General features: G+C 70.6%; 124 protein-coding genes and 1 tRNA gene (1 of these 125 cut by a window edge). 70 read left to right on the top strand and 55 right to left on the bottom strand.

Features of this window, described 5'->3' with window-relative positions:
* The coding region (locus AB0K05_RS28220) for a fatty acid--CoA ligase family protein (RefSeq protein WP_364232979.1) at positions 1 to 1,573 on the bottom strand (1,573 nt) is incomplete at its 3' end.
* Between the two features lie 7 nt (positions 1,574 to 1,580).
* Positions 1,581 to 2,168, bottom strand: a complete 588-nt coding sequence (locus tag AB0K05_RS28225; RefSeq protein WP_364232981.1) for a biotin transporter BioY — start codon at positions 2,166 to 2,168, stop codon at positions 1,581 to 1,583.
* Positions 2,169 to 2,345: 177 nt separating this feature from the next.
* Between AB0K05_RS28225 and AB0K05_RS28230 the strand changes: the two genes are divergently transcribed.
* Entirely contained in the window at positions 2,346 to 2,978 is a 633-nt protein-coding gene (locus AB0K05_RS28230; RefSeq protein ID WP_364232983.1) for a DedA family protein, read from the top strand.
* A 6-nt stretch (positions 2,979 to 2,984) separates the two neighbouring features.
* On the opposite strand, the gene AB0K05_RS28235 is transcribed toward AB0K05_RS28230, so the two are convergent.
* Positions 2,985 to 3,587: an alpha/beta hydrolase gene (locus tag AB0K05_RS28235; protein ID WP_364232986.1), complete on the bottom strand. Its 603-nt coding sequence runs from the start codon at positions 3,585 to 3,587 to the stop codon at positions 2,985 to 2,987.
* A gap of 69 nt (positions 3,588 to 3,656) precedes the next feature.
* Here AB0K05_RS28235 and AB0K05_RS28240 point away from each other — a divergent pair, with 69 nt between their 5' ends.
* Complete coding sequence (locus AB0K05_RS28240; RefSeq protein ID WP_364232989.1) at positions 3,657 to 4,850, top strand: hypothetical protein; 1,194 nt, start codon at positions 3,657 to 3,659, stop codon at positions 4,848 to 4,850.
* A gap of 9 nt (positions 4,851 to 4,859) precedes the next feature.
* Here AB0K05_RS28240 and AB0K05_RS28245 read toward each other — a convergent pair whose 3' ends face one another.
* The 3 genes from AB0K05_RS28245 to AB0K05_RS28255 all read right to left on the bottom strand — a co-directional run bounded on the left by AB0K05_RS28245 (position 4,860) and on the right by AB0K05_RS28255 (position 9,577).
* Positions 4,860 to 5,228: a hypothetical protein gene (locus tag AB0K05_RS28245; RefSeq protein ID WP_364232990.1), complete on the bottom strand. Its 369-nt coding sequence runs from the start codon at positions 5,226 to 5,228 to the stop codon at positions 4,860 to 4,862.
* Positions 5,229 to 5,313: 85 nt separating this feature from the next.
* A complete protein-coding gene (locus AB0K05_RS28250) occupies positions 5,314 to 8,766 on the bottom strand; it encodes a tetratricopeptide repeat protein (protein ID WP_364232992.1) in 3,453 nt (1,150 codons plus the stop codon).
* A 118-nt stretch (positions 8,767 to 8,884) separates the two neighbouring features.
* Entirely contained in the window at positions 8,885 to 9,577 is a 693-nt protein-coding gene (locus AB0K05_RS28255; RefSeq protein WP_148036648.1) for a response regulator transcription factor, read from the bottom strand.
* Between the two features lie 175 nt (positions 9,578 to 9,752).
* On the opposite strand from AB0K05_RS28255, the gene AB0K05_RS28260 reads away from it, so the two are divergent.
* From AB0K05_RS28260 to AB0K05_RS28300, 9 genes are all read left to right on the top strand, one after another.
* Complete coding sequence (locus tag AB0K05_RS28260) at positions 9,753 to 10,004, top strand: MoaD/ThiS family protein (RefSeq protein ID WP_271275211.1); 252 nt, start codon at positions 9,753 to 9,755, stop codon at positions 10,002 to 10,004.
* 65 nt (positions 10,005 to 10,069) lie between these two features.
* Entirely contained in the window at positions 10,070 to 10,735 is a 666-nt protein-coding gene (locus tag AB0K05_RS28265) for a DUF2993 domain-containing protein (RefSeq protein WP_271275212.1), read from the top strand.
* A 37-nt stretch (positions 10,736 to 10,772) separates the two neighbouring features.
* Positions 10,773 to 11,285 carry a sigma-70 family RNA polymerase sigma factor gene (locus tag AB0K05_RS28270; protein WP_148036651.1) on the top strand — a complete coding sequence of 171 codons (513 nt, stop codon included), beginning with the start codon at positions 10,773 to 10,775 and terminating at the stop codon, positions 11,283 to 11,285.
* Complete coding sequence (locus tag AB0K05_RS28275; protein WP_364232995.1) at positions 11,282 to 12,127, top strand: zf-HC2 domain-containing protein; 846 nt, start codon at positions 11,282 to 11,284, stop codon at positions 12,125 to 12,127. Before AB0K05_RS28270 ends, AB0K05_RS28275 begins: the two co-directional genes overlap by 4 nt.
* A 28-nt stretch (positions 12,128 to 12,155) precedes the next feature.
* Positions 12,156 to 12,596 carry a thioredoxin family protein gene (locus AB0K05_RS28280; protein ID WP_219546141.1) on the top strand — a complete coding sequence of 147 codons (441 nt, stop codon included), beginning with the start codon at positions 12,156 to 12,158 and terminating at the stop codon, positions 12,594 to 12,596.
* A 32-nt stretch (positions 12,597 to 12,628) separates the two neighbouring features.
* Positions 12,629 to 12,712, top strand: a complete 84-nt coding sequence (locus AB0K05_RS28285) for a putative leader peptide (RefSeq protein ID WP_350668905.1) — start codon at positions 12,629 to 12,631, stop codon at positions 12,710 to 12,712.
* A gap of 62 nt (positions 12,713 to 12,774) precedes the next feature.
* Positions 12,775 to 13,188 carry a DUF4395 domain-containing protein gene (locus tag AB0K05_RS28290; protein WP_219546142.1) on the top strand — a complete coding sequence of 138 codons (414 nt, stop codon included), beginning with the start codon at positions 12,775 to 12,777 and terminating at the stop codon, positions 13,186 to 13,188.
* A complete protein-coding gene (locus AB0K05_RS28295; protein WP_219546143.1) occupies positions 13,185 to 14,024 on the top strand; it encodes a sulfurtransferase in 840 nt (279 codons plus the stop codon). The genes AB0K05_RS28290 and AB0K05_RS28295 overlap by 4 nt, the downstream gene beginning before the upstream one ends.
* Positions 14,021 to 14,320 carry a DUF1416 domain-containing protein gene (locus tag AB0K05_RS28300; RefSeq protein WP_148036656.1) on the top strand — a complete coding sequence of 100 codons (300 nt, stop codon included), beginning with the start codon at positions 14,021 to 14,023 and terminating at the stop codon, positions 14,318 to 14,320. Before AB0K05_RS28295 ends, AB0K05_RS28300 begins: the two co-directional genes overlap by 4 nt.
* Positions 14,321 to 14,404: 84 nt before the next feature.
* Here AB0K05_RS28300 and AB0K05_RS28305 read toward each other — a convergent pair whose 3' ends face one another.
* Positions 14,405 to 14,839, bottom strand: a complete 435-nt coding sequence (locus AB0K05_RS28305; RefSeq protein WP_271275214.1) for a hypothetical protein — start codon at positions 14,837 to 14,839, stop codon at positions 14,405 to 14,407.
* Positions 14,840 to 14,974: 135 nt separating this feature from the next.
* Here AB0K05_RS28305 and AB0K05_RS28310 point away from each other — a divergent pair, with 135 nt between their 5' ends.
* Positions 14,975 to 15,778: a helix-turn-helix transcriptional regulator gene (locus AB0K05_RS28310; RefSeq protein WP_364233000.1), complete on the top strand. Its 804-nt coding sequence runs from the start codon at positions 14,975 to 14,977 to the stop codon at positions 15,776 to 15,778.
* Here AB0K05_RS28310 and AB0K05_RS28315 read toward each other — a convergent pair.
* Positions 15,753 to 16,301 carry an XRE family transcriptional regulator gene (locus AB0K05_RS28315; protein WP_364233003.1) on the bottom strand — a complete coding sequence of 183 codons (549 nt, stop codon included), beginning with the start codon at positions 16,299 to 16,301 and terminating at the stop codon, positions 15,753 to 15,755. The genes AB0K05_RS28310 and AB0K05_RS28315 overlap by 26 nt on opposite strands.
* A gap of 105 nt (positions 16,302 to 16,406) precedes the next feature.
* On the opposite strand from AB0K05_RS28315, the gene AB0K05_RS28320 reads away from it, so the two are divergent.
* Positions 16,407 to 17,708 carry a hypothetical protein gene (locus tag AB0K05_RS28320; protein ID WP_364233005.1) on the top strand — a complete coding sequence of 434 codons (1,302 nt, stop codon included), beginning with the start codon at positions 16,407 to 16,409 and terminating at the stop codon, positions 17,706 to 17,708.
* Here the strand turns inward: AB0K05_RS28320 and AB0K05_RS28325 are convergent.
* The 3 genes from AB0K05_RS28325 to AB0K05_RS28335 all read right to left on the bottom strand — a co-directional run bounded on the left by AB0K05_RS28325 (position 17,695) and on the right by AB0K05_RS28335 (position 20,553).
* Positions 17,695 to 18,252 carry a hypothetical protein gene (locus tag AB0K05_RS28325; protein ID WP_364233008.1) on the bottom strand — a complete coding sequence of 186 codons (558 nt, stop codon included), beginning with the start codon at positions 18,250 to 18,252 and terminating at the stop codon, positions 17,695 to 17,697. The two genes, AB0K05_RS28320 and AB0K05_RS28325, sit on opposite strands and share 14 nt — an antisense overlap.
* A 1,009-nt stretch (positions 18,253 to 19,261) precedes the next feature.
* Positions 19,262 to 19,897: a hypothetical protein gene (locus AB0K05_RS28330; protein ID WP_219546149.1), complete on the bottom strand. Its 636-nt coding sequence runs from the start codon at positions 19,895 to 19,897 to the stop codon at positions 19,262 to 19,264.
* Positions 19,894 to 20,553: a hypothetical protein gene (locus AB0K05_RS28335; RefSeq protein WP_271278945.1), complete on the bottom strand. Its 660-nt coding sequence runs from the start codon at positions 20,551 to 20,553 to the stop codon at positions 19,894 to 19,896. The genes AB0K05_RS28330 and AB0K05_RS28335 overlap by 4 nt, the downstream gene beginning before the upstream one ends.
* 160 nt (positions 20,554 to 20,713) lie before the next feature.
* Here AB0K05_RS28335 and AB0K05_RS28340 point away from each other — a divergent pair, with 160 nt between their 5' ends.
* From AB0K05_RS28340 to AB0K05_RS28355, 4 genes are all read left to right on the top strand, one after another.
* Entirely contained in the window at positions 20,714 to 22,654 is a 1,941-nt protein-coding gene (locus AB0K05_RS28340) for a hypothetical protein (RefSeq protein ID WP_364233011.1), read from the top strand.
* Between the two features lie 93 nt (positions 22,655 to 22,747).
* Positions 22,748 to 25,702: an ATP-binding protein gene (locus AB0K05_RS28345; RefSeq protein WP_364233014.1), complete on the top strand. Its 2,955-nt coding sequence runs from the start codon at positions 22,748 to 22,750 to the stop codon at positions 25,700 to 25,702.
* Between the two features lie 49 nt (positions 25,703 to 25,751).
* Positions 25,752 to 26,981, top strand: a complete 1,230-nt coding sequence (locus AB0K05_RS28350) for a MurT ligase domain-containing protein (protein WP_148036666.1) — start codon at positions 25,752 to 25,754, stop codon at positions 26,979 to 26,981.
* On the top strand, positions 26,971 to 27,684 hold the full coding sequence (locus AB0K05_RS28355) for a glutamine amidotransferase (RefSeq protein WP_148036667.1): 714 nt from the start codon (positions 26,971 to 26,973) through the stop codon (positions 27,682 to 27,684). The genes AB0K05_RS28350 and AB0K05_RS28355 overlap by 11 nt, the downstream gene beginning before the upstream one ends.
* 1 nt (position 27,685) lies before the next feature.
* Here AB0K05_RS28355 and AB0K05_RS28360 read toward each other — a convergent pair whose 3' ends face one another.
* Positions 27,686 to 28,048, bottom strand: coding sequence for a DsrE family protein (locus AB0K05_RS28360; RefSeq protein ID WP_219546152.1), 363 nt, complete (start codon positions 28,046 to 28,048; stop codon positions 27,686 to 27,688).
* Positions 28,049 to 28,101: 53 nt separating this feature from the next.
* Between AB0K05_RS28360 and AB0K05_RS28365 the strand changes: the two genes are divergently transcribed.
* From AB0K05_RS28365 to AB0K05_RS28375, 3 genes are all read left to right on the top strand, one after another.
* Positions 28,102 to 28,590, top strand: coding sequence for an FABP family protein (locus tag AB0K05_RS28365; protein ID WP_148036669.1), 489 nt, complete (start codon positions 28,102 to 28,104; stop codon positions 28,588 to 28,590).
* 287 nt (positions 28,591 to 28,877) lie between these two features.
* Positions 28,878 to 29,291: a Fur family transcriptional regulator gene (locus tag AB0K05_RS28370; RefSeq protein ID WP_148036670.1), complete on the top strand. Its 414-nt coding sequence runs from the start codon at positions 28,878 to 28,880 to the stop codon at positions 29,289 to 29,291.
* A gap of 10 nt (positions 29,292 to 29,301) precedes the next feature.
* Positions 29,302 to 30,240 (top strand): glycine cleavage T C-terminal barrel domain-containing protein, encoded by a 939-nt coding sequence (locus AB0K05_RS28375; RefSeq protein ID WP_364233020.1) that lies wholly within the window; start codon positions 29,302 to 29,304, stop codon positions 30,238 to 30,240.
* Between the two features lie 9 nt (positions 30,241 to 30,249).
* On the opposite strand, the gene dtd is transcribed toward AB0K05_RS28375, so the two are convergent.
* Positions 30,250 to 30,675, bottom strand: coding sequence for a D-aminoacyl-tRNA deacylase (gene dtd, locus AB0K05_RS28380; RefSeq protein ID WP_364233023.1), 426 nt, complete (start codon positions 30,673 to 30,675; stop codon positions 30,250 to 30,252).
* A gap of 60 nt (positions 30,676 to 30,735) precedes the next feature.
* Here dtd and AB0K05_RS28385 point away from each other — a divergent pair, with 60 nt between their 5' ends.
* The gene (locus AB0K05_RS28385) at positions 30,736 to 31,656 is read left to right on the top strand and encodes an asparaginase (protein ID WP_364233025.1); all 921 of its coding nucleotides are present in this window, start codon (positions 30,736 to 30,738) and stop codon (positions 31,654 to 31,656) included.
* Positions 31,657 to 31,658: 2 nt separating this feature from the next.
* Here AB0K05_RS28385 and AB0K05_RS28390 read toward each other — a convergent pair whose 3' ends face one another.
* The 7 genes from AB0K05_RS28390 to AB0K05_RS28420 form a co-directional block, all read right to left on the bottom strand.
* Positions 31,659 to 33,269 carry a DUF2207 domain-containing protein gene (locus tag AB0K05_RS28390; protein ID WP_364233028.1) on the bottom strand — a complete coding sequence of 537 codons (1,611 nt, stop codon included), beginning with the start codon at positions 33,267 to 33,269 and terminating at the stop codon, positions 31,659 to 31,661.
* Between the two features lie 48 nt (positions 33,270 to 33,317).
* Positions 33,318 to 34,052: an alanyl-tRNA editing protein gene (locus tag AB0K05_RS28395; RefSeq protein ID WP_148036675.1), complete on the bottom strand. Its 735-nt coding sequence runs from the start codon at positions 34,050 to 34,052 to the stop codon at positions 33,318 to 33,320.
* An 8-nt stretch (positions 34,053 to 34,060) separates the two neighbouring features.
* Positions 34,061 to 34,429, bottom strand: a complete 369-nt coding sequence (locus AB0K05_RS28400) for a DUF2516 family protein (protein WP_148036676.1) — start codon at positions 34,427 to 34,429, stop codon at positions 34,061 to 34,063.
* 133 nt (positions 34,430 to 34,562) lie between these two features.
* Positions 34,563 to 35,024: a hypothetical protein gene (locus AB0K05_RS28405; protein ID WP_271278950.1), complete on the bottom strand. Its 462-nt coding sequence runs from the start codon at positions 35,022 to 35,024 to the stop codon at positions 34,563 to 34,565.
* Between the two features lie 6 nt (positions 35,025 to 35,030).
* Positions 35,031 to 35,525 carry a helix-turn-helix transcriptional regulator gene (locus AB0K05_RS28410; RefSeq protein ID WP_148036678.1) on the bottom strand — a complete coding sequence of 165 codons (495 nt, stop codon included), beginning with the start codon at positions 35,523 to 35,525 and terminating at the stop codon, positions 35,031 to 35,033.
* A gap of 60 nt (positions 35,526 to 35,585) precedes the next feature.
* Entirely contained in the window at positions 35,586 to 36,491 is a 906-nt protein-coding gene (locus tag AB0K05_RS28415) for a M56 family metallopeptidase (RefSeq protein WP_148036679.1), read from the bottom strand.
* On the bottom strand, positions 36,488 to 36,844 hold the full coding sequence (locus AB0K05_RS28420) for a BlaI/MecI/CopY family transcriptional regulator (protein WP_148036680.1): 357 nt from the start codon (positions 36,842 to 36,844) through the stop codon (positions 36,488 to 36,490). Before AB0K05_RS28420 ends, AB0K05_RS28415 begins: the two co-directional genes overlap by 4 nt.
* A gap of 54 nt (positions 36,845 to 36,898) precedes the next feature.
* On the opposite strand from AB0K05_RS28420, the gene AB0K05_RS28425 reads away from it, so the two are divergent.
* On the top strand, positions 36,899 to 37,411 hold the full coding sequence (locus tag AB0K05_RS28425; RefSeq protein ID WP_364233033.1) for an O-acetyl-ADP-ribose deacetylase: 513 nt from the start codon (positions 36,899 to 36,901) through the stop codon (positions 37,409 to 37,411).
* Positions 37,412 to 37,414: 3 nt separating this feature from the next.
* Here the strand turns inward: AB0K05_RS28425 and AB0K05_RS28430 are convergent, their stop codons facing one another.
* Positions 37,415 to 38,218: a class I SAM-dependent methyltransferase gene (locus AB0K05_RS28430; protein WP_364233036.1), complete on the bottom strand. Its 804-nt coding sequence runs from the start codon at positions 38,216 to 38,218 to the stop codon at positions 37,415 to 37,417.
* A complete protein-coding gene (locus AB0K05_RS28435) occupies positions 38,211 to 38,954 on the bottom strand; it encodes an SDR family NAD(P)-dependent oxidoreductase (RefSeq protein ID WP_364233038.1) in 744 nt (247 codons plus the stop codon). Before AB0K05_RS28435 ends, AB0K05_RS28430 begins: the two co-directional genes overlap by 8 nt.
* 144 nt (positions 38,955 to 39,098) lie before the next feature.
* On the opposite strand from AB0K05_RS28435, the gene mshA reads away from it, so the two are divergent.
* From mshA to AB0K05_RS28455, 4 genes are all read left to right on the top strand, one after another.
* Complete coding sequence (mshA, locus tag AB0K05_RS28440; protein ID WP_148037275.1) at positions 39,099 to 40,337, top strand: D-inositol-3-phosphate glycosyltransferase; 1,239 nt, start codon at positions 39,099 to 39,101, stop codon at positions 40,335 to 40,337.
* Positions 40,338 to 40,347: 10 nt separating this feature from the next.
* Positions 40,348 to 40,830, top strand: coding sequence for a YbjN domain-containing protein (locus AB0K05_RS28445; protein ID WP_364233040.1), 483 nt, complete (start codon positions 40,348 to 40,350; stop codon positions 40,828 to 40,830).
* 25 nt (positions 40,831 to 40,855) lie between these two features.
* Complete coding sequence (locus AB0K05_RS28450; protein ID WP_148036685.1) at positions 40,856 to 41,599, top strand: phosphoglyceromutase; 744 nt, start codon at positions 40,856 to 40,858, stop codon at positions 41,597 to 41,599.
* Positions 41,600 to 42,514: 915 nt separating this feature from the next.
* Positions 42,515 to 43,057 carry a GNAT family protein gene (locus tag AB0K05_RS28455; RefSeq protein ID WP_364233043.1) on the top strand — a complete coding sequence of 181 codons (543 nt, stop codon included), beginning with the start codon at positions 42,515 to 42,517 and terminating at the stop codon, positions 43,055 to 43,057.
* Between the two features lie 584 nt (positions 43,058 to 43,641).
* On the opposite strand, the gene phoU is transcribed toward AB0K05_RS28455, so the two are convergent.
* Positions 43,642 to 44,286: a phosphate signaling complex protein PhoU gene (phoU, locus tag AB0K05_RS28460; protein WP_148036686.1), complete on the bottom strand. Its 645-nt coding sequence runs from the start codon at positions 44,284 to 44,286 to the stop codon at positions 43,642 to 43,644.
* Positions 44,287 to 44,410: 124 nt separating this feature from the next.
* Here phoU and AB0K05_RS28465 point away from each other — a divergent pair, with 124 nt between their 5' ends.
* Positions 44,411 to 45,589, top strand: a complete 1,179-nt coding sequence (locus AB0K05_RS28465; RefSeq protein ID WP_246640229.1) for an ATP-binding protein — start codon at positions 44,411 to 44,413, stop codon at positions 45,587 to 45,589.
* Positions 45,586 to 46,278 (top strand): response regulator transcription factor, encoded by a 693-nt coding sequence (locus AB0K05_RS28470; protein WP_148036687.1) that lies wholly within the window; start codon positions 45,586 to 45,588, stop codon positions 46,276 to 46,278. The genes AB0K05_RS28465 and AB0K05_RS28470 overlap by 4 nt, the downstream gene beginning before the upstream one ends.
* A 63-nt stretch (positions 46,279 to 46,341) precedes the next feature.
* On the opposite strand, the gene AB0K05_RS28475 is transcribed toward AB0K05_RS28470, so the two are convergent.
* Positions 46,342 to 46,923, bottom strand: coding sequence for a copper chaperone PCu(A)C (locus AB0K05_RS28475; RefSeq protein ID WP_261809065.1), 582 nt, complete (start codon positions 46,921 to 46,923; stop codon positions 46,342 to 46,344).
* A gap of 238 nt (positions 46,924 to 47,161) precedes the next feature.
* Here AB0K05_RS28475 and AB0K05_RS28480 point away from each other — a divergent pair, with 238 nt between their 5' ends.
* From AB0K05_RS28480 to AB0K05_RS28495, 4 genes are all read left to right on the top strand, one after another.
* Positions 47,162 to 47,644, top strand: a complete 483-nt coding sequence (locus AB0K05_RS28480) for a CarD family transcriptional regulator (protein ID WP_043624891.1) — start codon at positions 47,162 to 47,164, stop codon at positions 47,642 to 47,644.
* A 17-nt stretch (positions 47,645 to 47,661) separates the two neighbouring features.
* Entirely contained in the window at positions 47,662 to 48,141 is a 480-nt protein-coding gene (gene ispF, locus AB0K05_RS28485) for a 2-C-methyl-D-erythritol 2,4-cyclodiphosphate synthase (RefSeq protein WP_364233048.1), read from the top strand.
* A gap of 139 nt (positions 48,142 to 48,280) precedes the next feature.
* A complete protein-coding gene (locus AB0K05_RS28490) occupies positions 48,281 to 48,568 on the top strand; it encodes a GlsB/YeaQ/YmgE family stress response membrane protein (protein WP_271279252.1) in 288 nt (95 codons plus the stop codon).
* Between the two features lie 97 nt (positions 48,569 to 48,665).
* Positions 48,666 to 48,944, top strand: coding sequence for a GlsB/YeaQ/YmgE family stress response membrane protein (locus tag AB0K05_RS28495; protein ID WP_219546172.1), 279 nt, complete (start codon positions 48,666 to 48,668; stop codon positions 48,942 to 48,944).
* A gap of 112 nt (positions 48,945 to 49,056) precedes the next feature.
* Here the strand turns inward: AB0K05_RS28495 and AB0K05_RS28500 are convergent, their stop codons facing one another.
* The gene (locus AB0K05_RS28500; RefSeq protein ID WP_364233052.1) at positions 49,057 to 50,190 is read right to left on the bottom strand and encodes a DUF2637 domain-containing protein; all 1,134 of its coding nucleotides are present in this window, start codon (positions 50,188 to 50,190) and stop codon (positions 49,057 to 49,059) included.
* A 115-nt stretch (positions 50,191 to 50,305) separates the two neighbouring features.
* On the opposite strand from AB0K05_RS28500, the gene cysS reads away from it, so the two are divergent.
* Positions 50,306 to 51,697, top strand: a complete 1,392-nt coding sequence (gene cysS, locus AB0K05_RS28505) for a cysteine--tRNA ligase (RefSeq protein WP_364233055.1) — start codon at positions 50,306 to 50,308, stop codon at positions 51,695 to 51,697.
* Here cysS and AB0K05_RS28510 read toward each other — a convergent pair.
* Positions 51,694 to 52,116 (bottom strand): DUF6157 family protein, encoded by a 423-nt coding sequence (locus tag AB0K05_RS28510; protein ID WP_364233058.1) that lies wholly within the window; start codon positions 52,114 to 52,116, stop codon positions 51,694 to 51,696. The two genes, cysS and AB0K05_RS28510, sit on opposite strands and share 4 nt — an antisense overlap.
* 54 nt (positions 52,117 to 52,170) lie before the next feature.
* Here AB0K05_RS28510 and rlmB point away from each other — a divergent pair, with 54 nt between their 5' ends.
* Together rlmB and AB0K05_RS28520 are read left to right on the top strand one after the other, a co-directional pair.
* Positions 52,171 to 53,130, top strand: coding sequence for a 23S rRNA (guanosine(2251)-2'-O)-methyltransferase RlmB (gene rlmB, locus AB0K05_RS28515; RefSeq protein WP_364233060.1), 960 nt, complete (start codon positions 52,171 to 52,173; stop codon positions 53,128 to 53,130).
* 21 nt (positions 53,131 to 53,151) lie between these two features.
* Positions 53,152 to 53,224: transfer RNA gene (locus tag AB0K05_RS28520), tRNA-Thr, on the top strand.
* Positions 53,225 to 53,285: 61 nt separating this feature from the next.
* Here AB0K05_RS28520 and AB0K05_RS28525 read toward each other — a convergent pair.
* The 8 genes from AB0K05_RS28525 to AB0K05_RS28560 all read right to left on the bottom strand — a co-directional run bounded on the left by AB0K05_RS28525 (position 53,286) and on the right by AB0K05_RS28560 (position 58,973).
* Entirely contained in the window at positions 53,286 to 54,500 is a 1,215-nt protein-coding gene (locus AB0K05_RS28525; protein WP_271279247.1) for a site-specific integrase, read from the bottom strand.
* Positions 54,497 to 54,688: a helix-turn-helix domain-containing protein gene (locus AB0K05_RS28530; protein WP_271279246.1), complete on the bottom strand. Its 192-nt coding sequence runs from the start codon at positions 54,686 to 54,688 to the stop codon at positions 54,497 to 54,499. Before AB0K05_RS28530 ends, AB0K05_RS28525 begins: the two co-directional genes overlap by 4 nt.
* Positions 54,685 to 56,292 (bottom strand): replication initiator, encoded by a 1,608-nt coding sequence (locus AB0K05_RS28535; RefSeq protein ID WP_364233063.1) that lies wholly within the window; start codon positions 56,290 to 56,292, stop codon positions 54,685 to 54,687. Before AB0K05_RS28535 ends, AB0K05_RS28530 begins: the two co-directional genes overlap by 4 nt.
* The gene (locus AB0K05_RS28540) at positions 56,289 to 56,438 is read right to left on the bottom strand and encodes a hypothetical protein (protein WP_271279245.1); all 150 of its coding nucleotides are present in this window, start codon (positions 56,436 to 56,438) and stop codon (positions 56,289 to 56,291) included. Before AB0K05_RS28540 ends, AB0K05_RS28535 begins: the two co-directional genes overlap by 4 nt.
* A 30-nt stretch (positions 56,439 to 56,468) precedes the next feature.
* Positions 56,469 to 57,896 carry an FtsK/SpoIIIE domain-containing protein gene (locus AB0K05_RS28545; RefSeq protein ID WP_271279244.1) on the bottom strand — a complete coding sequence of 476 codons (1,428 nt, stop codon included), beginning with the start codon at positions 57,894 to 57,896 and terminating at the stop codon, positions 56,469 to 56,471.
* Positions 57,897 to 57,982: 86 nt separating this feature from the next.
* Complete coding sequence (locus AB0K05_RS28550; protein ID WP_271279243.1) at positions 57,983 to 58,297, bottom strand: hypothetical protein; 315 nt, start codon at positions 58,295 to 58,297, stop codon at positions 57,983 to 57,985.
* Entirely contained in the window at positions 58,294 to 58,560 is a 267-nt protein-coding gene (locus tag AB0K05_RS28555) for a hypothetical protein (protein WP_271279242.1), read from the bottom strand. Before AB0K05_RS28555 ends, AB0K05_RS28550 begins: the two co-directional genes overlap by 4 nt.
* On the bottom strand, positions 58,560 to 58,973 hold the full coding sequence (locus AB0K05_RS28560; RefSeq protein ID WP_271279241.1) for a plasmid replication, integration and excision activator: 414 nt from the start codon (positions 58,971 to 58,973) through the stop codon (positions 58,560 to 58,562). Before AB0K05_RS28560 ends, AB0K05_RS28555 begins: the two co-directional genes overlap by 1 nt.
* Before the next feature lie 157 nt (positions 58,974 to 59,130).
* On the opposite strand from AB0K05_RS28560, the gene AB0K05_RS28565 reads away from it, so the two are divergent.
* On the top strand, positions 59,131 to 59,511 hold the full coding sequence (locus tag AB0K05_RS28565) for a hypothetical protein (RefSeq protein WP_364233071.1): 381 nt from the start codon (positions 59,131 to 59,133) through the stop codon (positions 59,509 to 59,511).
* On the opposite strand, the gene AB0K05_RS28570 is transcribed toward AB0K05_RS28565, so the two are convergent.
* Together AB0K05_RS28570 and AB0K05_RS28575 are read right to left on the bottom strand one after the other, a co-directional pair.
* Positions 59,496 to 60,227, bottom strand: a complete 732-nt coding sequence (locus AB0K05_RS28570) for a GntR family transcriptional regulator (protein ID WP_271279239.1) — start codon at positions 60,225 to 60,227, stop codon at positions 59,496 to 59,498. The genes AB0K05_RS28565 and AB0K05_RS28570 overlap by 16 nt on opposite strands.
* A 245-nt stretch (positions 60,228 to 60,472) precedes the next feature.
* Positions 60,473 to 60,754 (bottom strand): hypothetical protein, encoded by a 282-nt coding sequence (locus AB0K05_RS28575; protein ID WP_271279238.1) that lies wholly within the window; start codon positions 60,752 to 60,754, stop codon positions 60,473 to 60,475.
* A gap of 428 nt (positions 60,755 to 61,182) precedes the next feature.
* Between AB0K05_RS28575 and AB0K05_RS28580 the strand changes: the two genes are divergently transcribed.
* The 7 genes from AB0K05_RS28580 to AB0K05_RS28610 all read left to right on the top strand — a co-directional run bounded on the left by AB0K05_RS28580 (position 61,183) and on the right by AB0K05_RS28610 (position 67,091).
* Complete coding sequence (locus AB0K05_RS28580) at positions 61,183 to 62,538, top strand: hypothetical protein (protein ID WP_271279237.1); 1,356 nt, start codon at positions 61,183 to 61,185, stop codon at positions 62,536 to 62,538.
* A gap of 22 nt (positions 62,539 to 62,560) precedes the next feature.
* Positions 62,561 to 63,253 carry a dihydrofolate reductase family protein gene (locus AB0K05_RS28585; RefSeq protein ID WP_271279236.1) on the top strand — a complete coding sequence of 231 codons (693 nt, stop codon included), beginning with the start codon at positions 62,561 to 62,563 and terminating at the stop codon, positions 63,251 to 63,253.
* The gene (locus AB0K05_RS28590; protein WP_271279235.1) at positions 63,250 to 63,717 is read left to right on the top strand and encodes a deaminase; all 468 of its coding nucleotides are present in this window, start codon (positions 63,250 to 63,252) and stop codon (positions 63,715 to 63,717) included. Before AB0K05_RS28585 ends, AB0K05_RS28590 begins: the two co-directional genes overlap by 4 nt.
* Positions 63,718 to 64,165: 448 nt before the next feature.
* Positions 64,166 to 64,777 carry a hypothetical protein gene (locus AB0K05_RS28595; protein ID WP_271280414.1) on the top strand — a complete coding sequence of 204 codons (612 nt, stop codon included), beginning with the start codon at positions 64,166 to 64,168 and terminating at the stop codon, positions 64,775 to 64,777.
* A 428-nt stretch (positions 64,778 to 65,205) separates the two neighbouring features.
* Positions 65,206 to 65,403: a DUF2283 domain-containing protein gene (locus AB0K05_RS28600; RefSeq protein WP_364233076.1), complete on the top strand. Its 198-nt coding sequence runs from the start codon at positions 65,206 to 65,208 to the stop codon at positions 65,401 to 65,403.
* 150 nt (positions 65,404 to 65,553) lie between these two features.
* Positions 65,554 to 66,633 (top strand): hypothetical protein, encoded by a 1,080-nt coding sequence (locus AB0K05_RS28605; RefSeq protein ID WP_364233079.1) that lies wholly within the window; start codon positions 65,554 to 65,556, stop codon positions 66,631 to 66,633.
* A gap of 161 nt (positions 66,634 to 66,794) precedes the next feature.
* The gene (locus tag AB0K05_RS28610; protein WP_364233081.1) at positions 66,795 to 67,091 is read left to right on the top strand and encodes an Imm8 family immunity protein; all 297 of its coding nucleotides are present in this window, start codon (positions 66,795 to 66,797) and stop codon (positions 67,089 to 67,091) included.
* Positions 67,092 to 67,176: 85 nt separating this feature from the next.
* Here the strand turns inward: AB0K05_RS28610 and AB0K05_RS28615 are convergent, their stop codons facing one another.
* Complete coding sequence (locus tag AB0K05_RS28615) at positions 67,177 to 67,998, bottom strand: class I SAM-dependent methyltransferase (protein WP_364233084.1); 822 nt, start codon at positions 67,996 to 67,998, stop codon at positions 67,177 to 67,179.
* A 97-nt stretch (positions 67,999 to 68,095) separates the two neighbouring features.
* On the opposite strand from AB0K05_RS28615, the gene AB0K05_RS28620 reads away from it, so the two are divergent.
* Positions 68,096 to 68,698, top strand: a complete 603-nt coding sequence (locus AB0K05_RS28620) for a TetR/AcrR family transcriptional regulator (protein ID WP_364233086.1) — start codon at positions 68,096 to 68,098, stop codon at positions 68,696 to 68,698.
* A gap of 41 nt (positions 68,699 to 68,739) precedes the next feature.
* On the opposite strand, the gene AB0K05_RS28625 is transcribed toward AB0K05_RS28620, so the two are convergent.
* Both AB0K05_RS28625 and AB0K05_RS28630 read right to left on the bottom strand, forming a co-directional pair.
* On the bottom strand, positions 68,740 to 69,636 hold the full coding sequence (locus AB0K05_RS28625; protein WP_271280418.1) for a hypothetical protein: 897 nt from the start codon (positions 69,634 to 69,636) through the stop codon (positions 68,740 to 68,742).
* Between the two features lie 170 nt (positions 69,637 to 69,806).
* Positions 69,807 to 70,217, bottom strand: a complete 411-nt coding sequence (locus AB0K05_RS28630; RefSeq protein ID WP_345483093.1) for a DUF6463 family protein — start codon at positions 70,215 to 70,217, stop codon at positions 69,807 to 69,809.
* Between the two features lie 123 nt (positions 70,218 to 70,340).
* Here AB0K05_RS28630 and cpt point away from each other — a divergent pair, with 123 nt between their 5' ends.
* On the top strand, positions 70,341 to 70,877 hold the full coding sequence (gene cpt / locus AB0K05_RS28635; RefSeq protein ID WP_271280035.1) for a chloramphenicol phosphotransferase CPT: 537 nt from the start codon (positions 70,341 to 70,343) through the stop codon (positions 70,875 to 70,877).
* A 38-nt stretch (positions 70,878 to 70,915) separates the two neighbouring features.
* The gene (locus AB0K05_RS28640; RefSeq protein ID WP_219546179.1) at positions 70,916 to 71,197 is read left to right on the top strand and encodes a hypothetical protein; all 282 of its coding nucleotides are present in this window, start codon (positions 70,916 to 70,918) and stop codon (positions 71,195 to 71,197) included.
* Here AB0K05_RS28640 and AB0K05_RS28645 read toward each other — a convergent pair whose 3' ends face one another.
* Together AB0K05_RS28645 and AB0K05_RS28650 are read right to left on the bottom strand one after the other, a co-directional pair.
* Positions 71,198 to 72,646, bottom strand: coding sequence for a sigma-70 family RNA polymerase sigma factor (locus AB0K05_RS28645; protein ID WP_364233090.1), 1,449 nt, complete (start codon positions 72,644 to 72,646; stop codon positions 71,198 to 71,200).
* Positions 72,647 to 74,374: a ricin-type beta-trefoil lectin domain protein gene (locus AB0K05_RS28650; RefSeq protein ID WP_364233093.1), complete on the bottom strand. Its 1,728-nt coding sequence runs from the start codon at positions 74,372 to 74,374 to the stop codon at positions 72,647 to 72,649.
* 132 nt (positions 74,375 to 74,506) lie between these two features.
* Here AB0K05_RS28650 and AB0K05_RS28655 point away from each other — a divergent pair, with 132 nt between their 5' ends.
* Complete coding sequence (locus AB0K05_RS28655) at positions 74,507 to 75,076, top strand: sigma-70 family RNA polymerase sigma factor (protein WP_364233096.1); 570 nt, start codon at positions 74,507 to 74,509, stop codon at positions 75,074 to 75,076.
* Positions 75,073 to 75,930, top strand: coding sequence for a hypothetical protein (locus AB0K05_RS28660; RefSeq protein WP_364233098.1), 858 nt, complete (start codon positions 75,073 to 75,075; stop codon positions 75,928 to 75,930). The genes AB0K05_RS28655 and AB0K05_RS28660 overlap by 4 nt, the downstream gene beginning before the upstream one ends.
* Here AB0K05_RS28660 and AB0K05_RS28665 read toward each other — a convergent pair.
* Together AB0K05_RS28665 and AB0K05_RS28670 are read right to left on the bottom strand one after the other, a co-directional pair.
* Positions 75,903 to 76,946, bottom strand: a complete 1,044-nt coding sequence (locus tag AB0K05_RS28665; protein ID WP_271280040.1) for an alpha/beta hydrolase-fold protein — start codon at positions 76,944 to 76,946, stop codon at positions 75,903 to 75,905. The genes AB0K05_RS28660 and AB0K05_RS28665 overlap by 28 nt on opposite strands.
* Positions 76,947 to 77,029: 83 nt before the next feature.
* Complete coding sequence (locus AB0K05_RS28670; RefSeq protein ID WP_271280041.1) at positions 77,030 to 77,782, bottom strand: class I SAM-dependent methyltransferase; 753 nt, start codon at positions 77,780 to 77,782, stop codon at positions 77,030 to 77,032.
* 73 nt (positions 77,783 to 77,855) lie between these two features.
* Between AB0K05_RS28670 and AB0K05_RS28675 the strand changes: the two genes are divergently transcribed.
* Together AB0K05_RS28675 and AB0K05_RS28680 are read left to right on the top strand one after the other, a co-directional pair.
* On the top strand, positions 77,856 to 78,425 hold the full coding sequence (locus AB0K05_RS28675) for a CGNR zinc finger domain-containing protein (protein ID WP_148036716.1): 570 nt from the start codon (positions 77,856 to 77,858) through the stop codon (positions 78,423 to 78,425).
* A gap of 95 nt (positions 78,426 to 78,520) precedes the next feature.
* On the top strand, positions 78,521 to 78,688 hold the full coding sequence (locus AB0K05_RS28680) for a hypothetical protein (RefSeq protein ID WP_219546184.1): 168 nt from the start codon (positions 78,521 to 78,523) through the stop codon (positions 78,686 to 78,688).
* 118 nt (positions 78,689 to 78,806) lie between these two features.
* Here AB0K05_RS28680 and AB0K05_RS28685 read toward each other — a convergent pair whose 3' ends face one another.
* Entirely contained in the window at positions 78,807 to 79,124 is a 318-nt protein-coding gene (locus tag AB0K05_RS28685; protein WP_148036718.1) for a hypothetical protein, read from the bottom strand.
* A gap of 371 nt (positions 79,125 to 79,495) precedes the next feature.
* Here AB0K05_RS28685 and AB0K05_RS28690 point away from each other — a divergent pair, with 371 nt between their 5' ends.
* From AB0K05_RS28690 to AB0K05_RS28705, 4 genes are all read left to right on the top strand, one after another.
* Positions 79,496 to 81,304: a glycosyltransferase family 2 protein gene (locus AB0K05_RS28690; protein WP_345483095.1), complete on the top strand. Its 1,809-nt coding sequence runs from the start codon at positions 79,496 to 79,498 to the stop codon at positions 81,302 to 81,304.
* A 73-nt stretch (positions 81,305 to 81,377) separates the two neighbouring features.
* Positions 81,378 to 82,397, top strand: coding sequence for an energy-coupling factor ABC transporter permease (locus AB0K05_RS28695; RefSeq protein ID WP_271278943.1), 1,020 nt, complete (start codon positions 81,378 to 81,380; stop codon positions 82,395 to 82,397).
* A gap of 10 nt (positions 82,398 to 82,407) precedes the next feature.
* Positions 82,408 to 83,163 carry a cobalt ECF transporter T component CbiQ gene (gene cbiQ, locus AB0K05_RS28700; protein ID WP_364233104.1) on the top strand — a complete coding sequence of 252 codons (756 nt, stop codon included), beginning with the start codon at positions 82,408 to 82,410 and terminating at the stop codon, positions 83,161 to 83,163.
* Positions 83,160 to 83,912 (top strand): ABC transporter ATP-binding protein, encoded by a 753-nt coding sequence (locus AB0K05_RS28705; RefSeq protein WP_364233107.1) that lies wholly within the window; start codon positions 83,160 to 83,162, stop codon positions 83,910 to 83,912. Before cbiQ ends, AB0K05_RS28705 begins: the two co-directional genes overlap by 4 nt.
* Here AB0K05_RS28705 and AB0K05_RS28710 read toward each other — a convergent pair.
* Positions 83,884 to 84,906 carry a potassium channel family protein gene (locus AB0K05_RS28710; protein ID WP_364233109.1) on the bottom strand — a complete coding sequence of 341 codons (1,023 nt, stop codon included), beginning with the start codon at positions 84,904 to 84,906 and terminating at the stop codon, positions 83,884 to 83,886. The two genes, AB0K05_RS28705 and AB0K05_RS28710, sit on opposite strands and share 29 nt — an antisense overlap.
* Positions 84,907 to 84,979: 73 nt before the next feature.
* Here AB0K05_RS28710 and AB0K05_RS28715 point away from each other — a divergent pair, with 73 nt between their 5' ends.
* The 4 genes from AB0K05_RS28715 to AB0K05_RS28730 all read left to right on the top strand — a co-directional run bounded on the left by AB0K05_RS28715 (position 84,980) and on the right by AB0K05_RS28730 (position 87,638).
* A complete protein-coding gene (locus AB0K05_RS28715) occupies positions 84,980 to 85,318 on the top strand; it encodes an STAS domain-containing protein (protein ID WP_148036724.1) in 339 nt (112 codons plus the stop codon).
* A gap of 48 nt (positions 85,319 to 85,366) precedes the next feature.
* Positions 85,367 to 86,140, top strand: a complete 774-nt coding sequence (locus AB0K05_RS28720) for an SDR family NAD(P)-dependent oxidoreductase (protein ID WP_148036725.1) — start codon at positions 85,367 to 85,369, stop codon at positions 86,138 to 86,140.
* Between the two features lie 10 nt (positions 86,141 to 86,150).
* Entirely contained in the window at positions 86,151 to 86,915 is a 765-nt protein-coding gene (locus AB0K05_RS28725; RefSeq protein WP_364233112.1) for a crotonase/enoyl-CoA hydratase family protein, read from the top strand.
* Between the two features lie 102 nt (positions 86,916 to 87,017).
* Entirely contained in the window at positions 87,018 to 87,638 is a 621-nt protein-coding gene (locus tag AB0K05_RS28730) for a rhomboid family intramembrane serine protease (protein ID WP_364233114.1), read from the top strand.
* A gap of 19 nt (positions 87,639 to 87,657) precedes the next feature.
* On the opposite strand, the gene serC is transcribed toward AB0K05_RS28730, so the two are convergent.
* Entirely contained in the window at positions 87,658 to 88,767 is a 1,110-nt protein-coding gene (gene serC, locus AB0K05_RS28735; protein WP_364233116.1) for a phosphoserine transaminase, read from the bottom strand.
* 153 nt (positions 88,768 to 88,920) lie between these two features.
* A complete protein-coding gene (locus tag AB0K05_RS28740; RefSeq protein ID WP_219546191.1) occupies positions 88,921 to 90,027 on the bottom strand; it encodes a citrate synthase 2 in 1,107 nt (368 codons plus the stop codon).
* A gap of 175 nt (positions 90,028 to 90,202) precedes the next feature.
* Here AB0K05_RS28740 and pdxH point away from each other — a divergent pair, with 175 nt between their 5' ends.
* Positions 90,203 to 90,856: a pyridoxamine 5'-phosphate oxidase gene (gene pdxH, locus AB0K05_RS28745; protein ID WP_148036730.1), complete on the top strand. Its 654-nt coding sequence runs from the start codon at positions 90,203 to 90,205 to the stop codon at positions 90,854 to 90,856.
* 11 nt (positions 90,857 to 90,867) lie between these two features.
* Positions 90,868 to 92,103 carry an MFS transporter gene (locus tag AB0K05_RS28750; RefSeq protein ID WP_148036731.1) on the top strand — a complete coding sequence of 412 codons (1,236 nt, stop codon included), beginning with the start codon at positions 90,868 to 90,870 and terminating at the stop codon, positions 92,101 to 92,103.
* A gap of 14 nt (positions 92,104 to 92,117) precedes the next feature.
* Here AB0K05_RS28750 and AB0K05_RS28755 read toward each other — a convergent pair whose 3' ends face one another.
* Complete coding sequence (locus tag AB0K05_RS28755; RefSeq protein WP_364233119.1) at positions 92,118 to 92,747, bottom strand: UdgX family uracil-DNA binding protein; 630 nt, start codon at positions 92,745 to 92,747, stop codon at positions 92,118 to 92,120.
* A gap of 100 nt (positions 92,748 to 92,847) precedes the next feature.
* On the opposite strand from AB0K05_RS28755, the gene AB0K05_RS28760 reads away from it, so the two are divergent.
* From AB0K05_RS28760 to AB0K05_RS28770, 3 genes are all read left to right on the top strand, one after another.
* Positions 92,848 to 93,552: a metal-dependent transcriptional regulator gene (locus tag AB0K05_RS28760; protein ID WP_148036733.1), complete on the top strand. Its 705-nt coding sequence runs from the start codon at positions 92,848 to 92,850 to the stop codon at positions 93,550 to 93,552.
* Positions 93,553 to 93,648: 96 nt separating this feature from the next.
* A complete protein-coding gene (locus tag AB0K05_RS28765) occupies positions 93,649 to 95,877 on the top strand; it encodes a SpoIIE family protein phosphatase (protein WP_148036734.1) in 2,229 nt (742 codons plus the stop codon).
* Positions 95,878 to 95,893: 16 nt separating this feature from the next.
* Positions 95,894 to 96,670: an alpha/beta fold hydrolase gene (locus AB0K05_RS28770; protein ID WP_364233122.1), complete on the top strand. Its 777-nt coding sequence runs from the start codon at positions 95,894 to 95,896 to the stop codon at positions 96,668 to 96,670.
* Here AB0K05_RS28770 and AB0K05_RS28775 read toward each other — a convergent pair.
* The gene (locus AB0K05_RS28775) at positions 96,667 to 96,828 is read right to left on the bottom strand and encodes a hypothetical protein (RefSeq protein WP_187281611.1); all 162 of its coding nucleotides are present in this window, start codon (positions 96,826 to 96,828) and stop codon (positions 96,667 to 96,669) included. The genes AB0K05_RS28770 and AB0K05_RS28775 overlap by 4 nt on opposite strands.
* 39 nt (positions 96,829 to 96,867) lie before the next feature.
* Complete coding sequence (locus tag AB0K05_RS28780; protein ID WP_364233125.1) at positions 96,868 to 98,013, bottom strand: acyl-CoA dehydrogenase family protein; 1,146 nt, start codon at positions 98,011 to 98,013, stop codon at positions 96,868 to 96,870.
* A 223-nt stretch (positions 98,014 to 98,236) separates the two neighbouring features.
* Between AB0K05_RS28780 and AB0K05_RS28785 the strand changes: the two genes are divergently transcribed.
* From AB0K05_RS28785 to AB0K05_RS28810, 6 genes are all read left to right on the top strand, one after another.
* Positions 98,237 to 99,532 (top strand): hypothetical protein, encoded by a 1,296-nt coding sequence (locus tag AB0K05_RS28785; RefSeq protein WP_271278935.1) that lies wholly within the window; start codon positions 98,237 to 98,239, stop codon positions 99,530 to 99,532.
* A complete protein-coding gene (locus AB0K05_RS28790) occupies positions 99,529 to 100,314 on the top strand; it encodes a class F sortase (protein WP_148036738.1) in 786 nt (261 codons plus the stop codon). The genes AB0K05_RS28785 and AB0K05_RS28790 overlap by 4 nt, the downstream gene beginning before the upstream one ends.
* A 98-nt stretch (positions 100,315 to 100,412) precedes the next feature.
* Entirely contained in the window at positions 100,413 to 101,699 is a 1,287-nt protein-coding gene (locus AB0K05_RS28795; RefSeq protein ID WP_364233128.1) for a hypothetical protein, read from the top strand.
* Positions 101,700 to 101,705: 6 nt separating this feature from the next.
* On the top strand, positions 101,706 to 102,467 hold the full coding sequence (locus tag AB0K05_RS28800) for a class F sortase (RefSeq protein ID WP_364233130.1): 762 nt from the start codon (positions 101,706 to 101,708) through the stop codon (positions 102,465 to 102,467).
* 25 nt (positions 102,468 to 102,492) lie between these two features.
* Positions 102,493 to 103,158: a hypothetical protein gene (locus AB0K05_RS28805; RefSeq protein WP_148036741.1), complete on the top strand. Its 666-nt coding sequence runs from the start codon at positions 102,493 to 102,495 to the stop codon at positions 103,156 to 103,158.
* A gap of 69 nt (positions 103,159 to 103,227) precedes the next feature.
* Complete coding sequence (locus tag AB0K05_RS28810; protein WP_148036742.1) at positions 103,228 to 104,373, top strand: acetyl-CoA C-acetyltransferase; 1,146 nt, start codon at positions 103,228 to 103,230, stop codon at positions 104,371 to 104,373.
* A 105-nt stretch (positions 104,374 to 104,478) separates the two neighbouring features.
* On the opposite strand, the gene AB0K05_RS28815 is transcribed toward AB0K05_RS28810, so the two are convergent.
* The 5 genes from AB0K05_RS28815 to AB0K05_RS28835 are packed head-to-tail and all read right to left on the bottom strand — an operon-like array spanning position 104,479 to position 106,711.
* Positions 104,479 to 104,715, bottom strand: a complete 237-nt coding sequence (locus AB0K05_RS28815) for a hypothetical protein (protein ID WP_219552276.1) — start codon at positions 104,713 to 104,715, stop codon at positions 104,479 to 104,481.
* Between the two features lie 2 nt (positions 104,716 to 104,717).
* Positions 104,718 to 105,575 (bottom strand): hypothetical protein, encoded by an 858-nt coding sequence (locus AB0K05_RS28820; RefSeq protein ID WP_148036744.1) that lies wholly within the window; start codon positions 105,573 to 105,575, stop codon positions 104,718 to 104,720.
* Positions 105,566 to 105,871, bottom strand: a complete 306-nt coding sequence (locus AB0K05_RS28825) for a hypothetical protein (RefSeq protein ID WP_148036745.1) — start codon at positions 105,869 to 105,871, stop codon at positions 105,566 to 105,568. Before AB0K05_RS28825 ends, AB0K05_RS28820 begins: the two co-directional genes overlap by 10 nt.
* 58 nt (positions 105,872 to 105,929) lie before the next feature.
* Positions 105,930 to 106,307: a YbaB/EbfC family nucleoid-associated protein gene (locus AB0K05_RS28830; protein WP_364233135.1), complete on the bottom strand. Its 378-nt coding sequence runs from the start codon at positions 106,305 to 106,307 to the stop codon at positions 105,930 to 105,932.
* On the bottom strand, positions 106,307 to 106,711 hold the full coding sequence (locus AB0K05_RS28835; RefSeq protein ID WP_364233137.1) for a YbaB/EbfC family nucleoid-associated protein: 405 nt from the start codon (positions 106,709 to 106,711) through the stop codon (positions 106,307 to 106,309). Before AB0K05_RS28835 ends, AB0K05_RS28830 begins: the two co-directional genes overlap by 1 nt.
* Positions 106,712 to 107,093: 382 nt before the next feature.
* Between AB0K05_RS28835 and AB0K05_RS28840 the strand changes: the two genes are divergently transcribed.
* Positions 107,094 to 107,365: the 5' end (the start) of an RNA 2'-phosphotransferase gene (locus tag AB0K05_RS28840; RefSeq protein ID WP_364233139.1), read on the top strand. 289 nt of this gene lie beyond the right edge of the window; 272 of the gene's 561 nt are visible here — the first part of the coding sequence; the start codon lies at positions 107,094 to 107,096; its stop codon lies beyond the right edge, outside the window.

Here is a 107,365-nt window from a genome sequence, read left to right on the forward strand (position 1 = left end):
ATGGGAGTCTCCGCAGGTCGGGGTCGGTGGTGGTCAGGCGGGCCGCTACCTGGGCGCGGGCGGGCTTGCCGGTCGGGGTGCGGGGGAGGTCGGTGATCGCGTACCAGCGGCGGGGGCGCTGGGCGGCGGCCAGGCCGTCGCGTGCCACCTTCTCCAGGGTGGTCCTGGACGGGAGCGGGCCGGCGCCGGCCTCGACCACGGCGGTCACGACCGCTCCCAGCTCGGGGTGCGGGGAACCGACGACCACGACGTCACCCACGCCGGGCGCGCGCCGGAGCACCTCCTCGACGTCCTCGGGTACCACCGTCGCGCCGCCGGTCTGGATCGCGCCGTCGCCACGGCCGCGCAGGCGCAGCGGCTCTCCCGGCGTGTACGGATCGGCGAGGTCGCCGACGCTCATCCACTTGTCCTCGGCCTTGAGCGGGCCCGCCACGCCGCCCAGATAGCCCTCGGCCAGCCAGGGGGAGCGCGCCCACACCTCGCCCAGCGGCGGCCTGACCTCGATCTCCACCCCGGGGAACGGCCGCAGTCCGCCGCCGTCGGCGTCCACGGCCACGAAGGACAACTCAGTGGCGCCGTAGTAGGCGACCACCCGCACGTCCCCGGCGCGTTCCCGCACCTCAGGCGGGAGCGCGGCCCCGCCCACCACGACGACCCGTAGGGGCGCGTCCTCGGGCAGGGCGTCCAACAGCCGTGGCAGCAGGTGCGGCACCACGTGCACCGCCGTCGCCCACCGCGCCAGCTCCGGCAGCGACCCCGGCGCCCACCGGCCGGGAGCCAGCACCGTCGCGCCCACGGCCAGGGCGTGCACGGCCGCGAACCCGTACAGGGAAGACGTCAGCGGCCCCGGGACCAGCACCACATCATCCGCGCCGATCCCGGTGATCTCGCTCACCGGCCCGAACGACCCCGTCCACGACTCCCGCGTACGGACGACGGCACGAGGCCGCCCGGTGCTCCCCGAACTGAAACACGCCCACGCCAGATCACCAGGCGACGGCGCGAACCCTCCTCTGAAGGGCAAGGACCGGGTGACCGAACCCGCCGAGCCGACCCCGGCGAGGTGGGTCTGTGCGCCCGGGCCCATCGGTCCGGCCCCGACGGGCGAGGGCTGGGTGTTGGGGTGGGTTGGGTCGGCCCCGACGGGCGAGGGCTGGGTGTTCGGGTCGGTCGGACCGGTGGTGAGCAGGGTCTCGATGAGGAGGTCCGCTGGGATGCCATCGCGCAGTGTCGGTTCGTACAGCAGTGGTGTGGCCCCCGTCAGGTCGGCGGCCAGGATGGCGATCAGTTGCTCGACGGGGTCACGCAGGCAGATGCCCACGACCGGCGCCCTCGTCCGGGCAGCCGCCGTGATGGCGCGCCCGTCCGCCGGGGTCGGGGAGAGCGCCGGTGGGGTGTCCCGGGCCGCGGCCGGAGCAGCGATCGGCCGGGGGAGGGCGGCCGTGAGGGACGCCGCCTCTTCCAGCGCGCGACGGGCCAGGGCGCCGTACGTGATGTCGCCGTACGGGCCGGAGACCGCGACCCGGTCGGGGTGGATGGAGGCGTGCCGGATGACCTGTGCTGCGACTGGCATGCCCCGGTCAGCCCTCCTCGCCGGATCTCGGACGCTTGTGGACGGTGGGGATCGCGCCCGGGTAGGCGCGCTGCACCCCTCGCGCGATCCACGAGGCCAGCACCGCCTTGGCCAGGTCGCCCGGCACGAAGGTCAGGGTGAACAGGGCCGCGCCGCCCAGCGTGAGATCACCGAAGATCGCGTACACCGGGATGCCGCACAGGTAGATGACCCCGATGCCGCCGACCAGGCACGCTACCAGCAGCCGGACCATGCTCGGGCTGCGCCCTCCGCGCTCCGCGATCCACCCGGTGACGAACGCGCCCGGCAGCCACCCGATCAGGAACCCCGCGGACGGCTGGGTGAAGACGCCGAGCCCGCCCCGGCCCCCGGCCAGGAGCGGCAGCCCCACCGCCACCAGCGCGAGCAGCACCAGCACCGCCAGCGCCCCCCGCCGCGAGCCGAGTATCAGCCCGGCGAGCATGACCCCCAGGGTCTGAGCCGTGACGGGCACCAGGCCGCCGAAGAGGCTCACCCCAGGAACCAGCCCCAGCACCGCGATCAGCGCGGCGAAGACGGCCACCCGGGCGACGTCTGCAGGGGAGAACCACTTCATCGCTCCTCCTCGATTGTGTGTGCGGATTCGATCCCACACCACGGGGTGGGATTCACGCATGGAGGGTTGCCACAACGTTCCCCGCCGAGGAATGTCTCAGATGGATGGCCGAGAGACGGACCGGGAGGAATACGCGCCTGCGTACGGGAAGAGACTACGTGCGACGAAGGGACGAGGATGACTTCCAGCGGTCTGGGCGGAATCGTCGAGTGGGTCACCGGTCTCATGGAGACGCTCGGCGCGCCCGGCGCGGGCATCGCGGTCGCGCTGGAGAACCTGTTCCCGCCGATCCCGAGCGAGGTCATCCTGCCGCTGGCCGGGTTCACGGTGAGCAGGGGCGGGCTGGTGTTCTGGCACGTCCTGCTGTGGACCACGATCGGCTCGGTGGTGGGCGCGCTCGCGCTCTACGCGATCGGGGCGCTGCTGGGCAGGCGGCGGGTGCACGCGCTGTACGCGAGGGTGCCGCTGCTCAAGCCGGAGGACGTGGACAAGAGCGAGCAGTGGTTCGCCAGGCACGGCCGCAAGACGGTGTTCTTCGGGCGGATGGTGCCGCTGTTCAGGAGCCTGATCTCGATCCCGGCCGGCTTCGAGCGGATGCCGCTGCCCACGTTCGTGCTGCTCACCGCGGTGGGCAGCTTCATCTGGAACACCGCGCTCGTGACCGCCGGCTACTTCCTGGGCCGGCAGTGGTCGATCGTCGAGACGTACGTCGGGATCTTCACGTACGTGGTGATCGGCCTGGTCGTGCTGGCCGTCGGCGTGTTCGTCTGGAAGCGGCTGTCGGAGCGCCGCGGCGCCCGGCAGAACTGACGCGGGTCACGTGAAGTGGGTGACGAACCAGGAGCCGGTCAGGTCGGCGACCTGGTCCAGGGCTCCGGGCTCCTCGAACAGGTGGGTGGCGCCGGGCACGATCTCCAGGCGGCTCTCGCCGCCCAGCTCCCGCTGGGCCTCCCGGTTCAGTTCGAGCACCTGCTCGTCGTGGCCGCCCACGATGAGCAGCGTCGGCGCCCGTACGGAAGCGAGACGCGGGCCCGCGAGATCCGGACGGCCGCCCCGTGAGACGATCGCGGCCACGTCGGCGTCCGGCTCGGCCGCGGCGCTGAGGGCGGCGGCGGCGCCGGTGCTCGCGCCGAAGTAGCCGAGCGGCAAGTTCGCCGCGGCCGACTGCTCCCGCACCCGCTCCGTCGCCGTCAGCAGCCTGCCGGCCAGCAGTTCGATGTCGAACACGTTGGCCCGGTCGTACTCCTCCTCCGGCGTCAGCAGGTCGAACAGCAGGGTGCCCAGCCCGGCCTCGTTCAGCGCGGCGGCCACGTACCTGTTGCGCGGGCTGCGGCCGCTGCTGCCGCTGCCGTGCGCGAACAGCACCACGCCGCGCGCCCCGTCCGGCACCACCAGCTGACCTGAAAGTTCGGCGTCCATCCTCACCACCTCCACTCAAGCAGGGTGTCTACCCAGCTCACGCGGGTGTCTTCCTGCGACGATGCCGGGATGGGGGAGCGATCGAGGCAGGGGCTGCCGCCGTTCGAGCGGATCTCCAGGCAGAGCAGGCTGATCCTGGAGCGCGCTCGCAGCCTGGGACTGCCCGGATGGCTGCGCGCCGAGCGTGAGCCGCTGCTCCAGGGGATCAAGCTGACGGCCGCGTGCGTGCTCGCCTGGTGGCTGGTGGCCCGGGTGCTGCAGGACAGGATGCCGGTGCTGGGGGCGATCGGGGTGCTGCTCACGTTCTCGGCCACCGCCTACGGCACGGTCGTGCGCGGGGTGCAGCAGGTCGGGGCCGTCACGGTCGGGCTCTTCGGGGCCGGTGGGCTGATCCTCCTGCTCGGCATCAACGGGATCACGCTCGCCATCCTGGTCGCGGGCGGGCTGGTGGTGACCCGGCTGCTCAACCTGCCCAAGCAGAACGTGCAGATCCCGATCACCGCCCTGCTGGTGTTCGCGCTGGGCGCCCAGTACAGCCTGGAGCGCCTGGTCGACCTGCTGCTGGGCGCCGTCATCGGCATCCTGGCCAACCTGGTCGTGCTCCCGCCCCGGTACGTGGAGGAGGCGCGCAGGGAGATGGCCGAGCTGGCCGGTGACCTGTCGTCGCTGTCCGCCGCCATGGGCAAGGGTGTGCGCGGCGCGTGGGGTGAGGACGAGGCGAGAAGCTGGCTGGAGCGGTCCCGCGAGGTGGACGCGCGCCTGCGGGAGAGCCAGGAGGTGGCCGAGCAGGCCGCCGAGTCGGTCCGGCTGGTGCCGCTCCGGCGGCGACGGCAGGACGAGCAACTCGACCAGGTGGCCGAGGCCATGACCTGCCTCGACCACGCGGGCCTGCAACTGCGCGGCATCGCCAGGTCGCTCACCGACCTGGCGGCCGGGGTGCGCGGGCTGCCCGCGGACGACGTCCACCGGGTGCCCGCGGCGCTCGGCGACGAACTGCTGGCCATCTCCAAGGCCTTCGCCGCGTTCGGCCGGCTCCAGCTCGGCCGGGGCAGCGTGCGCGACCTCGGCCGGCTGCGGACCGCGCTGCGCGAGAGCGGCGAGCACCAGGTGCTGGTCGCCGAGCGCGTCCCCGACACCGAGAACGTCCAGCTGTGGTCGTTGCACGGGGCGATGCTGGACCAGTGCGCGACCATCAGGCACGAGCTCGACCCGGAGAACGGGCCGCACCAGGCGGCGTTCCCCGCCTGGCTCATCCCCGGCTGACGGTCCCGGTCAGGTCATGACCAGCACGGTGACGAACTGCAGCACGTGCCAGGCCACGTAGGCGCCCGCCGCGATGAACGCCCACTCCTTGGCCCTGGAGACGCGGGTGACGCGGCGCAGCACCTCGACCGGCTCCCGCCGCGCCCGCGCGGACCTGGCCAGGAAGTACGCCGACGTGAACCAGGCCGCGCCCGACACCGCCAGCAGCCCCGCCGACAGCAGGAACAGCAGCTCCGGCTCGGGCATCGCGTCGCCCGGGGCGAGCTGGCGGGTCCACGCGGCCGTCACCAGGGTGAGGACCAGGACGGTGATCCGCCTGTCCCCGCGCGCCTGTCGCCTCAACCACCGCAGGTCTCGACGCAGATGGTTCTTGAGCATCCGGATCACCTCCGCTGTCCGTGGCCGGTGAGACCAGTTGAACGCCGGTGACCTGATCAGATCTGCGACCTCCCCCGGGCGGAATTCACGACATTCGTCGGAGTTCCTGGGCGGCCTTTCGCGCCTCGACCACGTCGCCCACCTCGTCGAGGGTGCGCACCGCCTCTCCCAGATGCGCCACGGCGGCCGCGACGTCGCCCCGCCGCCACGCGATCAGGCCGAGCGCCCGCAGCGCGCAGCCCAGGTCGCGGCGGGTGCCGCAGGCGTGGTGGACCTCCCTGGCTCGCGCCGCGTGCACGTACGCCTCCTCGGGCCGGTTCAGGTCGAGCAGGATCATGGCGAGCGTGGTGAGCGCCGCGCCCCAGCGGTCGCGCGTACCGGTCTCGTGCAGCAGCTCGACGGTCTGGCGCGCGTACGCCAGCGCGGGGGACGGGCGGCCCGCGGTGTGCAGCGCCAGCGCGATCGACAGCAGCGCGCTGGCCTTGTCGTCGCGCATCTCCTCCCTGATCTCCAGCGACCGCCTGGCCGCGCGGAGCGCGTCGTGGTGCCGGCCCAGCGACAGGTACGTGTTCGCGAGCGTCTCCTGGACGTCGGCCTCGGCCCTGCGGCCGCCGGCGGCCTGCACGATGTCCAGCGCCTCCAGCGCGTACACGAACGCCACCTGCGACTGGCCCTGCCTGCGCCGCACCCGGGCCAGCCGGTTCAGCATGCGCGCCTCCATGGGCAGGTCGCGGATCACCCGGCTGATGGTCAGCGCCTGGGTGAGGTACTCGTCGGCGCGCAGGTAGTCGGCCAGCCGCCAGTGCACCAGCCCGATGTCGCCGAGCGTCTCGGCCTTGCCCTGCTCGTGGTGGAGCTCGACCTGTACGGCCAGCGCCTGCTCGAAGTGGGCCAGCGCCTCGTCGTACCGGGAGCCGTTGCGCGCGATGCGGCCCAGCGCGCACAGCGCCCGGCCCGAGCCGTGCTGGTCGCCGGTGGCGGTGTAGCCGGCCAGGGCCCGCTCCGCGTCGCGCCGGGCGTCGTGCGGCAGCCGGAGCGTGTCGTACACCTCGGCCAGGCAGAGCAGCGTCTCGGCCTCGGCGTGCTCGTCGCCCAGCTCGTGGCAGATCGACAGCGCCTCCAGCCCTTCCGACAGCGCGGCGTTCGGCTCGCCGAGGCTCTGCTGCACCCGGGCCAGCATGATCAGGCTCTGCGCGGTGCCGCGCCGGTCGCCCAGCTCCTCCCGTACCTCCAGCGCCTGGCCGGCGTGGTGGAGCGCCGGCTCGTGCCGTCCCTGGGACAGGTGGAGGCGGGACAGCGCGTGCAGGCTGTCGGCCACCCCGGCCAGGTCGCCGATCTCCTGGTAGCCGCAGAGCGCCTCGTCCGCCGCCTTCAGCGCGTCCTCCAGGTTGCCCGCGATGCCGTGCACCTCGGCCAGGTCGATGAGCGCGCGGGCGCGGCCCTCCCGGTCGCCGAGCGTGGCGAAGTCGGCCAGCGCCTCGCCGATGTAGCGGGCCGCCCGGGTGGACGGGCCGATGTCGCGGTGGATCGAGCCCAGATGGCTGCGCATCAGCGCGACGGCCCGCCGGTTGCCGATCCGCTGCGCGCACTCCAGCCCCGCCTGCTGGATCTCCAGGTTGTTCTCGTAGTACCGCAGCCGCCTGAACGGCTCGAACACGGCGTGCGCGAGCTGCCAGGCGATCCCGTACGCGCCGCTCTCCTCGGCGGTGCGCACCACCGACACCAGGGCCCGCCGTTCGGCCTCGAACCACTCGCCCGGCGTGCCCGGCTCCGTGGCGGTCATCAGGTAGTGGTCGAGCAGCCGTACCCTGGCTTCCCGCACGCCCGCCTCGGCGTGCCTGCCCAGCTCCCTGGCCAGCCGCTTGACCAGGTCGTGCACCCGGTAGCGGGAGCCGGGCAGCGGCTCGACCAGATACGCCCGGTGCAGCCCGGCCAGTGACGCCAGCGCCTCCGGCACCGGCACGCCGAGCGCCGCGGCCAGCACCTCGGGCGTGAAAGGGCCGCCGGGCAGCAGCCCGATGTGCCGGAAGGCACGCCGCTGCGCCGGGCCGAGCGACTCGTACGCCAGATCCAGCGCCGACCCGAAGGCCTGCTCCGGGTCGCCGGGGAACCGCTGCTGCCGCTCCGGGCGGCGCAGCTCCTGCACCCGGGAGGCGACGCTCAGCTCGGGGTTCTCGGCGAGCTTGGCGGCCGAGATGCGCAGCGCGAACGGATGGTACGAGCACACCCGTGCCAGCTCGGCCAGCCCGTCGCGGTCGGCCGCCCGGGGAGAGTCCTCACCCAGCAGCCCGACCAGCAGCGCCACCGCGTTGCCCGGGTCGAGGACGTGCAGGTCCATCAGGTCCGCCTGGCCGGTGGCGCGCAGCGGCGCCATCCTGGTCCGGCTGGTCACCAGCACCACGCAGTCCTTGCCGCCGGGCAGCAGCGTGCGCACCTGGGCCGGGTCGGCGGCGTTGTCCAGGATGAGCAGCAGCCTGCGCCCGGTGATCCGGCTGCGGTAGAGCAGCATCAGCTCGGCCTCGTCGGCGGCCGGCATGTGCTCGCCGACGCCGAGCGAGCGCAGGATCTGGCCGAGCGCCTCCGCCGTGGTCATCGGGGGCTGGGCGGGCGACTGGCCGCGCAGGTCGATGACGATCTGCCCGTCGGGGAACCGGCCGGCGTGCAGGTGCGCCCAGTGGGTGACCAGCGCCGTCTTGCCGACGCCCGGCAGGCCCTGGATCACCATCGTGTTCGTCCTGCGGGTCCGCTCCAGCCATTCGGTGAGCAGGTCCAGGCTCTGCTGCCGCCCGGTGAAGTCGGGCACGTCCGCGGGGAGCTGCGCGGGACGGGGCACCTCGGCGGCGGGCAGCGGCTCGGCCGGCGCGCCCGGCCCGGTGAGGAACGGGGTGATCCGGCCCTCCCACGGCACGGCCACATGCTCCCAGTCGCCGGCCAGCGTCCGCATCGCGGCCGGGTCGGCGACGCGTAACCGGCGGTAGCCGGGACGCACCAGCCAGCCGCGCCGTACCCACTGGGCGAGGGTCCGCTGCACCACGTCGGGCACGCTGCCGACCAGGTCGGCCAGCGTCTCCATGGACAGCGGCGGGGCCGACTCGGAGGCCAGCCCGTAGCGGGCGTCCAGGTTGAGCAGCCACACGGCCAGCCGGGTCGCCACCGGGGCCCTGGCCAGCGCCTCGTGCCCGCGCGCCGCCACGTTCCTGGCGAACAGCTCCTGCACCAGCGCGGTCGCCACGGCCGTGCTGGACGCGGCGTGCTCACGCAGCCGCCGCATGTCGATCGGCCAGGCGCGCACCTCGGTCAGCGCGTCGACCTTCACCCGCTCCCCGGGGTGCCAGAACGCCGGCTCGCCCACCAGGTCGCCGCCGGACCGCAGGTCGTGCACGATCTCGCGGTCGCCGCCGGGGAGGTACTCCCTGGCGTAGCCGTGCTCGATCAGGTAGACGCGGCCGGTGGGCCGGAGCGGGGAGCACAGCCATTCACCGCGCCGGTAGACCCGGGCGCGGGCGTTCTCCTCGACGAGGGATCGGAACACGTTCACCGGCACCACCCATCTCGGGACGGCGGTGTCCGCGGCATGACAGCACGACCCAGGTCGGGGGCAGACCTGTCAGGACAGTCCAACCCGGGGAAAGGGCCCTGTCAACCGGAGGGGGCGATCAGACGGTCGCGGTGTCGGCCCGGTCGGGAACGAAGCGGTAGCCGACGTTGCGGACCGTGCCGATGAGCGACTCGTACTCGGTGCCGAGCTTGGCCCGCAGCCGCCGCACGTGCACGTCGACGGTCCTGGTGCCGCCGAAGTAGTCGTAGCCCCAGACCTCCTGCAGCAGCTGGGCGCGGGTGAACACCCGGCCGGGGTGCTGCGCGAGGTATTTCAGCAGCTCGAACTCCTTGAACGTCAGGTCGAGCACTCTGCCCCGCAGCCGCGCGGTGTAGGTGGCCTCGTCGATGGACAGGTCACCGCTGCGGATCTCGTCGGGCACGTCCTCGCCGGAAGCCTGGGAGATGCGGCCGATGGCCATGCGCAGCCGTGCCTCCACCTCCGCCGGGCCCGCCTTGTCGAGCAGGACGTCGTCGACTCCCCACTCCGCCGTCATCGCGGCCAGCCCGCCCTCGGTGACGATCACCATCAGGGGGCAGTCGACGCCGGTGGTGCGGATCAGCCGGCACAGGCTCTTGGCCTGCACGAGCTCTTTGCGCGCGTCGACGATCACGGCGTCCGACGGAGGCGCGTCGAGGAGGGCGGACGCCTCCGCGGGGGCCACGCGGACCGAGTGGAGCAGCAGCCCCAGAGCCGGGAGCACCTCCGCGGACGGCTCGAGCGCGTTGGTGAGCAGAAGCAGGTTGCTCATGGCGGCCTCCTCGAACAAGTAAGGACCCGGGGGCTACGTCGCCCGAGTCCTGTAGGCGAGGATATCCCAGGAGCAAGTCGCGTCCATTGAGCGTCCGGCAGGTGAACGACGCATCGCATGAAACAACCAGGTTAACAGGAACGCACAATGGTGGAGAAGGATCGGTGAGACAGCCATGGCCTCGGGAAAAGTGCGTTATTGGGCGGCGGCGAAGGCGGCGGCAGGTGTGGCCGAAGAGGAGTTCGAGGCGGTCACACTGGGCGAACTCATGACGAAAATCACAGCAGATCGCGCCGAACTCGCCCGTGTGGTCAGCAGATCGTCATTTCTGATCGACGGTTCTCCCGTCGGTAAAAGACCCCATGGCGAGGTCGAACTCTCCGACGGCGTGACCGTGGAGGTGCTGCCGCCGTTCGCCGGCGGGTGATCCGCCCGTCTCGCGGGGAATGGAGCCGATAAGCTTCTTGACCCCCGCCCGAGACAGGGAGTGCGATGCGCAAGCTGCTCGTTTTCCTGATCCTGCTGATCATCCTCCTCGCCGTGCTCGACCGGGTGGCGGTCGCGGGCGTGCAGCGCGACCTCGCCAACAGGATCGCCGCCGCCGCCGACGTGCGGGGCACCCCGGAGGTGGAGATCACCGGCATCCCCTTCCTGACCCAGGCGATCTCCGGCCACTACCAGGAGGTCCGCTTCGACCTCGGCACCCTGCGTTACGGCGGGGTGCCGATCGAGGGTCTCAAGGGAGCCGCGTACGACGTGACCGCGCCGCTCGCCGACCTCCTCCAGAACCGCGCCGACATCCGGGCCGGGCGGGTCGCCGTCACCGGCACGCTGACGGACGCGACCATCGACAGGTTCGCCCCGCAGGGCGTGAAGGTCAGCGGCAAGGGCGACCGGTTCGTCGCCTCGGGCGAGCTGGCGGTGGGCGCGCAGAAGGTGAAGTTCACCGCGGAGATGAAGGTCGAGATGACCGACGAGGGCATCCGGCTGCAGGCGGAGAAGATCGAGGGGGTGCCCGCCCAGCTCGCCCGGTTCGTGACCTACACGATCCCGTTCCAGGGGAAGCTGCCCTTCGACGTGAAGGTGACCGAGGTCAAGAGCGTGTCCGGAGGTCTGCGGATCTCCGCCGAAGCGTCTGACGTGCCGCTCCGTGGATGAGCGTGAACCGTCCCGCCCTCTCGTACGTGATGAGGGGGTGAGCTCAGCTGGCACCGCCGACGAGGAACTCGTGAGGACCCTGTTCGACGAGCACGCCGGGCCACTGTACGGATACGTGCTGCGACTGACGGGCGACTCGGGACGGGCGGAGGACGTGGTGCAGGAGACGCTGCTGCGGGCGTGGCGGCATCCCGGCGCACTGGAGGGCCGCCCGATCCGCGCCTGGCTGTTCACCGTGGCCCGCAACCTCGTCGTCGACCAGCACCGCGCCCGCCGGGCGCGGCCCCCCGAGACGGGCGACGAGGCGCTGGCGGTGCTGCCGGCCGACGACGAGCTGGAGCGCGCGGTCGAGTCGTGGGCCGTGGCCGAGGCGTTAGCCGCGCTGCGGCCCGAGCACCGCGAGGTGCTCATGGAGGTCTACTACCGGGGGCGATCGGTGAAGGAGGCGTCGGCGAAACTGGGCATCCCGGCGGGCACGGTCAAGTCGCGCACCTACTACGCGCTGCGGGCGCTCAAGCTCGCGCTGGAAGAGCGGGGGCTGGCGCCATGACGACGTGTGAGGAGGTCCGGCTGGCGCTCGGCGCGCACGCGCTCGGCGCGCTCGACCCGCAGGAGGCCGAGGAGATCGACCTCCACCTGGCCACCTGCGAGGAGTGCGGCGGCGAGCTGGAGGAGCTGGCGGGCGTCGCCGGGTTCCTGGGCAAGGTGTCCGAGCGCGACGTCGAGCTGGTCGCCAGCCCGCCGCGGCGGGTGCTCGAACGGCTGCTCACCGACCGCGCCAGGCGGCGCAGGCGGGGCCGCGCGCTCATGGCCGTCGCGGCCGCGGCGGCGGTGGTGGGCGTGGGCGGCGTCGTGTGGTCCGCCATGCCCGGCGAGGCTCCGACGGCCGCCTCGGCGCCGGCCGCCGAGCGGGCCAGCCAGTTCAGCGCCGGCGAGGGCGACGCCGCCCAGTCGGAGCTCGCCGAGGACAACAGCGCCGAGGACAACAGCGCAGAGGCGCAGGACAGCGAGAAGCTCACCACCCGGCAGGAGTCCTCACCGGCGCCTTCGGACTCGCGCGCGCCCGCCCCGCTGCGCTCCCCGCTGGGACGCGCGTTCACCGGCGCCGACGCCGGCTACCGGGCGACCGTGACCGCCGCGCCCGACGGCCGCCGCACGGATCTGATGGTGCAGGTCGAAGGGATCCCGCCCGGCACGGAGTGCAGGCTCGTGGTCGTCGCCGCCGACGGCTCCCGCGAACGGACCGAGCCGTGGCAGGTCACCCGCGAGATGTACGAGGACAACGCGGTCTTCCGGCACGAGACGCGCACCGCGATGGCCGACATCGCCGCGTTCGAGATCACCGATGCCGGCGGCGAGGTGCTGGTGCGGATCCCGGTGACGGGGAAGTAATCCGCGGGGCCGGTGGTTGCACCGGGAGATGACCGGAGTGTGGATCGCGCTGGCCACGCTGGCGCTCGGAGCGGCGATCGGGGTGATCAGGCTGCGCGCCGACGGACGCCTGCGCGACCGTGATCCCGGCGACCGGCTGGGAGCCGGCGAGCTGGGCGCGGAGCTGGGGGAGCGGGCCACGCTCGTGCAGTTCTCCACCGCCTTCTGCCAGCCGTGCCGCGCGACGCGCCGGATCCTCGCCGACGTGAGCGCGCTGGTCCCCGGCGTGGCGCACGTGGAGATCGACGCCGAGTCCAGGCTCGACCTCGTACGGCGGCTCGACGTGCTGCGCACCCCGACCGTCTTCGTGCTCGACGGCCGGGGAGCCATCGTGCGCAAGGCGTCAGGGCAGCCCAGGAAGGCCGACGTGCTGAACGCGCTCGCCGCGGTCGTGTCTCACGACCCGTCTCACAAGCCGGACGACATGTGACAGATGTCGAGACGCCGAGTAGTCTTCTCGGCATGAACCCATCGACAGAGCTGCTGACGAAGCGGCGCGCGGTTGATTTCTGCCGCGTCGCGACCGCGCTCTGTCGCGCTGCCTGAGGACGGTCTCGCGCGGACTTCCGATCCGCCTCTTCCCGACCCCCTTGCAGGAGCATCCCACGATGCGTGCCGATCCCAGAGCGCTGCGCTTCGGCGCGGCCATGACCACTCTGATCCTCCTCCTCGTCCTGGTGACGGGCAGCGCCTGGCTGCTCGCCGCCCAGGCCGTGGTGTTCGCGTTCGGCATCGCGGGCAGATCACCGTACGGGATGCTTTTCGGGGCGTTCGTCAGGAGCGCCCCTAAGGAGACCGAAGACTCCCGCCCGCCGCGTTTCGCGCAGGGGGTGGGGCTGGTCTTCGCGGTCGCGGGGCTGGCCGGATTCGCCACCGGGATCATGTCGCTGGCCCTCGTGGCCACGGCCGCGGCCCTCCTCGCCGCATTCCTCAACGCAGCCTTCGGATTCTGCCTTGGCTGCGAAATGTATCTGCTGATCCGCCGTATATTGCCCGCCGCCAACATGGAGGTACCACAATGAGCCGCTCCGCCGTCCTGGTGGATGCCGACTGGGTCGAGGCCAACCTCGACACCCCTGGTGTCGTCTACGTCGAGGTCGACGAAGACACCAGCGCCTACGACAAGGGCCACATCCGTGGCGCAGTGAAGATCGATTGGCGGCAGGACCTGCAGGACCCGGTCCGCCGCGACTTCGTCGACAGGACCGGTTTCGAGGCGCTGCTCTCCGACCGCGGCATCGCCAACGACGACACCGTGATCCTCTACGGCGGCAACAACAACTGGTTCGCGGCCTACGCCTACTGGTACTTCAAGCTGTACGGCCACGAGAACGTCAAGCTTCTCGACGGTGGCCGCAAGAAGTGGGAGCTGGAGTCCCGCGAGCTGGTCACCGACGTGCCGGAGCGTGCCAAGACCCAGTACGTCGTCGCCCAGGAGAACACGTCCATCCGCGCCTTCCGCGACGACGTGGTCGCCGCGATCGGCAAGCTCAACCTGGTCGACGTCCGCTCGCCCGACGAGTTCACCGGCAAGCTGATCGCCCCCGCCCACCTGCCGCAGGAGTCGGCGCAGCGCGGCGGCCACGTGCCGACCGCCCGCAGCATCCCGTGGTCCAAGGCGGCCAACGACGACGGCACCTTCAAGTCCGACGACGAGCTGCGCACCCTCTACACCGAGGCGGGCGTCGACTTCGGCAAGGACACCATCGCCTACTGCCGCATCGGCGAGCGTTCCGCCCACACCTGGTTCGTCCTGCACGAGCTGCTCGACCAGGAGAACGTGAAGAACTACGACGGTTCGTGGACCGAATACGGCTCGCTCGTGGGCGTGCCGATCGAGCTGGGGGAGGCCCGATGAGCGCGCAGGGTTGCGGAGCGCCGGAGCAGACCATCGCGCTGCCGGCCGGGATCGATCTGTCCAACCAGGCGGTGATCCAGGGCAGGGTCACCGGCGTCGGTACCGCCTACGCGCGGCTGCTCGACCACACCGGCGAGTTCACCGGTGAGGTCGTGGTGTCCGACGAGGGAGTGTTCCGCTTCTTCGCCGGCCCCGGCGACTGGACCGTACGCATCATCGCGGGCGGCGGCGTCACCCGCGACGTCCAGGTGAGCGCCAAGCTCGGTGAGGTGTCCGAGCTGGCCGTCGCCGTCTGATCGTCGATCGCCAAGGGGCCCGCGTCCTTCCCGGACGCGGGCCCTTCGCGTGCGGCCGGGCCGGACTCCCGCGCGGCCGCCCGTTCACTCCGTCCGGGCGCGCCGGAGCCCGAGGAACTCCAGCCCCGCGTACACCGCCACCACCGCGGCCCCGGTCAGCATGAAAGCCACGCCCAGGCCGCTGAGCGGAATCGCCCCGGTCAGCACCAGGGCCACGAGAGCCACGCACGACAGCGCGTTGCCCGCGACGACCAGCGCCACGTACCGCACGGGGATCCGGGGGTAGCCGGCGATCAGGCCGAGCGCGGCGGCGCCGCCGAGCATGGCCACGCCGAACGGCACCGACCAGGCGGGCGGCAGCCCGAACCAGCCGGAGAACGGCCGCCACGCGGCGAGCAGGACCACGCCGAAGACGGCGGTGCTCCAGCCGTCGATCCGCAGGATCACGCGGAGCCGTTCCGCCGCCGCGCCGCCGACCGTGGTACGCCGGGCGACCTCCGCCCCTGTCGCCGTGCTCATACCGGTCACTCCTCCCCCTCGGGTCCGCCCCCGGAAGGGCCTGTCCGGAACGACCATGTCACCGCCCGGATCACGGTCTCAATAACCTCCGAGGTCATGGCGGCGCCCACCTGGTGACGGCCTAGGCTCCTCCGCATGGACACACGACAGCCGTCACCGGCGGGGACGCTCCTGCGCGAGTGGCGTAGCCGTCGCAGGCTCAGCCAGCTCGACCTCTCGCTCCTGGCCGACACCTCCGCCCGGCACCTGTCGTACCTGGAGACCGGCCGCGCGAAGCCGAGCCGGGCGATGCTGCTGCGCCTGTCGGCCGCGCTGGACATACCGCTCAGGGAACGCAACACCCTGCTGCTCGCCGCCGGCTACGCCCCCGCGTACCGGGAGAGCAGCCTCGACGACGGCTACATGGCGTCGGTCCGGTCGGCGCTGGAGACCATGCTGACCGCGCACGAGCCGTACCCGGCGGTCGTGGTGGACCGGCTGTGGAACGTGGTGCAGGGCAACCGCGCCATGGCCGTCCTCATGGAGGGCGTCCCGGCACACCTGCTGGAGCCGTGCCCGAACGTCTTCCGGCTGGCGTTGCACCCCGAAGGGCTCGCTTCGCGGCTGTCCAACCTGGGCGAGGTGCGCGAGCTGTTCCTGGACCGGCTGCTGCGCCAGGTCAACGCCACCGGCGACGCCGACCTGCGGGCCCTGTACGAGGAGGTGTCCCGCTATCCCGGGCCCGGCGGCGACGAGCCCGGCGGCTCACACCACCGGCCGAGCCCGATCCAGGTGCCGCTGCGCTTCCGCACGCCGTTCGGCGAGCTGGCGATGTTCAGCACCATGGCCACGTTCGGCGCCCCCGCCGACGTGACGCTGTCGGAGCTGGCGATCGAGCTGTTCTACCCGCTGGACGACTTCACCGCCGCGGCTCTCAGAGCTTGGCCGGATAGCGCATGAGCAGGGTGGCGTGGACGACGTCGGCGTCCGTCGCGTGGTAGACGTGCGGGACGTCCGAGCGCCACGAGATGTGCTCGCCCGGCCCCGCGGTCAGCGGGGCGTCCAGGGGCCCGGCCGCCAGGGTGCCGCTGAAGACCGTGACATGTTCCGTCGTCCCCTCCAGGTGGGCAGGTGAGTTCTGGGTGATCCCCGGAGGGACGCGCAGCCGGTAGAGCTCGTACGTGACGTGATCGTCCTCGAAGAGCTCCATCAGCGCCGCCTCCACGGCGGTGCCGCGGACGTTCCGGGGCTCGGGCGGGGAGTCGAGTATCGCCCCGATGGGCACGCCGAGCTGGGCGGTGATGGCCCAGAGCGTCTCCAGAGTGGGGTTGCGGGTGCCGGTCTCGACGCCGGAGAGCGTGGCCTTGCCGATGCTCGCCCGCCTGGCGAGCTCCGACAGCGAGACCCCGCGCGCCTGGCGCAGCTGCCGCACCCGCTGCCCGATCACGCGCGGATCGGTGTCCGGCGCGGGCCGCGAGTCCATGGAGCCATGATGCATCTCCGGGCCCGCGACCGCGCCTGGCTTCACGGTGACCGGTTGCCCGGATGCGGCTGCGGCAGGTTGTGGCATCCCGCTACCATTCCACCGATGTCCGGAACGTCTGGTGTGATGGCGCCGCCACGGCCCGGCCCCGCACCGGGCCGGCGGATGCCGTCGCCGTTCTCACTGCCCATGCACACCCTGCGGCTCGCGGGGAAGTGCGCGCTGCCCCTCATCCTCTGGTTCTCCGCCGGCGAACTGGTCCGCTACGTGCTGCTGTACGCGGGCACGGAGGTCGCCTACGGGGACTTCCGCCAGCTCCGCCTGGTCGCCGTGATGACGATCCTCACGCTGGTCGTGCTGGCCGCGATGACCGTCACCACCGGCATGCTCCACAGCATGCGCGGCGCGCTCTGGGAGGTACGGGCGCGGGCCGCCGACGGGGTCGAGGACGAGCGGTTCTTCCGTACGCTCGACCGGATGGCCCCCGCGTTCGCGGTCCTCTACCTCGCCTGGGGCTTCCACACCGAGGACGCGCGCGACTTCCAGCAGATGGACCTGCTGCACCACTTCTACGACATGACCGAGGCCCAGTGGTTCGGCGAGGAGACCCACGTCGGCATGAGCCTCGCCGACCTCGACTGGCGGGTGTCACTCGGCGCGATGGCGGTCACGTTCCTGCTGAAGACGCTCTTCGCCAAGCTGGTGGAGAAGGGCAAGGGCCGGTTCTACGGGTTCGCCGCCGCCTTCTCCGAGTTCGGCTTCGTCTTCTACGGGCTGAACGCGACGGTGGCCTTCGCCGACGCCCGCGCCGAGTGGACGGACAGCCGCGCGGTCGTCGCCGGCACCAGGCAGGCGCTGGCCGACGCCAAGGAGACGGTCCCGGCCTGGGACGCGTTCACCGAGGCGTTCGGCGCCTTCTGGCCGCTGTTCCTGGACGCGGTGGCGGTCCCGCTGGCCTGGCTCACCGTGGCCATGCTCGTCTTCGGCGCCTTCTCCGACGAGGCGCGCACCCTGGTCAGGGGCACCCGCCTGGAGAAGGGCGTGGACCGGCTGGAAAGCAGCCACGAGATCACCCAGAAGTCGTTCCAGCACGTCACCAGCGGTTTCACCGACCGCTGGCTGCCGCTGGCCAACTCCCTGCGGATGATCGTCAGGGGTGGCGCCCCGCTGTTCGGCATGATGTGCCTGTGCTACGTGGCCTTGACCGTGGGGTCCCGCTACGGCGACCGCGCGGTCCGCACCCTCATCGGCTCCGAGGCCGACTGGGCCTGGATGTACCTGGGCGCGCCGGTCGGCTTCGTCCGCGACCTGCTGGTGACCACGCTGACCATGGCGCTCCTGGCGGCCACCTTCGACATCGCCGCCACCCGCGCCCGGCTCCGCGGCGAGCCGCTCAACGCTTCCTGAACGTCAGCTCGACCAGGTTGTCGATCCTGACCGCCTCCGAGTCCTTCTTGAACAGGTCGTCGATGGGGGTGTCCGAGCGGTACGAGCTCGGCCTGAAGGAGAGCTCCACCTCGTCCTTCACCTCGGTGGGCACCACGGCGACGCCCTGGATCCGATACTCCTGGCCCACCACCAGCCGGTCGGTCGGCCGGTCGCCCGGGATCAGCTCCACCACCCAGGTGCGGCCCGCCCGGTCGGTCAGCTCGAGATCCGTGGGCTCGGCCACCATGGTCGCGCTGTCCTCGTCGAGGACCTTCTTCCTGATGTCGATCGCGAGCCAGGTGACCTCCGGGCCGTGCTTGTTGTCCTTCGGCGGGTCGGTGGGGGCGACGGCGGCCTTGAACTCCGTCTTGTAGACCTCGTACGAGCCACCGGCCGGGACCGTCACCTGCTTCGGGTACAGCCCTCTCGTGGTGACGGACTCGTAGAACTGGTAGCCGTCGAACGCGGTGGCGGCGGTGGCGAGCAGGGACGCCACGACAGCGCCCACGGCGACGAACACCATCCGCTTCCTCCGCGACCGCGCGCCCCCCTTTCCGGAGGCAGCCCCTCCGGCCCCGGAGACGCTCTCACCGGCCCCGCCGGTTTTCGCGGCGATCGCGCCCATCCCCAGGGCGGCCGTGTCGGAGGGCCGGCCGATCCCTGAGGCGGTCTCCGCGCCGAGTCCCCCCATCCCCAGGGCCGCGTCGGGGCCGGGCGCGGGGTGGAGTCCGCCGGTTTCCGCGGCGGGCCGGCGCTCCGGTGGGCTCGCTTCGGGTGCGGCGGGTCGGGGGGCCGGGGGGCTCGCTTCGGGCACGGCCGGTCCGAGGGCGGGTTTCCCGGGGGGCGGGAAGGGCCGGGGCAGGGGTTTGTCGGCTCGTACCGCCGGGATGGGCTGGGTGGCGCCCATGGGGTTGCGGCGCGGGACGGGGGGCCAGACCTGCTGGTCGGGGGGCATGGGGCGGCTCCGGCCAGGGAGCGTGCCGGGGGTCGTGGGCGGCCCTCCCTGGGCGCCTTGCCCGTGCGGGCCTTGAGGCCAGCCCGGAGGGGGCGCGGGACTCTGAGGGGGCGCCTGCCCAGCCTGAGGTTGTCCCGGCCGCGCCTGGCGTCGCGGCCGCGCAGGTCGGCCCGTGGGGGAGCGTTGTCCGGCCGAGGGCTGCTGGTCAGGGCGGGCCGGATGGCCGGCGGGGGGCTGCCGGTCAGGATGGGCCGGATGGCCGGTGGCGGGGTGCTGCTCGGCGGCCTGCTGATCCGGGTACGGCCGGCCGGCACCGTCCGGATATGTGGGCCGGCCCGAGCCGTCCGGGTACGTGGGCCCGCCCGCGCCGGGCTGTCCCGGATCTCCGTGATGCGGGGGTTGACCAGGAGGTGCCGCGTGCCGGGGGCGGGAGGGCCGTTCCGGATCGTACGGCGGGTCGTCCTGTTCCGGCGGGATCTGGTCGTACGGGCCGGGGGAGGGCGGGGTGTCGGGTTCCTGCGGGCGCCGGTGGTCCTTCCTGGGAGCGAACCAGTCGCGTTCGTTGCTCATCGGCAGATCACTTCTCGGCGGTGGAGTAGACGTCCTGGGCGGAGCCGACGAGCTTGCGCGCCGCCGCCTCGTCCAGCGCGAGGTCGATCTCGGCCTCCGGCTGGTACGGCTCGACCAGCGCCGTCGGCGGCAGCCCGACGACCAGCCGGGCGCCGGCGAGCACGGAGGCGGGCACCTCGAAGAAGTACGACCCCCCGGCCCAGATGTCGGGCTGCACCCACTTGGCGCTGGCCGTGGCCGAACTGTCGATCCGGTCGGTGGCGGAGAACTTCTTGCCGTCGGCGGTCAGCAGCACGGCCGGCCCGAGCTTGTACGGCTTGAGCTTGGACTTGGCGGAGACGTCGACGACGAGGAACAGGCGGTCCGTCTTGAGCGTGTCGGAGAGGTGCCGGATGCTCTTGGCCGCGGTGACCGAGTTGAGCCGGACGACGAACCGGGTGGCGTCGACGTTCTCGCCCTTGCCGCCGAGGTAGGTCAGCGGGGCGGAGTACTCGTTGTGGCTGAGGTCCAGCGACTGCAGGCCGATCGCCGCGCCCAGGAGCACGAGCCCGACGGCGGCGTTGAGCAGCCGCGACCCGCCCCGCCGCCCGGAGCGCCGGCCGGGGGCCTCGGGAGCCTCGGGGCGCCGGGCGGTGGCGGTCACGCCGAGCCTCCGGTCTTGACGGGGAGCGTCACCTTGGCCTGGACGGTCGGCACCCACTTCTCGCCCGCCTGCTCGGTGATCATCTGCCACCGGACGGTCTCGTCCTGGAAGCCGGGCTCGTACGCGAAAGCCGCCACGTCGAGCGTCATCTGCTCGGGCGGCCGCTCGCCCGCGTCGAGCCGGTAGCGCACGACGACCTTGGTCGTCGTGCCCGGATGGAGCTGGTTCGTCTGGTCTTCCCCGGCCAGCGCGAAGGTGAACGGCCCCTTGCCCTCCTTGATCGCCGGCGTGATCCTGACCAGGGAGTTGGCGAAGGAGGAGCCGAACCCGGCCTGATCGGGCTTGGCGGGCGGCATGCCGACGCTCATGGTCTCGTCGCCCAGGTTGGTGACGTCGAAGACCATCTCCACGAACCGCTTGTCTTCTTCGAAGGTCAGCTCGCCCTTCTCCACCGTCACCCGCGCCTCGACGAACCTGGTGGAGTAGAGCCCCTGGTCGAGGACCGCGCCCTGGCTGAGGGTCTTGGGCGGCACCTCGACCTCCTCCAGCCCGCCGAGCAGCGCGACGATGCCGACGACGGTCACGGTCAGCAGGGCGATGACGGGCACCACGACCGGGCGTCTGTGTTCGCTGCTGCCGGCGGGCGCTTCCGTCATGGCTAGTGATGGTAATAGGTCAACCTTGTCCCACTCACCCCATTGCGCCCATCAAGCTGGCGGAATTGCCGAGAACCCTGCCGCAGCAGGGGTTGTAGCTCATACGCTGTCACGGAGCGGAGGGAAAACAGAACGACATAGCGCAGCCGGAGGGGGTCACGTGGCGGACGTGCATCCCGATCACGCGCAGCTCCAGGCCGACCGCATCTACCTGGGCTGGCAGTACATCCTGCCGCATCCCGACCCGGGCCCGCCGCCGAAACGGCCGTCTCCGGCGGAGGAGCCGCCCGTCACCGAGCGGGACGACGAGGAGCGGGCCGCGCTGCTGCGCCGCGAGCGGCTCCAGGAAGACATGCTGAACCGGCCGGTGCGGCTGGTGCGCGCGTTCATGCTCGTGCTGGCCGCGCTGATCGTCGTGCTGGCCCTGGTCGGCTACCTCGCCTGGCAGTTCGCGCTGATCGGCGTGCTCGCGGCCGGCGGGGTGGCGGCCATCTGCGCCTACGCGCTCGTCCAGGGCGACCGGGCGGTCCGCTACCGCGTGTCGGAGCAGCAGGCGAGGAACGACCGCCAGCGCCAGGAACGTGACAGGGAGCTGTTCAGGGCGCAGGAGGAGCACGCCCAGCTCTACCGCGAGTGGCAGGAGGAGAAGGATCGCTTCGACCGCCAGCTCACCTGGTACGCGGTCGCGGTGCCCGACGAGATCGACCGGGTCGACGTGGCCGGCGGCACGCTGCCGGGCTGGTCGGCGCTGATCACGCTGCTCGGCGCGACCCGCCTCTACAGCGGCGGCCATCTGACGGTGCTCGACCTGTCGGAGGGCGCGATCGCCAAGGACCTGATCGAGCTGGCCCGCAAGGGCGGCGACGACCCGCTCGTGTGGGTGCTGCCGGTGGACCTGCCCCGGCTCGACCTGGGGGCGACGCTCAAGCCCGAGGCGTTCGCCGACGTGCTCGCGCACGTGGTCAGCGTGAGCGAGGAGCACCGCACCACCCGCGACCTCAGCTTCGACAACGCGATCCTGGAGCGGGTGCTCGAGGTGCTCGGCGAGAACGCCACGATCAGCCAGGTGACGGCCGCCCTGCGGGCGCTGGCGCAGGTCGGCGACCCGCGCGAGGACCTGCGGTTCGGCCTCATCACCGCCACCCAGCTGGAGCGCATCGGCACACTGTTCGGGCGCGGGGTGAGCGACCGGGTGGTGATCGAGCGGGCCTGGGCGCTGGAGTCGCAGCTGCGCAAGCTGGAGACGCTCGGCACGCAGGCGGTCCGGCTGCCGCCCGCCCGGCTGCGCGTGGTCAGCATGGACCGGCAGGCCGGGGTGTTCGGCAACCGCGTGCTCGGCACGTACGTGGCGACCGCGCTCACCCACATCCTGCGCCAGTCGCCCGCCTCCGACCGGCCGTGGTACCACACGATCATCGTGGCGGGCGCCGACAAGCTCCGCGGCGACGTGCTCGACCGGCTCATGGACGCCTGCGAGACGTCCCGTACCGGACTGGTGCTGACCTACCGTTCGCTCACGCCGACCGTGCGCGAGCGGCTCGGCCGCGGCCACGCGGCGGTCGCGTTCATGCGGCTGGGCAACGCCGAGGACGCCAGGGTGGCGAGCGAGCACGTCGGCACCGAGCACCGGCTGGAGCTGGCCCAGCTCACCGAGACGATCAGCGAGTCGCTGCCGGGCCTGGACGGCGGCTACACCTCCACCATCGAGCAGCTCGACGACGCCGGCGGGCGGCCCGACGAGGGCGCCGCCGACCTGGCCGAGGACATCACCGAGTCGACCGAGTGGGGCCGCACCGCCGACAAGATCTCGGAGAAGGAGCGGGTGCTGCAGCGCTCGCGCGAGTTCCTCGTCGAGCCGCACCAGCTCCAGCAGCTCCCCACCACGTCGGTGATCGTCACCGACGCGACCGCGCACGGCCGGCGGGTCCGCCTGGCCGACGCCAACCCGGCCATCCTGACCTTCCCCAAGACGACGCTCGCCGAGCTGGAGGAGGTGCGCGAGACCACGATCCAGGAGCCCTCCGAGAACGGCCATCGCGAGCCGCCGCCGAACCTCGGCCCGCCACCGGCACGCCTCGACTGGCGCAAGGACAGGCAATGACAGGCAAGGAAATGGTCAAAGTCCACGTGATGCGCTGGCGTTCGGCGGGAGTTTACTGACAACCGTCTGTGGGGGGATGAAATGCAGCCGAGTGTGTCGCTGAGCGGACCCTGGTACCGGATCCAGTCGATCGCCGCTCCCTCGCGCAGCTCGTCGGCCGAGTGGGATTTCGTCACCGTGCTGCCCGCCGCGCTGTCGGCGGCGGCGCGCGACAGGCCGTTCGTCATCGGCTGGCTCTCGCGCGGGTCGGGCGCGCCGCTGGAGCTGATAACGAACGCGGGCCCGCTGTCGCCGCCCCGGCAGCCGCGCCGGTCGCCGGAGTCGCCCGACCGCCCGGCCGGGCCGCAGCCGCTGCTCTTCCCCGGCGGCGCGCGCGGCGTCGAGCTCGACGACGGCTACCTGGCCGACCTGGCGGACCTGGTCTGGACCCCGTGCCCCGGCCGTCAGGCGCCGCCGCTCGGGGGCCGCAGGGAGCCGGACGCCGACGAGCTGAAGAGGCCGACGCTGTTCGAGGCGACGCTGGTCACGCTGATGTCGCGGCCCTTCGCGTGGCTGGTCGTGGCCGAGCCGACCGACCTGCTCGACGCCGAGGTGGCTCACCTGCGCACCCAGCTCAACGTGCTCAGGCAGTACGGCGACGCCTCCGAGCGGTCCAGGTTCGACGCCGAGCGGGCCGAGCGGCGCATGCAGGAGCTCGACGCCTTCCGCGAGGCCGGGCTCTGGAACGTCCGGGTGCTGGCCGGCGCGGCCAACCCCGACGAACTGCGGCAGATCGCGCCCGTCCTGGTCGGGTCGGTGGAGATGAGCCATCACCCGTACCGGCTGCGCAGCGCGCACGGCGCGGTGCACGCGCTGCCGGAGGCGCTGGCGCTGACCATGCAGGACCCCGCCGACGGCGCGGCGGCCCCGTTCGCGGCCACGGCGGGGGCCCTGGCGGCGCTGGCCGGGCTGCCCAGGCGCGAGGTGCCGGGCGTGCGGGTGCTCGACTCCGGGTTCTTCGACGTGACGTCCGAGGCCGGGGAGGGCGAGCTGGAGCTGGGCGAGATCCTCGACGGCCAGGACCGGCCGGTCGGCTCGTTCCGGGTGCCGCTGGCCACGCTCAACCGGCACGCGTTCGTCACCGGCGCCACCGGCTCGGGCAAGTCGCAGACCGTCAGGCACCTGCTGGAGCAGCTCAGCAACGCGGGCATCCCGTGGCTGGCCATCGAGGCGGCCAAGTCCGAGTACGCGGCCATCGCCGGGCGGGTCGAACCGGCGCAGGTCACCGTGATCAACCCGTCGGCGCCCGACGGCGTGCCGTTCAGCGTGAACCCGCTGGAGCCGGAGCCCGGCTACCCGGTGCAGGCGCACATCGACATGATCAGGGCGCTGTTCATGGCGGCGTTCGACGCCGAGGAGCCGTTCCCGCAGATCATGTCGCTGGCGTTGCAGCGCGTGTACGAGGCCACCGGCTGGGACGTCGTCACCGGCGGCGCCGTGCCCGGGTCGAAGGTGCCGCCGAGCGTGCCGACGCTGGAGCAGCTCCAGCGGCACGCGATGGACGTCATCCAGGAGATCGGCTACGGCCGCGAGGTGCAGGCCGACGTGGAGGGGTTCATCTCGCTGCGGCTGCGCTCGCTGCGCGTCGGCTCGGCCGGCCGGTTCTTCGAAGGCGGCCACCCGGCCGACATCGGCGGGCTGCTGCGCCGCAACGTGGTGCTGGCGATCGAGGACGTGGCCAACGACGAGGACAAGGCGTTCCTCATGGGCACGCTGATCATCCGGGTCGTCGAACACCTGCGGATGCGCGCCCGCCAGGAGAAGAGCGCCGGCCTGCGGCACGTCATCGTCATCGAGGAGGCGCACCGGCTGCTGCGCGACCGCGGCACCGGCCGGGCCGCCACGCACGCGGTGGAGCTGCTGGCCGGCATGCTCGCCGAGATCAGGGCGTACGGCGAGGGCATCGTGGTGGCCGAGCAGATCCCCACCAAGCTGGTCTCCGACGTGGTCAAGAACACCGCGCTCAAGGTCGTGCACCGGCTGCCCGCCGAGGACGACCGGCAGCTCGTCGGCGCGGCCATGAACCTCAGCGAGGAGCAGTCCCGCCAGGTCGTCTCGCTGCCGCCCGGCGACGCGGCCGTGTTCGCCGACGGGATGGACCGGCCGCTGCGGGTGCGCGTGCCGCTCGGCGAGTCGCGCGAGAAGGCGCTGGCCGGCCCGCCGCCGCCGATCAGGGGCCGCCGCTCGGCCGCCTGCGGCGCGCCGTGCCGCACCGGCCAGGCCTGCACGCTGGTGGAGCTCCGCGAGGCCGACGTGCTCGCCGACGCGCCCGAGTGGGCCTGGCTGCGCATCTGGTGCGACACGGTCGTGCTCGCCTTCGTCAGCAACCGGCCGCTGCCCGGCGTGCCGCGGGCGCTCGCGGCCGCCTGGGCCGAGCTGCCGGCCCGTCGCGCCGAGTGCCTGCTCGCCACGCTGGTCGAGCGCTCGGTGCGGCGCCGCGCCTGGGCGCTGCGGAGCTGGTTCGACCCGGCGCTGCTCACCGAGAAGGCGGCCGCCGCCGCCACCCGCCTGCTGGGCGGCCAGGGGGGCGGCGAGCGCCCCGGCGCCTCGTGGGTGCTCCCGCAGGTGCGCTGGCTGCACGAGGTCGACAGGCTCTTCCCGTACGGGAGGCCCGCGCCGGACCTGCGCACCCCCGCCCCGCCGATGGAGTACGCGATCTTCCGGCAGAACGGCGACGGCCCGCACCCGGAGCCCCATGGGGAGTTGCTCGGCCACCGGGCCAAGGCGCTGCGCCACCACCCGCTGTCGATGGAGATGGACCACAACAGGGAGCTGGCCTGGCGGGTCATCCTGGGCGACGACGAGCACGAGGGTGTCAGGCGTGACGTCGACGCGGTGGCCATCGGCGTCGAGCCGCAGGCCAGGCTCCGGCACGTCGGCCAGATCATGGGGGCCGGGTGGCTGGAAGGGGTGCTGGCGTGGCCGCACAGGTTCGTGCTGCCGTTCGGGCACGACAGCGCGCCCGAGATCTCGTTCGCGGAGCCTCACCTGGCGGAACAGGTCCGGTGATCGCGAGTAAGCGGTTGGGCATGTCCGATCCGGACTAGGATTTGTCAGCATGACCCAGCTTTCACTGCGGGCTCAGCTCGCGAGCGCCCTGGGCCGCAGTGCCGCCACGCTGTCCAGGATGACCGGGCGCGGCGACGGCTCGGTGATCGGCGGGCGGGTCGGCCTGATGCTCGAGCCCGACCTGCTCCGCAAGCTTGCCCGCGACCGCAAGCTGGCCCTGGTCAGCGCGACCAACGGCAAGACGACCACGACGCGGCTGATCACGTCCGCACTGCTGGAGCTGGGGGAGGTGGCCACCAACGCGTTCGGCGCCAACATGCCCGCGGGCCACGTCTCCGCCCTCTCCACGCACAAGAACGCGCCCTACGGCGTGCTGGAGGTCGACGAGAAATACCTGCCCGAGGTGCTCGACACCACCGGCGCGGGCGTCGTCTGCCTGATGAACCTCAGCCGCGACCAGATGGACCGCGCCGCCGAGATCTGGCTGCTGGCGCAGAAGTGGCGCAACGCCCTGTCGGGCAAGCCCACCCACGTCATCGCCAACTGCGACGATCCGCTGGTCACCTGGGGCGCCTCCACGGCCGCCAAGGTCACCTGGGTGGCCGGCGGGCAGCGCTGGAAGGAAGACTCCTGGAGCTGCCCCGAGTGCGGCGGCCCGCTGGAGCGCAAGGACGCCGACTGGGCCTGCCGCGAGTGCACCTTCCACCGGCCCGAGCCGCAGTGGGTGCTCGACGACGACGCGGTGATCGACCCGCGCGGCCAGCGCTGGCTGATCGACATCCAGCTTCCCGGCCTGGCCAACCGGTCCAACGCGGCGATGGCGCTGGCCGTCGCCGACGCGTTCGGGCTGTCGGTGGAGCGGGCGATGCCCCGGCTGCGCGAGGTGACCTCGGTCGCCGGCCGCTACACGACGGTCGAGCGCGACGGCCGCCAGGCGCGGCTGCTGCTGTCCAAGAACCCCGCGGGCTGGCTGGAGGCGTTCGACGTCTCCGACCCCAACCTGCCGATCATCCTGTCGGTCAACGCGCAGGGCCCCGACGGCCGCGACACCTCCTGGCTGTGGGACGTCGACTACCGCATCCTGCGCGGGCGGCCCGTGTTCGTGACCGGTGAGCGCCGCCTCGACCTGGCGCTCCGGCTCGAAGTGGCCGACGTGCCGTTCGCGCTCTGCGCGTCGTTCTCGGAGGCGCTGGCCATGCAGCCGCCCGGCCGGGTCGACGTGATCGCCAACTACACCGCCTTCCAGCAGATCCGATCGGAGTTCGGCCGTGCCGTCTGACAGCGCCCTGCGCATCGTCTGGATCTACCCCGACCTGCTGAGCACCTACGGCGACCAGGGCAACGTGCTCGTCCTGGAGCATCGCGCCCAGCGTCGCGGGATCGAGACGGAGACGGTCCACGTCCGCTCCTCCGACCCGGTGCCGGAGACCGGCGACGTCTACCTCATCGGCGGCGGCGAGGACCGGCCGCAGATCCTCGCGGCCGAGCGGCTGCGCCGCGACGGCGGCCTGCAGCGCGCGGTCACCCGCGGCGCCTCCCTGCTCGCCGTCTGCGCCGGCTACCAGATCATGGGCAGCACGTTCGGCGGCGAGGAGGGCCAGCCGGTCGACGGCATCGGCCTGCTCGACCTCGCCAGCGCCCGGGGTCCCGCGAGGGCAGTGGGCGAGCTGGTGGCCGAGGTCGACGCCGCGCTCGGGCTGCCGACGCTGACCGGGTTCGAGAACCACATGGGCGTCACCCGTCTCGGCCCCGGCGTCAAGCCGCTGTCGAGGACCGTGAAGGGCGTCGGCAACGGCGACGGCTTCGAGGGCTGCTACGCCGGCCACGTGGTCGGCACCTACCTGCACGGCCCCGCCCTGGCCCGCAACCCGGCGCTGGCCGACCTGCTGCTGTCGTGGCGGGTGGGCGAGCTGGCCCCGCTCGACGACACCCGCTACGAACAGCTCCGCCAGGAACGGCTCAGCGCCGTGCTGGCCCAGTAGGTCAGTAGACGAGCGCCTGGACGCCCTCGTCCGTCACCTCCTCGACGAACGTGGGCGCTCCGGCGATGCGCACGCCCTCGATCACGTCCTCGACCGTGATCTCGCGCCGCGCCGCACACTGCGTGCACAGCGTCACCCGCCCGCCGGCCAGCACCGCGCCGAGCAACTCGGCGAGCGGGACCGCGTGGGGCAGCTCGAACTTCTCGGCCCGGCCGGGGAGCGCGAACCACGCGGACTCGCCGGTCAGCCAGACGGAGACGGGAACTCCGCTCGCGAGCGCCGCGGCCGCGACCGTGAACGCCTGGTTGCAGCGCTCGGGGTCGTCGGCGCCCGCCGTCACCTTGATCACCAGTGATCGTGCCATGCCCGCCACCCTAGAACGTCACCCGCCCGCCCCGCGCCACTAGGGTTCTGCATATGGAGGAACCACAGGTGCATCCTGACCTGGAACCGATCGCTTTCCTGCTCGGACGGTGGGAAGGCGCCGGCGTCGGGGGCTACCCGACGATCGAGAGCTTCAACTTCGGTCAGGAGATCGAGTTCGGCCACAACGGCAAGCCCTTCCTGACGTACGTGAGCCGCACCTGGCTGCTCGACCAGGACGGCAACCGGGTCAGGCCGCTGGCCACGGAGTCGGGCTACTGGCGGGCGCTGCCGGAACGGCAGCTGGAGGTGGTGCTGTCACACCCGACCGGCATCGTGGAGATCTACGTCGGCGAGGTCGTCTTCCACAAGATCGACCTGCGGACGGATGTGGTGGCGCGCACGGTCACGGCCAAGGAGTACACCGCGGGCCGCCGCCTCTACGGGCTGGTCAACGGCAACCTGATGTGGGCCTACGACATGGCCGCGGTGGGGCATCCGCTCACGTCGCACATGTCGGCGGAGCTGAAGAAGGTCGGCTGAGAAACGAAGAAGGGCCCCGGGCGACGTTCCGCTCTCGGGGAGAGCGGGCCGGATGGACCAAAGGCGATGACAGGTGTCACGCCCTCCGGCTGCCAGGGGCCCCGGTGGTTGCCTCGTACTCGCGAACGACTGCGAGACAACAGCCCGCGTCGTCAGCGGACAACCACCTCGCTGGTCCTCTTATGGCTAACCATTATGTGGACCACCTCCTTTCCGCGTATTCACGAAGCTATGCGGTCTCCGGCTGACAGGGCAAGCGATTAACGTCCGGCCGTAGACTCGGGGGCATGACGGAGACGCAGTGGCATGAGGAGCTTCGCGCCAAGGGTTACCGGGTCACTCCGCAGCGCCAGCTCGTCCTGGAGGCGGTCAAGGAGCTGGAGCACGCCACGCCCGAGGAGATCTGCGGCAAGGTCCGCGAGACCGCCCGCGGGGTCAACATCTCCACCGTCTACCGCACTCTGGAGCTGCTCGAAGAGCTCGGCATGGTGACCCACACCCACCTGGGTCACGGCGCCCCGACCTACCACCTGGCGGCCGAGGCCGACCACGTCCACCTGGTGTGCCGGGGCTGCGGCCAGGTCATCGAGGTCCGGCCCGAGCTGGCCGAAGGGCTGGTGCGCGGGCTCGACGACGAGCTGGGGTTCGCGGCCGACGTCCACCACCTGACCGTCTTCGGGCGCTGCCGCGAGTGCCGATAGCCTGGGAGGTATGCGTAGCCCACTGCTGGATCTGCCGGGAGCCGTCGCAGCCGACGCCCCCGACGCCGACGTCGCGGCACACTACGGCGACCTGTTCGCCGAGCAGCGCGCGCTGGTCAAAGGCGAGGCGGTCGTCGACCGGAGCAACCGCGAGGTGGTGCGCGTCTCCGGGGCCGACCGGCTGACCTGGCTCAACGACCTCACCTCGCAGAAACTCGACACCCTCCAGCCGGGCGAGTGGACGCAGACGCTCGTGCTCGACCCCCAGGGCCGCGTCGAACACCACCTGACCCTGGTCGACGACGGTGCGGCCGTGCTGGCCCACGTCGAGCCCGGCACCGCCGACGCCCTGATCGGCTACCTCGACCGGATGCGGTTCATGCTCAGGGTCGAGGTGACGCGGGCCGACGACCTCGCGGTGCTGTCCACCGCCGCCGGCGACTCCTACGTGCCGCGCGCCGAGCTGGGCGACCACCTGGGCAAGCCGCTCGCGGGCCTGTGGGCGTACGAGGCGCTGCGGATCGAGGCGCACCGGCCGCGGCTGGGGTTCGACACCGACCACAAGACGATCCCCCACGAAGTGGGCTGGATCGGTCCGGCGGTCCACCTCACCAAGGGCTGCTACCGCGGCCAGGAGACGGTCGCCCGCGTCCACAACCTGGGCCACCCGCCGCGGCGGCTCGTCTTCCTGCACCTCGACGGCAGCGTCGACACGCTGCCCGCGCACGGCGCGCCGGTGATCTTCGAGAGCCAGGAGGTCGGCACCGTCGGCTCGGCGGCCCGCCACCACGAGCTCGGGCCCATCGCGCTGGCGGTGATCAAGCGGACGGTCCCGGTCGACGCCCAGCTCCTGGCCGGCGGCGTGGCGGCCGCCCAGGAGGTCGTGGTGCCGCCCGACGCGGGCCGCAACGTGAGCATCGACCCGGGGCTGCGGCGGCGCATCAGATAGCGGGGTCCGCTAGACGTCCACGATCAGCGTGATCGGGCCGTCGTTGACGAGCGACACCTTCATGTCGGCGCCGAAGCTGCCCGTCTCCACGTGCGCGCCCAGCCCGCGCAGCTCCTCGACCACCGCGTCGACCAGCGGCTCGGCGACGGGTCCCGGCGCGGCGGCCTGCCAGGTGGGGCGCCTGCCCTTGCGGGCGTCGCCGTAGAGGGTGAACTGGCTGATCACCAGGAGCGGCGCGGCCACGTCGGAGCACGACTTCTCGCCGTGCAGGACGCGCAGGCCCCACAGCTTGGCGGCCAGCCTGGCCGCCTGGGCCCGCGTGTCGGTGTGGGTCACGCCCACCAGGACGAGGAGGCCGGGCTCGTCGATCGCGCCGACCGTCTGCCCGTCGACGACCACCGAGGCGGAGCTCACCCGCTGAACGACTGCTCGCATGGGATCCCATTCTGGCCCAGCCGTGAGACCTCCGTAGACTCGTGACGAAAGGGGTGCGTGATGTCGCTGGTCGTGGAGGTCGTCCGGTCCGGGTTCGTGGAGTCCAGGCACGAGGTGCGCATGCTGGCCCTCGACACCGTGGGCAGCCCCGCCGAGGCGCACGGGGCGGTGCACGTGCCGGCCTCGCCCCGCTCGACCATGAAGCCGCTGCAGGCGCTGGCGATGCTCCACAACGGCCTCAACCTGAGCGGCGAGCTGCTGGCGCTGGCCTGCGCCTCCCACGCGGGCGAGCCCTTCCACGTCGAAGGCGTCACGAAGATCCTGGCCGGGGCGGGGCTCGACGAGTCGGCGCTGCTCTGCCCCGAGGACTACCCGGAGGACCGGGCGGTGACCGAGCGCGGCCGCCTCTACATGAACTGCTCGGGCAAGCACGCCGCCATGCTCGCCGCGTGCGTCGCCAACGGCTGGCCCACCGCCTCCTATCTGGCGGTCACCCACCCGCTGCAGCGGGCGATCCGGAACACCGTGGAGGAGCTGACCGGCGAGCGGATCACCGCCTCGGGCGTCGACGGGTGCGGGGCGCCGCTGTTCTTCGTCTCGATGCTGGGCGTGGCCAAGGCGTTCCGGTCGCTCGCGCTGGCGGCCGACGACAGCAGGGAGCGGGCCGTGTTCGACGCGATGCGCGCCCATCCCGAGTGGACGTCAGGCACTCATCGGCCGGAGGCCGCGCTCATGCGGGCGCTGCCCGGCCTGCTGGTGAAGGCGGGCGCGGAGGGCTTCCAGGCGTTCGTGTTCGAGGACGGCAGGACCGGCGTCATCAAGATCGAGGACGGCTCCGGCCGGGCCCGCACCCCGCTCACCGTGGCGGCGCTGCGCTCGCTCGGCCTGACCTCGCCGGCGCTCGACGGGCTCGCCGTCCACCGCGTGATGGGCGGCGGCGAGCCGGTGGGCGAGCTGCGCGTGCGCACCACCCACCGCTGACCTCAGAGCGTGCGGAACTGACGGCTCGCCGAGATCGCGCCCGACGTGGTCGTGGTGAACGTGCGCATCGAGCCGGCGAACTTCGACAGGTCCCACTCCGCCGGGCCGTGGTACCAGTAGAGGTTGTCGGCCTGGTGTCCGTTGCCGGTCACCGACGCCACCAGCCGCGACCAGTGCTCCACCCCGTCGAAGATCACGGCGTACGGGAGATAGCGGGAGAACAGCTCGACCCGGTCCTTCTCCGCGACGTTGCCCACGTCGCCGGAGAAGAGGAAGTCGCGGAAGCCGAGCGTGTGCGCGAGCGCCGCCGCCCCCTTGGCGGTCTTGGCCGGCATGTACTGGCCGCCGACGGCCAGCGCGCCACCCGCGATGATGACGGCCAGCCCCAGCAGGCCGTAGGAGGTGAACCAGGCGAGCAGGGCCGTGGACACCACGCCGGCGACCAGGAGCACGACGCCGACCGTGGTCCAGAGGGTGCGCTCGGCGTCGGGACGGCGGGCGAACCAGCCCTGCCGCACCACGTCGGCGTAGAGGGCGTCGCGGACCTTGCCCAGGTGGGCCGCGAACGAGCCGGACAGCTGCGACAGCAGCACCGCCTCACGCCCCTCGAAGATGGCGTCGTAGAGCGCCTGCTCGTACGGCAGCAGCGTGTGGGACGGCGCGTGCGGCAGCCGCACCAGCAGCCAGTCGGGGGCGTCGTAGGTCTGCCGGGGCTGCTCGTCGATCCGCAGATAGCCGCGTACGGCGAGGTCCACGATGGTCGCGGTCACGTCGACCACGTCGGCCTGCTCGTCCACCAGCGTGCCGATCTGGCCCGGACGGACGCCGTCGGGCGGGGAGAAGTGGCCGTTCCGCACGGGGTTGACCGCGCCCGTCTCGTGGCTGACGACGCGGGCGTCGCGGCCCCGCGTCCAGTAGAGCAGCGCCACGCCGCCGAGCAGCAGCACCAGCAGGGCCGCCAGCGCGCCGCCGGTCACCGGGTTGAGCGCGAACGCGCCGGCCAGGGAGAAGCGCTTGTCGAGGATCGGCTGCCCGCCGCTCGCGCCCTCGGGGAAGCCCACCACGACGGTGAGGGCCTGGCCGGGCGCGAGGCCCTCCTGCTCGAAGTCGGCCTGGGTGCCGGTGTGGTCCATCGCCGCGGAGGTGCAGCCGATGGCGGAGGTGAGCTCGCCGGCGAAGCACGAGAGGTTCTGCACCAGGCCGGGGCCGGTGACCTTGACCGTGGCCTTGTCGACGGCGGTGTCCCAGCCGCTCACCGCGAACCAGCGCAGCTCCTCGGCGTCACCGGCGGGGGCGACCGCGCCCTTCACGTCGTACTCGACGGTCGCGGGCGAGGTGACCGTCAGCACGCCGTCGGCGTAGGTGCCGCCTTTGACGTTGGAGATCTCGTAGAGACGGTCGTTGGCGTCGTCGTGGCGCGTGCGGGTGAGGAACGTCCGCTTCAGCTCGCCAGAGCCGCCCTCGAGCTTCTCGACGACGTGGACGGTGCCGCCCTTGCCCAGGGTCATGGTGACGTCGGCGGTGATGCCGGCGTTCGCCGCCATGGCGGGAGCGGCGATCAGCGCGAGAGCGGTCGTCACCAGTGCGGCCAGCGTCAGCCTGAAACCCGTCATGGCCGGTCATCGTATCGGGTCCGCCTGACACATCCGTAGGTGTCTGGATCAGTCGGAGATCGCGATGCGCAGCCGGCGGAAGCCGCGGCCCTTGCTCTCGACCTTGGTCACCTTGATGCGGCCGATCTGCTTGGTGGAGGCGACGTGGGTGCCGCCGTCGGCCTGGGTGTCGAGGCCGACGATGTCGACGATCCGCACGTCGCGCACCTCCGGCGGCACCAGGTTGGTGGCGGTGCGGATGATGTCGGGGATCGCGAACGCCTCGTCACGCGGCAGCACCCGCACGTCGATGCGGCGGTCGGCGAGGATCTCGGCGTTGCAGGCGTCCTCGACGGCCTCCTTGAAGCCGGGCGGCACCTCGGGCAGGTTGAAGTCCATCCGGGCGGTCAGCGGCTCCATGTTGCCGCCGGTGACCGGGCAGTGGAAGTCGCGGAAGACCACCCCGCACAGCACGTGGAGGCCGGAGTGGGTGCGCATCAGGGCGGAGCGCCGCTCGTCCGCCACGGCGGCGCGCACGACCGTGCCCACCGGCGGGATCGGGTCGCCCTCGGCGGGGATCAGCTGGAGGTCGTCGCCCTTGCGCACGCCGACGACGCGGGTCTCGACGCCCTGCCAGATGAGCACGCCGTGGTCGGCGGGCTGGCCGCCCCCGCCGGGGTAGAAGGCCGACCTGTTGACCACGATGCCCTCGGGGGTCGCGTCGAGGACCACGGCCTCGAAGTCGCGCAGGCTCTGGTCGGAGAGTTCGAGGCGCTCGGTGCGCCCGTGCAGCTCGGTGGTCATGCCGCGCGTCACCAGGGGCCGTAGGGGCCGCTGTTGCCGCCGCGCCCGCCCATGCCCTTCACCGCGGGCTTGACGTCCACGATGTAGATGGCGGCGGCGATCACCGCGGCGATGGAGAACAGCCCCAGCCCGATGCCCAGGAAGGCACGGCCTCCGATGACCAGGAAGTTGATCACGTACGAGTAGGCGCCGGCGGCCGAGAAGAGCGTGGCCAGAATCAGGATGATCAGCCAGATGTTCTTCTGCAGCTTGCCCGCCGAGACGAACGCGTCGGCCGGCACCCGGAGCGCATGCACCAGCGCGTATCCCGACATGCCCAGAACGATCAGGGACAGCACCGAGAAGAGGAGGTTGAAGACCAGGTTGATGAATTGCATGTGTTGGCTCCCGCCCAATGCCGCGATGAGTCGGGCTTCAGCCTAATGGCCGCCCGCGTTCCACGGGCACCGCTCAAGCGCCGGAAACGCGCGAAAGCCCGCCTCCGCGAGGAGACGGGCTTCGCCGGGTGGGTCAGGCCTTGGCCTTGGTGGTGCGGGTCCTCTTGACCGGCTGGGCGACCGGCGGCTCGGCGGCCTCCGACATCTCCTCCAGCTCAAGGGCGGCCTCGCCGCTGGTCTTGCTGACGACCTTGCGGCCGCGGACCGCGAACTCCTCGTAGACCTTGACGGCGCGGTTGGTGAACTCGTCGGCGTACTCGCGGGCCTTCTCCGGGAGCTCCTTGGCGATGTCCTCGGCCTTGCCGGCGTACTCGCGGGCCCTCTCCGGGAGATCCTTCGCGATGTCCTCGGCCTTGCCGGCGTAGGCGCGCGCCCTCTCGGGGAGCTCCCTGGTCAGCTCGGCGCGGCGCGACTGCAGCTTCTGCAGCCGCTCGGGCAGCTCGCGCAGCTTCTCCACGGCGTAGTCGCCGGCCCCCGCGACCGCGTAGAACGGCTTGGTGTCGGCGAGTTTCTTCACTTCGGTGGCGAGCGTCATGATGGGTTAACCTTCCTTCGTTTCCTGGTTGACGGGGCCGTTGCCGTTGCCCGCCGCGTAGGGCTCAAGTGCGGCGAGGAGTTCGGGCGGCAGCGGCTGTTCGTCGTCCGGTGCGGAGGCGGGCCGGGGGTGGGCGTTCTGGGAGGTCTGCTCGTCCCCGGCCGGTCCTTCCTTCCGGAACGACTCGTAGATGTCGATCAGCACCTGGCGCTGCCGCTCGGTGATGTGCGGGTCTTCGCGGATCGCCGTGATGACGTCGCTGGGAGGTTCGTGATCCTCGATGAGACCGGCCTGCACATAGAGCACCTGCGACGAGATGCGCAGGCCCTTGGCGATCTGGTTGAGGATCTCCGCACTCGGCTTGCGGAGGCCGCGCTCGATCTGGCTCAGGTAGGGATTGGACACCCCCGCCGCGGCAGCCAGCTGGCGCAGCGAGATCTTCGCCTGCTGCCGCTGCTCGCGGATGTATTCGCCGATCGAGCCGACTTTGGGAAGTGCCATGCCTCGATTATGCCGCCCGTTGCTTGCAGTTGCAAACGAACTGGTTAACACCTGCAAGCGCTAGAGCTGGATAATCCACAGGAACGGGGTCGATGTGACCAACGTCACGGACAGCGCGACGATGCCCGCCCGGGCCCTGCGGGGCAGCTCGGGAGCGGGCTTGATCAGGCGGTCGACCCTGGCCATGACGTTGCTGGCGTGCAGGCCCAGCATCCCGCTGGGGGCCGGCATGGCGCCCGCGGTGCCGAACCGCAGCAGGGCCGTGGCCAGCCGGCGCGGCGAGCAGTAACGGCGGGCCCGGTCGTCGGCCGCCATCTCGATGAGCAGCTCCACCTGCTCCTGCGCCTCGCACACCACCTTCGACCAGGGCAACGCCCGGCGCAGCGCGGCGAACGGCAACAGCACCAGATCGTGGCGCTCGCGTACGTGGGCCGCCTCGTGCGCGAGCACGGCGGCGAGCTCGTCGCGCGACCACAGCCGCAGCGCGCCCTCGCTCACCACCACCTGGGAGCGCAACCCCGGCACGCAGTAGGCCGCCGCGCCGGGGTGGTCGAGCACCCGCACGCCCGGCACGCCGGGGTCGTCGCGGGAGATCAGCGCGAGCAGCGTGCGGTGGCGCCTGCGGGCGCGCAGCGCGTGCACCCCCGCCGAGATCAGCACCACGACCAGCACGGTCAGCGAGGTGAGGCCGGCGATCATGGCGAGCACGTGCAGCGGGTCCCACGCCGTGCCGGGCGCCTCGCCCTGGACGAACGCGACCAGGCCGGGCAGCACGCCTATGCCGTAGGGCTGCACCCCGAAGGCGAGCATGGCCCCGGTGGTGGCCAGCCCCCACGCCACGCCCAGCGACTGCCACAGGATGATGGCCAGGCGGGGCGCGCGGTAGGTCCAGCGAGCGGTGGTGAGACGCCAGGAGCCGATCGCGCACGCCGTGGCGAGCGCGGCCAGCGCCGCTGCCGTGATCACTCTTCCTCCAGCTCCGTAAGGGCTCTGCGCAGGATCTCCGCCTCGTCACCGGAGACGGCCTGGGCGAAACGGGTCAGGGCGGCGGAACGGTCGCCCGTCATGTCGAGAGCTCCAAGCATAAGCTCGGCGATGTAGCTGTCGCGGCTTTCCGCGGGTTCGTAGCGCCAGGCACGCCCGTCACGGGTGCGCCGGAGGAAGCCTTTGCGGGTGAGGCGGTCGAGAACGGTCATGACCGTGGTCGGCGCCAGGTCACGGTCGGCGATGAGACGGCCGACCTCGCGGGCGGTCAGCGGGATGCTCTCCACCCACAAAATATCCATGATGCTGCGTTCAAGCTCGCCAAGACCCTTCACACGCTCCAGCGTAGTACTACACGGCGTCGAGCAGCCATCCGGGATCCTGGTGAGATGGATATCACGCTGGTGCAGGGAGATATCACCAAACAGGAAGTGGACGCGATCGTGAACGCGGCCAACTCCTCTCTCATGGGCGGCGGCGGGGTGGACGGGGCGATCCACCGGAAGGGCGGGCCCGAGATCATCGAGGAGTGCCGGAGGCTGCGCGCCTCCCAGTACGGGCACGGCCTGCCGACCGGCGAAGCGGTCGCCACCACCGCCGGGCGGCTGCCCGCGCGCTGGGTGATCCACACGGTCGGGCCCGTGCACTCGCCGTTCGAGGACCGCTCCGAGCTGCTGGCCTCGTGCTACCGGGAGTCGCTGCGGGTGGCCGGGTCGCTGGGCGCCGAGTCGGTGGCGTTCCCGGCGATCGGCACCGGCATCTTCGGCTGGCCGCTCGCCGACGGCGCCCGCGTCGCGGTCGACGCCGTGCGCGCCTCGGTGGCGTCGGTGGCGTCGGTGGCTGAGGTGCGGTTCGTGCTGTTCGAGGCGACCGCGTACGCCACCTTCGCAGCGGCGCTGTGACCGTCACGCGTCCCGGACGTCCGGCGCCACCGCCGGCCAGGGCACGGTGAGCTCGCCGAGACGCCAGCGGGCGCGGCCGCCGAGCGGCGGGTGGCAGGGGACCGGCCAGGTGGCCGCGAGGGTCCGCGCGGCGGCGATCCAGCGCTGGCGCGCGCCATGCGAGCTGTACGGGGCGCTGACCGCCCACGCGTGGTCCCAGTCGCGCAGGAACGCGTGGATCCGCTCCCCGGGCACGTTGCGGTGGATGAGCGTCTTCGGCAGCCGGTCGGCCAGGTCCGACGGCCGCTCGAACGCGTCGAACCGGGCCGAGAACGTCAGTGTCCGCGGGCCCGACGCGTCCAGTCCCACCCACACCGCCCGGTGCCCCACCTCCGAGCAGGTGCCCTCGACCAGCACGCCGCCGGGGGCCAGCCTCTCCAGCAGCGCCCGCCAGTAGCGCCAGGCCTCCGCCTCCCCGTACTGGCGCAGCACGTTGAAGGCCCGCACCAGCACCGGCGGCCGGGCGACGGGCAGCTCGAAGCCGCCGAGCGCGAAGCTCAGCCCTTCCCGCTCGTACGGCTTGGCCGCCGCCACCCGGGCCGGGTCGATCTCGATCCCCACCACCTCGACGTCCGGCGCCACCCGCCGCAGCCGGGTGAACAGCTCCAGCGTCGTCACGTGCGAGGCCCCGTACCCCAGGTCCACCACGAGCGGCCTGGCGGTGGCGCGCAGCAGCCCGCCGTGGACGGCGGCGATCCACCGGTCGGCGCGCCGCAGCCGGTTGTGGCCGGTCGTGCCCCGGGTGATCGAGCCGACCGGTCTAGCCACTGACGCGGTGCACCTTGTGCTGGGCGGCCTGGGCCCGGGGGCGGATGACCAGGCGGTCGACGTTGACGTGCGCGGGCCTCGTCACGCACCAGGCGATCGCGTCGGCGACGTCGTCGGAGCTGAGCGGGTCGGGCACGCCCTCGTACACCTTGTCCGCCCGCTCGGCGTCGCCGCGGAACCGGGTCAGCGCGAACCCTTCAGAGCGCACCATGCCGGGCGCGATCTCCACGATCCGCACCGGCTGCCCGACCAGCTCCAGCCTGAGCGTCTCGGTCATGGACGTCTGCGCGTGCTTGGCCGCGCAGTAGCCGCCGCCTCCCTCGTACGAGACCAGCCCGGCCGTCGAGGTCAGCATCACCAGCACGCCGTCGCCCGAGCCGATCAGCTTCGGCAGCAGCGCCTGGGTGACGCGCAGCGAGCCGAGCACGTTGGTGTCGTACATCCGCTGCCAGTCGTCCACCCGGCCGTCGGACACCGGCTCCAGCCCGAGCGCGCCGCCGGCGTTGTTGACCAGCACGTCGCAGCGATCCAGCGAGGCCGCCAGCTCGTCCACCGACTCCTGGGAGGTAACGTCGAGCGTCACCGGAGTGACGCCGGGCACCTCGGCCGCCAGCTTCTCCAGCCGGTCGCGCCGCCTGGCTCCGGCCACCACGTGGTAGCCCTCGGCGGCCAGCCGCCGCGCTGTCGCCTCGCCGATGCCGCTGCTCGCGCCGGTCACCACAGCCGTTCTCTTCATGCGCCACATCCTGCCAGGCCGCCCTTCGGGGACCCCCACTGTGATGCCTTGTCGGGAATGTCGAAAAAATCTGGACAGTTGTAAGTCACTTGGAGGTGATGTCGGGTGAGGCGACGACGGGTCAACCGGGTCGCGACGATCAGCATGCACACGTCACCGCTCGACCAGCCCGGTACGGGCGACGCCGGCGGCATGAACGTGTACATCGTCGAATCCGCCAAACGGCTGGCTCAATCGGGCGTGGAGGTGGACATCTTCACCCGCGCCACGGCCCGCGACCTGCCACCGGTCGCCGAACTGGCGCCCGGCGTCCTGGTCCGTCACCTGACCGCCGGACCGTACGAGGAGATGGACCGGGCCGACCTGCCCGGCCAGATGTGCGCGTTCCTGTCCGAGGTGCTGCGCATCGAGGCCATGTACGAGCCCGGCCACTACGACGTGATCCACTCCCACTACTGGCTGTCCGGCCAGGTCGGCTGGCTCGCCAAGGAACGCTGGGGCGTCCCGCTCGTGCACACCATGCACACCATGGCCAAGGTCAAGAACCGGCTCCTCGCCGAGGGCGACCGGCCCGAGCCGCAGGCCCGCGTCGTCGGCGAGGAACAGGTCGTGCAGATCGCCGACCGCCTCGTGGCCAACACCGCCGACGAGGCGCACGAACTCATCGACCTGTACGGGGCCGCCGAACAGCGCGTCGCCGTCGTCAACCCCGGCGTCAACCTGACCGTCTTCCAGCCCGCCTCACAGGGCGCCGCCCGGCAGCGGCTCGGCCTGCCGCAGGGCGCGCGCGTCCTGCTGTTCGTCGGCCGCATCCAGCCGCTCAAGGCCCCCGACGTGCTGCTGCGCGCCGCCTCCCGCATGCTCATCGACGACCCGTCACTGCGCGGCCGCCTCGTCGTCGCCTGCGTCGGCGGACCCTCCGGCAACGGCCTGGCCAGGCCGTCCATCCTCACCGAACTCGCCACCGAACTCGGCATCGCCGACACCGTCCGGCTCGTGCCGCCGGCGCCGCAGCACGAGCTCGCCGACTGGTACCGCGCCTCCGACCTCACCGTCGTCCCCTCCCACAGCGAGTCCTTCGGCCTCGTCGCCCTGGAGTCCCAGGCCTGCGGCACCCCCGTGGTCGCCGCCGCCGTCGGCGGGCTGCGCACCGCCGTCCGCGACGGCGTCTCCGGGCTCCTCGTCGACGGGCACGACCCGCACGACTGGGCGCAGGCCATCGGCGGCCTCCTCACCGACCCGGCCCGCCTCGCCGCCCTCTCCGCGGGGGCGCGCGAGCACGCCGCCGCCTTCGGCTGGCAGGCCACCTCCGCACGCCTCATGGACGTGTACGCGCAAGCCGTCGCCCACCTGCACCGGCAGCCGGTGGCGGTGAACTCGTAGGCTGTAGCGCATGCGCGACCTCATCGAAGCCGCGCTCAAGGCCGCGGACGTCGAACACGACGAGCCGCGGCCGGGAGCGTTCCTCGCCAAGCTGCCCGGCCGGCACAAACTCGCCACCATGACCTGGCTGATCGTCGGCGAGCGGGTCCTGCACATCGAGGCGTTCTTCTGCCGCCAGCCCGACGAGAACCACGCCGAGTTCTACAAGTGGCTGCTCGCCAGGAACGGCGCCATGTACGGCGTCCACTTCTCCGTCGACCCCGTCGGCGACGTCTACCTGGTCGGCCGCATGCCCCTCACCGCCGTCACCGAGGAGGAGATCGACCGCATCCTCGGCTGCGTGCTCACCTACTCCGACGAGTCGTTCGACCGCGCCCTGGAGATCGGCTTCGCCTCCTCCATCAGGCGCGAGTGGGAATGGCGCAAGAAACGCGGCGAATCGCTCGCCAACCTGCAGGCTTTCGCCCGCTTCGCGGACCCGGAGCGCTCCTGAACCAGGCCGCCCTAGGATGGGGCGCATGGCGACTTTGGTGCTGCTACGGCATGGCGAGAGCGACTGGAACGCGAAGGGCCTGTTCACCGGCTGGGTGGACGTGAGCCTGTCGGCGAAGGGCGAGGACGAGGCCCGCCGGGGCGGCAAGCTCCTCACCGACGCCGGCCTCTACCCCGACGTCGTCCACACGAGCCTGCTCAACCGGGCCATCCAGACGGCCCAGTTCGCCCTCGGTGAGGCCGACCTCCTCTGGCTCCCGGTCAAGCGCTCCTGGCGGCTCAACGAACGCCACTACGGCGCCCTCCAGGGCAAGAACAAGGCCCAGACCCGCGAGGAGTTCGGCGAGGAGCAGTTCATGCTCTGGCGGCGCTCCTACGACACGCCCCCGCCGCCCATCGCCGACGACGACGAGTTCTCCCAGGTGGGCGACCGCCGCTACGCCCTCCTCCCGCCCGAGCTGATGCCGCGTACCGAATGCCTCAAGGACGTGGTGGACCGGATGCTGCCGTACTGGTACGACGACATCGTCCCCGACCTGTCCGCGGGCCGCACCGTGCTCGTGGCCGCCCACGGCAACTCCCTGCGCGCCCTGGTCAAGCACCTGGACGGGATCAGCGACGAGGACATCGCCGGGCTGAACATCCCCACGGGGATCCCTCTGCGGTACGACCTGGACGAGCACTTCCGGCCGCTGAAGCGCGGCGGCGAGTACCTGGACCCGGAGGCCGCCAAGGCCGCCATCCAGGCAGTGGCCAACCAGGGCCGCTGAGGGGGTATCCGTTCACGGCTGTGAGGTTTTTGTTCGGCGTGAGCCGTCTGGTTCGGTGTGAGCTTTCTCGTTCGGCGTGAGCCGTCTGGTTCGTCGTGAGCCGTCCAGTCCTTGGTGAAAACCCTCAAACCATTTTGGGAAACCCCTCGGGCTGGGCGCCGTTACGCGTGCCTGACGGCCCGCTCAGCCCGCCGTAGGCCGTGAAGGCGTGGCCTTGCGCGGCGCCAGACGCTTCGCGCCTTTCGGCTCAGACGTGTTGTGCGGGGGCTTCGCCCCCGCCCCTGAGGACGGGCGTGGCCTTGCGCGGAGAGGGCGCTTCGCGCCATTCGGCTCAGACGTGTTGTGCGGGGGCTTCGCCCCCGCCCCTGAGGACAGGCGCGGCCCTGCGCGGTACCGGGCGCTGCGCGCCTTCGGGCTCAGGCTGTGTTGTGTGGGGCGCGCCCCACACCCCGGGGGACAAGCACGGCCTTGCGCGGTGCCAGGCGCTTCGCGCCTCGACAACTCAGACGTGTTGTGCGGGGGCTCCGCCCCCACACCCCCGGGGACAGGCGCGGCCCTGCGCGGTACCAGGCGCTACGCGTCTTCCGGCTCAGGCTGTGTCGTGCGGGGGCAAGCCCCCACACCCCCGGTGAGAGGGCTACCGCCCCCTCGCGCTCCCCGGGTCTCGGCCGGATTTCGGCGTTGGCCGAAGGCGTTCACCTGCTCTCCTCCTCCGCTGCCGGAACAAGCTGTCATGGCCGACGAGACAGTCGCCGAGTTCGGTGACCAGATATTCAAAAGCGCCTGCGACAACGAAGTTCACCACCCTGGCCGAGATCGGCGTCGTCACCGTCGACCGTCTCATCAACGCCAATTCGCAGAGTGGCCGCTATCCCCGCCTGGCATGATCAGATTGTGGTTCGACACTCAGTAACTTTGCGCAAGATCGAACTGCAAGACTGGCGAGCCGTTCACTCCTGGGCTTCTCTCGACCAGGTTTGCCGCTTCCAAGCCTGGGGGCCGAACACGGAAGAGCAAACCCGAGCGTTCGTGGCAGAGGCTGCTGAGGCGTGGTCGCACACACCCCAGCAGCGGTTCGCCTATGCCGCTCGCGTCGAAGGCGAGATCGTCGGAATGGGCGAACTGCACCTCCGGAGCCGAGAGCACCGCCAAGGCGAGATCACGTATATCGTGCACCCGCGGCTCTGGGGCCATGGAGTCGGAACGGCGATCGGGCGAGAACTCCTCACACGCGGCTTCGAGAAGTTCGACCTCCATCGGATCTTCGCTACATGCGACCCGCGCAATCTCGGCTCGGGGCGGGTGCTCACCAAGCTCGGCATGACCTGGGAAGGACGTCATCGTCATACCGCACTCATCCGGGACGGTTGGCGAGATTCCGAGCTGTTCAGCATTCTGGAAACCGAATGGCGTAGTGATCACGCTCAGGGCGGGTTCGCAAACGGGGCGAACCACTAGGGCTGTTCTGGCTCCGGGTAGAGCCAGAAACCCATGCATGATCAGGGTGTTCAAAAGCGATGGGTGGGGCCGACTCTCACTCGAACCGGCGCCTTCGAAGTTCAACGAGTGGAGCCACGGCTCGTCCGAAGGCGGGTCTGTCTTTCACGAGAGAAATCAACCGGCTGGGGTCCGGGGAGCGCGAGGGGCGGTAGCTCCCTCGCCGGGGGTGTGGGGGCTTGCCCCCACACGACACAGCCTGAGCCGGAAGGCGCGTAGCGCCTGGTACTGCGCAGGGCCGCGCCTGTCCCCGGGGGCGCGGGGGCGAAGCCCCCCCACAACACGTCTGAGCTGTCGAGGCGCGAAGCGCCTGGCACCGCGCAGGGCCACGCCTTCACGGCCTACGGCGGGCTGAGCGGGCCGTCAGGCACGCGTAACGGCGCCCAGCCCGAGGGGTTTCCCAAAAAGATTTCCTGGTTTTTGACCCTAATGACCGGCTTTGCACCTAATAAAACGGCACACCGAACCAGACAGCACACCGAACAAGAACCGGGCACACCGAATCACATCGGGTGCGCCGAACCAGGCGGCGCACCCCAAGAGCATCACTCCGGCCGCGTACCCGTCACCAGATAAACGACATCCCTCGCCACACTCACCGCGTGGTCCGCGTACCGCTCGTAGTACCGCCCGATCAGCGTGATGTCGATCGCCGGCTCCACCCCGTGGCTCCAGTCCTTGCTGAGGATGGTGCGGAACAGCCGCCGGTGCAGCCGGTCCATCGCGTCGTCGTCCTGTTCCAGTTCCAGGGCGACCTCGACGTCGCGGGAGGCGATGCAGCCGCCGGCCTTGGTGACCAGGTTCTCTGCGATCTGTCCCATCTCGATGATGGTGGAGCGGATCTCGGCGGGGATGGCGGAGTCGGGGTGGCGCAGGCGGGCCACCTTGGCGACGTGGACGGCGAGGTCACCCATCCTTTCCAAATCGGCGCCCATCCGCAGCGCGGTGATGACCAGGCGCAGGTCGACGGCCACCGGCTGCTGCCTGGCCATGAGGTCGAAGATGGACCCCTCGATGCCCGAGTAGAGCGCGTTCACCTCCTCGTCGCGGGAGATGACCTGCTCGGCGAGCTGGAGGTCCGCGTCGAGCAGCGCGGTGGTGGCGCGCGAGATGGCGGAGCGGACAAGCCTGGTCATCTCGACCAGCCTGTCAGTGAGGGCGTCTAGTTCTTCGTGGTACGCGTCACGCATGACGTCACCGTACGGCGACGTCTGTGAACGAACTCCGACTCGGAGGTGAACTTTCCGGGAAAGGGCGGTTCATCTCCCTGGTGAGGGGTCTGTGCGCGCGAGGGCGCCGCCTACCATCGGGAACATGAGTGAGATGGCCTTGAGCTTCGCGGCCCTGGCCGGCTTCGTCGTGGGGGCTCTGGCTGTGTTGTTCTACCGTAACCAGATCGAGGCGCCCAGCAGGAAGAGCGAGGTCTCCGATCCGGGGGTCACGGCGCTGCCGCAGGGCGTGGCCTCGGTGCTCGCGGTGCTGCCCTCGTCGGCGGTGGTGCTCGACGCGCACGACCGCGTGCTGAGGGCCAGTTCGGCCGCTCGCGCGTTCGGGCTCGTCAAGGGTGACCGGCTGATGGTCGCCGAGCTGCTCGCGCTGGCGCGGCAGGTACGGCGCGACGGCGAGATCCGTGAGACGGAGATCGACGTGGCGGGCAACAAGTTCGGCCAGGAGACCACGAGCTTCGCGGTCCGCGTGGCGCCTCTCGGCTCGTTCGGCCAGGTGCTGGTGCTGGCGGAGGACCAGACCGAGCGGCGCAGGGTCGAGGCGGTGCGCCGCGACTTCGTGGCGAACGTCAGCCACGAGCTCAAGACCCCGGTCGGCGCGCTGAGCCTGCTGGCGGAGACGATCCAGGACGCCGCCGACGACCCCGAGGCCGTCACCCGGTTCGCGGCCCGCATGCAGCACGAGGCGGCCCGGCTCACCTACCTGGTGCAGGACATCATCACGCTGAGCCGCATACAGGGCGCCGAGCCCATCCCGGCGCCCGCCCAGGTCTCCATCGACGAGGCCATCGGCGTCGCCATCGACCACTGCAACACCCGCGCCGGCGCCAAGGACATCACGCTCGTCACCGGCGGCACCGACGGGCTGCGCATCTGGGGCGACGAGGAGCTGCTGGTGACCGCGCTGCGCAACCTCATCGACAACGCGATCGCCTACAGCCCGGAGCACACCCGCGTGGTGGTCAGCACCCGCCCCGCCGGGGAGAGCGTCGAGATCAGCATCAGCGACCAGGGCATCGGCATCCCGGAGGAGGCGCAGGAGCGCATCTTCGAGCGCTTCTTCCGCGTCGACACCGCCCGCTCGCGCGCGACCGGCGGCACCGGTCTCGGCCTGGCCATCGTCAAGCACGTGGCCGCCTCGCACGCGGGCGAGGTCTCCGTCTGGAGCAAGGAAGGCTCCGGTTCGACCTTCACTTTGCGCCTGCCCGCCTTCGGTGGGACGGCCATTCCGGCACAACCTGCAATCCCTCTGGAGGCCGCCCCGTGACCCGTGTACTCGTCGTGGAAGACGAGGAGTCCTTCTCCGACGCCCTTTCCTACATGCTGCGCAAGGAGGGTTTCGAGGTCTCGGTCGCGGCGACCGGGCCCGAGGCCCTCGACACCTTCGACCGCAACGGCGCCGACCTGGTGCTGCTCGACCTGATGCTGCCGGGCCTGCCGGGCACCGAGGTCTGCCGCTCGCTGCGGCAGCGCTCCAAGGTCCCGGTGATCATGCTGACCGCTAAGGACAGCGAGGTCGACAAGGTCGTGGGCCTGGAGCTGGGCGCCGACGACTACGTGACCAAGCCGTTCTCCTCGCGCGAGCTGGTGGCGCGCATCCGCGCGGTGCTGCGCCGGCAGGGCGACGCCCCTGAGGAACTGGAGACCGCGGTGCTCGCCGTCGGCCCGGTGCGCATGGACGTCGACCGGCACGTGGTGGCGGTGCGCGGCGAGCCGGTGCAGCTCCCGCTGAAGGAGTTCGAGCTGCTGGAGGTGCTGCTGCGCAACGCCGGCCGGGTGCTCACCCGCGGCCAGCTCATCGACCGCGTGTGGGGCGCCGACTACGTCGGTGACACCAAGACCCTGGACGTGCACGTCAAGCGGCTGCGCGCGAAGATCGAGGCCGACCCGTCGAGCCCGCGCTGCATCCTGACCGTGCGCGGCCTCGGCTACAAGTTCGACACCGCCGAAGACTGACAGAACCCCTCCGTCCCGTACGAGTGCGCGTACGGGACGAAGGGGTTCTGGCGTGTCCTGGGGTCAGTGGGCCTCTTCCTCGGCCGCCTCGGTCGGCGTGGGCGAGGGGGTCGGCGCGGGGACGGCGCCCTCGACCGCCGGGTAGGACGCGTACTCGCGGCTGTGCGGCATCACGGGGACGTCCAGGGTGATCGTGCCGGCGTTGGCGAACTGGAGGTCCAGCCGGAGCGCCTCACCGCCTCTGAGGGCCTTGCTGAGGCCTTCCAGGGTGATCTGCGGCGTGGCGGCCTCCGCCTTGACGAGCTGGCCCACCGGGAGCTGCACGGGCGCGGCCAGCTTGGCGCTCGCGGCGTCACCGGCGCTGACGGACTGCAGCGTGTCGGGGGAGTCGCCGTTGTTGAGCATCGTCAGGTAGACGGGGACGGAGCCGCGCCACGGGATGCTGCCGCCGGGCTCGGGGCCGAGGATGAACGCCTGGGGCACGTGGATGCTCTGCTTGCCGTAGGCGCCCTGGTCGATCAGGGCCGCCGCCTCCACCGGAGCGTACGGCTTGGTGGTGTTGGCGTCGAAACCAACAGAACAGCCGGCGAGTACGGGGGCTGCCAGGAACGCGGCGGCGGCGACAATCCAGCGACGGCTGGTCACGAGCGGGTTCTCCTTGGTTCGCACATGGGGATGGGCAGCGCCTACCATATCCACCTGTTTCCAAGGTCATTTCCACACCCCCGCAGGTCATTCGGTATGTCCGGATATGCGATTCACAGAGTTGACCTCTTGTCAATCCCCAATATGCGGCTTTGACCTGCAGTTATGATGATTTCACTGTTCCGGGACCCTGTGGATGCGTGGTACTCTGGAGTACAGCGGAAGGGGTACTTGTCACATGACTTTCCAGGTCGGCGACACTGTCGTCTACCCCCACCATGGGGCTGCTCGGATCGAAGCAATCACGAAGCGATCCATCAAGGGTGAGGAAAAGACCTACCTGGTGCTCAAGGTCGACAAGGGCGACCTTACCGTCCAGGTGCCAGCTGAAAACGCAGAACTCGTCGGGGTGCGCGATGTTGTCGGCCAGGAGGGCCTGGAGCGCGTTTTCGACGTGCTGCGCATGCCGCACACCGAGGAGCCGACGAACTGGTCGCGGCGCTACAAGGCCAACTTGGAGAAGCTCGCGTCCGGTGATGTGAACAAGGTCGCCGAGGTCGTCCGCGACCTGTGGCGCCGAGACCGCGAGCGCGGCCTGTCCGCGGGCGAGAAGCGCATGCTCGCCAAGGCTCGCCAGATCCTCGTCAGCGAGCTCGCGCTCGCCGAGAAGACCAACGAGGACAAGGCGGAGGCCCTGCTCGACGAGGTCCTGAACTCCTGAGCGCGATCGTTCCACGGGTGGGCGTCGGAGTCGACGTCCACCCGTTCGCATCGGGCCGGGAGCTGCATCTCGCCGGCCTGCACTGGCCGGGCGAGACCGGCCTGACCGGCCACTCGGACGGCGACGCCGCCGCGCACGCGGCCTGTGACGCCTTGCTGTCCGCCGCGGGGCTGGGCGATCTGGGCGGCCTGTTCGGCACTGCCGACCCGCGCTGGGCGGGCGCGTCCGGCGCCGCATTGCTGGAGGAGACCGCGCGCCAGGTGCGGGCGGCCGGCTTCGAGATCGGCAACGTGGCCGTCCAGGTGATCGGTAACCGCCCGAAACTGGCTCCCCGGCGCCTGGAGGCGGAGAAGGCGCTCAGCGTCGCTCTGGGGGCTCCTGTGAGCCTCAGCGCCACCACCACCGACGGGCTCGGGCTGACCGGACGCGGCGAAGGGATCGCCGCGGTCGCGACCGCGCTCGTCGTCAACCTCACGCCGGGATCAGCCGTCCTTTAACCGGTGGGCAACCTGCCGCCCGCCTGTTCCATGGCCGACGGCGGTCCGCTCTGGCGCGGTGCGGATCGCCGTCTACCAGGGGTAACTTGCCGAAATGCCGGGTATGTCCCTCTGAAGACGCTTTCGGGGGGAGCTATACATGATCGGCGCGATCGTTTCCGCGGTAATCATCGGCGCCATCGTCGGCGCGCTGGCCCGGCTGATCCTGCCGGGAAAGCAGAACATGTCCATCGGCCTGACACTGATCGTCGGCATCGTGGCGGCTCTGCTCGGCACGCTGATCGCTCAGCTGTTCGGCTGGGCCGACACCAGGGGCATCGACTGGCTCGAACACATCCTCCAACTCGTGCTGGCGGTGATCGGAGTGTCGATCGTGGCCGGATCGGCCAGGGGGAAGGGTGGCGGAAGAGGGCGAACCACCACCTGAGCTGCAAATTTGTAAATCTCCGGCATAAAGGCTGGAGATCGGGTATCCCACTCCCCGTGCAGGATGAACCGCTCATCCTCACGGGGAGGTTTGTGTCATGACAATCCAGTCCATCCTGGGCGCCATCGTGATCGGCGCCGTCATCGGCGCGATCGGGCGTCTGCTGCTTCCGGGCCGGCAGGCCATCGGGTGGATCCTCACCATCGTCGTCGGCATCGTCGCCGCCCTCATCGGCACGATGATCGCTCAGGTCATCGGCGTGGAGACGACCCCCGGCATCGATTGGATAGAACTGGTGCTGCAGGTCGTCCTGGCGGTCGTGGGCGTCGGCATCGTCGCCGGCCTACGCCGTGGACCTCGCGGTACAAGCATCTAGCCGGGGCCTGTGACCCCGGGAACCGTGCCTGATCCCGAGAGCACGGAGCAACACGCGCAAAGCCCGCCCGGCACTGATGCCGGGCGGGCTTCGCGCATGTCAGGCGGCGTTCTCAGTCCTCCGGCGGCAGGGGCGTGCTGCGCAGCCGCCCCGACGGCGCCTCCCCGGGGGACGGCCGGTGGCCGTCGCCGTCGTTCTCCTCGACGACGGGGTGAGGGGCGGTGTCCTCCAGGGCCTCCGCGGCCCGGCCGTCCTGCCCGCGCTCACCGGCGTCGGCGGCCTCCCGGCCGTGCCCCGGGTCCGGCTCGTCGTCCCGCACCACGGGCACGGGCTGCGTGTCGGCGCCCTTCTCGGCGCTCGTGGCCGCGCGGGGATGCACCAGGACGTCTCTCGGCTTGACCCGATCACCCCACCGCACGGGCCGCTCAGGCTCGGGCTCCGGTTCCGGCTCCGGGGCTTCCTCAGGGGCCGGTTCCGATAAGGACGCGGATCGTTCAGGAGCCGAATCCGGTACGGGCGAGGCCGCGGACGGTTCGGGGGCCGAATCCGGTGCGGGCGAGGGGGCCGTCTCCTCTTCGGGACGGTGGGCCGGCCAGCGGGTGACCTGCTCCGAGACCGGCGGGGTCTCCGGGGCGGGAGTGGGGCCGACGACCGGCGTCGTCTCCAGCGCGGCCGGGGCGGCGGCGGCCAGGGGCGGCGGCTCCTCGGACGGCCGCGGCCCGGCGGCCGGGCGCGGCAGCTCGACCGTCCTGTCCGCCTCGACGCCCCGGTTGAACGGCACGATGTCGTGCTCCCCCGTACCGTCGTGGTCGCGCGCGGATCCCCGGCCGTCCTGCACGTGCTTGATCAGCAGCATCCAGAGCCACAGCCCCAGGGCGAGCATCACCCACGGCGCGACGGCCACGCCGACGGCCGTCGGAGAGGCCGGGAACGCGTGGCCGAGCGCCGTGGCCACGTTCACCGCGGCGGCAGCCAGGATGAGCAGGACCAGCACCACCGCGGCCTGGGCGCGCACCAGCGCGCGGGCGGAGCGCAGCAGCAGCACGCAGATCAGCGTGACCGCGAGCAGCGCGTCGAACCCCGCCGGGTAGAGGTAGGCGAGGTCGGGACGGGCGCCGCCGTGCACGGCCAGCGCCCGCAGATCGTCGAACGAGAGCACGCACGCGGCGCCCGTCAGCGCGGCGACGGCGAGTCCGGCCAGGGCGATGCCCAGGCGGCGGAGCGTAGAGGGGGGAGTCACGTCCATGGCGGTTCGAGCCTACAGAACAATGCACTCCCGGGCCGATCAACGCGACCGTCATCGCACATGGTGGCGCGGTAATCGCATCCACGACGGTGGCTGAGGCGTTAGCCTTGCTTTTGTGAGCCTGCGCCTTTACGACACCGCCACTCGCGACATTCGCGCATTCGTCCCGCTCGAAGCCGGCCGGGCGTCGATCTACCTGTGTGGCGCCACCGTGCAGGCCCCTCCGCACATCGGCCACATCCGCTCGGGCGTCAACTTCGACGTGCTGCGGCGCTGGCTCATGCGTTCCGGCTACGACGTGCTGTTCTGCCGCAACGTCACCGACATCGACGACAAGATCATCAGGGTGTCCGCCGAGGAGCGGGTGCCGTGGTTCGTCGTCGCCGAGCGCAACCAGCGCGCCTTCACCTGGGCCTACGACACGCTCGGCTGCCTGCCGCCGACCGTCGAGCCGCGCGCCACCGGCCATGTGCCGGAGATGATCGAGCTCATGCGGCGGCTCATCGACCGCGGCCACGCCTACGCCTCCGGCGGCGACGTCTACTTCGACGTGCGCTCCTGGGAGGACGAGTACGGCAAGCTCTCCAACCAGAAGCTGGACAACATGCGGGCGGCCGGCGACACCGACGACGAGTCGTGCAAGCGCGACCCGCGCGACTTCGCCCTGTGGAAGGGCGAGAAGCCCGGCGAGCCCACTTGGCCGACCCCGTGGGGCCCCGGCCGTCCCGGCTGGCACCTCGAGTGCTCGGCGATGGCCACCAAATACCTGGGCCCGACGTTCGACATCCACGGCGGCGGCCTCGACCTGATCTTCCCGCACCACGAGAACGAGATCGCCCAGTCCCAGGCGGCGGGCGACGGCTTCGCCCGCTACTGGATGCACAACGGCCTGGTCAAGATCGGCGCCGAGAAGATGGCCAAGTCGCGGGGCAACTCGCTGCTGGTCCCGGACATGGTGCAGAAGGTCCGCCCGGTCGAGCTGCGCTACTACCTCGCCGCGCCCCACTACCGCTCCTCCATCGACTACTCCGAGGAGGCGCTGCGGGAGGCCGCGACCGCCTACCAGCGGATCGAGGGGTTCGTGACCCGCGCCGCCGAGGTCATCCACGACGTCGACGCCGACGCGCCGCTCCCGCAGGCGTTCGCCGACGCGCTCGACGACGACCTCGGCACGCCTCAGGCGCTCGCGGTCGTGCACGAGGTGGTCCGCGAGGGCAACGTCGCGCTGTCCAAGGGCGACAAGGAGGCGGTGGCCCGGCTGCTCGCCGAGACCCAGAACATGCTCGACGTGCTGGGCCTCGACCCGCGCTCGCCGCAGTGGCGCACGGCGGGCTCCGACCTCAAGGCGGTGGTCGACGCGCTGGTCGTGGTCGCTCTGGAGCAGCGCAAGGCGGCCAGGGCCCGTAAGGACTACGCGGCCGCCGACGCGATCAGAGACCAGCTCGCCGAGGCGGGCGTCACCGTCGAGGACACCCCGCACGGCGCCCGCTGGGAGCTGCGCGGCTAACTGCGGCGGGTGCGCATCGCCTTCAGCACGCGGACACCCGCCACCTCGCCGGCGACGATGCGCTGATACTCGTCCGACTCCATCGGACACAACGTGATGCGGCCCGCCCCGTCGAAGAGCAGGCCCCAGCCGTGCTTCTTCGGCAGGGGCGAGGCCCGCAGGCAGGCCTGCGACCTGCTGAAGAACCGGTCGCGCAGCTCGTCCCGCACGTCCTGCGGCGGCTCCGGGTCGTCCTGGCGCCGCAGCCAGCTCTCGAACAGCACGTCCTCCTGGGTGAGGGCGCCCGGATCGGCCGCGAGCAACTCGTACTGAACGCTCGCGACCGTCGGCTTGCCACCCCTCGGCAGCGGAACCTCGGCCCGGATGACCTGGGTGTCCTCGGCGACCGCGATGAGCGTGTCGTAGTAATTCAGATCCACGTCCGCCAACCTAGGCGGGCCAAGGGACTTGGCGGCGCAAGTACCCTTGATTCCATGGCAGCAGGGGGTAAGCCGGGCAGGCCCGCGAAGAAGAAGAGCCCGACCAAGGGCACCGGCGGTCAGCGTCGCCGCGGCCTCGAAGGCAAGGGCGCGACCCCGCCCGCCGAGATGCGCCACTGGTACAAGGACAAGGCCAGGGCCGAGCGCGTCGCCCGCGAGGAGCAGGGAGGCGGCACCCGCCGCGCCCCCGCGCGCACCAGGCGCTCCGACGACGCCCCCGAATACATCGGCGGCCGCAACCCCGTCCTGGAGGCCCTCCAGGCCGGCGTCCCGGCCAGCGCCCTCTACGTCGCCCACCGCGTCGACAACGACGACCGCGTACGAGACAGCGTCAAAATCGCCGCCGACCGCGGGATCGCCCTCATGGAGGTCACCCGCGACAAGCTCGACAGGCTGACCGAGGGCGCCGTCCACCAGGGCGTGGCCCTCCAGATCCCGGCCTACGACTACGCCCACCCGGCGGAGCTGGTCGAGCTGGCCCGCGACGCGGCCGAGACCCCGCTCATCGTCGCCCTCGACGGCGTCACCGACCCCCGCAACCTGGGCGCCATCGCCCGCTCCGCCACCGCCTTCGGCGCCCACGGCCTGCTCGTCCCGTCCCGCCGCTCAGCCGGCGTGACAGGCGGCGCCTGGAAAACCTCCGCCGGCACCCTGGCCACCCTGCGCGTCGCCCGCGCCGCCAACCTCACCGCCGCCCTCCGCGAATACCGCGACGAAGGCCTCTTCGTCATCGGTCTCGACGGCGCGGGCGACGCGGAGATCGGCGACGTCGACCTCCTGGCGGAGCCCCTGGTCGTGGTGGTCGGCTCCGAAGGGAAGGGGCTGTCGCGGCTGGTCCGCGAGCAGTGCGATGTGGTCGCCCGCATCCCGATGCGCGCGGCGGCGGAGTCGCTCAACGCGGGGGTGGCGGCAGGGGTGACCTTGTACGAAGTGGCTCGTCATCGACGGCGGTGACCGTCTACACTGATAGGCCGTGCCGACGTAGCTCAATCGGCAGAGCATCTGTCTTGTAAACAGAAGGTTTGGGGTTCGATTCCCCACGTCGGCTCTGCAACCACAAGGCCCCTGAACAGGCGTAATGCTGTCAGGGGCCTTGTGCTTTCTGATCTTCAACCGGTGTCATCGGCGTCTTCGGGAGCCACCTTGGGAGCCACCGGGGTCTGTTTCCCCAGGAGGGCGCTGGAGATGGCTTCCGTTGCTGCGCGCCGGTCACCTTCGAGCAGGTGTCCGTAGACGTCCTTGGTGATCGCGATGCTGGCGTGGCCGAGGACTTCGGACACGACGTGGAGGGGAGTGCCTTGGGCGAGCATGAGCGATGCGCCGGAGTGGCGAAGCTCGTGTGGGTGCCAGTGGCCGAGGCCGGCCTTCTTGGCCAGCCGGGAGAACAGGTGCGAGAAGGTGTCCGGGTCGGATGGGTTGCCGAAGACCGTCGGGAACATCAGGCCGTGCTCCGTCCAGTCCTCGCCGGTCCGAAGGCGTTCCTTGTTATGGGTGGCCTTGTGGCGCTTGATCGCCTCGATCAGTTCGGGAGTCAGGCAGAGGACGCGGCGTGAGCGCCTGGTCTTGAGTTCGCTGACTACGATGCGGGTCTTGGTCGTGGCGTTCGGGTCGCGGTTCTTGAGGCGCTTGACGGAGTGGGTGACCCGGAGTGTTCGAGCGTCCAGGTCCAGGGCGTTCCACATGAGGCCGAGCGCTTCACCACGACGCAGGCCGAAGACGAGGGCCAGGAGCACGAGGACGCCCATGCGGTGATCGGCGACAGCGTCGAGGAGCCTCTTACCCTCCTCTACCGTGAGCGTCCGGCCTTCTTCAACGGGTACGCGCGGCGGCATCGACAGGGCTGCGACGTTCCGCATGATCAGGCCCTCTCGTTCTGCCTGGCCTAGAGCTTTCCGGAGTACGGCCCGCATGTTCCGGACACTGTTCGCCTTGTAACCGGCCTTGCGCTTGGCCTGCCACAGGGCATCGACCTGGGCCACGGTAAGCTTGGTCAGCTTGTGACGGCCGAGCCCCGGCTTGAGGTGGAGCCGCACAGTGTCCTCGTAGTCGTCCAAGGTCCCATCGGAGATGTGGCCGGGCAGGTGGAGCAACCAGCGATCGAGGAATGTGCCGACCGTCAGTCGGTCGTCTGGGACCGGAGCTCCCTTTGCCAGGGCTTCCTTGAGCTTGCGAACCTTCTCGACGACTTCGGCGCGGGTCTTGCCGGAGACCTTCTTGCGAGTGCGCTTCCCGTCCGGGCCGTAACCGAGGGAGACCGCACCGCGCCAGCGGTCGCCGTCCTTATAGATCGAATCCTCGTTCTGGCCACGCTTCTGGGTGCTCATGTTGCTTCCTGTTCAAGCTGGGAGACGAACTCGGTCAGTGCGGTTGCCGGAACGCGACGCAGGGTGCTGATGCGAACGGATCGGAGCTGGCCGGAGCGGATCAGCTCGTAGACCTTGGTGCGGCCGATGCCGAGGCAGTCGGCGGCTTCTTCGGGCCTGAGGAGAAGTGGTGTGATGTTCGCAGTCATGCCGCCCTCCCCTCGATTGCCGAAAGATCTTGGCCTTCTGCTCTGGCTTCCAGCTCGCGGAGGTGGGCTCGCCAGCGCTGGCGTTCGTGGACGGATCGGAGGAGGCGGACAGCGAGGGGTGGCACGTTGGCGTCTCCGGCCGGGACCGGTCGCCAGATGTAGCGGTGTGGGTCGGTGGGTTCGTCGGCCTGGCCGAGGGCTTCCAGGACCCAGGTGCGGCGGTCCTGCTTGTGTTCGGCGAGGGTCTTGTTGCTCCACTTGCGGGAGACCAGCACGCGCCGTCCGGCGTAGCCGAGGTGTTCAGGCTTGTGGGCCTTGCCACGGCAGTGGCCGGGCGTCATGCCGGATTTGGCGCTCTTGGGCTGGACGCCGTAGCGGAGCCAGTTCGGGCAGGTGGGTGAGCATGGCTCGTAGCGCAGGGTATCCAGCATGCGGGTGGCGTGCTCGCGCTGGGCCTGGCCGCTGTCGAGGGCGTCACCGATGGACTTGGTCAGGTATTTGGACAGGTAGCGGATGCACTGGTCGGCGTCCGGGGTTCCGGCGAGCACGCCTTGCACGTCCACCTGGTCGCCGAAGCGGAGCACGTGGAGGGGTTCGGCGTCCTCGTCCAGGGCGTCGAGGGCCTCGTCCCAGGTGGGCAAGACCTGGCCGGTTGCCGGGTCGAGGTAGCCGGCCTCCTCGTTCCAGACGGGCAGGTGGTCGCCGTCGAAGCGCACCTCGTCGGCTTGTGGCCACCACACCTGGTGATAGGTGGCGGCGGCGATCTGCTTGATCTCCGCGCGGGGCAGGGTGCCCCGGATGGCCATGTGCAGGTGCGGGGCAAGCCGCTTCTGCGGTTCGACGGCGGCGAAGTACTGCACGTCATAGCCAGCGACCCGGCGCAGGTTCTGCACGAATCGATCAACGAGCTTGGAAAAGTGCAGCGTGTCCCGAGCCGCGCGCCGGTAGTCGTAGGTGTCCGGATCGACGGGGACGCCGTCACGGACCTTGCCATAGCTGGGCAGGGTGAGCGTGACGAACAGCGACGGCCGATAGACCTTGCCGTCGGAGCCGGTGAAGGTGCGTCCGAGAGTGGTGGCCGCCATCTTCCGCTTGGGCAGGTCCGGGGCGTCCTGCCGACGCCGGGTCGATCGGGTGCGCTTGGGCACCGCGGATCCGGTGACGCTGCCCCGCATCCCAGCCGCGTTGATCTCCTCGTCCAAGCCCGCGAGAACGGCGTCCAGGTCGGTGGTGTCGTCGCCGGTCTGCTCGGCGGCATCACGCTTGGCCTGCATGTCGGCGCGGAACTCGACCAGTCGGCGCTGTTCCTCGCTGGCCTCGTCCGGGGTGATGGCCGGTTCGGTGTCGAGGTGCCAGCCCTCGCGGCACTGGGCCATGCGGAGTTGCCGGTTGCGCTTGGCGCAGGGAGGGCACTTGCTGTCCAGGGTGGAACCGCATGGCACGTCGATGATCTCGGAGGTACCGGTGACGGTGTCGAGTCGCCGCAGCGGGATGGGCCGGATGCAGACGCCGTGGAGCTTGGCGACCTCTTCGAGCACATCCCGGGCCATCGGCATGGCTTGGCGGACGGCCCGGGGAAGTGCACGGTCGTGCGCATGGGTCATGTGAACCTCCCTTCGTTGACGTCAAGGACGATGAGCGCGATCTGGCCGCAGGCGCGGCACTCGACCAGGGCGCGGACCGGGTCGAGCCAGAGAGCGTTCACGGTGTGGCAGGTGGCGCAGCGAAGCTCTTCCAGCAGCTCACACATCAGAGCTCACCTCCGACTCGGCGCAGCTCCTCATGCGGCGCTCCCGTACGGGGTGTAGGCGTTGACCATGGCGTGAATGTCGGCGTCGGAGACGTAGGCGGCGCGGACCCGGATGGGTTCGGGGCTGGCTTCCAGGCGGACGTAACCGACTCCCGCGCCTCGTTCGGGGACGGGTGAGATGCGATCGGCCAGCGCTCCCCGGTCGCGGGCACCGTCGCCGAGGACCATGTCGACCTGTTCGGACTCGTCCAGGCGGAGGGCGATCTTGTCGGGGAACAGGTTGCGGATGTTCATGACCTCTTTGCGCGGGTCCTGCAGCGCGGCCAGGACGCCGACGCCGACTGCGCGGCCCTGAGTGGTGAGGGTGGCGAGGGCGCAGGAGATGCGTTGCCGTAGCTGCCGGTCGGACTGGTAGGCGGTCAGGAACGCCACCTCGTCGACCAGGACCAGGACGAACGGAGCATCGATCGTGGGCGTGTGGGAGCGCTGGAGCCCGGCGAAACGGGCGGCTCGTTTCTGCATGACGGTGACGGCCTCGTCCAGCAGGTCGGCGCACTCCTCGGGAGTGGCTGCGTACCGTGTGCCGAAGAGTGCACGGCCGTAGGACAGTTCCATCAGTTTCGGGTCCAGCGCCCACAGCTCGACCAGGCCCACGCTGGCGGCGGGGAGCAGGGAGCGGATGACGGACCAGATGATCGACCCCTTGCCGGCCCCGGTCGCGCCCGCGACGAGAACGTGGGTTCCATGCACTTTGAGCCGCCACGGTCGCCCGTCTTCGCGGGTGCCGATCTCGATCGGTCCCACGGTCGGTTCGGTGGGGATGGACAGGGCCGGCAGGGGCTCAGAGAGTGGATCGCTGCGCGGGAAGGTCAGTGTCAGGTGTCCGGCCTGGGTTAGCGTCACCCGGCAGGATGTGGCGCCGAAGCCTTGGGCGAGATGGTCGGTGCGGTCGGTCCAGTCCTTGACCGGTTGGCCTTTGAGCATGCGCACGGTGACCTGGTCGGCCCAAGAGGTGCAGGTGACCTTGCCGAGCCGGGGCAGATAGTCACGGCCCCGGATGTGACGGCCGAGACCGGAGACGATCAGGACGGGTTGCCAGTGTCGCCGGTAGATCCAGGTGAGCCGCCACCAGGCCAGCAGCCGGTAGCCGATCAGGCGGTTGAAGGACGCCCGGTCGATGTACGCCCATGAGGCGAGGATCAGGATGACCGTGCCGAGCAGAGATGCTGCCATGGGCCAGCCGTAGACGTACCAGGTGGCGCCGAGGGCTACCGGGATGGTGGCCGCGATTGGGTGACGCCAGATCGTACGGACAAGCCCGGCGAGCATGCGCCAGGCCAGGATGACGATGGTGAGGATGGCGGGAGTCTTGACGACGGCCGGGCGGAAGACGACGGCCGTGTCGGGCGTGGTGGAGACGAGGTTACGCGCCTCGTCGCCAGGTAGCCGTTTGAACATAAGCTGGGAACCTCTCGTGATGGAGCGAGTCGTGGGAGAACCGAGGGGCCGCCGGGAGTTGCAGCTTCCAGCGGCCCCGCTTCGTGTCAGGCCGCCGTGTCGGTGGCGTCCTTGGCCGGCTGTTCGGCGTGCAGGCACTCGCAATCGGCCAGGTAGCGAGCGGCGGCGTTGAAGATCTCGCGGGCGATGGCCAGGTCGGTGTCGGTGACCGGCCCGGCTCCAGTGGTGGAGATGTGCACGTTGGCCTCGTGGGAGGCGAACTCCAGGTACGGCCGAGGGCTGCTGGTCAGCAGTCCGGCGCGGATCCGCAGGCGCGGGGTGTGGAAGGAGACTCCGACGTGCGGGTCGGAGTCGGGTCGCAGGGACACGGTGACGTAGGTGTAGGGCCGGTGCTCGCTCATGCCGCCACCCCGCGTCCGTCGGGCAGGCCGTAGAAGCTGCGCTCTAGGGAGCGGGCGAAGCGTTGGGCTTCGCGGGCGAGCTGGTGCGCGAACTCCAGGTCCTTCACTGTCACGGGGCCACTGGTGGTGACCAGGACGGAGGTGGCGCCGAAGTCGAGCGCCAGGACGGGCTCACGGCGGGCGAACGGGTGGTTGAGGGTGCGGGCGGCGTTGCCGGTGGTCAGCCGGATCACGCTGGTGCGAGGGGTACGGCGACGGGTCATCAGGCGGCGTCCTTTCCGGCCTTGGCCGGGGCGGTGGGCTGGTGGGGAGCGTGCATCTCCCGCACCTTGATGGAGTAGGCGAGGCGGCCGTTGCCGTTGACGTACGGCGTGACCGAGATGCCGTCGAACTCGACGGGCGTGAACGGAAGCCCCGGCATCGGGGATGGCGGCACCGGCTGGACCGGCGCGAGGATCTTGACCGCCACCGTCTTCTGCGCAGGCTTGAGGGCCGGGTCACCGTCCAGGACCGCGACCTGCCAGACCAGCTCACTGGTCTGCTTGTCGCGGGACTGCACGAAGCGGCCGTTGGTCGAGGCGTCGAAGTCCTTGACCGGCTCGACCTGGCCGACGACGTAGCAGCCGTGCGGGAAGACCATGGCGAAGGTGACGGGGATGGGACCTTGCAGAGCCATAACAGCTTTCCTTTCTTGGCTGACAGGCACTTAACCTGTCAAGTAATGAGACGATAACTCTGCGTAGCTTGCTAGGTCAAGTAGCTAAGCGAGTTGGAGTCCAAGCAACCAACTGATAGAAACGCCAGGCAGCATGATCACGGGAGGAGCGCCACCGATGTACGTGAGGTTCCAGAGCTCGGTAGCGAATGGGCGAGGGACGTACCCGGGCGTGTTCGGCCTCGTCAACGGCCTGGCCGCGCAGGGGCGTCTGTCCGACGCGGAAGAGCGGTTCAGGCGCGAGAACAACGCCTGGTACGAGGCGAACTTCACCAATCCTGTGACCGTGGACCCCACGGTCTACGACCGGAGCATCAACCCCAGGGCAGCGGCCTGGTTCAAGCTGTCAGCCGGTCATCTCATGCAGAGGATGTCCGGATACCTGTCGATCCTCGCCGCCCATGACGTGGAGTGCATGCGCCTCGAATCAACGGACCCCGGCAGGATCATCTACGAGGACAACGAACAGGTAGTCGTCGTTCCTCACGTGACCGGGTAGGCGTCCTCAAGTTCGTGCCGGTCAGCGGGAAGCAGCACCTCAACCACGACCAGTGGCCGGCTGGAAGCGTCCCGGACTGCCCCGAACACGGCCAGGAGCGGCACGTTCTTCGGCATGCCGAGTTGCTTGGCCTCCTGGGCGGTGGGCATGCGCGCGGTGATCTGCTCCACGATGTGATCGAAGCGCACCCCCTTGCGCGACGTCAGATGCTCCCGGATGCCCTCCCGCAACGGCTCACCACTGGTCAGGTCAGTGCCCTCCGACAGTTCCAAGGGCAACCACAGCGACACCAGCTCAGTCGGCTCACCGTCACGGACCACCAGGCGCCGACGCAGGAACGCCCTGCTCTTGGGCTGCATCTCCAGCAGCGACGCCACCCGGTTGGACGGTGCCACCGCACCCGCCTCCACCAGCTCGCCGGGAGTATCGGTCTCCGGGTTGGCCAGGTACGCCTGTCCGGGCCGGTTGGACTCCATCGACGCCATCGCGGGACGGCCACGTACGAAACGGCCTTTTCCCTGCTGGGAGTCGATCCAGCCCTGCTCACGCAGCACTCGCAGCGCGGCGACCACGGTAGGCCGGGACACACTGAACTCTTTGATGAGTTGGTGTTCACTGGGCAGGAGGGAGCCCGGTGGGTACGTTCCCGACTCGATACGCCGCTGAAGGGCCTGCACAAGCTGCGCATACTTCGGCGGTACGGACTCAAGCGACATTTTGACCGTCCAACACCCGACAGGTTGTTTTACCAAGTTTGAGCGTAACCTGGATCAGCCCGCTCCGTCCAAGCATTCCGCTGACGTGCGGGAAAAGGCCCGGCAGGCAGTCGCGGAGGAACGGGGGCGACCCTCCATGGGCATGGACTCGACCACCTGCCGGGCGATGAGACGCGACGAGGCTGGGAAGGACCGCCCCGTACCCCTCCGAACGGGGACTGACGCCACCTCGCCGCGCCGGCCTCTTACTTGGCGGCGCACTCCGCCAAGACGCTTGCCGCCCCCTCCACATCGCCGACCGGATGCCGCCTCTCGGCGCTCTGCCAGGAGAAGTACGCACCGCCGTACCCGACGAACACCCACACCGGCAGCCCCGGCTCGGGTCGGCGCACGATGAGCGCACTGTTGTCCGGCAGCAACTCGGCCTCGACGCCGAGGCTCGTGAGTCGCTCGCGCAACTGGGCCAGGGCGCGCCCGTCCCTCTGCTGCCCGAGCCCGTTCGTGGCCGCCAGCATGATCGGATTCATCTCTCGTTCCTTTCGGCCTGGCCTTCGCCGAGGCAGTCGAGACACTTGCGCTCCTCGATCTCTTCCGCCCCCTCTCCACCAGTGCCGATCAGGAGGGCGCGGCACGAGCCTTTGAGCTTGTAACCGCGTCCCCGGCACGCCGGGCAGGGGCCTGTCTCGCAGTTCTTCTCTGGCCGGGTCACCGTCGCCATCTCCTCGCGAGTCGTTTCCGGTACTCCCTACGGCGGAAGTCCGCTGCACTTACCTTGTTGATTGATGGCAAGTCCACCGGCAATGCAGAATGAGGGGACCTCCTTTCCAGGTCCCCCAGTAGCCCCCTTTAGCCGCTCCCATTCGAAAGAAGGCCGGATATGCCCAGAACGGGGATGAATGTTCGCCTTCACGAGTGGCGCCAGAAGGCCCGTTTGACGCGGGCCGAAATGGTAAAAATGATCAATCTCAGCAAAAGCGGGATCAAATACAAGCTGACTTGCGATGAGGAACGCCTACGCCGCTGGGAGGCGGGCGAGGTCGCATGGCCGCGAGAGCCGTACCGACTGGCGTTGACCGAGGTCACCCACCTTGACCCGGAGGACCTGGGGTTCGCCCCCGTCAAGCGAGGTCCCGCCAAGGCGGAAAACGAGCAATTGCCACATAGCTCATCTTTGGCGAGTATTGGCACCGACCTCGCAGCGCTGCGGGACAAAGGAGACTTCGAGCGGCAGTTGTCAGCACCTGCTGACGAGGGGACACTTGTCGTGCCGGGGCGTGCTCCCGATGGGAGGATCATCTTCTTGTCTGTATCCCGCCGCACATTCCTTCAGGGCCTGGGCGTCGGCCTCGCGGGAATCATGCCGTCAGAGAACACGTCGCTTCCCGTTTCACCAGCGCGACGACTTGCCACGGGCACAGGTGATCTCAGCCCCGTCGAGCACTTGCAGCAGGTACGCAAAGTCCTGATCGACAATGACAATCTGCTCGGCCCCCTGAACACGATCCCCGCCGTCCAGCAGCAGATCACCGCCATACATCAACTCCGCCAGGCGGCGCGAGGCACCGACCGGCACCAGCTGCTCAGACTGCAGGCCGAATACTGCGAATTCTGCGGATGGCTTCACCACGACGCGGGCGACTTCCACGCCGCCCAGTACTGGGCAGACCGCGCGCTGGAACTGTCACATGCCATCGCCGATCGAGACATGACCACGTTCATCCTGGCGCGCAAAAGTCAGCTCGCCGGCGACATGGGAGACGCGGTCACCGCCATCGACCTGGCCGAGGCCGCAAGCACCCTCGCCCGCCCAGGCAGCAAACTCGAAGCACTCGCCCCCACCTACGGCGGATTCGGGCACGCCCTGCGCAACGACGGCAACACCGCCAGGCGCGAACTCGACCGCGCCCACGAACTCCTCCTCAACGTCACCGACGACCCCAACTCCCCATGGGGCGTATGGCTGGATGAGCCCTACCTACAAGCCCAGCGCGCACGGAGCAACGCCGAACTCGGCAGGTTCAGCGAAGCCGTCGAAGGCTTCCAGTACGCGACAGCCGCCGTCCCGCCATCCTTCCGCCGTGATCTCGGCGTCTACCTGTCACGGGAATCGATCGCCCACGCGGGAGCGGGAGAGCCCGAACAAGCCGCCAACGTCGCCATGTCCGCGCTGTGCATCGCCGAGGACACCGGATCAGCCCGCATCATCAACGAGCTCCTCAAGCTGGACCAGCAGCTCCAGCCCTGGCGCAGCGCACCCCTCGTTGCCGAACTGCACACCGCGCTGAGAGGTACGGTGTTGCGGCAAGCATGATCACGGTTCCCTGGAAGGTCTCATGCGACGCCCCTACGTCCTGCTGAGCTGCGCGATGTCCGTTGACGGCTACATCGACGACACCACGCCGGAACGGCTCCTGCTCTCCAACGCCCCCGACTTCGACCGCGTCGACCAGGTCAGAGCCGACAGCGACGCCATCCTCATCGGCGCCACCACGATGCGCCGCGACAACCCCCGCCTCCTGGTCAACTCCGAAACCCGGCGAGCCCAACGAGCCGCCCAAGGCCTGCCCCTGTACCCGCTCAAGGTCACCGTCACCAACAGCGGAGACCTCGACCCGGACCTTAAGTTCTGGCACCACGGCGGCGAAAAGATCGTCTACTGCCCCGACTCGGTCGTCTCCAAGCTCCGCGAGTCACTGCGCGACCTGGCCACCATCGTCGGCCTCGGCCCCACTATGGACCTCGCACAGATGCTGGACGATCTCGGCCGACGCGGCATCGGACGCCTCATGGTCGAAGGCGGCGCCACCATCCACACCCAGTTCCTCACCCAGGGACTCGCCGACGAGATCCACCTCGCCATCGCGCCCATCTTCGTCGGCGACGCAGGCGCCCCCCGCTTCGTCAACCCCGGCGACTTCCCCGGAGGCACCGGCCACCGCATGACCCTCGCCGAAACCCGCACCGTGGACGACGTCGTACTGCTGCGGTACCTCCCCAAACGGGCATCGGGTAGTACCACCTCATGACCGCCACCCCAGACGACCGCCGATGGCTGCTCACCGCCATCGATCTCTCCCGCCTCTGCCCACCCTCGGACACGGCTTTCTCCGTCGGCGCGGTGATCGTGGACGAGTACGGCAACGAACTCAGCCGCGGCTACTCCCGCGAAACCGACGAGCACGTACACGCTGAAGAGGCCGCCCTGGCCAAACTCCCCGCTGGCGACCCCCGCCTCAATAAGGCCACCCTCTACAGCACCCTGGAGCCCTGCAACAAACGACGCTCACGCCCCAGAACCTGCACTCAACTCATCCTTCAAGCAGGCATCCCCCGCGTGGTGATCGCCTGGACAGAACCCCCCACCTTCGTCACCGACGCCAACGGCACAGAAACCCTCACCGCCCACGGCGTCACCGTGATCACACTCCCCGAACTCGCCGAAGCGGCCCGATCAGTCAACACGCACTTGATCGACCCACCCTCAGCCTGAAAGGCCCAGCCAGCGGCTGACACGACGTGTTGCCGAAGCGGTATTGGGTGCCTGGAGAACTTGCCGAGTTGTTCTTTTAGGGATCAAGCGGCGGCGCGGCGCGCCGCCGTACCCCCGGCCCTCCGCCCGCCCGCCGTCCGGGCGTGCGGCCTGGGGGCCGGTCCCGGACGGCGGCGGGACACCGGGCCGGCCACCGCACGCCAGCACCGCCGTACTGACCCGAACGCTCCGACCGGGGTTGCCGCGCCGCCGCACAGATGCAGCCCTACGATCGCCACTGCATGGCTGGACGCCGTACGTGCTTGGGGGCGATCGACGATCCAGGGTTCGTTCCTCACCCTGGCTCACCGAGCAACGTGGCTGATCGCGGTTCGGCGGCGGACGGCGCGCGGATGCGCAAAGATCCTTGAGCGTGGCTCATGGCGGTGTCAGCTGAGAGGAAACGTCCGTGATCGACTCTACTTACAGCAAGTGGTTTCGCCTGCACACTCAGCTGGTCGTCGACTTGACGTGGTGTTCTGCCACCAAGATTGACGACGTCCTGGCTGCGTATGGCATCTCACCCGAGAGCACTCAGCCAGCGCGCTTCCTCGCAGACGACGTCGACATGCTCATCGGGCGCCTCGGCAATGGCACCGTCATCATGGACTACCGCGTCGATTCTGTCACCGAGGGTGCTCTTCCCATTCTGGCGCAGTATGGCCCCTGCCTGAGCGCTGTATGGATCGATGAAGCCCCAGCCTTGGTCTCTTATCGGACGGAAAGTGGCCTGGTGGTCAAGTTCGACATGCTGGACTGGAGCTGGTATCCAGTTCCTGATCTCGCCAGCGTCGAGCAATGGATCGCCGCAAGCCCAGCGGGTCGGGAGACCTGGGAGAACAGTTGCGGTCTCGCCACGCTCATCACCGCCGAAGCGCTATGCCAGGCTGTGGTCGACGACGAATGGATGCGATCCGTACACACTGGCGTCACCTCACCGGATCCACTGGTGCAGGAGATGCCGTCAGCCCCACGCTCTCTCAGCTCGATCATCGAAAAATACGGTGACCGCGCACCATAGAACAGAGGTCCGGCAGAACAGACCCCGTGACCGCACACGTGATCGCCGTGCCATTAAGGGTGATCAACAGAGGTCAGTCACGGTCACTGGCGGACTGCCGTCGCCCAGGGCGAGGCCGTGGTAATCGAAGATCAGACCGGTTGGCAAGCAGGTGATCCACCGAGGTTTCTGGGAGCCACTTTGGGAGCCACCCAAGTGGACGATCACGAACTGCAGCGGACAGAGGCGAACGGTGAGGATGCCGCCAGACGAGGTGGCGGACGTCTGCGAACGCCAGTGAAGATCCTTTGGGGACCTTGTAAACAGAAGGTTTGGGGTTCGATTCCCCACGTCGGCTCTTCACAACGAAGCCTCTGAACTGGTGTCTCCGGTTCAGGGGCTTTGTGTTTGTCAGGACAATTCTCGCGATCTTGCTAACAGGAGACTCCGTGACCCTGGAAGGGCATTCCGGTACGTGGACCTACGATCCCCAGGCGGAGGCCGCGTACATCTACCTGCGGGGTACGATCGCGCCCGGTGGCGTGGCGCGGACGGTCACGGTGGACAGTCCCATGGTGAACTTCGACCTGGACGAGAGCGGCCGGGTGATCGGTATCGAGATCCTGGCCGCGTGGCCAGGAGAATAGGAAAAGGGCCGTACCGAGCTGGGAGGGCTGCTCGACAGTGCCACTACCAGCGCAAATCCAGCCCTATGATCGCGAACTGTCGCCGGAGTATTAGGGTGGTCCCCGACCTAACGGGGGTTGCAGAGGACCACGGAAACGACGGGAGTCGCAGTGCAGCGCGTCAGCCGACGGGTCAGTACCATCGCCGGGGCGGGCGTTCTCGCTTTGCTCCTGACCGGCTGCGGAGGCTCCGATACCAGCAAGAACGTCAGCGGTGACAAGCCGGAGGCGGACCAGCAGGCCGCGTCCACGGCTACGCCGCTGACACTCGACACCGCACCGCGGCGAGCGCACTACACCGACCGCGGCAAGAAGGCGCACGAGCTGACGCTCCACCCGACCCTGCTCGAGCTCGGCTCGGCCGAAGACCTCAAGGACGTGCGGCTCGACGACGACGTACGTGGGATGGTGCCGCACTACCTCACTGTGTCGATCACCAACACCGGATCTGGTGAGGTCAAGAGCGCTCAGGTGGTCAACAACTTCCGTCTGGCGCTCGCGGATGGTACCGCCGGCGAGCGCGTCTCGTTCTTCAGCAGCAACCCCCTGGCCTCGCCCGGCAGCGGCCCGCTGGAGACGTGCAACGGCACGAAGGCTCCGAGTGCCTTGGCAGCAGGCCAGGCGGCGACCGAGTGCCGGGTCGTGATGCTTCCCAAGGACACCCAGCCCGCCACCGTCTCCTACAGCGACGACTCCGGCATCCAGATGTGGAAGGTCGAGGGCGGCGACACCGGCAGCAGCGTGCTGCCCTCGGACAAGCCGGCCGAGGTGACGTGGAAGGACGCGCGAGACAAGGAGGTGCCGCTGACCGTCACGCCGAAGAGCGTGCGCAAGGCCGGCCCCGACGCGCTCGCCGATTACAACCTGAACGCCAGGCAGAAGGCCGCCACGGCGTACTTCGTCACGCTCCAGTACCGCAACAACGGCACCTCCAAGCTGTACCCGAGCATGGACAGGGCGGTCTTCCTGCGCACCGCGAGCGGCCAGACCCTGCGCCCGCTCACCCTCATCGCGATCGGCAGCAACGGCCCCAAGGGCTGCGAATCATCCGTGCCCTACGGCATGGTTCAGCCCGGCAAGAGTGTCCGGCAGTGCGGCGTCTACCTCGTCAGCAAGGGCGACAAGCCCGTCGCCGTCACCTTCTCCTCCACCGCCGACGGAGCCGAGCCCGTGACCTGGAAGGCCTCCTGACGTCGACGATCCGTGCTTCGTTCCTCAGCCGTAGGTCAACGCCTATTTGAGTCAAGATCCCTGCTACTCCCAAGGTGACGGCCCACTTGTTAGGCGATCATGGGACTGTGAGAGTACGGCTAGGAGAGTTTCGTTGGGTAGATCTTGAGGCGGGGCGGAGGATGGACGATCCGGCCCATGCCTGCGAACTCCTGGAAATGTATGTCGGTCCTCAGGGTGAGCTGGGCGAGGAGCGATTTCAACTCACCGTCTGCACCCCTTCGGCCCTCACAGAGCAACTCCGTCATCGCCCCTTTCTCATCGGTCGGCACTGGCTCTTCGTTGCCGAACTTCATCCCGACAAGGTGACCGAGTGGCTGAGCGATCGCACTGCCGCACTGGAGGCCCCTACATGGGGTGAGCTGGCAGAGAAGATCGCCCGGATCGGAGAGTGGGAGTACGAGAATTACACCGGCTGAGGAGTGGCGTTCCAGCTCAGTCTTGGGAGCCACCGGGGTCGCGTGTGCCGCTCCCGGCCCACGCGTCCTCCGAGTGGTGGGCGACTCAGGTGTTCAGTGATGCGGTGATCGCCATCGTGGTATAGGCCATGGTGAAGCTGCCACCGATCGCGTCGATGGCGGCCCCGACGCCCTCCAGCACCTCGGCCAGCTTGTCTGGCGGGAGTCGGGTGAGCGCGCCGGTGGTGGGCAGCAGGTCGAGCCAATCGTCGCGGCTGTAGTACTGCTCCCAGTCGAATCGCCACTGCTCCGGCTCGCCGAACCCGGCCGTCTTGCGGATGCCGTCGGCGAACGTGGCGAACATCGCCTGGTAGATGTCCTGGGCCGGCCTCGGCGATCCGGCGCTGAGCGGCGAGTCGGGCGCCACCTTCTGGAAGACGGTGGCGAACGCCTCCGCGACGAAGGGCGGCGGGTCGTACGCGTGCGCGAACACCGCCAGCAGGCCGCCGGGACGCAGCACCTGCGCCGCCTTGGCCGGGCCCGCGACGGGGTCCACCCAGTGCCAGGACTGCCCGGCGACCACCGCGTCGAAGGTGCGACCGGCGGCGTCCCAGTCCTCGAACGTCGCCGTCTCGACCTCGACCCCGGTGCGGCGGGCGAACTCGGCCATCCGGACGTCCGGCTCGACACCCAGCACCTTGCACCCGGCCGCCAGGAACTGGCGGGCTTCTATGCCGGTGCCGCAGCCGACGTCGACGATGTCGGGGCCAGGGCTGGCGGTGATGATTCGCTGCACCAGGGCGTCGGGATAGTCGGGCCGGGCCCGGTCGTAGCGTTCGGTGTCGACCCCGAACGACTCCGCCATCTGCCTGGCCTTATGGGGCTCGTTCCGCGGAGGCTCTGGTTGCTCCTGCGCTAGAGTGGGCATGTGCCCACAATAGTGGGCGCATGCCCACTCATCAACCCGCGCACGGTTCGCGGTGAGCGAAGGGCGGGCGGAGGCGGGTAAGAAGGAGGAACGGGCGATGCCGACTGGAGTGGCCCTCCGGGATGTGCGGCAGCAGTTGTTCGACGCCGCCGAACGCGTCCTGCTCCGGGACGGGGCGAACGACCTGACCAGCCGGGCGGTCACGGCGGAGGCGGGCGTCGCCAAGGGCGTCCTGCACCGGCACTTCGAGGACTTCGACGCCTTCCTCGCCGAACTCGTGCGGGACCGCATCGCCCGGCTCGAGAGCCAGGCCGACGCCCTTCGCGGCTCCGCCGGGACCGGCGACGTCGCCGGCAACCTGACCGGGGCGCTTGTCGACCTGTTCGACTCGGTCGCCGTGGCGATCGTCGCTCTCGTCATCTTCCGGGACGAGTTGCGTGCCCGGCTGCGTCAGGCCCGTTCGGCTCCCGGTGTTCCGGTCTTGACGGATGCTGCAGCCATGATCGCCGCCTACCTGAACGAGGAGTGCGAACTGGGCCGCATCGCGGCGGACGCCGATGTGGAGGCGCTGGCGCTTTCCCTGATCGGGGCCGGGCACATGTTGTTCGCCGGCCGGGAGGGGGTCCCGCCGGAGCCTGAGGAAGTCGGCAAGGTCGTGAACGCCGTCATCGCCGATGTCGTGCAAAGACGACTGCTATGAGCTGATGTCCTGCGAAGACGGACTTCACGTTGGCTCCGGTGTTAGATCCTCCGATCAGGGCCTGGCCGCGTTGCCAGGACCGTGGCGGTGGCCAGGGCGGTGAGCGCTGCCAGGAGGGCGGCGGCGGTCAGGGTCAGGGCGTCGGGGTGGATCAGGGGCTGGGCGCGTAGGGCCTGCCAGGTGACCAGGGCGATCAGGCCGGTGTAGCTCGTGGCGAGCACGGCGATCAGGCGGGTGCGGGTCCGGTCGTCGCGTAAGCGGGGATAGCGAGCCGCCAGTGCCGCCAGGAGCAGAGCGGCGATCAGCATGACCTGCAGGCCGTGCATGCCGACGAAATGAGGGACCCGCAGGTCGCCGCCGGTGGTGCTCCACTGCGTCAGGGGAAGGCCGGGGCCGCCGTCGGGGACGCCCACGCTGTGACCGCTGCTCAGGGATACCCGCTGGCCGCTGGTGGTCAGGGCGGTCTCCGCCTTGCCCTGGATGGGGATGAGGAAGCCCAGGGCCATGCCGGCGACGGCCAGGGCCAGGCCTGTGTGGATCGCCCGGCTCATGGCGCGGTCGGCGTGGACGCGCTGGAAGGCCAGGATGATCGCGAGCGCGAGGTTGGCCAGCATGATGAGGAGCACGGCATTGCCGAAGACGACCAGCATGATCTTCTCGGCCGGTGCGGTGGACTTGTGGAAGTGGCTGAAGGTACCGCGGGCGGCCTGGACGGCGACGATGACGGTGTCGACGAACCCGGTGACGGCGAAGACGGTGGCCAGGCCGGAGGTCCACTTCCTGCCCCGGTGAGGCAGGGACAGCATCCAGGCCAGGGTGGTTCCGTAGACGGCCATCGACACGGCGAACTTGAACGGCTTGAGCCAGACGGGGGCGCCGAGAAGCACCCGGTCGTCGAGCACGAGCCCGATCGTCGAGACGACCAGCAGAAGCAGCATCGAGGCGACCATCAGCATCAGCGGTCGATGCCACTGCATCACCCGGCGAAGGGGCGTACCAAGGACCGTGGACACGGAACCTCCTGGGGGGCGACGGATTCATGGCCAGAGTCCCGGTCGCCGGCCGCGGCCGCATTGCCGCGCACCCCCGTCTTGCGGTAGGGCCGGCCCTACCGCCTGGCGGTGAGGTTCGCCGTGATGAGCAGGCCGGCGGGGACGGCCGTGAGCAGGAAACCGCTCGGTCCGATCAGGGTGACGGCCAGGGCTCCCCAGGCGAGGCTCGCCCAGCCGACATATCCGGGTACGTGTTGTCCCTGCCGTCCCAACCGTGCCACCAGGAGTCCCAGCAGGGCGAGGACCACGACGAATCCGCCCGGCAGTGCCCAGAAGATCGCCAGGGAGTCGGCGTCGGCGACCCCGTCGCGGAGGTCTCCGGCGAGCCAGCTGGACCAGGGGGCGAGGAGGGCGAAGACGGCGGTGTGCGCCACGGCGATCATGATCATGCTTCGGCCGGCCCAGATGGTGAGCCGGCTGGGGGGTGCGGACAATGCGGGCTGGTAGGTCGCAGGTGTGGTGCTCATGGGTACGAGCTTTCCGGGGACGAGGTCCGGCGCCCTCCCCCGTGCGAGGGAGGCGGCTCCCTCGCCAGTGGGGGAACGGGAAAACCGGTTGGGGCGTGCGGGGCGGGCCTCTAGGGTGGCGCGGTGACAACTCAGGTGATCGTGCTGAACGGTGGCTCCAGTTCGGGCAAGTCCGGGATCGCCCGGTGCTTGCAGGCGGTGCTGCCGGATCCTTGGCTCGCTTTCTCGGTGGACGACCTGGTCGACGCGATGCCCGCGGCCATGCGGGCGTCGGAGGAGGGGATCGAGTTCGCTCCCGACGGCCAGGTGATCGTGGGGCCGGAGTTCCGGGCGCTGGACGAGGCGTGGACCGCGGGGATCGCGGCGATGGCCCGCGCGGGTGCCCGGATCGTCGTGGATGACGTGTTCCTCGGCGGGGCGGGGTCCCAGCAGCGGTGGGAGAAGGCTCTCGCCGGGCTGGACGTGCTGTGGGTCGGTGTGCGGTGCGACAGCGAGGTCGCCGCGGGGCGCGAGATCGCCCGGGGTGACCGGACCGAGGGGATGGCCGCGTTGCAGGCTGAGGTGGTTCACGAGGGCGTGGTCTACGACCTGGTGGTGGACACCACGCATAGCGAGTCGTTGGAGTGCGCGCGGCAGATCGCCGGGCGGGTGCGCCAGTAAGAGCGACGTTGTACGGTGCGGTTGGAGGTGGGGAGCCCATGGCGGACGAGCAGATCAGGACGATCGGCGGATGCCACATGTGCAAGCGCACCTTCAGCTTCGTTCCCGCGCAGGTCATGACGGTCATGATGGATCCCGAGACCCGCCTGCCGCTGGGCATGACGGTGTCAGGCGCCTTCCGTGAGCCGACGCCGGAGGCGACCGCGAGAGCGGTCGAGGCGTACGTCTGCCCCGACTGCGTCGACAAGGTGAAGCAGCTGAAGGAGTTCATGGACAGGCCCGCCCCTCCCTTCGGCACCTGGCAGAGGGGCAATCCCTGATCACACCAGGGTGATGCGCTGGTCGGCGGAGTCGGTGTAGGCGCCGTAGAGGATGAACGCGGTGGGGGGGCGCTTGCCGCCGAACTCCTTGCCGATCGACAGGGCCATGCCGGTGGAGACGTTGACCAGGCGGGGCACGCCGTCGCTGAAGGTGGGTCTGTTCCAGCGCTGGGCCGGGGCGGCCGAGCAGGGGGTGAGCTGGACGGTACGGATGCCGCCGCCGTTGAAGGAGACCGTGTCGTACTTGGCGCCGGCTGTCAGGCATCGCCCGGTCACGGCGTTGACGAGCTGGAACCGGGACGCGTCGCCCTTGACCCGCCAGGCTGTCCCCGGGTCGGTGCAGCTCAGTGCCGCGACCTGGGTCCCTTTCGTGCCGACGCACCGGCCCGCGTAGCTGATCCGGGTGTCGGCGACCGCTGCCGGGGTGGGCTTACGGGTCTTCGAAGGTGAAGGCGAAGGTGAAGGCGAAAGCGAGGACGAAGGCGAGGGCGAAGGCGAAGGGGAGCCGGAGGGCGAGGCAGAGGGGGAGCCGGAGGGCGAGCGCGTGGGAGTGGGAGTGGAGGAGGTGGGCGGGGCGGCCGCGGGCGGGGGTGAGGGCTCCGGTGGCAGGGTGAAGACGATCGCGGCGGTGATCACGGTCGCCGCCGTCGCCGGGATCGCCCACCCCAGCATCCCCATGGAGGCGCTCTTCGAGGCGGCGGCCTTGCCCAGCCCTTCCACGGCGAACGGCAGCAGTGCGATGGGCAGCGCGGCCCGCAGCGTGGCGTTGAGGTCGAGCAACCGGCTGTGCGCACGCGCGCAGTTCGGGCAGGAGTCGAGGTGCGCGCGCAGGGCCCGGGGGAGGCGGCCGCTCTTCTTGCGTACGGCCGCCGCCAGCGGGTCGGCGTACTTGCGGCAGTCGCCCGAGGCACCCGCGACGTGGGCGGCCAGGTACGCCTTGCGCAGGCCCTCGCGGGCGCGGAAGGCGAGCACGCCCACGTTGCCGGGGGTGGTGCCGAGGATCTCCGCGACCTGCTCGGGCCGCTCGTCCTCGATCACGGTGTGCCACAGCACGGTCTGCCAGCGCGGCGGCAGCGACCGGTACGCGCGGGTGACGAGATCGTCGGGCGGCTCGGGCTCGGCCACGGTCAGCTCGTCGTCCCGGAACTCGGGGGTGAGGACCCGCCGCTGATCGGTGCGCGCCCATTCGGCCGCGGTGTTGCGGGCGACCGCGTACAGGTAGGGGCGCCACGCGCCGGACGGGCCGGCCTCGCCGCCGCGGACGGTTCGCAGGGTGCGGGTGAACGCCTCGCTGGCCAGGTCCTCGGCGATGTGCGGGTCCTGGCACAGGCGGCGGGCGAAGGCGAGGACGGCGGCGTGGTGCCGCTCGTACAGCTCGGCCACGGCACGGCTGTCTCCGGCCCTGACCAGCTTGGTCAGGGCCGCGTCCTCGCGCTGCGAATCTTCCACTTACCTGATCGTGAACGTGAGCGACCTGCTCGGGTGCGCGGTCTTGGCGTGCACGCGGGTGTGCCCGGCGCCGACGAGCCGGGTGGCCCTGGTGGCGGCGATCTTCAGGGTAATGGTCCCGTTCTGCTGGGTTTCAACCACCCACTGCTGCCTCGTGCTCGTCTTGCCGCACCTGGTCAGGACGACCGAGCGCAGGCCCCTGCGGGCCGAGCCGAGGGTCAGGCAACGGCCCTGGTTACGGATCTGCACGGCCTCGCCGGTGGTCGGCACCAGCCGCCAGTTCGCCGCCCGGCACGAGCCCAGGCGCACGTTCGTACGGAAGGAGGTCAGGCAGCGACCCGACGCGCTCTCGATGCGGATGTTGCGCGACACCGGCAGCGACGTCCGCGTCGGGCGAGGGGTGGGGTTCGCGGTCGCGCTCTTGGTCGCGGTCGGGGCCGGGGCCGGGGCGGCCGTCTTGGTCGGGGCCGGGGCGGGCGAGGAGCCGGTGCGCAGGTACTCGGCCACCATCTGGGTGCCGCCGCCGCGGACCACCTTCGCTCCGGCGCCGTCCTTCACGCCCTGGACGGTGAGCTTCGCGCCGGACTTCCCGCCGGAGCGGTTGAAGAAGTTGGTCTTGTCCTGGTCGGCGTCCGGGATCCACTGCTGCGACTTCTGCTTCGCCACGCACGGCGCGGTGATCACCGGGACGGCGTCCTTGTCCTTGGCGGTGAGCTGCAGGCACCGGCCGGTTCCGGCGTTGCGGATCGTCAGGTAGCCCTGGGTGTCGATGCTCCGCCGCCAGACCTGCTTGTCACTGTTCGAGCACTCCGCCTGCGTCACCTGCTGGGCGCCGCCGTCGAGGCACAGCCCGCTCTCCACGACGCGCATCCGGAAGTCCGCCGCCGGGGTCGGCTGATCCTTGATCAGGTACGGGCTGAACGCGACGTTCCTGTTCTCGGCCAGCGGCTCCCCGGCCGGCTGCGAGGCCCTGGTGGGCTCGAAGTAGCGGAACTTGTCCGTACGGCACGAGTCGAGGTGGTAGTTGGACGCGGTGTCGGCGGTGCACTCGGGCCTGCTGCCCATGTTGCGGCAGACCGGGTCGTCGCCGTTGCCTGCGGACGTGCCGTCCACGTTGCAGTGGCCGAGCCCGAAGCCGTGGATCATCTCGTGGGTGAACCCGGCCTCGCTCCAGCACCAGCGCGGCAGGATGACGCCGCCGGTGCTGAGCCCGGCGTCCGCGCCGCCGCCCGTGCAGGAGTTGGTGATCTCGTTGTCGCGGACGAAGAACATGAGCTTCACCCGCTTGGTCGCCACGAGCTCACGCACCCGCGCGGGCTGGCCGGCGAGGTTCTCCGAGAACGCCGTGCCCAGCTCGGCCCGGTTGCGGCCCTTCACGAAGGGGATCTGGGCCACGATCGGACGGCAGTCGCCGTCCTGGACGTACCTGATCCGCAGCGAGCCTCCGAACCGGCGGGCGCTCGCGTCGAAGGTCTGGTCGGTCTCCCACAGCGTCCGCTCGACCGATGCGAGCTCGGTGGCGTACTGGCTCTGGCCCGGCTGGTGGGCGTAGACCGGAAGCACCCATCCCTTCCCCGCGGCGTCCGTGGCGTCGCAGGCGAACCCGGGCGTGGCGGCCTTGGGCGCCGCCTGCGTGGTCGCGGACGCGACCGGCGCCGTCCCGACCAGGACGCTCGCGGCCACCGTGGCTATGAGTGACAACGCGAGCGTCAGTCTGTTCCTGCTCATGAGAACTCCTCTCGTTCACTAGAGAGGAGTGGGTGCACCGCTGTGGATTACGCGGTTTCGGAAATCCCGATGTAATGCCGGGCGGCCCTCATGCACAAGAAGGGGAAAACCCCGACAAGAAGGCGCACCTGGATGGCAGGCACTACCGATGACCTCCGGCGGATCGCGCGTGATCCGGCCGCGTTCGAGGTCTTCTACCGAAGACACGCCGAGTCCGTCAGCCGGTTCGTGGCCAGGAGAGTCACGGATCCGCACACGGTGGACGACGTGACGACCGAGGTCTTCCTGGCGGCGATCGACACGGCGGGCAGCTACCGGCCGGAGCGGGGCAGCGAGGTGGCCTGGCTGTTCGGGATCGCCAGGAACGTGGTGGCGATCGAGCAGCGCAGGGCCGCGCGCGAGCTGCACAAGACAGGGCGGGCGGCGGGCCGGAGGGACCTGGGCGCCGACGACATCGCCAGGCTGGAGGAGCGGATCGACGCGGAGCGGGCCGCGCGCCCGCTGGTGGCGGCCATCGCGGCCCTGCCGAAGAGCCTGCGGGCCATCGCCGAGCTGGTGGACGCCGACGGGATCCCGGTGGCCGACGCCGCCGCCGCGCTGGGCATCCGGCTCGGCACGGCGCGGGTCCGGCTGCATCGCGCGCGCCGCCTGCTCAGGGACGCCACCCTCCCCGATCTCGCCACGAGCATGGAAGGATCATGATGAGCGCACCACTCGCCGGTTTCGAGGAGCGGCGGCTCGCCGAGCTCAAGGAGTACGTGGCGGCGCGGGCGAGGCGGCGGCCACGCCCACGTCTCCTGCTGGCGGCGGCCGCCGCGGTGACCATGATGACGGCCGGCGGTGTCGCGGTGATGACGGCGGGCGGCGGCGACCCCGCGTACGCCGTCACCATGGGCTCCGACGGCGTCGTGGACGTGGTGGTCCGGGACTTCCGGGACACCGGCGGCCTGACCGAGCAGCTGCACGAGCTCGGGGTGCCGGCCATCGTGGACTATGTCCCGTACGGGATGATGTGCCGGGAGCCGCGGGCGGAGGTCGTCGAGCAGGTCCCCCCAGGGCTGTATCACGCGCCGACCACCATCCCGGGCGAGCGCGAGGGCTGGCAGATGCGGATCGACACCAAGCGGTTCGAGCCCGGCCAGACCTTCGTGTGGACGATGACCGTAAACCCGCGCGGTGCCAGCAGCACCAGCACCATCCTCATGCGCGATCCGGTCGCTCCGTGCGAGCTCGTCCCCGACGACAGGCGGGTCGAGCTCGATCCCGGGAAGCCGGCGACCGGGAAGGGCGGGCCGCTGGAGGGCGTGCGGGTCGAGGGGAAGACAGTGGCCGAACTCGATCGTGAGCTGAGGAAGCACGGGCTGCCCGTGATGGTCAACGTCATCCGGCCCGACCCCGACGCCCCGGAGGGCTTCGTCGTGTACGCGTACGAGCAGTCGGCGTACGAGGACGACTACGTGGTCTGGGCGGCGGACGTGGTCCATCACGGTGACGAGCAGGTGATCCGGCTGCTCGTCACCGAGAAGCGCTATCCGGAGAATCCGGTCAGACGGTGACACAGCCAGGCGAGGGCGAGCGGGTAGCGGTACTCGATGGCCATGTGGCCGGCGTCGAACAGCTCGAAGCGCACCCGGTCGTCGGGCACCCCCGCCGCCGCCACCGCCTCGCGGAAGGCGGTCGCGCCCAGGTCCAGGTACCACTCGTCGCGGGTGCCCGCGTCGATCCAGACGGCCCGCATCGAGCGCAGCGCCTCGGCGTACTCGGGGCGCCGCGCCATCCGTACCGGGTCCAGGGCCAGCCAGCGCTCCCACACCTCGGGGACGAGCGCGCCGTTGGCGTCGAACGGGATGCGCACCGTGCCGTCGTCGTCCGCCGAGTAGGCGCTCGCGTACGCGTAGATCTCCATGAGCTGCATGTCGCTGCTCCTGGTGCCGGGGATCCGGCCGCGGAAGTCGGCGAGGAACCGGTCGTACGAGCCCTCGTACAGGTCGCGCAGATCGCGGGCGCGGGCCGGGAACGTTGGCTGGTGGGCGGCCTCGAACAGGGCGTCGCCCGCGTGGGTGGCGAGCGCGCCGAACACGTCGGGCCGCAGCATGGCGTTGACCATGGCGCCGTAGCCGCCGCTGGACTTGCCGGTGATGGCCCGCGCGTCGCGTGCGGGGATCGTGCGGTAGCGGGCGTCGACCCAGCCGACCACGTCCTCGCACAGGTAGGTGTGGTAGCGGCCGGTGCCGGGCGAGTCCAGATACTGGCTGCCGCCGACGGACGTCCACGCGTCCACGTACACGACGATCGCGGGCGGCGCCTCGCCGCGCGCGAACATGGCGTCCGCCATCTCCGGGTACGGCCGGCGGAACGGGGTCCGGCCGGCCCACATCGTGAGCTGGCCGGTGTAGCCCTGGATCACGTAGACGGACGGGTAGCGCCTGTCGGTGTCGTCGTCGTACCCCGGAGGCAGGTAGACCCAGATCGGTCGTTCGTGCGGGTCGCCGAGCGGGTTGCCGCGCAGCGCCGGGCTGTCGATGACGGCGTGGTCCATCCGGCCGGCGAAATCGGGTGACCAGGGCAGCATGTGCGTCCTTCCGTGGGTGTCACAGAGTGAGCTCCACGAGGCCGGGATCGGACCCGGCCCCGGCCGTGCGGACTTCCGAGAGGTTAACGCACCGCGCAGAGCAGGCGGTTGTGGCCGCGCTGCCAGAGGGTGCCGACCTCGGCGAAGCCGGCCGCGCGCAGGGCGTCGGCGTGGTGGGACAGCAGGTGGGACTCCGAGCCGCGGTGGTCGGCCCCGGCGGTGGTGCGGGCGGTGTTCAGCTCCGCCAGGGCGGGGTCGGCGGCCACGGCGTCCCACCAGGTGCGCCAGTCCTCCGGCAGGTCGTCGCCGAAGACGCGGGCGGTCTGCTTGTCGTGCACGGCGCGCTCCAGGGCGGCCAGCGCGGGGGTGGCGTCGTCGGTGTCGAGGTGGTCGCCGTTGAGCAGCAGGCCGCCCGGGCGCAGGATGGACGCGACGTCCGCGTACATCGCCTTCAGCTCTTCCGGGTCGATCCAGTGCAGGGCGGTCGTGCTGACCGCGGCGTCGGCGGGGCCGTCCAGGCCGAGCGCGGCCGTCCAGCCGGGCTTGCGCAGGTCGGCGGAGACGAGGGTGAGGTGCGGGTAGGCGGCCCGGCCGAGGCCGAGCAGCAGCGGGTCGGCGTCCACGCCGACCACCCGCGCGCCGGGCAGACGCTCGACCAGGCGGGCCGCCAGCGAGCCGGGGCCGCAGCCGAGGTCGACGACCAGCGGGTCGGGGCGGCCCAGCGCCTCGACGGCGTCGATCATCGCGGTGAAGCGCTCCTCGCGGTCGGGCAGGTAGCCCTCCTGCTGGCGATCCCAGCGCGCCATCCAGGCGAGTGCGGCATCGTGGTCCAACACGACGATCCCCCTTGTGACTGTCTTGTAAGCTTTGGGCAGTTACAAACTAGAACGTAAGGGCGTAACTGGTCAAGTGGACTTCAACAGTCACGGCGATGCGGTGATCCGCGTGGCGGTGGGGCTGGTCAACAGCCTCACGCCGGGCGAGCGGCGCGGGCGGCCGGCCCCGCCGCCCGCCGGTCTGGCCGAGGCCGCGACCGAGGGCCTGCGTACGGGCTATCCGGGCCACAAGCCGGTCACCGAGGCCGAGGGGTCGGAGCTGGCCGAGGTCGCGCAGCGGCTGCGCGCGGTGTTCGAGGCCGTGGCGGCCGGCGACGTCGACGCCGCCGCGGAGCGGATCAATGCCCTGCTGGCGGAGACCGGCGCGCGGCCGATGCTGATGCGGCACGACGGCGAGCCGTGGCACCTGCACTACCACGGCCCCGGCGGCACCCTCGCGGGCGACTGGGCCGCGAGCTGCGCCACCGGGCTCGCGCACGTGCTCGGCAGCGAGTTCCACGACCGGCTCGGAGTCTGCACCGCGCCGCACTGCGATCGGGTGTACGTGGACGTCTCGCGCAACGGGACCCGGCGGTTCTGTTCCACGGCGTGCCAGAACCGGGTGAAGACGGCGGCCTTCAGAGCGCGGAGCAAGACCCCATAAGTCGGTAAATGTCGCCCTGACCTGCAAGATCTCCGGGAGTACCAGGATGCGAACCCAGCTCGCGGAGCCCGATGACGTGCCAGAATGTCAGCACTGTGATCTCCTCCCCGTCATTCCCCGTCGAGTTCGTCGGCCTCTCCAACGGCGACGTGCTGATGCTGCCCGCGGTCTGGCCCGTGCGCCTCACCCCGGAGCAGCAGGGTCAGCTCGTCGAGCGTCTGCAAGAGGCCGCCCGCCCCGACCTGCCCCGCGTCGAGGCATGAAAGCGCCCCCTACTCCAGCTCCCCGGGAGAGGACACCGGGGAGCTGGAGCCCGTTCATGCGGCGGCTAGCCGTTATGTCCTTTTGACGTCTCTCATCCCAGAAAAGTTCACAAGAAAATCAGGCCACACCGGTGAGGCCGGCGTGCCGGTCGGCTTCCATCTGCGCCTGGAGGATCGCCTGGCGCTCGGTGGTGATCCGGCGGCTGATGACCATGTACGCGTTCAGCACCTGGCAGTAGGAGCGGCGCGCCTGGTCGAGCTGCACGGTCAGCTCCAGCACCCGCTCGCCGTCGCCCGCCTGCTCGGCTTCCGACAGCAGCGTGCGCGCCTCGTCCACGATCTCCTCCGCCCGTTGCCGGGTGTGGCGGAGCAGCGCCGAGCATTCGTGGAGCTCCGTCAGCCTTGCCGAGGAGACGATGAATTCCGCTGTGTGCACGATCGACCCCTTGCCTGCCGTCCGCCTGCGCAGATCCGATCCCATCCCCGCCACCTCCACGTCAAGATTGCCTCACTGTAGACGCGCGCTCGGGCCCCGCCGATCATCCGGGAGGACCTGGAGGTACGGCACTGCTCCTCCGGGGAAGTTCTCTTCTCCCGCGGGGGATAACTGCGTCCCTGAAGCTGATTCGGTGCGGGTTATATGCCGTAATCGGTGACCTTACCTGCACAATTCTCAGAATGTGTCGGAATAGGCGCACTCTGCAAAAGGAAGGCATGAAGACCGCCGAATCCACCCACCCGCGCCGCGCGATGGTCACATACTGATACCGGTCAGGAGCACACGGTGACGACCCGCGGGAGGTTTCCATGGAGGTCGGCGGCGAAGTTCCGGTCGACGTCAGCATCGTGATCCCGGCCCGCGACTGCCGGCCCTATCTCGACCGGTGCCTCACGTCCGTGCTCGTCCAGCGGGTCGCCAAGGAGATCGTGGTCGTCGACGACGGCTCCACCGACGGCACCGCCGAGCTGCTCGGCCTCTACGCCGCCCACCACCGGGGCACGGTCAAGGTGGTCCAGGTGGAGAGCTCCGGCGGCGCCGGACGGCCGCGCAACGTCGGCCTCGGCCACGCGACCGGCCGCTACGTCTTCTTCTGCGACGCCGACGACTACCTCGGGCCCGGGGCGCTGGAGCACATGCTGTCCGCGGCCGACAGGAACGGCGCCGACATCGTGCTCGGCAAGATCGTCGGACACGGGCGGCGGGTCCCGGAGTCGATGTTCCAGCGCAACGCCGATCGGGCCGAGCTGGGCGAGAGCGCCGTCTACAACAGCCTGAGCTGTTTCAAGCTGTTCCGCCGGGACATGCTGGAGCGCCACCGCATCCGGTTCCGCGAGGGCGTGTTCGTCGGCGAGGACATCTACTTCACCGTGCACGCCTACTGCCACGCCGGGACGATCTCGGTGGTCGCCGACCACGACTGCTACCACCTGGTCGCCAGGCCCGACGGCAGCAGCGTCATGCAGCGTCCCGCCAGCCGCGACCCGCTCGCCTGGCTAGCCATGATCCACGAGCCGATCCGGCTCATGACCGACCACGTCCCGCCCGGCCCGCTCCGCGACCACCTGCTGGCCCGCCACTTCAAGCTCGACATCCTCGCCCAGCTCGGCCGGCCCTTCCTGGAGGCCGACGAGGTCAAGCGCAAGGACGTCGCCGTGGCGGTGGCCGCCCTGTGCGACCGGTGGCTCACGGACGGCGTGCGCGAGCGGCTGGGGAGCGCCGACCGGCAGCGGCTGGCCGCGCTCGGCGACGTGGAGCGGCTGGCCCTGCTGGCCGTCATCGAGGCGGCGCCCGTCGAGCGCCGGCTGACCGGGCTGTGCTGGGACGGCCGGACGCTGGTGGTGGCCTGCGAGGCCGCGCTGACGGGATGCGCCGAGCCCGACGGCGTCGCGCTGGTGCTGCGCACCCGGCACGAACCCCGGCGGGAGCTGGTCGTGCCGGCCGTCCGGTCCGGCGGCCGGTGGGTCGCCAGGGTCGACCCGGCGCTGCTGGATTCGGGCATCTGGGACCTGCGCGTGTCGGTCGAGCTGGCCGGGGTGACCCGCTCGGCCAGGCTGGGCGCCGACCGCGACACCGCCCTGGCCCGCCCGCCTGCCCGGCTGGTCGGCGAGGTCGCCGTGCTGCCGTACTTCACCCGCGATCACGACAACCTCAGCCTGGACGTCGGCGGGCACGCGGTCGGCGTGCCCGGCAGCGCGCGCCTGGTCGGCACCCGCTGGTCGCTCGGGCGGCGGCTGGTGCTCGACGGCGAGATCGCGGTGGCCGGGGCCGCGCCGCCGCCCGAGGCCGTGCGGCGGCTGGTGTGGCGCGAGCGCGGCAGCGGGAGCGAGCGGGCCGACCGGGTGGTCGGGCTGGCGGGCGGCGGCTTCGTGGCCAGGCCGGCGGTGGGGCGGTTCGGCCCCGGGGTCTGGGACGCCTATCTGGAGCTCGACCTGGGCGGGCCGCCCGCCAGGTTCAGGATCGAGGCCGGCGCGGAGTCGGTCGCCGGGCCCCGTCGCTGGCTGCTGGGCACCGAGCCGTGCGTCGCGCGCCCGTACGCGACCTCGAACAGGGGGCGGCTCAGCGCGGTCGTGCGGCGGCTGTCCGCGCGGGCGCTCCTGAAAAGAATCATGCGCTAATGCAATCCATATGCAACTGCACATCGATGACCTAAAGTGGGGGGTGTCCGGCCCCTCTGCTTGGAGGCTCGTCGTGCACGTACCCGATGGCTTTTTCACCGCCGCGGTGTCCGTCTCCGCGGGCGTGGTCGCGGCGGCCGGAGTGGCGGTCTGCCTGCGCGGCGCCCGCCGGGAGCTCGACGACCGGACGGCCCCGATGGCCGGGCTGGTCGCCGCCTTCGTCTTCGCCGTCCAGATGCTGAACTTCCCGGTCGCCGGCGGCACCAGCGGCCACCTGCTGGGCGGGGCGCTGGCGGCCATCCTGGCCGGACCCTTCACCGGGGTGCTCGCCATAGCCGTGGTCCTGCTGGTGCAGGCGCTGTTCTTCGCCGACGGCGGGCTGACCGCGCTGGGGGTCAACATCATCCTGATGGGCCTGGTCACGGTGCTGGTCGGCTGGGGCGTGTTCCGGCTGGTCACGCGGGTCGTGCCGGGGCGGGGCGGCGTGACCGCGGCGTCCTTCGCGGCGGCGCTGCTGTCGGTGCCCGCCTCCGCGCTGGTGTTCACGCTGCTGTTCTGGATCGGCGGCACCGCGCCGATCGACCTCGCGACCGTGGCCGCCGCGATGACCGGCGTGCACGTGCTGATCGGCGTCGGCGAGGGCCTGATCACCGCGCTGACCGTGGCCGCGGTGCTGTCCGTCCGTCCCGACCTGGTGTACGGGGCGCGCGAGCTGGCCGCGCCGCTGGTGCTGCGCGGCGCCGACGGGACCAGCACGGTCACCGGACGCGCGCCGGAGCCCGCGGCCGGGGTCGGAAGGCTGCCGTTCCTGCTCGGCGGGCTGGGGGTGTCGCTGCTGCTGGCCGGGATCGTGTCGTTCTTCGCCTCGCCGCACCCTGACGGGCTGGAGTCGGTCGCCGAGGAGCAGGGCTTCCTGGGGCAGGCGACCGACCACGTGTTCGGCGGGTTCGCGCTGGCCGACTACGGCGAGGTGGGCGGCATCCCGGTGGGCGTCGCGGGCATCGTCGGCGTCGCGCTGACGCTGATCGTGGCGGGCGTGACCGCCTACGCGGCACGGGCGCGCGGCCGGGCCTCGTCCGGCGAGAGGGTCTGAGCGGGCACCGATGGGCGTGGGGCGCCGGCTCTATCTCCCGGGCGGCTCGCCGGTCCACCGGCTGCCGCCGCAGTGCAAGCTGCTCGCCGTCCTGGCGTTCGCGATCGTGATGGTGGCCACGCCGCGCGAGTGGTTCTGGGCCTTCGGTCTGTACGCGGGCATGCTCGCCGCGGTGGCGGCCGTGGCCCGGATCCCGCCGGGGCACATCCTGCGGCGCATGGTCGTCGAGCTGCCGTTCGTGCTGTTCGCGTTCCTCATCCCGGTCATCGGGCTGGGGGAGCGGACGGAGGTGCTCGGGCTGTCGCTGAGCGTCCCCGGGCTCTGGGCGGCCTGGAACATCCTGGCCAAGGCGACGCTCGGGGTCACGGCCTCGATCCTGCTGGCGTCCACCACCGAGCCGCGTGACGTGCTGGTGGGGGCCCGGCGGCTGCGGGTGCCCGACCTGCTGGTGCAGATCGCCATGTTCATGCTCCGCTACCTGGACGTGATCCTGGACGAGATGCGGCGGATGCGCGTCGCCAGGGAGTCGCGGGGTTTCCAGGCGCGCGACCTCCGGCACGCGCCGGTGATCGCGCGCTCGGCGGGGGCGCTGTTCATCCGTTCGTACGAGCGCGGTGAGCGGGTTCACCTGGCCATGCTCAGCCGCGGATATTCAGGCCAGATGCCGATAATTCATGATTTGTCGGCCACCGCGCGACAATGGGGGACAGCGCTCGCTCTCCCGCTCGCGGCTCTGGCCGTGCTCCTGTTGGGACTCGCCGTATGATCCCGAACTCGCTCGAAGTCAGCCGGCTCGCCTACGCCTACCCCGACGGGACGCAGGCGCTGTTCGGCGTCGACCTGGCTATCCGGCGCGGCGAGCGGGTGGCGCTGCTCGGCCCCAACGGCGCCGGCAAGACCACGCTCGTCATGCATCTCAACGGCATACTCACCCCCGGCCACGGCACCGTGACGGTGGCCGGCACCCCGGTGCGCCGCGACACGCTCAAGGAGATCAGGCAGCGCGTCGGCCTGGTCTTCCAGGATCCCGACGACCAGCTCTTCATGCCCACCGTCCGCGACGACGTGGCGTTCGGCCCGGCCAACGCGGGCGTGCGCGGCGAGGAGCTCGCGGCCGTGGTCAAGAACGCGCTGGAACGGGTCGGCATGCTCGACGTCGCCGACCGCCCGCCGCACCACCTGTCGTTCGGCCAGCGCCGCCGGGTGGCGGTGGCGACCGTGCTGGCGATGGAGCCGGAGATCCTGGTGCTCGACGAGCCCTCGTCCAACCTGGATCCGGCGGCCCGCAGGGAGCTGGCGGAGATCCTGCGCTCCCTGGACGTGACGGTGCTCATGGTCACCCACGACCTGCCGTACGCGCTGGAGCTGTGCGAGCGGGCGATGATCCTGTCGGACGGGGTCGTCGCGGCCGACGGGCCGACGCGGGAGCTGCTCGGCGACGCCGAGCTGCTCGCCCGCCACCGGCTGGAGCTGCCCTACGGGTTCGCTATCCCGGCTGCGGCGGAACGTGGATGACCACCAGTTTGTCGCCCTGGCGCAGCTCGGCGGCGCGCGGGTCGGCGTAGGTGAACATGCGGCCGTCCCTGACGACCGCGACGGGCAGCTCCTCGCCCTTGACCGGCGGGCCGCCCACCTCCTCGGGACGTACGAGACGCTCGCGCAGGTCGACGCCCTTGCCGTAGGTGAGCAGATCCTGGATCAGGGCGCTGACCGCGGGGCTCTGCGTGGCCACGCCCAGCATCCGCCCGGCCGCCTCGGCCGAGGTGATGACCACGTCGGCGCCGCTCTGGCGGACCAGCGGGTCGTTCTCCGCCTCGCGGACCGCGGCCACGATCGTCGCCCCCGGGTTGAGGCTGCGCGCGGTGAGCGTGACCAGGGCGGTGGTGTCGTCGCGCCGGGTGGCGATGATGACCTGGCCCGCGGTCCTGATCCGGGCGCGGCCCAGGACGTGGCTGCGGGTGCCGTCGCCCAGGACGCCGGCGAAGCCGTCGGACGCGGCCTCGTCCACGACCGCCGGGTCCGGGTCCACGACCACGATGGACTCCTTGGGACTGCCGTTGTCGAGCAGCGTGCGGGCGGCGGCCCGGCCCTTGGTGCCGTAGCCGACGATCACGGTGTGGTCCTGCAACCTGGCCCTCCAGCGTTCGGTCAGGATGGCGTCCCTGGTGCGCCGGGTGAGCACCTCCAGCGTGGTGCCCACGAGCACGACCAGGAAGGCGATGCGCAGCGGCGTCACGGCCACGATGTTGACGACCCTGGCCGGCGTGGTGACGGGGGTGATGTCGCCGTACCCGGTCGTGGAGATGGAGACGGTCACGTAGTAGAGCGCGTCGAGCAGCGACACGTCGCCGTCGACGTTGTCGCGGTAGCCGTCGAGATCCATGGCGACCAGCGCGAACATGGCCAGCAGCATCGCCAGCGCGATGGCCATCCTCCGCAACACCGCGCGCAGCGGGCTCAGGCGGACGGACGGCAGGCGAACGCCCAGCGCCGTCTCGTCCTCATTCATACTGCTGATCGTAGTTTGTGGGTGCCCTCTACCCGGGCAAGTCGAAGTACAGTGGCTCATCGAGGAGGGGCCAATGAAGCTGCGGCTTGCGCGACATTCCCTCGGTGACGCCGTGGTGGTGGCCGTTGCGGGAGAGCTGGATCTGTTCACCGCGCCGGTCCTCCGTGACGAGGTACGTGATGCCATCAAGCAAGACGGCGCCCGGCTCGTCCTCGATCTCCAGCAGCTCTCGTTCATGGACTCCAGCGGCCTGTCGGTGCTGATCGAGGCCTGGCGGCTGGCCACCGGCGAGGGCGGCGGGGTGTCGCTGGCGGCGCCCCAGGCCCCGGTGGCGCGCATCCTGCGGACCACCGGTCTCGACCGGCGCATCAAGGTCTACTCCGACGTCGACAGCGCCGTGGGGGGAATTTGACCCCACCCCGAGTAGAACTTCATTCGGTTGGGGGTTAGGGTCCGTGCTATGGACGTGAACGGATCCTCAGCAATCATTTCCGGCGGCGCCAGCGGCCTCGGTGAGGCCACGGCCCGCGAGCTGGCCCGCGCCGGCGCCACCGTGGTCATCGCCGACCTCAACGAGGAGCGCGGCAAGGCCGTCGCCGACGAGCTCGGCGGTGTCTTCGCCAGGACGGACGTGTCGGACGACGCCCAGGTGCAGGCCGCCGTGGACGCCGCGGTCGCCACCGGCAAGCCGCTCCGGGTGCTGGTCAACAGCGCCGGCATCGGCTGGGCCGAGCGCACCGTCAACCGCAACGGCGAGCCGCACAACCCGGCCACCTACCGCAAGGTCATCGAGGTCAACCTGATCGGCACGTTCAACCTCATGCGCATCGGCGCGGCGGCCGTCGCCAAGACTGAGCCGGTCGACGCCGACGGGCAGCGCGGCGTGTGCGTCAACACCGCCTCGGTGGCGGCGCTGGAGGGCCAGACCGGGCAGCTCGCCTACAGCGCCTCCAAGGGCGGCATCGTCGGCATGACCGTCCCGGCCGCCCGCGACCTGGCCGCCGTGGGCATCCGGGTGAACACGATCTGCCCGGGCATCATCGACACCCCCATCTACGGCTTCTCGGCCAACGCCGACGAGTTCAAGGCCAAGCTGGTGGCGCCGGTGGTGTTCCCCAAGCGCATGGGCCGTGCCGACGAGTTCGCCCACCTGGTGCACTCGCTGATCCAGAACGACTACATGAACGCCGAGGTCATCCGCTTCGACGGCGGCATCCGATTCCAGCCCAAGTAAATGAGGTCCCGTGTCTGACGAAGTGCTCGTCGAGGAGTCCGACGGCGTCGCCGTGATCACCATCAACCGTCCGAAGGCCCGCAACGCGGTCAACGGGGCGGTGGCCAGGGGCGTCGCCGAGGCGCTGGACGCGCTCGACGCCCGCCCGGAGGTCTCCGCCTACGTGCTGACCGGCGCCGGCGGCACGTTCTGCGCGGGCATGGACCTCAAGGGGTTCCTGTCCGGCGACTTCCCCGTCGTGGAAGGACGCGGGTTCGGGGGCATGACCGAGGCGCCGCCCAAGAAGCCGATCGTGGCCGCCGTCGAGGGGTACGCGCTGGCGGGCGGCTTCGAGCTGGCCCTGTCCTGCGACCTCATCGTGGCCTCCTCGGAGTCCAAGTTCGGCCTGCCGGAGCCCAAGCGGGGCCTGGTGGCCGGCGCGGGCGGCATCATGCGGCTGCCGCGGCGCATCCCGTACCACGTGGCCATGGAGATCGCGCTCACCGGCGACCACTACCCGGCCGCGCGCCTGTACGAGCTGGGCCTGGTCAACCGGGTCACCGAGCCGGGCGAGGCGCTGGCGGGGGCGATCGAGCTGGCCCGCAGGATCGCCGCGAACGCGCCGCTCGCGCTGGCCGCGACCAAGCGGGTGGTCATCGAGTCGCAGGACTGGTCGCTGGAGGAGATGTTCCGCAAGCAGGGGGCGATCGTCCAGCCGGTGTTCGGCTCCAAGGACGCCATGGAGGGCGCCGCGGCCTTCGCCGAGAAGCGCGCGCCCCGGTGGAAGGGCGAATAACCCGACTCCGCGCCCCCTCCCGGACACCGGGAGGGGGTTCTTTTATGCGCGCTTGCGGTAGTTCCTGCGTACGGTAAAAGGACGACGTCATCTGGGAGAGGCATGAGCGACTACTCGCGGCCGCGTTTCGAGTCAGCCAAGAGCGGGCTGGCCTCGCTGCTCTCTGGCGCCCTGGCTTCGCTGCTGACGATGCTCGCGATCGTGGGCGTCATGTGGGCCGTCGAGATCTTCGACTACCTGACGCCGGGCACTCCCGACCTCGCCTACGGCATCAGGGGCTGGGACCCGCAAGGGCTGGTCGGCATCTTCACGGCGCCGTTCCTGCACGGCGGGTTCGGCCACCTGATGGCCAACTCGCTGCCGCTGCTCGTGCTCGGGTTCCTGGCGGGGCTGCGCGGCATCGGCAGGTTTCTGGCGGCGAGCCTGCTGATCATCGTCATCGGCGGCATCGGCACCTGGTTCGCCAGCGGCCCCGGCACCGTCACGGTGGGGGCCAGCGGGCTGGTGTTCGGCTACTTCGGGTACGTCGTCGCGCGCGGGTTGTTCGACCGGCGGGCGCTCGACATCGTCATCGGCATCGGCGTGGTCATCGCGTACTGGTCGATCCTGGCCGGCGTGCTGCCGAGCGACCCGTACATCTCCTGGCAGGGCCACCTGTTCGGGCTCATCGGCGGCCTGGTGGCCGCGTGGGTCCTGCGCCGGCCGGCCGGGGCCATCCGCTAGCGGACGGCCCCGGGGCGGGTCAGAGGCGTCCGACCACGTGGTCGACGCAGGCCGTCAGCGCCTCGACGTCGGCCGGGTCGATGGCCGGGAACATCGCGATGCGCAGCTGGTTGCGGCCGAGCTTGCGGTAGGGCTCGGTGTCGACGATGCCGTTGGCGCGCAGCACCTTGGCCACCGCCGCCGCGTCGACGTCGTCGGAGAAGTCGATCGTGCCGACCACCTGGGAGCGGAACTCCGGGGCGGCGAACGGGGTGGCGAAGGACGACTTCTCGGCCCAGGTGTAGAGCCGCTGCGCCGAGTCGGCGGTGCGGGCCGTGGTCCAGGCCAGGCCGCCGTTGCCGTTCATCCAGTCGAGCTGGTCGGCCAGCAGGAACAGCGTGGCCACCGCCGGGGTGTTGTAGGTCTGGTCCTTGGCCGAGTTGTCGATCGCCACCGGCAGGCTGAAGAACTCCGGCACGAACCGGCCGCTCGCCGCGATCTCCTCGACGCGGGCCAGGGCGCGCGGCGACATCAGCGCGATCCACAGGCCGCCGTCGGAGGCGAAGCTCTTCTGCGGGGCGAAGTAGTAGACGTCGGTCTCGGACACGTCGACGGGCAGGCCGCCCGCGCCGGAGGTGGCGTCGACCAGGACCAGCGCGTCGTCACCGCCGACCCGCTCGATCGGCATGGCGACGCCGGTCGAGGTCTCGTTGTGGGTGAGCGCGTAGACGTCGACGCCGTCCTCGGCGACCGCCACGGGGTGGGTGCCGACCTCCGACTTGATCACCGAAGGGTCGGAGAGCCACGGCGCCTTCTTGGCGACCGTCGCGAACTTCGAGGAGAACTCGCCGAACGACAGGTGCTGCGACCGGTCGCGGATGAGCCCGAAGGCGGCGATGTCCCAGAACGCGGTGGTGCCGCCGTTGCCGAGCACGACCTGGTAGCCCTCGGGCAGCGAGAACAGGTCGGCCAGGCCGGAGCGGACGCGGCCGACCAGGCTCTTGACCGGCTTCTGGCGGTGGGAGGTGCCCATGACGCTCGCGCCGGACGAGGCGAGCGCGGCCAGCTGCTCGGTACGAACCTTCGAGGGCCCGCAGCCGAAGCGGCCGTCGGCGGGCTTGATGTCAGCGGGAATCACGATGTCAGCCACCTCACCAGGTTACTGACGTGCGGGGACTGGCTCGTCCAGGGTCCGGATTGTGAGACGTCGGGCGCGGCGCGCGTGAAAGTGCCCGGTCACCCGGGTCGTACGGCCGTACGAGAACGGCCCGCCGGGGGCCGGCGGGCCGTTGTCGTGATCAGGTCAGATCGTGCCGGCGACCTCGGAGGCGCCGGGGACGTCGGACAGCGGGCGGGACGTCGGGCCGGTGTAGTTGGCGCTCGGGCGGACCAGCCTGCCGGTGCGCTTCTGCTCCAGGACGTGCGCGGCCCAGCCGGCCGTGCGGGCGCAGGTGAACATCGAGGTGAACATGTGCGAGGGAACCTCGGCGAAGTCGAGCACCACAGCGGCCCAGTACTCGACGTTGGTGGCGAGCACCCGGTCGGGCTTGCGGGCGTGCAGTTCCTCCAGGGCCGCCTTCTCCAGGGCCGCCGCGACCTCGTAGCGCGGCGCGTCCAGCTCCTTGGCCGTGCGGCGCAGCACCCTGGCGCGCGGGTCCTCCGCGCGGTAGACGCGGTGGCCGAAGCCCATCAGCCGCTGGCCCTTGTCGAGCTCGCTCTGCACGTACTTCTTGGCGTCGCCCATCTGCTCCACACCTTCGATCATGTGGAGCACCCGGGCGGGAGCGCCGCCGTGGAGCGGACCGGACATGGCGCCGACCGCTCCGGACAGCGCCGCCGCCACGTCGGCGCCGGTGGAGGCGATGACGCGGGCGGTGAACGTGGAAGCGTTCATGCCGTGCTCGGCCGCGGAGGTCCAATAGGCGTCGATGGCCTTGACGTGCTTGGGGTCGGGCTCACCGCGCCAGCGGATCATGAAACGCTCGACGATGGTCCTGGCCTCGTCGACGCGCTGCTCCGGCACCATCGGCAGGCCGAGGCCGCGCGCCGACTGGGCCACGAAGGACAGCGCCATCACAGAGGCGCGGGCGAGCTGGTCACGCGCCTCCTCGTCGGAGATGTCGAGCAGCGGCTTGAAGCCGTAGGCGGGGGCCAGCATGGCCAGCGCGCTCTGCACGTCTACGCGGATGTCGCCGGAGTGAACAGGAATGGGGTAAGGCTCCGCCGGGGGGAGGCCCGGTTGGAACTTGTTGTCGACCAGCAGGCCCCAAACGTGCCCGAAGGGGACACGGCCGACCAGCTCTTCGATGTCGACGCCCCGGTATCGAAGGGCGCCCCCTTCTTTGTCCGGTTCCGCGATCTCCGTCTCGAAAGCTACGACGCCCTCGAGGCCGGGTTTGAAGTCGGACACGTCGGCCGCCTCCCTTTCCTGCCATGTTCCGGCAATTGCTTGATGTCGAGATACCGGCGGGTCAATTTAACCCTCTCCCCTCTCGTGGCCGGTCGCCGGACCCGCCGATAGACCGAAACCGCAGGTAGGGGGCCTAGTATGGGCTTCTCCACCAAGCGCGCAAGAATACCTTCTCGTGGATGCCACCTCGCGACCGCCCTCACTGGCGGGGCTTCGCCGCTCGTACGTGGGCGAACCGCTGCTCGAGACCGCTGTCGCCGCCGATCCCATAGCCCAGTTCACCACGTGGTTCCAGGAGGCACTCGACGCCGGCCTGCCGGAGCCGAACGCCATGGTGCTCGCCACCGCCTCCGCGGGCGCCCGGCCGAGCGCCAGGACCGTCCTGCTCAAGGAGTACGACCAGCGCGGGTTCGTCTTCTACACCAACTACGAGTCCCGCAAGGGCCGCGACCTGGCCGAGAACCCGTGGGCCTCGCTGCTGTTCCCGTGGCATCCGATCCGCCGCCAGGTGCGCGTGGAGGGCACGGTGACGCGGCTGCCGCAGGAGGAGTCGGCCGCCTACTTCGCCTCCCGGCCGTACGGGTCGCGCATCGGGGCGTGGGCCTCGCGCCAGTCCGCCGTGGTGCGCTCGCGGGAGGACCTGGACGCCCGTTACGAGGAGCTCGCGAGCCGCTGGCCGGAGGATCCGCCGGTGCCCGACTTCTGGGGCGGTTTCCTGGTGACGCCGCGCGAGGTGGAGTTCTGGCAGGGGCGGCTGGACCGGATGCACGACCGGCTCCGGTACCGCCGTAGCCCGGCCGGGTGGGTGCTTGACAGGCTTGCGCCCTAATCTGACCGCTTGTGTCATTCGGGGAGTTCGTCAAACGTCATCTGGTAGACACCCGGCCACTGAAGGTGCCCGCCTACCGGCGGCTCTGGATGGGACAGGCGGTCTCGCACGTCGGGCTCGCGGTCACGGTGGTCGCGGTCAGCCAGCAGGTCTACGAGCTGACGGACTCCTCGTTCTGGGTCGGCATGCTCGGCCTGGCGAACCTGCTCCCGCTGGTGGTGTTCGGGCTGTGGGGCGGGGCCGTGGCCGACGCCGTGGACCGGCGCAAGCTGCTCGTCGCCGGGTCGCTGGTCGCCTGGGCGGGCACCGTACTCCTGCTGGTGCAGTCGATCGTCGGCGTGCCGAGCGTGTACGCGCTGCTCGCCACGGTGGCCTTGAGCGCGGCCGGGTTCGCGGTCAGCTCGTCCACCAGGGGCGCGATCATCCCCAGGCTGCTGCCTCCGGAGCTGGTGCCGTCGGCCAACGCGCTCAACTCGCTCGTCTACAGCCTCGGGGCCGTCGGCGGGCCCATGGTCGGTGGCGTGCTGCTGACGCAGGGTGGGTTCGCGGCCGCGTACGCGGTGGACGCGGTGCTCTTCACGGCCGGTCTGTACGCGGCCTTCCGGCTGCCGTCGCTGGCCCCGCTCGGCGAGGTGTCCAGGCCGGGCTGGCGGTCGGTGGCGGAGGGGCTGAGCTTCATCGTCACCAGCCCGATCCTGCTGATGTCGTTCGCCGTGGACATCATCGCCATGGTGTTCGCGCTGCCCAGAGCTCTCTTCCCGGAGCTGGCCGACCAGCGCTTCGGCGGCTCGCTGATCGCGCTGGCCTGGCTCAACTCCTCGATGGCCATCGGCGCGGTGCTCGGCGGGCTGTTCTCCGGCTGGGTCACCCGCGTCAAGCGCCAGGGGCTGGCGCTCACCTTCGTCATCGCGCTGTGGGGGCTGGCGGTGGCGGCGGCGGGGCTGGCCGACCAGCTCTGGCTCGTCCTGGTGTTCATGGCCGTCGGGGGAGCGGCCGACGTGGTGTCGTCGGTGTGGCGGCAGTCGATCCTGCAGCTCTACGCGCCCGACGAGATGCGTGGGCGGCTGCAGGGCGTCTTCATGGTGGTGGTCGCGGGCGGGCCGCGGCTGGGCGACGTGCGCGCCGGGGCCACCGCGACCGCGTTCGGGCTGACGACGGCCTGGGTCGGCGGCGGGCTCGCGTGCGCCGCCGCGGTGCTGGTCGTCGGGCTGTCGGTGGCGAGCTTCAGGAACTACCGGTCACGCTGACCGTACGTCCGGGGTCAGCGGGTGTGCCCGGCCGTTCCGGCGGCGACGCGCAGGTCCGCCAGGAAGCCCGCGTACGCCGCGTCACGGTCGGGGGCGCGCAGCACCGCCGACGGATGGATGGTGGCGACCGCGAGCGCGTCGCCCATCGGCACCGGCTCGCCGCGCTGCCTGGTCACCCGGAACGTCCTCCCGAGCAGCGACCGCGCGGCCGTGGCGCCCATCACGACGACCACCCCGGGACGCACCGCGGCCAGCTCGGCGTCCAGCCACGGCCGGCAGGCCTCGATCTCGGCCGCCGTCGGCTTCTGGTGGATCCGCCGCTTGCCGCGTTCGGTGAAGGAGAAGTGTTTGACCGCGTTCGTGACGTACACCTCGTCGCGGTCGATCCCCGCCTCCTCCAGGCCGCGGTCCAGGATGCGCCCGGCGGGGCCGACGAACGGGTGGCCCTGACGGTCCTCCTGGTCGCCCGGTTGCTCGCCGACGAGCATGTAGCGGGCGCGTCCCGGCCCCTCGCCGAACACCGTCTGGGTGGCGTTCCTGAACAGATCGCATCCTTCACAGCCGGCCGCCGCGCTACGCAACGATCCCAGATCGTGACTCTCGGGAAGGAAGCGGGCTGCGGAATTGTTGACGTTGGTTGTCATCGCCGGTCGTTCTCCCCATAGGCTTCGAGCCTGATCCTGTGCCCGAAGCGGAAGGGCTCAGTCCCGAGACGACCGGCTAGCATGGCATGAGGGAGGAGCCTTGACCGCACACGGCCTGATCGACACCACGGAGATGTATCTCCGGACGATTTACGAGCTCGAGGAGGAGGGCATCATCCCCCTCCGCGCCCGCATCGCCGAGCGCCTGCAGCAGAGCGGCCCGACCGTGAGCCAGACCGTCGGCCGCATGGAGCGCGACGGCCTCGTCCGCGTCGAGGGCGACCGCCACCTGGCGATGACCGACCTGGGCCGCGCCCTCGCCACGCGGGTGATGCGCAAGCACCGCCTCGCCGAGTGCCTGCTGATCGACGTGATCGGCATGCCCTGGGAGGAGGTGCACATCGAGGCCTGCCGCTGGGAGCACGTGATGTCCGAGTCGGTGGAGCAGCGCCTGGTCAAGCTGCTGGGCAACCCCACCTTCTGCCCCCACGGCAACCCCATTCCCGGCCTGGCCGAGCTGGGCGCCGAGGAGGCCGCCGACGCGACCGAGTCCCAGCTGACCCCCATGACCGAACTCGCCGGTTCTCAGGGTGTGTCCGTGACCGTGCGCCGAATTAGCGAACAAGTGCAAAGCGATCCCGCTCTCATGCTTAAACTCAAGCAAGTTGGGATACAACCCGGACGCGAGGTGACGCTCGCGGCGAGCGACGACGGTGTGCGGGTGACAGGTGACGGTGACGCGAACGACTCTCTCGCGGAGATCCCGCGTGATGTGGCGGTGCACGTCTTCGTGTCCAGACGCTGATCCCATCCGGGAGATCCTCCACTCCCCCCCGGCCAACACTGTTGCAGGAGCGCCCGTGGTCTTTTCCCGCACGCTTCCCCGAGGAGTGGTCTCCGGATGACACGCTGGGGGGATCTGTCTCACGACGCGGCTGATCGCCTTGCCGCCGAGTCCGTTCTCGACCATGCCGACATGGCCGTGGTGGTGACGGACCGGTTCAGCAATCTCCTCTACTGGAACCCCTTCGCCGAGAAGCTGTTCGGCCGGCCTGGCAAGTCGGCGCGCGACTCCTCCGTGCTGTCGTTCGGCATCATGGAGAAGGACCACCCGCAGGCGATCGAGCTGGCCAAACACGTGCTCAAGGGCAACGTCTGGGAGGGCACGTTCGACGTGCGCCGCGGCGACGGCGCCATCCTCTACGTCCGCGCGCAGGCCGTGCCGCTGCGCCACCCGTCGGGCTCGGTGACCGGCGTCGTCATCACCGCCCGCGAGGCGCTCCGCAGCAACGAGCGCGAGAAGGACCGCTTCGGTCTGCTGGAACGCATCGGCGAGCGGCTGGCCGGCTCGCTGTACGTCGAGGAGACGCTCAAGCGGGTGGCCGAGATGCTCGTCCCGCAGTTCGCCGACCACTGCTTCATCGAGCTGATGGAGGGCGACCGGCTGGTGCGCCGGATCTCCCAGCACGTGCAGGGCTGGGAGCCGCCGGCCGGCACCTGGAAGCCCGTCGGCGCGGAGATCCGCTACCCCGCCGGCCACTACGCCGACGCCGCGCTGCGCCGCCAGGAGACCATCCTGGTCGACGACTTCTCCGGCAACAGCTTCCCGTCCCCGAGCGAGGGCAGCGCGCGGCTGTGCGGCGAGATCGGCATGACCTCCGCGATCGTCGCGCCGCTGACCGTGCGCGGCGAGACGCTGGGCCTGATGTACCTCGGGCTGTCCAACCTCACCGACCGCCGCAGCCCTCACTACGACGCCTTCGACCGCGACTTCGTCGGCGCCATCGCGACCCGCGTGGCGGTCGCGATCGACAACGCGCTGCTGTTCGAGGAGGAGCGCCACACCGCCGAGTCGTTCCAGAAGCACCTGCTGCCGCGGGCGCTGCCGCAGCTCGACGGGCTCCAGATCGCGGTCCGCTACTACCCCGCCGCGCCGCTCGCCTCCCACGGTCAGGGCATCCAGACCCAGGTCGGGGGCGACTGGTACGACGTGATCCCGCTCTCGGCCGGCCGGGTCGGCATCGTGATCGGCGACGTCGAGGGCCGGGGCGCCAAGGCCGCGGCCATCATGGGCCAGCTGCGCGCCGCGCTGCGGGCCTTCGCCCAGGACGACAAGTCGCCCGCCGACATCCTGGCCAGGCTCGACGAGTGGACCCGCATCATCGCCACCCCGGAGAAGGACGACTCCGGGGCCGACATCAGCATCCCGCCCATCGTCACCTGCCAGTACCTCGTCTACGACGCCTGGTCGCGCCAGCTTTCGTTCGCCAACGCCGGCCACGCGCCGCCGCTGCTGCTGAGCGACGGCGAGTGCGTCGAGCTCGACATAGAGGAGGTCGGCCAGCCGCTGGGGGTGCGCGCCAAGGGCCTGCACGCCGACCTGGTCTACAAGGAAGAGACCCGCACGCTCCCGCCCGGCGCCGCGCTGCTGCTCTACACCGACGGCCTGGTCGACCGCCGCCCCACCCGCACCGGTCCGGCGCAGGACGAGGAGGAGACGCTCGGCCTGCTCTGCGAGAAGCTCGCCACGATGACCAAGGCCGAGGTCGAGCGCATCGCCGAGGCCGCCACGGTCGCCGTGCCCGGTGAGATCGACGACGACATGGCCATCCTGGTCATCCGCTCCAGCGACGAGGACCTCGACGTCGAGGAGCGCACGTTCCCGGCCCAGCCGATCATGGTGGGGGAGGCGCGGCGGATGGCCTCCGACGCCTTCGCCGACTGGAACGTCCCCGAGGAGCGGGCCGAGCTGGCCTGCCTGCTGGTCTCCGAGGTCGTCACCAACGTCGTGCTGCACGCCTCGACCGCCACCGTGCCGCGCAGGGAGCTGGTCGTCGACGGGCCGCCGCTGCCCTTCGAGGAGTCGTGGGACGTGCCCGGCTTCGACAGTTTCGACGACGATGTGGTCGGCGACAAGGAGTTCACGCTCCGGCTGCGCCGCGGCGACGAGTCCGTCTGGGTCGAGGTCTTCGACCAGGACCTGCGGCTGCCGCGCATCCGCAGCGCGGGCGAGAACGACGAGGGCGGCCGCGGCCTCTACCTCGTCGACCAGTTGGCCAAGCGCTGGGGCTCGCGTCCTACCAGGGAAGGCAAAGCGGTCTGGTTCGAGATTCCCACCAGGGGCCGGTGAGTGGTTCACTGCCTGCATGGAGCTGGCCTTCGAACGCCGCGGCACGGGCGAGCCGCTGATCCTCGTCCACGGCATCGGTCACCACTGGCAGGGATGGCTGCCGGTGATGGACCGGCTGGCCGCCTCGCGCGACGTGATCGCCGTCGACCTGCCCGGGTTCGGGCGCTCGCCCGGACTGCCTGACGGCGTCCCGTACACCCCGGAGTCGCTGGCCGACGCGGTCGAGTCGTTCTGCGCGCTGCTGGGCGTCCGCGAGCCGCACGTCGCGGGCAACTCGCTCGGCGGCTACCTGGCGCTGGAGCTGGCCTCGCGCGGCACCGTACGCACGGCGACGGCGCTCTCGCCCGCCGGGTTCTGGTCCCGCTCGGAGCTGCTCTACTGCCAGGCGGTGCTCAGGGCGACCCGGAAGACGGCGCGCTCGCTGCCGCCCGAGCAGGCCGCCGAGCTGGCGGAGAACCCCGTCGGCCGGGCGCTGTCGGTCGGCCTGATGGTCGCGCACCCGTCGCGGATGACGCCGACCGCGCTGCTCGCCGCCACCCAGGCGCTCGCCTCGGCGAGCGGGTTCGACCAGACGCTGGAGTCGTTCACGAACGTGATGCCGCCCGCGCCGCCCAAGGCGCCGATCACCATCGCCTGGGGCGAGCACGACCGGCTGCTGCCGCGCCGCCAGGCCGTGCGCGCCGCCAAGTGGTCGGGTCAGCGGGTCAAGCTGCTCAAGGGCTGCGGCCACCTGCCGATGACCGACGACCCGGCGCTGGTGACGCGGGTGCTGCTGGAGGGCAGCAGCGGTTAGCGCATCGTCTGCCCCCACAGCAGCAGCATGACGATGATGAAGACGATCACCACTCCGGCGTAGCCGACGGGTCCGAGCCGGATCGCCCGGCGCACCCGGTTGAGGCCCCAGGCGAACAACAGGGCCAGGAAGACCAGGAGGATCAGGCCGCTGTCCATGCAGTCCAGTATGCGCCGCCGGCTCGGGTTCCGCGCGGGTCAGAAGCCGAAGGACCGGCCGATGATCTCCTTCATGATCTCGGTGGTGCCGCCGTAGATGGTCTGCACCCGGCTGTCCAGCCAGGCCTTGGCCACCGGATACTCCATCATGTAGCCGTAGCCGCCGTGCAGCTGGAGACACCGGTCGATGACCTTGGTCTGCAGCTCGGTCGTCCACCACTTGGCCTTGGCCGCGTCGACCGCGGTGAGCGTGCCGGCGTTGAGCGCCAGGACACACTTGTCCACGTAGTGGCGGGCGATCTCCGTCTCGGTGGCCAGCTCGGCCAGGACGAACCGGGTGTTCTGGAACGAGCCGAGGTTGCGGCCGAACGCCTGGCGGTTCTTGCAGTACTCGATCGTCGCGGCCAGCACCGTCTCCGCCGCCGCCACGGCCGCCACCGCGATCGACATCCGCTCCTGCGGCAGGTTGTTCATCAGCTGGAAGAAGCCCTGGCCGTCCTCGGGGCCCAGGCGGTTGGCGACCGGCACCCGCACGTTCTCGAAGAACAGCTCGGCGGTGTCCTGCGCCTTCATGCCGATCTTGTCGAGGTTGCGGCCCCGGCCGAAGCCCTCCATGCCCCGCTCCACCACCAGCAGCGTCACGCCCCTGGCCCCGGCCGACGGGTCGGTCTTGGCGACCACCACCACGAGGTCGGCGTTGATGCCGTTGGTGATGAACGTCTTCTGCCCGTCCACCACGTAGTGATCGCCCTCGCGGACCGCGGTCGTCCTGATGCCCTGCAGGTCGCTGCCCGCGCCCGGCTCGGTCATCGCGATCGCGGTGATCAGCTCCCCGCTGACGAACCCGGGCAGCCAGCGCTGCTTCTGCCCGTCATCGGTCAGATCCACCAGGTACGGGGCCATGACGTCGTTGTGCAGCGAGAAGCCCAGGCCGGAGGCGCCCTTCCCGATGAGCTCCTCGACGATGACCGCGTTGTAGCGGAAGTCCTTGATGCCGGCGCCGCCGTACTCCTCCGGCACCGAGAACCCGAACATGCCGACCTCTCCGGCCATCTTCCAGACGTCCCGCGGCACGATGCCGTCCTTCTCCCACTGGTCGTGGTGGGGGGCGACCTCGCGGGTCATGAACTCGCGCACGGTCTCCCGGAAGAGCAGGTGTTCCTCGTCGAAGAGGTCTCGCTCCATGACGCCTCCTAGGTGGGGGTTCTCCGGACACCAGAATACGATTCTGGAGACCTGGACACGGGTTCATCACAAGTGCAATGAGATGCACCTGTTGTCTGGGTTGCCGCCCCTAAGATCTAGCTTCGGTTTCGTGTGTGCGTGATCGGAGAACGCCGTGAGTCGGTGGCGTAGGGCATGGATAGCCGCATCAGTCGGCTTAACGGCTTCGGCCGGGCTGCTGACGATGCCCGCGGAGGCGCAGACCTTCAATCTGGTCGTCGACTACAGCTGCACCAATGGGGTCGCGGGCAGTGCTCCGGTGACGCTCAGGGCTCGTGTGCAGATCCCGACGACCATGCAGACGGGCAGCATGCTGTCGCTCGGCTGGACCGTCGAGTACACCGGCACCCGCCGGTTCATGTCGCCCGACTACTTCCCGGCCGGGGCCAAGGTCTCGCTCGTCGGCAACGTCAAGCTGGAAGGCGCCTGGAACGGCGTCCTGCAGCCGCGCGGGGTCGAGGAGCAGGGCGACCTGCAGCCCAACATGCGGCTGGAAGTGCCCGAGGGCATGTCCTCCGAGGCGCACATGACCGAGGAAGGCGTCATCCAGCTGACGCCCCAGGGGCTCACCGTGGACTTCGTCCCGCCTGAGGGCGAGGAGATCGTCAACGACGACGAGGTCAGCCGGATCACGTACAAGGGCGGCTGGTACCACCAGGGCTCCCTGCCGATGCAGTACGGCGACTACGGGCGTGACCTGCACACGACCGCGAACCGCACAGACGAGGCCGTCATCAAGTTCCACGGCACCGGGTTCGAGGTCATCGGCCGCCGGATGCCGGACGTCGGCAGGATCCGGGTGATCATCGACGACGACCAGTCGGCGATCGTGGACACCTCGAAGACCGAGAGCGGTGAGCCCACCAACGTCATCGAGGGCAACTCCACTCTGTGGCGGCGCGACGACCTCCCCTACGGGTTCCACAGGCTGGCGGTGCGGGCCCTGGACGACGGCAAGGACGTGCACCTCGACGCGTTCAAGCTGCTCACCGCGGATCTGATCAACCCGCCGACGCTGCACCGGTCGACCTGCACCATCACCAACAACCCGGGCACGGTAGAGATCAACGTCGGCGGAGCCAGCCCCGATCCGACGGACACGCATGACCCTGACCCGACGGACACGAACGACCCCGATCCCACGGACACCGGGACGCCGACCGTAACCCCCACCACGACTCCCACCACCACGCCGCCCGGTCATCACGACCTGCCGAACGACGGCGGGCGCCACGTGAGCGTGGTGGTGCCCGGAAGCACCACCACGCCGACGCCGTCCGCCAACCCCACTGTCACGAACTACAAGGCGCAGGTCGTCGCGACTCCCACCGGCGGTGTGGACACGGGTGAGGCTCCGGAACGGGAGGCCGGCTCGCACGGGCTGCTGCTGAGCGGCAGCCTGCTGTTGATGGGCAGCGTCACCGGTGGCCTGCTGATGCGGCGCCGCCGGGCCGAGCATGCCGGAGGGATGGACCGATGACCCAGCCGCAGAAGTCACCGACGAGCCGGGCGATGCCCGCGCTGCTGATCGCCGGTTCGCTCGGCGGCGTGGGCGTCATCATGGTCGGCCTGCTGTCGTTCATCCCGCCGGTGGACGACGGCTCGGGCTCGGTCCCGCTGGCGCAGGGCGAGCCCACGCCGGTGCAGTTCCAGAACGCGGGCGCCTTCCAGCTCGCGCCCACCGTCGGCCCCGGCGGCGACAACGTGCCGCTCACCCCGGCCCGCCTGGAGGCGCCGCCGCCCCTGGCCGCCGTGCCGACCGTGGCGGCGATCCCGCCGGTCAAGTCGAAGAAGGCCAAGGCCAAGACCCGGCCGACCCGGATCCGCATCCCCAAGATCAAGGTCAGCTCCAGGATCAACCCGGTCAAACTGACCAAGACCGGCGCCCTCGGCACCCCGCCGCTCAGCAAGCCCAACGTGACGGGCTGGTACAACAAGAGCCCGCTCCCGGGCGAGCTGGGGCCCTCGATCATCAACGGCCATGTCAGCACCAAGAAGGGCGCGGCCGTCTTCAAGCGTCTCAACGAGCTGGCCAAGGGCGACCACATCTACGTGTACCGCTCGGACGGCAAGGTCGCCCGCTACACCGTGAGCGGGATCGAGCAGGTCAGCAAGAAGACGTTCCCGACGAACCGGGTGTACGGCAACACCAACGACGCCCAGCTCCGGCTCATCACGTGTGGCGGAGTCTTCAACCAGAAGGCGCACAGCTACACCGACAACATCGTGGTGTACGCGACGTTGTCGAAGAAGAAGGGCTGACGGTCTGGTTTTGGTTGTTTACAGAAGCCTGACAGGATGAGTCCGTATGCTCTTCCCCAACTGTGACCGATGAGACCACGCTGTATTGGAGAAGGACAGTGCTGACGTCCCAGGCGAGGCGCCGCCTCGTCCAGAAGACCTCCTCGGCCTTAGGGCTGGTGGGCACATTCGTCCTTCTTGCCGGCTCGCTGGTCGTCAGCGCCGCCCCCGCGAGCGCGGCGGCCCTGGCGGTCGAGAAAGACATCATCTTCACCTGCACCGGCGAACGTTTCACCAACACCTCGATCACGGTCAAGTTCAGCGCCCCTGATTCGGTGCCTGCGGGCTCGCCCTTCAACCTGACTTTGGGCATCCCTGCTCTAACTCTCGGACAGGCTGTGACGACGGCGACGACCGTTTCGGTCAACGCCCAGATGACGGTGACCGGCGGCACGGTTACGCCGGGCGTTAAGCCAGGGGCTCAGGTTCCCGTGAACACCACGGCGATTCCGGCAGGCAACGTGACGTACCCCGTCGCGGTGACCGCGGGCGCGACCGGCAAGGTAACCATCAAGCCCACGACCCTGACCCTCGGTCTTACTTCGCCGGCAACGCCCGTGGAGACCTGCACTCCCTCCACCGCCACCGATGTCCTGGAAGTCCCGATCGGCACGGGTGGCGGCGGCAACACCGAGGAGATCGTCAGCTACACGTGCACGGCCGGCACCGAGACGCCCGCCACCGTCGACATCAAGATCACGCCGACCATGCCGACGGGCGCCAAGGCCAACCAGGACGCCTCCATCACCTGGGCGGCAGCCGTCCAGACGACCGGTGACGAGCTGAAGGTGCCGACGACCGGGTTCCCGACCGGCAGCAAGTACTTCGCCACGGTCAAGGCCAGCGGCGCCGGAGCGCCCGCCACGGCGACGGGCGACGCGGCCATCACCGGGACGGCTGGGCAGAGCCTGACGACCTTGCCCAACGTGACGATCAAGGTGAGGCCCACGACCACCGGCACCGTCACCATCACCCCAGGCGACCTGGCCTTCGGTACGAGTGCGACCGCGGCGGCCCTCAAGTGCACGGCTCCCACGACCGGTCTGCCCACCTTCACGTTCCAGGTCGCCGCCGGCACGCCGACCGACGATCCCACCGACGACCCGACCACGACCCCGACCGCGACCCCCACCAAGACGACCACGGTGATCGTCACCGAGACCCCCACCACGCGGACCACCAGCCCGACGGCGCGCTCGTCCAAGACGCCGAAGGACGGGGTCGCCACCGGGGCCGGTGGTGACGCCGGGCCCGACGGGCGGATGTTCGTCCTCGCCGGATCCATGCTGATCCTGGCCGCCGGGGGTGGCGGGCTGCTGATGCGCCGCCGCGCCGCCAGAGGGTGATCGGCCGTGGTCAACCAGTATCCGTACGGCTCACCCGTACCGCCGCCCCCGCAGCCGGACGACGGCGGGAAGGTGCTGCGCACGACGCTGCTGGTCGCGGCGATCGCGGGGGTGGTGACCGTGGTCGCGGGGATGCTGATCGTGCTGGGCGCGCCCGAGGAGTACGGGCTGGCGAGCGATCGTGACTCGCTGGCCCTGACCGCGCAGCCCGAGGGGAAGGCGGGGCAGCCGGAGCAGGCGATGTTCCAGGCCGCCCCGGACGTGCCGCCGCCGCTGCCGCAGATCCAGCCGGCCCCGGCGATGCTGCCGTCGAGCCCGGTGAAGCTGAAGATCAAGCGGCTCGGCATCGACGCGCCGATCAAGTCGGTGGGCCTGGCCAAGGACGGCACGATCCAGGTGCCGCCGTCGGACAACCCCAACCTGGTCGGCTGGTACCGGAACATGTCCACCCCGGGCGAGGCCGGCCCGGCGGTGGTGCTGGGCCACAAGGACACCCGGACGCGCAGCGCCGTGTTCGCCCGCCTGCCCGAGATCCGCAACGGCGACCAGATCGAGGTCAAGCGGCAGGACGGCGTCACGGCCGTGTTCACGGTCGGCGGCGTCGAGCAGGCGGACAAGAAGACGTTCCCGACGCAGCGGGTCTACGGCCCGCAGCAGAACGCCCAGCTCCACCTGATCACCTGCGGTGGCGTCTACAACCGCAACACCGGCCACTACACCGACAACGTCATCGTGTACGCGACGATGACGAGCTCCTATCGAAGCTGATCGCGGAGGGCGCGCAATGGGCTGGATGGCGAAGCGGAGACTGCGTACTGGCCCCACGGCGGCTCTGCCCGCCAGGCCGGACCGGTCGGAGCTGCTGCGGCTGGTGCGGCTGGCAGACCCGGGCGCGCGGGAGGACGGGGACGACGTCGTCGCCGTCGACGTCCGGGTGCACGCGCCGGTGGAGGCCGATCCCGGCCTGGTCGGCGGCGAGCTGGAGCAGGTGTGGGCGTGCCGGGTGACCGCGGAGGGCCCGCTGCCCGTCGACTACTTCGACCGCTTCCTGGCGGAGGGGCTGGCGTTCCGGCTGGGCGGGCTCGCCGTCTGCCGGGGCGAGGTCACCGATCCCGCCGACGAGAGCCTGCCGGGCGGGCCCGCGGTCATCCTGCCGGTCAGGCCCGCCGCCGAGGAGCTGATGGAGCTGCTGGAGGGTGAGGTCGAGCAGGAGGAGGAGTTCGTCTTCACCGCCGGCGGCGTCCGGGTCCTGGTCGTGCCGGAGAAAGGGCAGCCGCCCGCGGCCCAGGAGCTGCTGCCGTTCGCGGCCGAGCTGACCGCCCTCGAACTGCGCGGCGACGACCAGGCGAAGCTGGCCACGCTGGCGCTGTCGCTGTCGGACGCGCTGAACGGGCTGGTCGTGGACCGGTGGCGGTTCCGCGTCGACCGGGCGGAGGACCTTCTGCCGCCTTCGTCATAGGCACCCGAGCAACGTTCTGTTGTACTCTCGGGGAGAGAACCGAATATTGCTCGGTTTACAGGAGGAACAGTGGCAGAGGCGTACATCGTCGGGGCCGTCCGGACCCCGGTCGGAAAGAAGAAGGGCGGCCTGTCCACCGTCCACCCCACCGATCTTGCCGCGCACACGCTCAAGGCACTGATCGACCGCACCGGTGTAGATCCCGCGGCGGTGGAGGACGTGATCATGGGGTGCGTCATGCAGTTCGGCCCCCAGTCCCTGGACATCGCCCGTAACGCCTGGCTGTCGGCCGGCCTGCCGGAGACCACTCCCGGCGTCACCATCGACCGCCAGTGCGGCTCCTCCCAGCAGTCGATCCACTTCGCCGCGCAGGGCGTCATGTCCGGCACCCAGGACCTGGTCGTGGCGGCCGGCGTGGAGTCGATGAGCATCGTGCCGATGGGCTCGCCGGTCTCCGCCGCGCTGGAGAAGGGCATGCCGTTCCCGTTCGGCGAGACCTGGGTCGAGCGCTACGGCAAGCAGGAGATCTCCCAGTTCCGCGGCGCGGAGCTGATGTGCGAGAAGTGGGGTCTGGAGCGCGCGGAGCTGGAGCGCTTCGCCCTGGAGTCGCACCAGCGGGCGGCCAAGGCCATCGCCAACGGCTACTTCAAGGAGCAGATCGCGCCGATCAACGGCGTCGAGGACGACGAGGGCCCGCGCGCCGACACCACGCTGGAGAAGATGGGGTCGCTGAAGACCCTGAAGGAGGGCGGCCAGATCACCGCCGCCACCTCCTCGCAGATCTCCGACGGCTCCGGCGCCGTGCTGATCGCCTCCGAGCAGGCCGTCAGGGACCACAACCTGACCCCGCGCGCCCGCATCACCCAGCTCACGGTCGTGGGCGACGACCCGGTCTACATGCTGACCGCGCCGATCCCCGCCACGCAGAAGGCGCTGAGCAAGGCCGGGCTGTCGATCGACGACATCGACGTGGTGGAGATCAACGAGGCGTTCGCGCCGGTGCCGCTCGCCTGGATCAAGGAGCTCGGCGCCGACCCGGCCAAGGTCAACCCCAACGGCGGCGCCATCGCCCTGGGCCACCCGCTGGGCGCCACGGGCTCGATCCTCATGACGAAGCTGCTGAACGAGCTGGAGCGCACCGGTGGCAGGTACGGCCTGCAGACGATGTGCGAGGGCGGCGGCCAGGCCAACGTCACCATCATCGAGCGCCTCTGAGGCCCGTCGGGGCAGGCGGCGGGGACCTTGGCGGGCGACCCCGCCCCCGGCCCTGACGCGAACGGCGCCCCGCTCCCCGCGAAGGGGGGCGGGGCGCCGTTCGCGTCAGGGGAGCTCGGCCCCGTCGTCGGGCAGGGGCGAGTAGTAGACGGTGACGTAGGGCCAGGGGTCGCCGTCGTCGTCGGTGTCGCTGTGCAGGATCAGGTCGCGGATCTCGATCCCGCCCATCTCCTCCAGCGTGCTGGCCAACCGGCGCAGCAGCATGGGGACGTCGCCCTGCTCCTCGCCCCGCGGGTTGTTCAGCGAGAAGTGCTGCGACTCGAATCCGACCCGGTCTGCCATCGTTATTTCCCTCGCCCTCTCTTCTGCTTGTTCCTGTCGCCTTCGAACTTCTCGGCCTTGCGTATCTTGCCGGCGGCCCTGTTGAAGACGCTCCGGTCGTAGGGCTGACCGTTCTCCTTCGCCTCCACGGCCTCCAGTTCCTCTTTGTTGAGGTTGGCCTGCGACTCGGGACGGCCGCGCCCGCCTCCGCGCCCGCCCCGGGCCATCTGCATGATGCCGGGCATGTCGTCCATGCGGTTGCGGAACCCGGAGACCGGGATCCGGCCGGGCCCTCCGGCGCCCGCCAGGGCGGTGCCGCCGGGACCGCCAGGACGGCGCAGGTTCTCCAGGATGCGCCGCATCGGGTCGGTGACGCGGCGCGCCATGCCGGGCGCGAGCTCCCTGGTCGCGCCCTCGAAGGCCTCGCGGTAGATCTTCGTGCCGGCCCGCCTGGTGGCGAGCAGCGTGGCGAGGGACATGACGCTGCCGTGGGGCGGGGGAGTGAGCCTGGACAGCGCCAGGCGCACGGTGGCGACGGCCGCGACCGTGCCGACCGCGACCTTGGTGGCGGTCACCACGTTCGCCATGCCGTCCAGCGCCACGGGCGCCACCCGCATCGCCGTCGCGGCCTGGGCCAGGTGGCCGGAGTCGGCGCCGGTCGCCTGCCAGAAGCCCTGTAACTGGGTGGCGCTGCCGCCCCGGTAGACGGCTGAGGAGGACAGGACGGTCGCGTCCGCCTCCGATCCGGCCGTGGCCGTCCCGCTCTCGACGGTGCGGACCGCGTCGGCGTCGCCGCGGATCAGGTCCTCGTCGACGTTGGGGAACGGGACGCCGGCCAGATCGAGGGCGAAGTGGAGCTCCGGCGGCAGGACTATGCCCATCGGTCCGGCTCCGGTGCGGTGAGCGCGGTCTCCACGGCCCCGATGTTGGCGGACGCCGCCACCATGCCGTCGCCCACGCCGTTGATCGAGCCGGACAGGCCGGGCACGGCGGTGAGTATGACCTCACGGCACTCGGTCCAGGCCAGTTGCAGGGCGGCGAAGAGCCCGTCGTCGCCCCACTGGCCGCCGCCCTCGCGGAGCCGCGCCACCGCCGCCTCGTAATCTTCCCCGTGCTGGTGCACCCGCGTCGCCTGCAGCCGCAGGGACTCGGGCGCCATCTCGAACCCCGTACTCATAGATGTGACGATAGCGAGGAAAGGTGACTTATGTGGTTGTTGTGAGTCGTTGCGGTTGTCAGCCGGGCCTGTTCAGTTGTTCGTTCAGCGCGGCGAGGTCGAGGCCGGGGACGGCCTCCTGGACGGCCGCGCTCAGGAGCGCCTCGGCCTGACGCCGGGTGTCGTCCTGTGCGCGCCGCACGGCCAGGAGGATCTCCTCGGCGAGGACGTGGCTGCCCTCGCGGGCGGCCTGGGGGCCCAGGACGACCTCCAGCACGCGCCCGTCGACCGCCGCGGACGCCTTCACCTGGACGCGGTCGCCCGTGCCGGTGCCGACGATCCCGGCCAGCCTCTCCTCCTGCTCGGCGAGCAGCGCCTCCAGGCGCCCGGCCTGCTCGGCGGCCATGTCGACGTCCTGCTCGCGGATGTCGCCCGGGTCGAGGTCGAAACCGAACATCACAGCCCTCCCGAGTAGAGGTCGCGGGCGGCGGACTCCACCCGGTGGCGGACGAACGTCTCGTCGAGCGGCTCGGGGAGGACGCCGACGCGGGCGGTCGCCTCGGCGACGATCTCCTCGGTGCGTTCGGCGGCGGCCTCCTGCGCCTGCTGGATCGCCTTGGTGACCTCGGCGCCGAGGGTGCGCGGGTCGAGGCGGAGCGCCCGAGGGTCGATGTGCAGGCCGCGCATCGCGCCGTGCCCGCCGGCCCGGGCCCTGATCATGCCCTGGGCGGCCTCGCCGACGCCTTCGACCTCGGCGATCAGGCGCTCGGCCCGGCGCAGGTCGCGCACCGCGGCCTGGGTCCGCTCGATGACCTGATCCAGGTAGTGGGTGTCTTCACTGGGGTCCGATGGCCAAGACATGCCGTGGATCCTAACGTCCCGGGAAAGGCGCGTGCCCCGCCCCTGTCGGGAGAGGCGGGGCACGCGTGGGTCGCGGCGACGCCGCGGACTACCACCATCCTGGTAGTGGCTTCAGCGGCCCTTGAGCGGGATGCGGCGGGGCGGCGCGATGGGGCGCTGCGGCATGCGCGGCATCTGCTTGGGGGCCGGAGGGCGCTTGCCCGACTTATCGGATTTGCTGGAAATATGGGCACGCATAAGAAGGCTCCTTTACGTAATGGCAGGGATCGGCTTCGTGGGCCGGGCCGTTCGACGGCCCCGGCGCATTACTGGTAAAGGCGCATGACTCGAAGGTAGATGTCCCGTAAGGTGCGGCACAACCGATTTATCGACGGGGGTGCCCATGGACGAGCGACGACTCGTACGCGTCTCCAAGTACGTGGCCAAGCACCTGCGTCACCAGCCCGAGCGCATCGGCATCGCGCTCGACGAGCAGGGCTGGGTGGACGTCGAGACCTTCCTGCGGGCCGCCGCGGCGCACGGCTTCCCGATCGGCCGCGAGGAGCTGGAACGGGTGGTACGGGACAACGACAAGCGGCGCTACGCCCTGGACGGCGACCGGATCCGCGCCAACCAGGGCCACTCCGTCACCGTCGACCTCGGCCTTCCGGTGAC

It is taken from the genome of Nonomuraea sp. NPDC049486 (assembly GCF_040676925.1).
Taxonomy (GTDB): Bacteria; Actinomycetota; Actinomycetes; order Streptosporangiales; family Streptosporangiaceae; genus Nonomuraea; species Nonomuraea ferruginea.

Bases quoted from the DNA above. Each gene is read 5' to 3' on its own strand.
- AB0K05_RS28830 (WP_364233135.1), bottom strand. From the start codon at position 106,307: ATGTTCGGTTTCGACCTCGACCCGGGCGACATCCGCGAGCAGGACGTC.
- AB0K05_RS28310 (WP_364233000.1), top strand. From the start codon at position 14,975: ATGGACACACGACAGCCGTCACCGGCGGGGACGCTCCTGCGCGAGTGG.
- AB0K05_RS28285 (WP_350668905.1), top strand. From the start codon at position 12,629: ATGAACCCATCGACAGAGCTGCTGACGAAGCGGCGCGCGGTTGATTTC.
- AB0K05_RS28775 (WP_187281611.1), bottom strand. From the start codon at position 96,828: ATGGACAGCGGCCTGATCCTCCTGGTCTTCCTGGCCCTGTTGTTCGCC.
- AB0K05_RS28755 (WP_364233119.1), bottom strand. From the start codon at position 92,747: ATGACAACCAACGTCAACAATTCCGCAGCCCGCTTCCTTCCCGAGAGT.
- AB0K05_RS28790 (WP_148036738.1), top strand. From the start codon at position 99,529: ATGACCCAGCCGCAGAAGTCACCGACGAGCCGGGCGATGCCCGCGCTG.
- AB0K05_RS28320 (WP_364233005.1), top strand. From the start codon at position 16,407: ATGTCCGGAACGTCTGGTGTGATGGCGCCGCCACGGCCCGGCCCCGCA.
- AB0K05_RS28275 (WP_364232995.1), top strand. From the start codon at position 11,282: ATGACGACGTGTGAGGAGGTCCGGCTGGCGCTCGGCGCGCACGCGCTC.
- AB0K05_RS28705 (WP_364233107.1), top strand. From the start codon at position 83,160: ATGATCCCGAACTCGCTCGAAGTCAGCCGGCTCGCCTACGCCTACCCC.
- AB0K05_RS28410 (WP_148036678.1), bottom strand. From the start codon at position 35,525: ATGGCACTTCCCAAAGTCGGCTCGATCGGCGAATACATCCGCGAGCAG.
- rlmB (WP_364233060.1), top strand. From the start codon at position 52,171: ATGGCAGCAGGGGGTAAGCCGGGCAGGCCCGCGAAGAAGAAGAGCCCG.
- AB0K05_RS28225 (WP_364232981.1), bottom strand. From the start codon at position 2,168: ATGAAGTGGTTCTCCCCTGCAGACGTCGCCCGGGTGGCCGTCTTCGCC.
- AB0K05_RS28350 (WP_148036666.1), top strand. From the start codon at position 25,752: ATGACCCAGCTTTCACTGCGGGCTCAGCTCGCGAGCGCCCTGGGCCGC.
- AB0K05_RS28395 (WP_148036675.1), bottom strand. From the start codon at position 34,052: ATGACCACCGAGCTGCACGGGCGCACCGAGCGCCTCGAACTCTCCGAC.
- AB0K05_RS28590 (WP_271279235.1), top strand. From the start codon at position 63,250: ATGACCGCCACCCCAGACGACCGCCGATGGCTGCTCACCGCCATCGAT.
- cbiQ (WP_364233104.1), top strand. From the start codon at position 82,408: ATGGGCGTGGGGCGCCGGCTCTATCTCCCGGGCGGCTCGCCGGTCCAC.
- AB0K05_RS28580 (WP_271279237.1), top strand. From the start codon at position 61,183: ATGATCAATCTCAGCAAAAGCGGGATCAAATACAAGCTGACTTGCGAT.
- AB0K05_RS28550 (WP_271279243.1), bottom strand. From the start codon at position 58,297: ATGAGCGAGCACCGGCCCTACACCTACGTCACCGTGTCCCTGCGACCC.
- AB0K05_RS28540 (WP_271279245.1), bottom strand. From the start codon at position 56,438: ATGTGTGAGCTGCTGGAAGAGCTTCGCTGCGCCACCTGCCACACCGTG.
- AB0K05_RS28435 (WP_364233038.1), bottom strand. From the start codon at position 38,954: ATGAAGAGAACGGCTGTGGTGACCGGCGCGAGCAGCGGCATCGGCGAG.
- AB0K05_RS28570 (WP_271279239.1), bottom strand. From the start codon at position 60,227: ATGTCGCTTGAGTCCGTACCGCCGAAGTATGCGCAGCTTGTGCAGGCC.
- AB0K05_RS28500 (WP_364233052.1), bottom strand. From the start codon at position 50,190: ATGGACGTGACTCCCCCCTCTACGCTCCGCCGCCTGGGCATCGCCCTG.
- AB0K05_RS28560 (WP_271279241.1), bottom strand. From the start codon at position 58,973: ATGGCTCTGCAAGGTCCCATCCCCGTCACCTTCGCCATGGTCTTCCCG.
- AB0K05_RS28720 (WP_148036725.1), top strand. From the start codon at position 85,367: ATGGACGTGAACGGATCCTCAGCAATCATTTCCGGCGGCGCCAGCGGC.
- AB0K05_RS28815 (WP_219552276.1), bottom strand. From the start codon at position 104,715: ATGGCAGACCGGGTCGGATTCGAGTCGCAGCACTTCTCGCTGAACAAC.
- AB0K05_RS28390 (WP_364233028.1), bottom strand. From the start codon at position 33,269: ATGACGGGTTTCAGGCTGACGCTGGCCGCACTGGTGACGACCGCTCTC.
- AB0K05_RS28640 (WP_219546179.1), top strand. From the start codon at position 70,916: ATGGCGGACGAGCAGATCAGGACGATCGGCGGATGCCACATGTGCAAG.
- AB0K05_RS28655 (WP_364233096.1), top strand. From the start codon at position 74,507: ATGGCAGGCACTACCGATGACCTCCGGCGGATCGCGCGTGATCCGGCC.
- AB0K05_RS28260 (WP_271275211.1), top strand. From the start codon at position 9,753: ATGGCCTCGGGAAAAGTGCGTTATTGGGCGGCGGCGAAGGCGGCGGCA.
- AB0K05_RS28400 (WP_148036676.1), bottom strand. From the start codon at position 34,429: ATGCAATTCATCAACCTGGTCTTCAACCTCCTCTTCTCGGTGCTGTCC.
- AB0K05_RS28555 (WP_271279242.1), bottom strand. From the start codon at position 58,560: ATGACCCGTCGCCGTACCCCTCGCACCAGCGTGATCCGGCTGACCACC.
- AB0K05_RS28665 (WP_271280040.1), bottom strand. From the start codon at position 76,946: ATGCTGCCCTGGTCACCCGATTTCGCCGGCCGGATGGACCACGCCGTC.
- AB0K05_RS28305 (WP_271275214.1), bottom strand. From the start codon at position 14,839: ATGAGCACGGCGACAGGGGCGGAGGTCGCCCGGCGTACCACGGTCGGC.
- dtd (WP_364233023.1), bottom strand. From the start codon at position 30,675: ATGCGAGCAGTCGTTCAGCGGGTGAGCTCCGCCTCGGTGGTCGTCGAC.
- AB0K05_RS28710 (WP_364233109.1), bottom strand. From the start codon at position 84,906: ATGAATGAGGACGAGACGGCGCTGGGCGTTCGCCTGCCGTCCGTCCGC.
- AB0K05_RS28660 (WP_364233098.1), top strand. From the start codon at position 75,073: ATGATGAGCGCACCACTCGCCGGTTTCGAGGAGCGGCGGCTCGCCGAG.
- AB0K05_RS28615 (WP_364233084.1), bottom strand. From the start codon at position 67,998: ATGCCCACTCTAGCGCAGGAGCAACCAGAGCCTCCGCGGAACGAGCCC.
- AB0K05_RS28265 (WP_271275212.1), top strand. From the start codon at position 10,070: ATGCGCAAGCTGCTCGTTTTCCTGATCCTGCTGATCATCCTCCTCGCC.
- phoU (WP_148036686.1), bottom strand. From the start codon at position 44,286: ATGCGTGACGCGTACCACGAAGAACTAGACGCCCTCACTGACAGGCTG.
- AB0K05_RS28370 (WP_148036670.1), top strand. From the start codon at position 28,878: ATGACGGAGACGCAGTGGCATGAGGAGCTTCGCGCCAAGGGTTACCGG.
- AB0K05_RS28805 (WP_148036741.1), top strand. From the start codon at position 102,493: ATGGCGAAGCGGAGACTGCGTACTGGCCCCACGGCGGCTCTGCCCGCC.
- AB0K05_RS28245 (WP_364232990.1), bottom strand. From the start codon at position 5,228: ATGCTCAAGAACCATCTGCGTCGAGACCTGCGGTGGTTGAGGCGACAG.
- AB0K05_RS28365 (WP_148036669.1), top strand. From the start codon at position 28,102: ATGGAGGAACCACAGGTGCATCCTGACCTGGAACCGATCGCTTTCCTG.
- AB0K05_RS28385 (WP_364233025.1), top strand. From the start codon at position 30,736: ATGTCGCTGGTCGTGGAGGTCGTCCGGTCCGGGTTCGTGGAGTCCAGG.
- AB0K05_RS28405 (WP_271278950.1), bottom strand. From the start codon at position 35,024: ATGACGCTCGCCACCGAAGTGAAGAAACTCGCCGACACCAAGCCGTTC.
- AB0K05_RS28315 (WP_364233003.1), bottom strand. From the start codon at position 16,301: ATGGACTCGCGGCCCGCGCCGGACACCGATCCGCGCGTGATCGGGCAG.
- AB0K05_RS28770 (WP_364233122.1), top strand. From the start codon at position 95,894: ATGGAGCTGGCCTTCGAACGCCGCGGCACGGGCGAGCCGCTGATCCTC.
- AB0K05_RS28375 (WP_364233020.1), top strand. From the start codon at position 29,302: ATGCGTAGCCCACTGCTGGATCTGCCGGGAGCCGTCGCAGCCGACGCC.
- AB0K05_RS28820 (WP_148036744.1), bottom strand. From the start codon at position 105,575: ATGGGCATAGTCCTGCCGCCGGAGCTCCACTTCGCCCTCGATCTGGCC.
- AB0K05_RS28690 (WP_345483095.1), top strand. From the start codon at position 79,496: ATGGAGGTCGGCGGCGAAGTTCCGGTCGACGTCAGCATCGTGATCCCG.
- AB0K05_RS28335 (WP_271278945.1), bottom strand. From the start codon at position 20,553: ATGACGGAAGCGCCCGCCGGCAGCAGCGAACACAGACGCCCGGTCGTG.
- AB0K05_RS28290 (WP_219546142.1), top strand. From the start codon at position 12,775: ATGCGTGCCGATCCCAGAGCGCTGCGCTTCGGCGCGGCCATGACCACT.
- AB0K05_RS28715 (WP_148036724.1), top strand. From the start codon at position 84,980: ATGAAGCTGCGGCTTGCGCGACATTCCCTCGGTGACGCCGTGGTGGTG.
- AB0K05_RS28545 (WP_271279244.1), bottom strand. From the start codon at position 57,896: ATGTTCAAACGGCTACCTGGCGACGAGGCGCGTAACCTCGTCTCCACC.
- AB0K05_RS28565 (WP_364233071.1), top strand. From the start codon at position 59,131: ATGTACGTGAGGTTCCAGAGCTCGGTAGCGAATGGGCGAGGGACGTAC.
- AB0K05_RS28825 (WP_148036745.1), bottom strand. From the start codon at position 105,871: ATGAGTACGGGGTTCGAGATGGCGCCCGAGTCCCTGCGGCTGCAGGCG.
- AB0K05_RS28730 (WP_364233114.1), top strand. From the start codon at position 87,018: ATGAGCGACTACTCGCGGCCGCGTTTCGAGTCAGCCAAGAGCGGGCTG.
- AB0K05_RS28360 (WP_219546152.1), bottom strand. From the start codon at position 28,048: ATGGCACGATCACTGGTGATCAAGGTGACGGCGGGCGCCGACGACCCC.
- AB0K05_RS28765 (WP_148036734.1), top strand. From the start codon at position 93,649: ATGACACGCTGGGGGGATCTGTCTCACGACGCGGCTGATCGCCTTGCC.
- AB0K05_RS28240 (WP_364232989.1), top strand. From the start codon at position 3,657: ATGGGGGAGCGATCGAGGCAGGGGCTGCCGCCGTTCGAGCGGATCTCC.
- AB0K05_RS28465 (WP_246640229.1), top strand. From the start codon at position 44,411: ATGAGTGAGATGGCCTTGAGCTTCGCGGCCCTGGCCGGCTTCGTCGTG.
- AB0K05_RS28325 (WP_364233008.1), bottom strand. From the start codon at position 18,252: ATGGTGTTCGTCGCCGTGGGCGCTGTCGTGGCGTCCCTGCTCGCCACC.
- AB0K05_RS28525 (WP_271279247.1), bottom strand. From the start codon at position 54,500: ATGAGCACCCAGAAGCGTGGCCAGAACGAGGATTCGATCTATAAGGAC.
- AB0K05_RS28785 (WP_271278935.1), top strand. From the start codon at position 98,237: ATGCCCGCGGAGGCGCAGACCTTCAATCTGGTCGTCGACTACAGCTGC.
- mshA (WP_148037275.1), top strand. From the start codon at position 39,099: ATGCACACGTCACCGCTCGACCAGCCCGGTACGGGCGACGCCGGCGGC.
- AB0K05_RS28630 (WP_345483093.1), bottom strand. From the start codon at position 70,217: ATGAGCACCACACCTGCGACCTACCAGCCCGCATTGTCCGCACCCCCC.
- AB0K05_RS28445 (WP_364233040.1), top strand. From the start codon at position 40,348: ATGCGCGACCTCATCGAAGCCGCGCTCAAGGCCGCGGACGTCGAACAC.
- AB0K05_RS28780 (WP_364233125.1), bottom strand. From the start codon at position 98,013: ATGGAGCGAGACCTCTTCGACGAGGAACACCTGCTCTTCCGGGAGACC.
- AB0K05_RS28585 (WP_271279236.1), top strand. From the start codon at position 62,561: ATGCGACGCCCCTACGTCCTGCTGAGCTGCGCGATGTCCGTTGACGGC.
- AB0K05_RS28255 (WP_148036648.1), bottom strand. From the start codon at position 9,577: ATGAGCAACCTGCTTCTGCTCACCAACGCGCTCGAGCCGTCCGCGGAG.
- AB0K05_RS28295 (WP_219546143.1), top strand. From the start codon at position 13,185: ATGAGCCGCTCCGCCGTCCTGGTGGATGCCGACTGGGTCGAGGCCAAC.
- AB0K05_RS28620 (WP_364233086.1), top strand. From the start codon at position 68,096: ATGCCGACTGGAGTGGCCCTCCGGGATGTGCGGCAGCAGTTGTTCGAC.
- AB0K05_RS28425 (WP_364233033.1), top strand. From the start codon at position 36,899: ATGGATATCACGCTGGTGCAGGGAGATATCACCAAACAGGAAGTGGAC.
- AB0K05_RS28235 (WP_364232986.1), bottom strand. From the start codon at position 3,587: ATGGACGCCGAACTTTCAGGTCAGCTGGTGGTGCCGGACGGGGCGCGC.
- AB0K05_RS28495 (WP_219546172.1), top strand. From the start codon at position 48,666: ATGACAATCCAGTCCATCCTGGGCGCCATCGTGATCGGCGCCGTCATC.
- AB0K05_RS28530 (WP_271279246.1), bottom strand. From the start codon at position 54,688: ATGACTGCGAACATCACACCACTTCTCCTCAGGCCCGAAGAAGCCGCC.
- AB0K05_RS28835 (WP_364233137.1), bottom strand. From the start codon at position 106,711: ATGTCTTGGCCATCGGACCCCAGTGAAGACACCCACTACCTGGATCAG.
- AB0K05_RS28610 (WP_364233081.1), top strand. From the start codon at position 66,795: ATGGACGATCCGGCCCATGCCTGCGAACTCCTGGAAATGTATGTCGGT.
- AB0K05_RS28575 (WP_271279238.1), bottom strand. From the start codon at position 60,754: ATGAATCCGATCATGCTGGCGGCCACGAACGGGCTCGGGCAGCAGAGG.
- AB0K05_RS28480 (WP_043624891.1), top strand. From the start codon at position 47,162: ATGACTTTCCAGGTCGGCGACACTGTCGTCTACCCCCACCATGGGGCT.
- AB0K05_RS28280 (WP_219546141.1), top strand. From the start codon at position 12,156: ATGACCGGAGTGTGGATCGCGCTGGCCACGCTGGCGCTCGGAGCGGCG.
- AB0K05_RS28490 (WP_271279252.1), top strand. From the start codon at position 48,281: ATGATCGGCGCGATCGTTTCCGCGGTAATCATCGGCGCCATCGTCGGC.
- AB0K05_RS28650 (WP_364233093.1), bottom strand. From the start codon at position 74,374: ATGAGCAGGAACAGACTGACGCTCGCGTTGTCACTCATAGCCACGGTG.
- AB0K05_RS28625 (WP_271280418.1), bottom strand. From the start codon at position 69,636: ATGCTGCTTCTGCTGGTCGTCTCGACGATCGGGCTCGTGCTCGACGAC.
- AB0K05_RS28450 (WP_148036685.1), top strand. From the start codon at position 40,856: ATGGCGACTTTGGTGCTGCTACGGCATGGCGAGAGCGACTGGAACGCG.
- AB0K05_RS28535 (WP_364233063.1), bottom strand. From the start codon at position 56,292: ATGACCCATGCGCACGACCGTGCACTTCCCCGGGCCGTCCGCCAAGCC.
- AB0K05_RS28230 (WP_364232983.1), top strand. From the start codon at position 2,346: ATGACTTCCAGCGGTCTGGGCGGAATCGTCGAGTGGGTCACCGGTCTC.
- AB0K05_RS28300 (WP_148036656.1), top strand. From the start codon at position 14,021: ATGAGCGCGCAGGGTTGCGGAGCGCCGGAGCAGACCATCGCGCTGCCG.